Consider the following 115,343-nt stretch of genomic DNA (forward strand, 5'->3'; position numbering starts at 1 on the left):
TGACTTGTTCCTAGGGGTGAAAGGCCAATCAAACTCGGAAATAGCTGGTTCTCCGCGAAAGATATTTAGGTATCGCCTCGAGCGAATACTCTGGGGGGTAGAGCACTGGATGGGCTAGGGGGTCTCACCGACTTACCAAACCTAACCAAACTCCGAATACCCAGAAGTACTACTCGGGAGACAGACGGCGGGTGCTAAGGTCCGTCGTCAAAAGGGAAACAGCCCTAACCTACAGCTAAGGTCCCCAAGTGATAGTTAAGTGGGAAAGCATGTGGGATTGCTTAGACAACCAGGAGGTTGGCTTAGAAGCAGCCATCCTTTAAAGATAGCGTAACAGCTCACTGGTCAAGCGATCCTGCGGCGAAGATGTAACGGGTCTAAAACTATCCACCGAAGCTTAGGGTTTACAACTTTGTTGTAAGCGGTAGCGGAGCGTTCCGTAAGCCTGCGAAGCGGTACCTGTGAGGGGCCGTGGAGGTATCGGAAGTGCGAATGATGACATGAGTAGCGACAAAAAGTGTGAGAGACACTTTCGCCGAAAGTCCAAGGGTTCCTGCGCAATGCTAATCAGCGCAGGGTTAGTCGGCCCCTAAGGTGAGGCAGAAATGCGTAGCCGATGGGAATCACGTTAATATTCGTGAACCAGATGGTAGTGACGGATCGCGCAGGTTCGTATCCCCTTAACGGATTGGGGGTGCGATGAGCCGGTTCCAGGAAATAGCTCCATCGACATTGACCGTACCCTAAACCGACACAGGTGGACTGGTAGAGTATACCAAGGCGCTTGAGAGAACTATACTGAAGGAACTCGGCAAATTGCATGCGTAACTTCGGGATAAGCATGACTCATGCGAGGGCAACCTTGTATGAGTGGCACAAAATTGGGGGTGGCGACTGTTTACTAAAAACACAGGGCTCTGCGAAGTTGCAAAACGACGTATAGGGTCTGACGCCTGCCCGGTGCCGGAAGGTTAAAAGGAGAGGTGCAAGCCTTGAATTGAAGCCCCGGTAAACGGCGGCCGTAACTATAACGGTCCTAAGGTAGCGAAATTCCTTGTCGGGTAAGTTCCGACCTGCACGAATGGCGTAACGACTTCCCCACTGTCTCCAGTATAGACTCAGCGAAATTGAATTCCCCGTGAAGATGCGGGGTTCCTGCGGTCAGACGGAAAGACCCCATGCACCTTTACTATAGCTTTACGCTGGCATTTGTGTCGGCATGTGCAGGATAGGTGGTAGGCTTTGAAGCAGGAACGCCAGTTTCTGTGGAGCCAAAAGATGAGATACCACCCTTATCGTCATAGATGTCTAACCGCGGCATAACAGTGTCCGGGACAGCGTATGGTGGGTAGTTTGACTGGGGCGGTCGCCTCCCAAAGAGTAACGGAGGCGCGCGATGGTGGGCTCAGACCGGTCGGAAATCGGTCGACGAGTGCAATGGCATAAGCCTGCCTGACTGCGAGACTGACAAGTCGAGCAGAGACGAAAGTCGGTCATAGTGATCCGGTGGTCCCGCGTGGAAGGGCCATCGCTCAACGAATAAAAGGTACGCTGGGGATAACAGGCTGATAATGCCCAAGAGTCCATATCGACGGCATTGTTTGGCACCTCGATGTCGGCTCATCACATCCTGGGGCTGGAGCAGGTCCCAAGGGTATGGCTGTTCGCCATTTAAAGTGGTACGTGAGCTGGGTTTAGAACGTCGTGAGACAGTTCGGTCCCTATCTGCCGTGGGTGTAGGAATATTGAGAAGAGCTGACCCTAGTACGAGAGGACCGGGTTGGACGAACCTCTGGTGGACCTGTTGTGGCGCCAGCCGCATTGCAGGGTAGCTAAGTTCGGACGGGATAACCGCTGAAAGCATCTAAGCGGGAAGCCTCCTTCAAAACTAGTATTCCCTTGAGAGCCGTGGAAGACCACCACGTCGATAGGCCGGGTGTGGAAGCGTAGCAATATGTGAAGCTTACCGGTACTAATAGCTCGATTGGCTTGATCGTTCTCATTAATCAATGCTCGTAACGGCCTTGCCGTTACGATCTCTCTGCCTCACGGGTCAAAGACCCGCCGGCGGGGCGGCCAAAAAGTTGGCCGGGGTCGTTCGCTGCGCTCCTCCGGGAGCGCTGATGAAAAACCTGATACGCATTGTCGAAAACATCGGTCACAAAAAACACCAGACCAACGCTTCTTGCATGGGAAAGCGTGGTCCAAATATTTAACCAGAATTTACGCCAGCTGTTTTTCGCCGATCTGGTGGTTTTTGCGCGGTGCTCAAAACCCGATCCCATCCCGAACTCGACCGTTAAACACTGCTGCGCCGATGGTACTAAGTCTTAAGGCTTGGGAGAGTAGGTCGCCGCCAGGTCTGCCAAAAACAGCTCAGTCTCTTTACAATCTCGAAACAACAAAACCCCCGCACTAATCGTGCGGGGTTTTTTTGTACCCAAAATATCCACAAATCGAGCGCCAAACCCACCGCAAGCCCACCCCGCCAAGCCATAAATGCGTCAAGCGGCACCCGCTCCAACACCGCCGACAGCCTGCTGGCGGTATATCGACCCGTCAAAAGCAATCCAACCTGTTCGAAAGCTGCTGATGGCCGCCTAGCTGCGGCGGGCGCTGCTTCCTGGGCCAGGCACGGAAACTATTCGCCAAAGTACTTTCTGTTCAAATCACCCAGCAGGCCGTCTTCGTGAGCGCCAACTACTTCCACTGTTAGTGCCTTGCGCAGGGCAATGTCGGGCGACAAGCCGAAGGCATATTTGTCGGGATGGAAGACATTGCCCACAACCGACAGCGGCAGTTCGGGATGGATATGGGCATAATATTCGAGCACGGGCTTGTCGCCAATCAAGGCATCAATTTTGCCATCAGTCAGCGCGTTTGCCAACTCGGTCATGCCGGTAAAGGGCACCGAGTTTAGGTTTGCCGCCTGAATAAAGCTCTGGGCTGTGCTGCCCTGGGCGACGCCGATGGTCTTTCCAGCCAAATCATCAAGGCTGTGAATGTGATTGTTGAGGGAAAGCGTGGTCATAACGCTGGTGATGCTAGAAGTCACATAGGCGAAAACGGCGATACCGCAAACCAGCCATATGCCTTGCCAGAAACGGCCGAGCCATCCGAAGAGATTTTTGCGGGAGGGAGGCCGACCAGAGGTCGCGATCGACATAACCGTATAAAAGCTTTCCGCCAGTCCGGCAGGCCAATGTCTGGGAAAGTTCTTGTCAAACCGGCGGTCAAAGAAGGTGAAGCCGACAGTTGCCAATACGATCACCAACGCAAGCCAGCCATAGGCCTGCAAATAACCTGAATCGCGCAGTCCCGCCCATAGGCCCGCAAGGCCCGGCCCCTGATCCTCATTGACCATAATGCGCAGGCCGGCATCGAACCAGGGTTGGGTGAAATCAATGCGGGCGGCACGGTCTTCGGTGACGGTCAAATTGGTCACGGCGACGTTGACCTGATTTGCCGCTGTCGCGTCGACCAGATCACTCAGCCTTTCAAAAGGCTTGTATTCATATTCGAGATTGAGGTTTTGGGCGAATGACTGCCATAGATCAATCGCCATGCCGGTGACCTGATCGCCATCAATCATGACGAAGGGCGGACTTTCGTAAACCCCAACTGTTAGTCGTGGACCGGATTGGGGCGCTCCATCTGTTGGGGTTGTTGTTTGGGCCAGCGTGGCGTTGATACTGATCAGGCTTATGATGAGTGAAACGCAAATGAGTGCGAAAGCACGGATTGGTATCGGAACATAAATCATGGTTCACCGACTATAGGGGTGGCAGGATATTGGCGCTGCTATTGCCAGAAAATGCAGTCCTGTCATGCAAGGGCGGCTGCCACCAATGCGTGAGCGTGAAGTTCGGTTGTGTCATAGGTTGGCAATGGGCTGATGTCGTCATTGATCAGCATGCCGATCTCGGTGCACCCCAGAATGACAGCCTGGGCACCGCGTTGCTGCAGGCGAGCGATAGCGCTGACATAGGTTTGGCGCGATTGGGGCGTAACCACGCCACGGCACAGTTCGTTGTAAATGATGGCATTGAGATTGGTGCGATCAACATCCGGTATCATTACCTCCAGCCCTTGGGCGATCAACCGATTGCGATAAAAATCCATCTCCATGGTGAAGCTAGTGCCTAAAAGACCAATTGTATCAAAGCCATCGGCAAGCAAGGCTGCGGCCGTTGGCTCTGCAATATGGATAAAGGGTGTGTTCAGGTCGGCCTGAATGGCGTCTGCCACAATATGCATGGTGTTGGTGGCGAGACCCAGTATTTGAGCGCCTGCGTCAACCAGACCGCCTGCCACGCCATGCAGAATCTGACCCGCCCTGTCCCATTCGCCAGCGTCCTGTAGCGCGGCGATTTCGGCGAAATCGAGCGAATGGATAATCAGTGGTGCGGAATGCAGCCCGCCCCGTCGCCGGGCAGTTTCCTGATTGAGCACCCGGTAATAATGGGCGGTTGATTCCCAGCTCATGCCCCCGATCAAACCGATGGTTTTCATGGCCTACACATGCGTAAAGCGCTGTGGAATGTCGGCGAAGGCGACGGCGACCTTTTCGTAGGCGTCCTTCTTGAATGGCACGATCAATTGCGGGGTACGGCTCAGTTTTTCCCAACGCCAGGCGTCAAACTCAGCCGGATGTTTGCCGCCGCCTGGGGTGATGACGTCGATCTCGGCTTCGTTGCCGGTGAAAGCGAAGGCAAACCAACGTTGCCGCTGGCCGCGGTATTTGCCCTTAAGGCCAATCCCGAGGGCGTCGTCGGGCAGATCGTAATGGATCCACTCAGGGGCTTCGGCCAGAAGGCTGACACTGGTGATATTGGTTTCTTCGTGCAACTCGCGCAGGGCCGCCTTTAGCGCGTCCTCACCTTTGTCGATACCACCCTGAGGCATTTGCCAGGGCGCCCCGGCTTCGGCGCTATCCTCGGGGTCCGTTTCTGGCATGCGGCGGCCGATGAAGACATTTCCCTGGGCGTTGAACACGGCAATGCCGACACAATCGCGATAGGGCATGGTTTCGCGGTCGAGTTTGGTGGGCATGGGAAAACTTTCTATTGCATCAGGGCGGAGGCTGGCACCAGCACGAAGCCCTTATTGGCAAGGTCACGTGACCATTCTGAGACGGTGCGGATCGAGATGGGCAGGGCGCTGATGATGCCAATGGCACTGCCGCTTTGTTTGGCCTTGGTTTCAAGTGCGGTGAGCGCGGCTTCGATCGGCTCGCGGGCCGGGTTGTCATCGATCAACATGTCGGCGCGGGCAAACGGTACCTTGTTGCTGGCTGCCAGTTGTGGTGCGATTGAACGATTGGAGGAGCCATCGTCAAGATAACCAAGGCCGCGGGTGCCCAACTCTTCCATTACCGGCGAAAAATCTCCACCGGAGGCGGTAAAGCGGGCGCCCATATTGTTGATGACGCCGACATAACCACCGAACCGGGCCATGAGCCAAAAGAGCTTATCGAGATTGGCGCGAGGGGATTCGCCGGTCAAAAGTGTCTGGGGACCGGGATCATTGGTGGGATAGTCGAAAGGCTCGAGCGGAATTTCGAGAAAAATCTCGTGCCCACTGTTCTGGGCCGCCGACACGGTTGATTTGAGAGCCTTGCCATAGGGGGCAAAGGCAAGAGTGGTGCCGGGCGGCAGCGCCTCGATGGCGTCCATGGTGCCGCTCTCGTTGATCCCCAAACCCGAAACAATAATGGCAATTTTGGGTTTGCCGGTGGCAGCAGCCGTGTCATATGGGGCGGCATAGGCGGCAAACGGGGTGACGCCAGTGGCCGACTTTCGCGGTATTGGGCCGTCTTTTGTTTCTTCGCTAAGATCAGGCAGTACACCGGTTCTGGCTTGCTCGGCGGCGGCCTGGACCTGCTGAGCCGGAAACTGCTGGGGATCGGCGGTAATAGTTATTGGCCCGTCAATGGGGCGTTCGGCCAGTGTGCTGGCAACGGCGCTGCCCTCGCGCGTGGCGCTGACCGATGCTTCAGCAACCGGCCGCCCGCCATCAGGATCATCAACCAGCACCAGACGCATCGCAAAGGCAAGGCCGAGCAGCAACACCATGCCGATAAGGATACGGCCAAGCGGAAAATGGCGTTTAGCCATCTGGCGGCGTTTTCTGCGCCCGGGCAGGGGTGTGCTTAAATTGTCCGCCATCGTTTCAGACCGCTCTGGCTGTGACGCAAAAAATGGGGGCGAAGTGGCGAATCAACCGCTTCGCCCCGCTGATTTTTTATATCACACTCATCGACCCGTGTCGGCGGGGTCTATTTGGCTGCCTGCTCGGTTGGGTGAGGTGGGAAGGCTGGGTCAGTCTCCTCGCCATCAATCAGGCGAATGGCATATTGGAGCTGGGTATCGTCGGCTTTTTCGGGCGGCACATAGACCGAGGAGCCAACCGACGTTTCCTTTTGCCCATCAATCTTGATGTGTCCGGCCAGACCGGCCTCACCGATAATCTCATCCTTGCCTTTGAGTTCGTCGGGAACATTTTGCAGCACGGTAATATCGGGCTGAATACCCAGTGCCTGAATGGAGCGGTTATCGGGGGTGTAATAACGCGCCGTGGTCAGACGCATGGCCCCATCGGCACCCAGTGAAATGATCGACTGCACCGAGCCTTTGCCGAACGAGCGGGTGCCAACAAGGGTCGCGCGCTTATGGTCCTGCAGGGCGCCGGCGACGATTTCGGAAGCCGAGGCCGAGCCGCCATTGATCAATACGACCAGCGGCACATTGGTCAGTTCCTTGTCGAGCGCATCGGGGGCCGCATCATAGCGGGCGCTATCCTGTGGGCCGCGTCCGCGCGTCAGCACGATGGCACCCTGCTTGAGGAAGGCGTCGGCCACATAGACCGCCTGATCAACCAGACCACCGGGATTGTTGCGCAGGTCCAGAATAATGCCTTTGGGGGGGACGTCCTTGCGTTCCTTGTAGATGCCGTCAACGGCTTTTTGAATGCCGATGAACGCCTGCTCGGAGAAGCGTGACAAACGAACTACCGCCACATCGCCTTCCATCGACCAGCGCACAGCGCGCATGGCAATGGTGTCGCGGGTCAGCGTGAATTCGAGCGGATCGGAAACGCCTTCACGCACCACGGTCAGGGTAATCTTGGTGCCAATGGCGCCGCGCATCTTGCCCACGGCATCGTCCAGCGACATGCCCTGGACTTCCTCGCCGTCGAGCTTAACGATCAGATCGTTTGACAACATGCCAGCGCGTGAGGCCGGTGAATCATCGATGGGAGATACGACCTTGATGACCCCGTCTTCCTGCGTCACTTCAATGCCAAGGCCGCCAAATTCGCCTGAGGTATCTTCGCGCATGTCCTGATAGTCGGCAGGCGGCAGATAGTTGGAATGAGGATCAAGCGAGGTGAGCATGCCCTGAATGGCGGCGCGCACCAGTTCCTTTTCGTCCGGTGGGTCGACATATTCAGCGCGAATGCGGTCAAAGATTTCGCCAAAGAGAGCAAGGTCGGAATAGACCTCCTTAGGGTCGCGCGGCTGGGCCGGGGCCGTGCTGGTATCGGGCGTTTCTACCGGGGCCGGCTTTTCCTGAGCGATCAGGACGGTTGCCGGCACGAGTAGCGCCAATCCTAGTATGGCGGCGCGGATCTTGGTCAAACGCATCTGGGTTTATCCACTTTGTGTCGTGTTCGAAGGGGGCGCCCACCAGCCGGTGGGGTCAATAGGCGCATTGTCTTTTCGCAGCTCAATATAAAGGGTCGGCTGGGAGTTGCCAGCACTGGTCGTGATGGTTCGGCCAATTGTGCGTGATCCCATGGTACCGATCGGTTCGCCCATCAGGACAAATTGGCCGATGGTTGCGGTCACCTTTTCCAGTCCTGCCAAAAGCACAGTATAATTCTGGCCGGTATTGATAATGACGATTTGGCCATAATTGAGGTAAGGGCCGGTATAAAGCACCCAGCCATCGGCGGGTGCAACCACCTGGGCATCGGCGCGGGTCACGACCGAGGTGCCATGAGCAATACCGCCAAAGCCGTCGCTGGCGCCATATTCGCGCACATCCACGCCGTTGGCGGGCATGTTCAGATAGCCGCGAGCGGCGGAAAAAGGGATGGCCGGTTCGGTGCGGGCGGTGTTGGCCAGCGCCATCTTGATGGCTGCGGTCGACAGAGTGACGGTTTCGCCCGCAGGGCTTGTTGTGGCGGCAGCGTTGACCGCCTCATTGACGCTGGTCATGCGTTCGCCCAGTTTGTCGATCAGTTCCTTGAGGGTCTTGGCGCGTGTTGCCAGTTCGATGGCGGCCTGTTCCTCGGCGCGCAATTCGTCAGTCATCACCGAAACGCCCTGCTTACGCGCCAGGATCAGGGTGGCGATGCGCAATTGCTCTTCTTCGAGCACGGCATGATTGGCCTTGAGCAGTTGCTCTTCTTTCTGGGCTTCCTGCTTGATTTCTGTCAGGTGCTTGAGATCGGCAGAAACCGCTTCTGCCTTGGCGCGCAGTTGGGGGGCAATCGAGGCGATCAGCATGGCGCTGCGGGCCGAGCCCAGAGCATCGGCGGGATCAACGATCAATGCCGGGGGCGGATTGAGTGAAATGCGTTGCAGGGCCGCCAACACATTGGCGATCTCGGTATCGGCGCCATCAAGGCGCCCCCGTACTTCAAATTCCTGCACAATCAGGTCGTTGAGACGGGTTTCAACGTCAGCAACTTCAATTTCCGCAAGTTTGACCCGCTGCCCGGCGGCGATCAGCGCGGCATTTTGCCTGGTGCGATCCCCTTCCATATCGGCAATTTCGCGCTTGAGCGCGTCCACACGATCCTGGCTAAGGGATATGGATTTTTCCACCTGCTCGAGCGCGTCTTCGCGTTCGGCTTCGGTCTGGCTGCTGGTTTGGTTGGGTTGTGCTTCGGCGTTTTCGCTTGCGGCGTCCGAGGGGGCGGCATTTTCTTCGGTGGGAAGGGCCGGTTCGTTGGCCGAAGGGGTTGTTTCGGTTTCGGAGGATGTCACGTCCTGCGCGTAAAGGGGACCGGACAGGCAAAGGCCTAGCACCACGCCTGCCGCCAAGAGTCCCAATCGCGTGTTGGCGCGCCCCGACATTCCTGCTCCCATTGTCCTGCTGGTCCCGACCGGGGCCGATAAGCGAATCATTTGCCCGCAGTCTAGCAAGGGGCGGACAAATCCGAGGTTAATAAGTCTTAACCATGACTCGTTGTCCCTATTTTCAATCGCCGCGATGATAGGGGTGCCCGGAAAGAATGGTGGTGGTGCGGTATAATTGTTCGGCCAGCATAATGCGCACCAGTTGATGGGGCCAGGTTAGCGGGGAAAATGACAGGGTCAGATCGGCGGCTTTGACAAAGTCAGGGGCAAGCCCGTCGGCGCCACCGATGACAAAACTTGCATGGGCACGCCCATCGTCCCGCCAACGGGCGACAAGGTTGGAAAAGTCTGGTGATCCGAGGGACTTACCGCGTTCATCGAGCGCCACCACAATGCCATCGGGCAAGGCGGTCCTGAGGTTTTTCGCCTCTTCGTTTTTGCGTGACGCAGCGCTTGAGGCGCGGGATTCCGTCAGTTCGATCACATCAAACCCGGTCAGCCCCAGAGGCCGTCCGCTGGCCATGGCGCGCGAAAGGTAGCGATCCACCAGTTCACGCTCCGGGCCGGCCTTCATGCGGCCGACTGCCGCAACAGAAATTTTCATGCGCCAATGCCGATCATCGTATTGGATGATTGATCGGCGGCGCATGGATCATGGGCGATATTGAACAAAATGCCGGTATTCACGAAGGTTCTAAATGGCTCAGTGCGCGTCTTCGGCAAATTCGGCCTGCCACATCTTTTCGATGTTGTAGAACTCACGCACTTCGGGCCGGAAGATATGAACGATGACGTCGCCTGCATCGACCAGCACCCAATCGCAATGGGGCAGTCCTTCAATACGCGGCTTGGTGTAACCGGCTTCGCGCAATGCCTTGACCAACTGATCAGCGACAGCCCCGACATGGCGCTGCGAACGCCCGGAGGTCACAACCATATGGTCGCTCAACGAGGACTTGCCGGTGATATCAACAGCAATGGTCTGCTCGGCCTTGGCATCGTCAAGGCTTGCTAGCACGACATCGATCATTGGACGTTCCGGGGTTGCTTGCGCGGTTTCCGAAGCTTGTTCGGTGGGAGTTTTTGTGGGCATCTGGGCCATCAATATTGGCCCCGTGCCCACGCCTGTACAGCATGGGTCATGCGTTTGTGCAGCATCCTTGGTTGTTTATCCGAATGGGCGCGCGTCGTTTCAAATGACAAGCGGTCAATCCCGGTCCTGGTGACTATGATCACACCTCGTCAATATGCGCTTTTTTGCCAAATCGCGCAAGGTGGGGCTACGCTATTTCGTCGCCGTTGCGTGACGGCGGGCGCGGATGGCAGAGGAGGAGAGGTTTGACTGGCGCCCGTGCAGATAGACCCAGGCAGGGGATTTCTGCAAGGCGAGCGCGGTTGCGTCAGTCTCATCGATCCGATAGCGCTCGAGCGCTTCGGCGGCGCGGGAGGCGGGGGCAAGTCGGGCCGATCCGGGGCGCACATAAATGGCAACCGGCACCATATTGGCAATATCGCGCCAGCGCTGCCAATGATGAAATCCCACCATATTGTCCGCGCCCATGATCCAGACAAAGTGCCGGTCGGGCAGGGTCTGGGTCAGGAAACGAATGGTTTGATAGGAATAGGTAAAGCCTTTTGCCGCCTCAAAGCCGGTGACCTTGATTTTTGGATGGGTCATCACCTTGCGTGCGCCATCGACCCGCTGGGCCAGTGGGGCCAGATCAGCGTGGTTCTTAAGCGGATTGCCCGGCGTTACCAAAACCCAAAGCGCATCGAGCCCCAGCCGGATCAACGCCTGTTCGGCTACCAGCAGATGGCCGCTATGGGCCGGATTAAAACTGCCGCCAAACAGGCCGATGCGCATGCCTGCCCCGGAGGGCGGCAGTTGGGTTATGCCGTTGAGGTGTACGGGCGCCAATCGCTGGTTCAAGGGCGGGTTTGCCCCGAGCCGGTGACGCGATAGTTGAAGCTGGTCAATTGCTCGACCCCTACTGGACCGCGTGCATGCATCTTGCCGGTGGCAATACCGATTTCGCCGCCAAAACCAAATTCGCCGCCGTCGGCAAACTGGGTCGAGGCATTGTGCATCAAAATGGCGCTGTCGATGCGATTGAAGAATTGTTCGACCGCCGCTGGATCCTCGGTGATGATTGCCTCGGTATGGTGGCTGGAATAATGCTCGATATGGGCGATCGCCGCCTCAATGTCGGGCACGATCCTGACAGCGATGATCGCGTCTTCATATTCAGTTTGCCAATCGGTATCGTTGGCTGGCTTGGCGGTTTTGACATGTTGGCGCACGGTTTCATCGCCGCGAATTTCGCAGCCTTTGGCGACAAGCGCTGCGATGATCGGGGCGAGATGGGTATCGACCACATCCTGATGAACCAAAAGGGTTTCGGCTGCGCCGCAAATGCCGGTGCGGCGCATCTTGGCGTTGAGCGTCACATTGACCGCCATATCGAGATCGGCGCTCTTGTCGATATAGACGTGCACCAGCCCCTCGAGATGGGCAAAGACCGGCACTCGCGCTTCGGCCTGCACCCGCCCAACCAGCGACTTGCCGCCCCGCGGCACGATCACATCAATATTGCCGCCAAGCCCAGCCAACATTTCGCCAACAGCGGCGCGGTCGGTGGTGGGCACCAGCTGAATGGCCTCGACCGGCAAACCGGCCAGATGCAGGCCATCCCACAGGCATTCGACAATGGCGCGCGAGGAAAATGTGCTGTCCGAGCCACCGCGCAGGATCACCGCATTGCCCGACTTGAGACACAGCGCCCCAGCGTCGGCGGTGACATTGGGGCGCGATTCAAAGATCACCCCAATAACCCCAAGTGGTGTCCGGACGCGCTTGATATGCAAGCCGTTGGGGCGATCCCATTCGGCCATGGTCTGGCCAATCGGATCGGGCAGTTCGCCTATGGTGCGCAGGCCCTCGACAATGGCGTCGATGCGCGCGTCGGTCAGCATTAGCCGGTCGAGAAATGCAGCGGTGATGCCCTTGGTTTTCGCCGCTTCCATGTCTTTGGCGTTGGCGGCCAGAATTTCGGCGCGTCGGGCATTGATGACAGCAGCTCCCCCCATCAGGGCGCGGGTTTTCTGCTCGGAGGAAGCACTGGCCAGCTGGCGCGCGGCCTGACGGGCGGCAATGCCCAACTCGGCCATCATTGCCTTGAGTTCACCTTTTGCCACTACGTTCACTCTGCCTCTCCATTTTTGCCCGATACCATAACCATATTATCGCGATGGACTAGTTCTGAACGGCTACCAGCGCCCAATATTGCCAAAACAGCGGCGCTGCGCTTGCCTTTGACCTCCAGGGCATCGGTGCTATTGAGTCCTGACAGGCCACGGGCAATTTCATGGCCGTTGCCATCAACAATGGCAATAGTATCGCCACGCTCGAAGATACCGTTGACGCCGGTAACCCCAATAGGCAGCAGCGAACGCCCGGCATGCAGGGCCCGCTCGGCACCCGCATCAATGCTGATGCTGCCCGCAACCCCCAGCGCGCCCATGATCCAGCGCTTGCGGGCCTGGGCCCGACCGGGAACAGCGTGAAACAGGGTATGGCGGGCCCCTTCGATCAAGGCTTTGAGGGGATGCTGTTCGGTGCCTTTGGCAATGATCATGGCGGTTCCGGCCAGCGTTGCAATCTTGCCCGCTTCGATCTTGGTGGTCATGCCGCCGCGCGACAAATGGCTGGCGGCGCCTCCCGCCATGGCTTCAATGACGGGGGTAATGCTGGCCACTTCCGGCAAATGGGCGGCGTCAGGATTCTGGGCAGGCGGGGCGGTATATAGCCCATCAATGTCCGAGAGCAGGATCAGGCAGTCGGCCTCGATCATGGTGGCAACGCGGGCCGAGAGTCGATCATTGTCGCCATAGCGAATTTCGGCCGTCGCAACGCTGTCATTCTCATTGATAATTGGCACCGCCCCCAGTGACAAGAGCGTCGCGATCGTGGTGCGGGCGTTGAGAAAATAGCGCCGCTCTTCGGTTATGTTGGGTGTCAATAGGATCTGGCCAGTCACGATCTGATGCTGGCCCAATGCATCGGCCCAGGCTTGGCCGAGGGCAATCTGCCCGGCGCTGGCGGCGGCCTGACTTTGCTCGAGCGACAGGCTCATGGCGTTCAATCCCAAAAGCCTGCGTCCCAGCGCAATGGCGCCCGAGGAAACGATGACGATCTCGGCGCCATTTGCCTTGAGCGCGGCAATGTCGCTGGCAAGGCTTTTGAGCCATACCGCGCGCTGCTTGCCGGTCGCTGAATCGACCAACAGGGCAGAGCCAATCTTGATGGTAATGCGGCTGAAGGGCGAAAGGGCGTTGGTCATTTCGAGATCTTTTGTTGGCGCTACGCGCCGGTCATGGGGCCCAACCGGGTGTGGTCTGGCGCCGAAGCGCCTCGGCTTTTGCGGCCTTGGTTGCATCAAGCGTTTCAATAACGCCATAAAGTACCTGATCGACACCCTTTCCGGTCACGCCGGAAACCTGCAACACATTCTGTCTGCTCAGTTTCTTGAGCAGTTTGACCTTGGCTGCAAGCTCTTCAGGGGCAATCGCATCGACCTTGTTGAGCACGACAAGCTCAGGCTTTTCGCCCAATTGGACGTTGTAAGTGCTCAATTCGGTGCGAATGGTTTTATAGGCGTGTTCGATATCGTCCTGGGTACCATCAATGAGATGGATCAAAACGCCACAGCGCTCGATATGGCCCAAAAAGCGGTCGCCAATACCTGCCCCTTCGCTGGCCCCTTCGATCAGACCCGGAATGTCAGCCAGTACGAAATCGCGCTCGCCAATGCTGACCACACCCAGATTGGGGTGCAGCGTTGTAAAGGGATAGTCGGCAATCTTGGGCTTGGCGGCGGATACTGCCGCCAGAAACGTTGATTTTCCCGCATTGGGCAGCCCAACCAGGCCTGCGTCAGCGATCAGTTTGAGGCGCAGCCACACCCATTTTTCAACACCCGGCAGGCCGGGATTGGCGTGGCGCGGAGCCTGGTTCGAGCTGGTCTTGAAATGAGCATTGCCAAAGCCGCCATTGCCGCCGCTCAGCATGACAAGACGCTGACCCACCTCGGTCATGTCGGCGATCAGGGTTTCATTGTCATCTTCAAAAATCTGGGTACCAACGGGCACGCGCAGAACGGCGTCCTCACCGTGGGCGCCAGCGCGATCCTTGCCCATGCCATGGGTGCCGGTCTTGGCCTTGAAATGTTGCTGATAGCGATAGTCGATCAGGGTGTTGAGCCCATCGACGCACTCGATCACCACATCGCCGCCGCGGCCACCATTGCCGCCATTGGGGCCGCCGAATTCGACGAATTTTTCGCGCAGGAACGAGACGGCGCCGCCGCCGCCATCGCCGGATCGGACATAGACCTTGGCCTGATCAAGGAATTTCATGAGTGTTTGTCCATCCATTGGGCGCGGGTCAACTGTGTGTCGATATGCTCCACCTCTCTGCCGCGCGCAAGAGACAGAACAGAAGAGCGGCCGGTTTCGGTAAATCCGAACTTGGCCTGAATGGCGAGCGACGCCAGATTGAAGACAAAGACACCAGAAAGCACCTTGTCGGCATCGCTGGTATTGAAAAACCAGCCAAGGGCGGCCGTCACCGCCTCGGTCATGATGCCGCGTCCCCAAAACGGCGTGCCTAGCCAATAGCCGATTATGATGCCGTTGTCGCCCCGATGAAAGCCGACCTGCCCGGCGTAGCCTTCATCTGCCAGCTCAATGGCAAAATTGGTTTCTTCAGGCGGCAGGTCGGGACGGCGACTGCGCAACCAGGCCCTTGCATCGCCCATCCGGTAGGGAAAGGGTACGCGTGCCAGATTGCTGGCAACCGCATAGTCACTCAGAAACAAGGTGATCCGCTCAGCGTCGTCATTGGCGGGCAGGCGCAGCGTGAGCCGGGGCGTCGTCAAGATCGGGCTCATGGTGCGGCACGCGGTATCGATTCGTGATATTGCGCATCGTCAAAAAATGTCTGATGCAGCAATATCATGGTCTGGCCCTTTAAGGGGCCGTCGGGCTCGGGCGCCTCACCGACGATGGAAAAGCCGACCTTTTCAAGCACATGGATCGAGCCAATATTGCTATGCAACGCGCGCGAACGGAGCGCCGGTATCTGCCCGGTGTCGCGTGCGGCCGTGACCAGAGCGCGCGCTGCCTCGGTGCCATAGCCAAAACCCCAATAGGGCTGACCTAGCCAATAACCGAGTTCGGGTACATCGGCGTCGCTGAAACGAAGGCTGGTGACGCCAATGACCTGGCCCTTGAGGCAAATGCAATAGGCCCATTCGCCATCGGCGCGGGCCAGATGATCAATAAAAAAATGCGCGTCGCTGAGTAGATAGGGAAAGGGCAGGCGGGTCAGCACCCGATTGACCTGATAATTGTTCGCCAATTCCGCAATATCGGGGGCATGTGCCGACGCAGGCGCTGCCAGGGTCAGTCGCTCGGTATTTATGGTTTTGGGCAGCAATGTTTCGGGTTCGGACTGGGTCATTTCATTTTCTGGAAGCGGTCGGATATTTGGTGAGCCGTTGTTCGTTCGTCGGGACTGGTTTGCGGATTTGAACTGGTTCCCCATGCGGTGGTCGAACTGTTCTGAAAACAGCCCTGAACGCGAAAGGGGAACCGGCGGACCGGTTCCCCTGAAATTTGATCTGGCTCTTGCGCCTTGCCGGGGAACTGGTCACCGGCCGCGCTGGAGCACGCCGGTTTATTCGGCTGCCTGTGCCGGCTCGACCGAAATATAAACCTTGGAGTTGGCGCGGGTGCGGAAGGAAACCTTGCCGTCAACCAGTGCAAAAATCGTGTGATCCTTGCCCAGACCAACGCCGGTTCCGGGATGCCATTTGGTGCCGCGCTGACGGATCAGGATGTTGCCGGCAATAACGCTTTCGCCACCAAACTTCTTGACGCCAAGACGTCGACCGGCGGTATCGCGACCGTTGCGGGATGAACCGCCTGCTTTTTTATGTGCCATGGTGCTTCTTCCTTATTTCTTATCGGCCTTGGCGCGGGGCGCCTTGCCAGCCAACAGTTCCTTGGCCTGATCAATCCATTCTTCGCGCTCGATCCGGCCCTTGAAGCTCAGGACGTCGTCATATTTTGCGACATCTTCAGCGGTCCAGGCTGCGATCTGGGCGAGGCTGGTGATACCGGCTTCGTTCAGCTTCTTTTCAAGCGCCGGGCCAACGCCACCGATCAGCTTGATGTCGTCAACAACATCAGCCTTGGCAGCCTTTTTGGCCGCTGGAGCCTTGGCTTGGCTGGCAGCTTCAGCCTTTGGCGCTTCGGCCTTTGGAGCAGCTGCCTTGGGCGCTGCGGCCTTTTTGGCCGGCTTGGCTTCGGCGGCTGGCTTTGCTTCAGCAGCGGGCTTGGCCGCAGCCTTGAGATTTGGCTTGGCGCCACCGGTCAGGATTTCGGTGATGCGCACGGTCGACAGCAGTTGGCGGTGGCCATTGCGACGACGATAATTGTGGCGACGGTTCTTCTTGAAGATGATGACGGTTTTCTGCTTGCGGGTCTCCACCAGCTCAGCGGCAACCAGTGCGCCCTCAACCAGAGGGGCACCAACTTCGTCGCCAACCATCAAAACCTGATCGAACGTTACGATCGAGCCGATTTCAGCGTCGAGTTTTTCAATCTTGAGAACATCGTCGGCGGCAACTTTATACTGTTTGCCACCAGTCTTGATCACTGCAAAAGTCATTCATTGTACCGCACGCGTCAAACGTGTCGGTCCCATTTTGTCGCGCTTTGTGGCGCCGCAGCAATGCCCCGGGACAATGTCCCAATCTGCGGACTTCAAGATGCAGCCAGTATAACCGGCGGGCAGCCTCAAGCAGCGGTTTTCAAACCAAAGAAGCGCGCCGGAATAGCTCCGGTGCGCGTACTGGTGCGGCTTATCAGGGCAAATGCGCCAAGAGTCAAGGCTCGCCGGGGAATTTACGCCTTGTTTGGATACCAATCGCGTAGCCGAACTTCGCTGGCATCCCCCACCATTCCCTCAAGGATCGACAGATCGCTATCGCCGTAATGATAGGGATAGATGATCTTGGGCTTGAAGGTATTAATCGCCTCGCCGGCCTGTTCCACCGTCATGGTATAGGGCAGGTTCATGGGCAGGAAGGCGACATCAATATTTTCCAGCGCCAGCATGTCTGGTGTGGGTTCGGTGTCCCCCGCCACGTAAATGATCTTGTCGCCAAATTTGAGCAGATAGCCATTGCCGACGCCGGGCGGGTGATATTTGGTTCGATCAGGCGTGGTATTGAAAGCGGATATGGCGGCAATCGAAAGCCCGTTGAGCATGCCTTCGTCGCCGTTGGTCATGGCGGTCGCATTGGCCTTGAGCGCCTCGGGCATCTTGTCAAAAACGTCCTGATTGGCAATTAGCGGAACGCCACCCGCAGCGATGACTTCAAGCGTGGGCACGTCAAAATGATCGCCGTGGCCATGGGTGATGACAATGGCGGTTGGGGCGGGTAGGTCGGCATAGCGTTCGGCACCACCCACCGGGTCGGCATATATCACCTGATCTCTCCATCCCAGCAGCAGCGAAGCATGATCAACCGGATGGATCGTTAGGTCGCCGTCGCTGGTTTCAATGATATCGCCTTCAAGCATGGTCTCACCTGACTGGGCAAATGTATGGGAAACAAACGGGGCGAAACTGGCAAATGGTAGTGCGGATAGTCCCGCAATGACGTGGCGTCGTTGGGTCATGAAAAGTTCCTTTCATGGGGCAAGAGCGCAGCAATCATCATGACAGCCTCTCCCAAATGAGGCGACTAACGAACGCGTTACCGTCACGGTTAGCGCGACGCTAACGTTTGTGCCGTTGATTTGTGCAGATGCTGGCACAAATTGGCGCTTAAAAAACGCCTTCCGCCATATTGCAGCCGCCGCCCCGCTATGCCATAAGCCCGCTGTTCGACCGGGCCCGCACTGTTTTGTAGGCCATCGACCTCGCGGAGAGGTGGCAGAGTGGCCGAATGCACCGCACTCGAAATGCGGCATGGGGGTGACTCCATCGGGGGTTCGAATCCCTCCCTCTCCGCCAGCTTACCTTTTTTGATGATTTGAATGGGTCGCCTTGGGCGGCCTTTTTTTGTTTGTTTTGCTGGGTTTTTGCGCGTTCATTGATTGTGCTGGATTTCGATTGTGCCCGTATTCTTTTCTTGCGTGGTATGAAATGTGGTATGAATCATGGTTCTCGTTGGAAAGCTGACCAAGAAGCTAGTGGAAAATCTTGGCGCTGGTCGGCATGGCGATGGCGGTGGTCTTTATCTGGTTGTTGATCCATCGGGTGCGCGGCGGTGGATCGTGCGGGCGGTGGTCAAAGGTCAGAGGAATTTGAAGGGCGCGCCACTTCGGACAGACTTCGGTTTGGGTGGGGTCGATGTGGTAACCCTGAACCAGGCGCGCGAACGGGCGCTAGAATATAGGCGGATGGCCAAACAGGGGTTGAACCCCCGTTTTAATGCCAGCCGCGAGATACCCAGCTTTGAAGAAGTTGCTGGGCAAGTTCATATTGAACGAATGCCCACTTGGAAGAATGCCAAGCACGGTGCGCAATGGATCAACACTTTGCGCGATTATGCCTTTCCCAAGATCGGGCGGATGCCTGTCGATAGCATTGGCCAGCCCGAAGTGCTGATGTGCCTTTCGCCTATCTGGACCGACAAACACGAAACCGCGCGGCGGCTGGCGCAACGGATCAAAATTATTTTGGACGTGGCTAAATCCAAAGGCTTTCGGTCGGGCGAAAATGCGGTGACCGCGATTTTTGATGCGCAAGTGTTGCCAAGGGTCAAAACCAAGGCCAAGCACCACCGCGCGATGAAATGGCAGGACGTGCCCGCCTTTTATGCTGACTTAAAGACCCGCGATGCCATGGCCGCTAAAGCTCTCATGTTCACTTGCCTAACGGGATCACGCACCGGCGAGGTTTTAGGGATGCACTGGGGCGAGTTGGATTTGGCGGCAAAACTTTGGACCTGCCCAGCCGAACGGATGAAAATGGGCGAGGCGCACCGGGTGCCGTTGACCGCTGAAATGTTGGCAATCATCGAACCATTGCGCGAGATGCAGTCGGATTATGTGTTTGAGGGACAAAAGCGGCATAAGCCGTTGTCGAATATGGCCATGCTAATGCTGTTGCGCCGAATGGAGGTTGATGGCGTTACAGTGCACGGGTTCAGGTCCACATTCAGGGATTGGGCGTCCGAAGTCGCGAACGCGCCGCGCGAGATTGCAGAAATGAGTCTAGCCCATAAGGTCGGTTCAGATGTTGAGCGGGCCTATGCGCGGTCGGATTTGCTCGAAAAGCGGCGCGTATTGATGGTCCAATGGACAGGTTTTGTGGCGGGTATCGAAAAAAGTAAATGCCGAAAGCATGGCATACGTCAGCCTTTCGGAACCGCTCCTTGATAATAACGCCTGATTTTCGATAATTGAAATGCTGAAAGGTTGTTGTAATGTGACCTTTATGCTGAACCAAAACCAAATAAAACAATTGAAAGACATTGTTGACAAGCTATTAGGGCGTGAGGACGCGCCTTTGAATGCCCTTGCGCGCTTTACACCTCCGTTTGATATTTCTCGCCCAAACATTCACGATAGTAAAAAAGTTTTCCTGCAGGAGTTCACGCTGGTGAAAACAGTCGTCGACAATCTGCGCAGCGTAATTGATCAGATTTTAGTGCTACATAGTGATGAAATCCCCGAATACGGAGAGCTTTGTCGGCGCCTCGCATACGCTATCGAGGTAGGTGCATCCCAAAAATACCGTGATAAACCGCTGAATGAGCCGAGTGATCTCGCACTTAAAAACATTGCAGACACCGGATTTTTTACGAACTCTTTGCGAATAGTAATTGATATGAATTTGGTTTATAATCAAAGGCTTATAGATTTGCAAGACCAAGAGAAAGAGTTTTGGAACGTCGCAAATCGCGCGCCTAACTATTACGCGCGTACTATAGCGCTTCGGCTGGCACGGTTATATGCGAACGAAAAGAATCAACGTCCTACTTTTGGCATTTCGCGAGAAGGCAACTATCCCTCAACTGATTTTGGTCGCGCGTTGGAAGATGTCTTTGCCTTACTTGGAATAAAGGCGTCGGTGCGCAATGCGGCGCAATGGGCAATTGAGCAATTAACCGATGAGGACATTTCCTCGCCGCGTTTCGCTATGGGGGGCTTTTTGGGCTTGCTCCCCCGAACCAGAGCTGACCCGATGTAAGGCATTGGGCCGAACTAGAACAGGTCCGGCCAAAAGGGTAACTGAACTAGGTATTGCCACAGCGTAGGCCTCCCGAGATCAACATCTTTATGTGAGCGCTCTCAAATGGGTGCGCGACTTGTCTGCCGATCGTCAGCTGACAATGATTTACAGAGGTCAGGCGAAGTCCAAAACAGCTTGAGACCGAGAAATCGCGCGTCGCCAACTTTGCCGAAGCTCCCCCGGCCCAGCAGCGATGGCCTGCTGATTGGACGCTCGCAGCGCGCAAGAAAAGGCACCAGACAATAAGTTGCGCATACAAAAGTAAAATTTTGTGAGCGAAATTATGTATTGCTGTGGTGTCAAATCTATGTTGAACTCGGACCATCAGAAAATAGGAAGGGTCACATAGCTATGCGTAAGGTGGCCGCGCAACTTATTGAACTGGAGTCGCAATGATGGGCGCTGTCAGCATCCAGTCTGTACAGAAAACGTACAACAAAATGGTCGTGATCGAAAATTTGTCGCTGACCATCGAAGATGGTGAGTTTCTGGTTCTTGTTGGCCCGTCCGGTTGTGGAAAGTCTACGTTGCTACGCATGATCGCCGGGCTTGAGGACATCAGTGACGGTCAAATCAGCATTGCGGGGCGGCTGATAAACGACCTGGCACCCAAGGATCGCGACATCGCAATGGTGTTTCAGTCCTATGCCCTCTATCCTCACATGACGGTCGAGGACAATATGAGCTTCTCGCTGAGGCTCAAGAGGGTTCCAAAGGAAGAGCGTGACGCAGGAGTGGCGTCGGCCGCAGGAATTCTCGGGCTCGCGCCGTATCTCAAACGTCTGCCGCGACAGCTTTCCGGCGGTCAAAGACAGCGCGTGGCTATGGGCCGCGCCATCGTGCGCAATCCTCAAGTCTATCTCTTCGACGAACCGCTCTCCAATCTCGACGCCAAGCTGCGCGTTCAGATGCGCAGTGAGATCAAGCTGAATCACGCCAGGCTCGGGACGACCACTGTCTATGTAACTCACGATCAGATCGAAGCCATGACCATGGCTGATCGGATCGTGGTGATGAACGCGGGCAAGATCGAACAGGTCGGCTCTCCCCTCGAACTCTACGACCGCCCGGCCAATCTGTTTGTTGCAGGCTTTATCGGCTCCCCCGCCATGAATCTTCTTTATGGTCGCGGCATGCCAGAAGGGCTAAAACTGGAAGACGGAACGGTGGTGCCCATGACCTTGAGCCCAGATGCTCTGGGCCGAGATCTGGTTGCTGGCATACGACCCGAACATCTGGTCATAGCTGACAGCGGCTTGAAAGCCGAGATACTGACTGTTGAACCGACGGGGGCGGAAACCCAGATTGTAACCCGCATGGCGGGCCGCGACGTGTTTGTTTCCTTCCGCGAAAGGCTGAACCTTGCTCCAGGAGATCGGCTGCATTTGAAGCCGATGGGGGGCACCATCCAACTCTTTGATGCCGAGAGCGGCAATCGCCTGGGCCAGTGACAAAAGGAACCATAGCAGCATGACCATTACCCGTATCGAACCCGGGCAGCACTTTTCCGCAGCCGTGTCAGGCGGTGGCCATCTCTACATTTCCGGCACCATCGCTGATGACCACAACGGCTCGATTGAGGTGCAAACCCAGCAAGTCCTCGCCCGCATTGACGCACTGTTAGCCAAGGCAGGGCTTGACAAATCGCGGCTGCTCTCGGCCACGGTCTACCTTCCTCACATCCGTGACTTCGAGGCGATGAACCGCATTTGGGATAAGTGGGTCGATCCCGAGAACAAGCCTGCCCGAGCCACTGTCGAGGCGCGCCTGGCGATCGAAAGCCTGCGGGTCGAAATCTCGGCAGTTGCTCTGATGCCGTAATCCTGGCCGGCCTGAATTGGCCGGTCGTAAAATTTGATTATCAACCTGCTGAACACGACGTGCCCGTGTCTACGGGCAGGAGCGCGAAGACGCGGCGTGTTGACCGGTCAAAGTAAACGTCTATCAATTATAAAATTCAACATTGATATATGATAGAATATCGTTTTAAGCTATCTTGGTACGTGGCCTTGCTAATGCGCCGCTTACGGCGTTCGGGCGAGGGGAGTCGTCCAGTCACAAACGTCAGCAAGGCTTTGGCAAGCATGATGTCTGCAAACCGCAACGGAGGGTTCTCATGACTTTTGAAATGAAAAATCAGCACACGACCAAGCGCGGGGTGGATCGGCGATCCTTCTTGCGCGGTTCGGCGGCGACGGCCATTGGCCTTGCTGCGTTTCCCGCAATTATGTCCGGCACTGCACATGCAGCCTATACTGGAACGCTGGACATGTTGGCCTGGGATTTTCAGCCCGACATGATCAACAACCTGGTCAGCGCCTGGACTGCGGAAGGCAATCCAGCGGTCGATGTCGCGGTTATCCCAAATTTGGGCTACTCACCGGCCATCCAGACCCGCCTGCGTGGCGGCGCTGAGATCGACCTCTATTATAATTTCGCTTACAATTCGCAGAAATTCATCGACGAGGGATGGGCGCTCAAACTGAACGACCTGCCTGGTGTCGACGAACTCATAGGCGACATGTTTGAAAGCGCACGTGCCCGCCATGTGAACGCGGCAGGGGACGTGATTTCGGTGCCGTATTTCTCGGCCGTGCACACGCTTCACTACAACGCGCAATTTCTCACCGATGCCGGTATCGACAAAGTCCCATCCACGCTGGCAGACATCTACGACGCTTCGCTAAAGCTGCGTGAAGCTGGAATCGTTGAGGCGCCTTATGTCGCCTTCTGGGTCAAGGAATTCTGCGAAGAGTACTTACACACCTATCTGCTCAACGAAGGCATCGAAGCCTTCGATGAGGCGGGGAAGCCTATCTTTGGTGATGACCCTCGTACCGTCGGCGTCTTCGAGTGGTGGCAGAATATGTATCGCGAAGGCCTGGCGCCGGCTTCGGTGCTTACCGATGATCCCGGAAAGCTCTCCAACGAAATGGCGCAGGGTAACGCGGCCCTCTATGTATTGCATCATTACTTCCTCACCTCCATCAGATCCTTGGAGGGGCCGCAGTCTGCCAATGTGCAACTCGCTCCGATCGGTGGCGAAAACGCTACGCTACAGATCGGTGAAGTGATCCAGTTGGGCCAGATCGAGGACGAAGAGCGTCGTCTCGCCGCTTGGGAACTGGCAAAATACTACGGATGGAAGGATCAGGCTGGCAAGTTCACAGTCTTCGAAAAGTGGGCCGACGCTGCAGGTCTTGCAGCGCCTTATCCCGGCTTTTTCACGGATCCCGATGTGGTTGCGGCATTCCCTGACTATTACGATCTTCCAGGTCTTTCGCAGATCTTCGAAACCGGCTCCAAGGTGGTCCCTGCGCGCACTATGCCTTGGTATCCCGACTTCCAGGCTCGTGTTGGCGATATTGTCCACGCCCTGCTTTTGGGTCAGGCCACGCCGCAGCAAACCGTCGACGCGCTGACCGCTGCCGCCAACACTGCCCAGGGCGGTCCAAGCCTGTAACGGCCAGACCCGAACCCGAGCCAGCGACCCGCAAGGATTAGCTTATATGAGTTCATCATTCTCAAACGGGTCGCTGGCTCGGGCAGATGCTTGGTTCGGCATGAAAATGAGTGCAGTGGCCGCCATCATGATGGCAGTCCTGCTCATCATTCCATCTGCCCTGACCATTATCTACAGCCTGCACAACGTGCCTGCTAACGGCTCTAGCTTTGGAGAGTTTGTTGGGTTCCGGAACTACGAGATCATTTTCACCAGTAATGTTTTCTGGCGTTCGGTCTGGGTGACCGTGGTTTTCTCGGTCGGCTTTGTAGTCTTGTCCACCCTGTTCGGATTGGCCATGGCGCTGCTGCTCAACCAGGAATTCTTGGGACGGGGATTGGCTCGGGGGTTGCTCATTATTCCCTGGGCCACGCCCTGGCTGGTCATCGGTATTCTCTGGAAATGGTATGCCGACGGCAGTGTCGGTGGGCTAAACGCACTGCTGGTTGGGCTGGGTATTACCGGCGAGTACCAGAATTTTCTATCCGATCCCAACTCAGCCCTTCTGCTGGCCATCACCGCCGCAGTCTGGCGTCAGGCCAGCTTTGCCGGAATTCTGTTGTTGGCGGGTTTGCAGACATTGCCGGGGGAGTTGTATGAGGCCGCAGAGCTCGATGGCGCCAACTGGTGGCAGCGGCTCAACAACGTCACGATTCCTTGGTTGCGACCAGTGCTCGTGACGGTAACCGTGCTCAACATCATTTACGCATTCCTGCAGTTCGACGTGATTTTCGCCATGACGCAAGGTGGGCCCGGCGACGCCACACAGGTTCTGTCCATTCTTATCTACCGGCAATTGTTTGTGGTGACCCAGATCGGTCTTGGGTCGGCATTGGCCGTGGTTTTGGGTTTAGCGGCGCTGATCGGCGGTCTGGTGACGGTAAAAGTTCTTTATCGTGGAAAGGCGGCGAACTGATGCAACGGCAGTCAATTTTCAGAAAGCCCGCTGCTGGCGGCCGCAATAGTCGCAGCTTGGTCCAGAGCGTTGCGCTCTACGCTGGCGTGGCAGTGTTCGTTCTGTGGATATTGTTGCCAGTCTGGTATCTCGTGATATCCAGCCTGATAACACCGCAGCAGCTCGGATCGCGCTCATTCAGCTTTTTTCCGACATCAATCACCTTTGATAACTACTTGTCGGTGCTCACCGGCAGCACCGGCGGCGCTGGCATCGGTAGCACCGATATTGGATCACGGCTGTTGCCTGCGATTGGGCAAAGTTTTTTGGTCTCGAGCATTCTTGTGGTGTTGAACTTGATAGTTGCCGGGGCGGCCGCCTATGCACTGTCGCGCTATCCATTTCCGGGGTCGCGCCGCTTCGAATTGGCGGTGATCGCCACCCGCGTGGTGCCAGCTATCGCCATTATCGGCCCGTTCTTCGTAGCTTTTCGGGTGATCGGCGTGCTCAATTCACCTTGGGCACTGGTGATCAGCTACAACGTGTTCACGTTGCCGCTCGCAATCATGATCATGAAGAACTACTTCGATCAACTGCCCCGCGAAGTCGAGGAAGCGGCCAAGATTGACGGTGCAGGGCGACTGCAGACACTGTTGATCATCATCCTGCCCATCGCCCGGCCCGGTTTGGTCGCCGCAGGTGTCCTGATCTTTCTCGAAGCCTGGAGCGAATTTTTCTATTCGCTGGTGCTGACAAATCAGCTGACTGTGCCGTCTTTGCTGGCCGGTTTCCAATCGGTGCAGCAGTTTAACTGGAACGCGCTGGCTGCAGCGACGGTAATGTCGATGATCCCGCCGGTTCTGCTCGTCATGGTTTTCCAGCGAAATGTGGTGGGCTCGCTGACTGCTGGGGTGGGCAAATGAGCCGCATCAAAGCCGCGGTGCTCAGCGCGGGCGCATGGTCGCGATCTAGCCACTTGCCCGCGCTGGTTGGCGAAGATGACGTCGATGTTGTGGCGGTGTCGAGCCCAGATGCGGAAACTGCGGAAAAGTTGGCTGGCCTGTTCCACGTACCACGCTGGACCACCGACTGGCGTGATGCCCTGGCGGAAGGTGCGGACCTCGTCGTCGTCTCCTCGCCGCCGGTGGCCCACGAGGAAATGGTCATCGGCGCGCTGGAGGCCGGGGCCCACGTTCTTGTTGAAAAGCCTTTCGCGCTCGCGACCGCTTCGGCGGTTCGTATGCGTGACGCCGCCATAGCAGCCGGAAAGCACTTGTTGGTCGGCTTCGGTTGGCCCGCCGCCCCCATTTTTGCCCGTGCTCACGCTCAGGTTGAAGCTGGCGAGATCGGCTCGATCGAGCACATGACATTTCATTTGGCCGTTAATACGCGGGCGCTGCTCTGTGGTGGTACCGATGGCGGCTGGGGTGGCGGAGCGGCCTCGAAAAGCGCCACCTATACCGACCCAAGAATCTCCGCAGGCGGGTCGGTCGCCGTGTCGATGTCCCACCAGTTGGGTCTCACCGAGTGGTTGACGGGTGACGAAATCGTGGCGGTGCAGGCCAGCACATTCCCGGCCGGTGCACGAATTGATCTTCACGCGACCGTCAACGCTGAATTTGCAGGAGGTGGCTCGGCCGCCATTTCCTGCGCCTCAACGCATCCCTATCTCGCTCGACCCCAGTGGCACATGGCGCTTTATGGCGGCAAGGGTCAGATCTGGCTCGATTCTATGGCCGACCACCTGCGCCTGGTTCGTGCCAATGGCGAAATGGTCACCTTCAAGGAGCGCGATGCGTCGGGCGAATATGACGCCGGTGCCCCCACAAAAGCACTAATCGCCTGCGCCCGCGGAGTGGCAGCGCCTGCCTCGTTGGACGCGAGGCTTGCCACCAGAGTTGTAACTATCACCGACGCAATCTACCAAAGCGCCCGCAGTGGCGCAAAACTCCGGATAGAAACCCCATGACCTCCACCGTCCTGTTTTCCAGTGGCACCATCGTTGACGGACAGGGAACTGCTCCTCGTCCAGGCGACGTTTTGATCCAAGGTGATAGGATCGTCCGCGTTACCGACGGGACGGAAACCCTCGACGCTGATCGCGTGGTCGACATCACCGGGCTGACCATCGCGCCGGGCTTTATCGACATGCATACCCATTCGGACCTGCAAATTCTTTGCAATCCCGATCATACCTCCAAACTTTCGCAGGGCGTAACGACCGAGGTTCTCGGGCAGGATGGGCTCTCCTATGCGCCAGTCGATGAGGCAACGTTGTTTGAATTGCGCAGTCAGCTCAAGGGCTGGAACGACGATCCTGCTGGTTTTGACTGGAACTGGCGCACAGTGGGCGAGTATCTGGCCAGGCTCGATGGCAATACCGCCACCAATTGCGCGTATTTGGTGCCGCATGGCAATCTGCGGATGCTCGTCATGGGCAACGCAGACCGTCTCGCCACGTCAAAGGAACTGGACGAAATGAAGGCGCTGCTGCGTCAGGCGATGGAAGAAGGAGGCGTCGGCCTTTCAACGGGACTGACCTACGTGCCAGCCATGTATTCGGACACCGACGAGCTGGTCGCGCTTTGCGAGGTCGTGGCCGAATACAGCGGCTTTTACTGTCCGCACCATCGCAACTACGGGATCGATGCGCTGGGTGGCTACCGGGAATGTTTCGATATAGCCAGACGGTCCAGCGTCGCCCTACACCTGGCCCATTGCCACCTGAGCTTCGACTGCAATCAGGGCAAGCTGCCGGCGCTGATCTCGATGATCGATACAGCGATCGAGGATGGCGTTGATGTCAGCTTCGACAGCTATCCTTATCTCGCCGGCATGACAACGCTGTTGTCCCAGCTGCCGGGATGGGCACTGGCGGGGAGCGGCCATGAGCAGATGGCGCGGCTTCGCGATCCCGAAACGCGCGAGAAGATTATCCATGCCCTTGATGTGAGCGGGTCGGACGGCCACCAGGGCCTGACGGTCAACTGGTCTGGTGTCCACATGTCCGGCTTGCCCGGTGCGCCCGAGCTGGATTGGACGATGGACGACAATATGGCCGCATGCGCCGCCAAGATCGGCAAACGTCCGTCTGAACTTGCACTGGACATTTTGATTGCTACCGAGCGGGCAGCGCCCTGCGTGTTCTTTATTGGCATCGAGGCCCATGTCCGTGCGTTGATGCAGCACTCCGTACACACAGTGGGTAGCGACGGGATATTGGTCGGTGATCGCCCTCATCCGCGCAGCTGGGGTACCTTTCCGCGCTTGCTGGAAACTTATGTGCGTGAGGAAAAGGTGCTGACGCTGACAGAATGCGTCCGCCACATGACCAGTTCCGCCGCGCGCCGGCTGCGATTGGATGACCGGGGTGTCATTGCCGAAGGGATGCGCGCCGACCTCGTCGTGTTCGATCCCGAAACAGTTTCCGAAACGGGGACCTATGTGCATCCACGGCAGGCCGCAACTGGGATATCGCATGTGGTTGTCAACGGCGCGTTTGCGCTTCAGAACGGAATTGTGACTGGCGAACGCGCCGGACGCGTTATTCGACTCGGACAAGGCATGGAGGCCTGAGATGGTTGAGGAACTCCCCGCCGTATCTGGTGGTCGCGACTGGGTCGCGCTACCCGTGGCAACTCCAGGACTAGTTCTCGATCGCGACGTGTTCGATGCCAATATGGACGAGATGGTTGCCATTGCCCGATCGGCCGGCGTGGAACTGGTTCCCCACGCCAAGACGCATCGCATGGCCGCTGTCGGCCAACGTCAGATTGAGCGAGGTGCAGTTGGTTTGTGCGTGGCCAAGATTGGGGAAGCCGAGGCCTTTGCGGATGCGGGGATCGCCCGCTTGTTCGTCGCCAACCCGGTTATCGGTGCGGACAAGCTGGCGCGCGCGCTGGATCTGGCCGGGCGTGTAGACCTGACGCTCGCGATTGATGGCGTCGATGCTGCCAAAGCCATCGGAGCGTGCTTCGCTTCCGCCGACAAGACGATCAAGCTAATGCTCGCCATTGACTCGGGGCTCGGTCGTGAAGGCGTCAATCCCGACAAGGCGGCCGATGTAGCTGCATCTGCCGCAGATCTTCCTGGCGTTGATTTAGTCGGCATCTATACCCATGAAGGTTCCACCTACGGCGCTGTCGACCGCGCTGATCTCGAGGCCCGCGCCGTGGCAGCAGGTACGCTGATGGCGAACACGGCCGAAGCGATCCGGGCGCGAGGCCTGCCGCTGCCGGTGGTTTCGATGGGAGCCTCCGCCTCGGCCAGGGCCGTTGCACATGTGCCGGGAGTGACCCAGATTCGTCCCGGGATATTTGCTTTCAATGATGTCGGGCAAATCGCACTTGGCAATGCCGGGTTGGACACAACGGCGATCCGGGTTATTGCCACTGTCACCAGTCATCCTGATCCAAACCGCGCCTGCATCGATGCGGGTTCGAAATCGCTGTCCACAGACCTCGTCCCCGCTGGTGCCCACCGGGCGGAATATCCCGGCCACGGCATGTTGGTGAACGCGCCCGGCTGGATCATCGAAAAAATGTCCGAGGAACATGGCTGGTTACGTTGGCATGGACAGGGCAAACCGTCCTTACTGCCCGTGGGAACCCGTTTGGAGATCGTGCCCAACCATGTCTGCATGGCATTTGCCCTGTTGCGAAAAGCGACCGTTTTGTCGCACCAGAAGGTTGTGGACACGTGGGAGGGATTTGGAGCCGGCGCTTCGGAGTAAGGAAAGGTGTCAATATGAGAATGGATCAGAACGAGGTGCTTCTGGTAGCTTCGCGAGGGTTGGAGGCACATCACGGCCTCTGGCAATGGAAGTGCACGGATAGCGACTGGAATGGGCGCCAGATTGATACCGTCCGGCAACTTTCGTCGCTATCGGGACATCCGCGTCTTCCGGTGGTCTATGGCACTGCCGGGGTTGCCCAGGAGGGGACGTTGCATGCCTGGCGGATTGACGAGGCCGGCGAGGTGGCGTTGTCGGCAGCCTCCAGCCAGGGCGCAGAGCCTTGCCACCTCGTGGTCGATCCATCGGGGCGACTGCTGATTGCAACCAACTACACAAGCAGTACCCTGGCCCTGCAACCTCTGGCCAGCGACGGCTCCTTCCTGGGGCCGTTGGCATTGGTCAAACTGTCTGGGGGCGGCCCGGAGATTGATCGACAGGACGATGCCCATCCCCATCAAGTGTTTTTTCTCGACGAAACACTTATTGTTATAGATCTCGGCGCCGATCTTATCCGCGAATTTCATGTGGATTTCGAGCAACTCGGCTCCGTGGCCATAAGGGAAGTCCGCACCACGCCAGTGCCGGCGGGAAGCGGGCCGCGCCATGGCGTGGTGTTGCCTGATGGTCGGCTGGCGATCAGCGGAGAATTGGGTGAAAATCTGCTGACCGGCCATCTTGGATGCGCGGCAGCCGATTGGGCCAATGTCCGCAGTACCCGGATCAACGGGCCCGCCCGCTCGCGCTGGGAGCGCAACTATCCCGGCGACATCCGCCGGTCTGAGGATGGTCGCCATGTCTATTTTGCCAATCGCAGCCATAATACGTTGGCAACCTTCGATGTAAGCAGTGATCTCCCGTCGTTCGTCGCCGAGATCGACACCACAGTCAACTGGCCGCAGCACATACTGGTTAGACCGGAGTGCGTTATGATAGCGGGCTGGGATTCGTCGCTCGTCGTGGCCCTTGAATTGCGTGACGGCGTGCCGCAACAAGTGAAGTCGCTTTTCGAATGCGAAGGTGCTGGGTGGTTGCATGCCCATCGGATGACATAGATCCTCTCGCGCCGACTGACGATCTGCGCTAAGCAACAGGCAAAATCAGGCAGACAGCAGACCTTATCAGCATGTACAAAAAAGCAATTGCCAAGAAATCCAAGTCAATCAGCGCAAAGAAGACCGGGGCGACAACCGGCGCGCGGGAAGGCGCATCGGGTGTATCTTATTCGGTGCCTGCACTGGACAAAGCGCTCGACATCCTCGAACTGATGTCAGAATTGTCCAGGCCGGTGACGCCGAGCCAGATCGCCCAGCAACTGGGCCGCTCGCTCCAGGAAGTTTACCGCGTCGTGTTGGTTCTCGAAGGGCGCGGCTACATTATCCGGCCGCCCGGGACCGAGGCGCTGGTGTTGTCTACCCAGCTATACGGACTTGCGACGCGCTTTCCCCCGTTTCGCCGCGTGGTGGACGTAGCCCAACCCATCATAAACAATCTGGCGATCGAAAGTGGTGAAGCGGCCCATATTGCTGTGCTCGATGGTTTGCGCATGTGCATCATCGCCCAGGTGGATAGCCCCCAGCCGATAGGCGTGCGGTTGCGCGTGGGCGCTCACAGCCCCGCGGTCATGGGGTCGTCCGGGCGGACGCTGGTCGCCTTTCAGCCAAATCTGGTGCGCGAGTGGTACCTGCAACAGGCAGCCACGCATCTGGAAAGACAGGAATTGGATTATGCCCGGAATCGCGTGGACAAAATTATCGCCAATGGGTGCGAGATCGTCGAAGGCCGTCTGATCCCGGGTGTCATCGACATCTGCTTTCCCATCCTCGATAGCACGGGCAATGCACTTGCAGCGGTAACGGTGCCTTATTTGGGGACTTTTGGCGTGGCCAAGCCGCTACCTGTTGTTGTCTCAATGCTTCACGCGGCTGCCGACAGCATTTCGATGACTATGGGCGGCAAGCTTGCACCGCTGGTTTCGCCGTTGCCTCAACCGGAAGCGGCGCCACGTGTCAAAAAATAGGGCAGGCAAAGAGGTCCCTGAGTACTGGTCTGAATATGGCGACAACAGTAGAGCTTTTTCAAGAAATGTTCGCGCGGGACCGCCGTCTTCTGGCTGCGCATGGTGCGATTTCAATCTTCAGTTTTCGATATCCCTCCGGCGTTGCCGCGCTTGAGGTGCACACCGGTTCTGCATGCTTTGTGCTCCTGCCGTTTCAGGGCCAGCAAATCTGGGATGCCTGGACTGGCGAAAGACGATTGACCATGAAATCGGTCTTCCAAGAGCCTCTCGCTACGCGCGAATTTCGACGGACATATGGTGCCTTCTTTGTGCATTGCGGTGCAACGGCGATGGGAAGTCCGCAATCCGGTGAAACTCACATGCCGCACGGCGAACTTCCCAATATCACATTTGATAGTGCCCGGCTGATGTTTGGGGATGGTGACCAGGGGCGATATATCGAATTGACTGGCCTGGCCCATGACCGAGAAGCTTTCTCTCATGCCTATGCCTTTCGGCCCCGGCTGCGTTTTCGCGAGGGGCAGGCCGACGTCCATCTCACGGTCGAGGTTGAGAATATCGGCGGCGCGGCCATGCCTTTCATGTATCTTGGACATGTCAATTTCCGCCCAGTCGATGGCGGGCGATTGCTGGACGGGTTGGCGACCGAGACCGCGATCCAGTGGTACAAACCCGAGTTGCCGGCAGATGCCCCGCCTGAGGTGCATCGTTGGCACGACGAGGTGAGTGCTTCCCCCGGGCGCCATCGCCAGATTCACGCACACGATCGCGTCGAGCCGGAGTTCGTGACCACGGTGAGATTACCCGCAGATGCCGATGGCTGGGCACACGCGCTACAAGTTCTACCCGATGGATCCGCCGACTTCGTCAGCTATCGCCCCGCTGACCTGCCTTTCGGCGTACGCTGGATAACTCGCGCACCTGAGCGCCAGGCGCTGGGGATCATACTACCCGCCACGGCAGGACCTGAGGGGCGCGCGGCCGCCAAGGCCGCCGGGCATTTGCTCTACCTTCAGCCAGGCCAGACGTTTTCGACTGAAATCCGCTTCGGGGCGCTTTCCCAGGCTGAAACCAGTCTTCTGGTCGAGCAGTTTTGATACTCCAAGTCCCTGAAATCTGACGGAACCCTTTTCTGACAATCGGGCGTCGCAAACATCGTCGTTTGCGGAGGCCCTGTTCACTAAGGTCGAGCGTCGGCTGTGTGATCCAGATCTGTCAGCGCATACTTTTTAAAACTGTTTCTGCCACATCGATCGTGCGGTCGATATCGGCCTCGGTGTGGGCCGCGCTGATATGATTGCGCTTCATCGCGACAGGAAGCATGTAGATACCACGATCACACATTGCCTGACGGAACCTGACATCATTGGTCGTGTCATTGCGCAGCAGGTCCTCGTAGTCGCTGATGTCGCCCGTCATGAAGTAGGGAGTAAACACGGACCCAAAACCGGCGACCTCCAGAGGAATGCCCAACCGCTCCCCAATCTCGCTTAAGCCCGCGCGCATTTTCTCGCCCAAGCGGAAAGTCCGTTCATGGACGCTGCCATCCTCAAGTGCCGCTATGGTGGCCAGCGCCGCCGACGTTCCGACCGGATGACCGTTATAGGTGCCGCCGACAAACACCTTGCCGCCCGGTTCGGTGCTGAAATGGCGCATCACCTCGCGCTTTCCAGCAAGCACTGCGCAGGGATAACCATTAGCGATGGCCTTAGCCATCGTTGTAACGTCCGGCGTTACCCCGATATGGGCCTGAAAGCCGCCGAGCCCGTGGCGGAAACCAGTAATGACCTCGTCAAATACCAGGACAATTCCGTGTTCGTCGCACAGTCGGCGCAGCCCTTCCACGAAGTTTCGCCTCGGCAGTACACAACCAATGTTGTGCGGTATGGCCTCCAGGAAAATTGCCGCGACCTGGTCGGTGTTTTCCTTAATTAATGTCTCCACGCTCTCAAGATCATTGAGACGCGCAATCAGCGTATTGTCGATCGCATCCTGCAATTGTCCGGCCGACCCAGGGTCTTGCTTGCCGATCATGTTGGCGGGGCTGGCTATGTTCATTAACAAGTAATCGTGCCAGCCGTGGAAAGTGCCCTGGAATTTGATAAGCTTGGTCCGGCCCGTTACGCCCCGGGCTAGCCGCACTGCCATATAGGTCGCCTCTGAACCGGTATTGAAGCATAGCACTTGCTCGGCGGAGGGCACGTGCTGCACAACCTTTTCGGCGAGTAGTATTTCTCCCTCGTCGGAGCCGATGCCGGTGATGTCGGGACCAGCAAGCGCCTGCGCGACGGCCTTGTTGACGGCGGAGTCGTTGTGGCCAAGCACTATCGGGCCGAAGGCCGCGTGGTAGTCAAGAAAGGTGTTGCCATCCACGTCCCGCATATAGGCGCCTTCCGCCCAGTCCCAGCTGAATGGACCGGGGAGGCGGCGGCTGGCCGAATTCACTCCGCCGGGTATGACCTTTTTGCGCGATCCCGCTGGCGGGCAGAGAGGTGGAATTTCATTTGAACCCTTGTTGGTTCAGCCCAGCCCGAGAAGTGACAGGCTATTGCGGTTGATAATCTCTTCGATGCGCTCCTCGGGAACGCGCGGTAGTTCTGTGCCTTCGACAATCGCGTTGACCCGGCGGAGCCCGTCGATGGTTTCCTGGATGGTGGTTATGGGAAAATCGGAAGCCAGCAGAACCTTGTCGAGGATGTTCCACTCGGTGGCTCGAACCAGGGCCTCCCATTGCGTGAAAGGCCGGTAGAACAGGCCGGAAATGTCGGTGTAGACATTGGGATGCTTGCGCACGACGACAACTGTGTCGGCTGTCCATGGATGGCCCATATGGGCCATGATGATCTTGAGGTCAGGATATCGCTGGGCAATCTCATCCACCACCAGCGGATGCGCGTAACGGATCGGCGCCATGCGAACCGGGGATGTGCCGATGTGAAACAGGATCGGCAGACAGTGGCGTTCTGCTTCGGCGTAAATTGCCAGCGCACGGGCATCGAGTGGGTCAAATATTTGGTAGTTCGCACCCATCTTGATGCCTTTCAGGCCAAAATCCGTACGGCAACGTTCCAACTCTTCGAGCGCATGGATGTCGTATGGATGGAGCGACATGAAGCCGATCAGTTTCTCGGGAAATGCTCTGACGAATTCGGCAGTGGCGATGTTTGCATCCGACCAGTCACCCGGCTTATCGGGGCCGTTGACGCTGCCGGTTCGTTCCGTTGGGTGCCATTTTATCGGGAATACCAGCGTTCGGTCTGCAGGTTCCGCTGCCTCCATGAAGTTGGTCCAGGTGTACACTGACTCAACCGCACGGTCTGGGCGCCAGGCAGGATTGGTCTGCCTCATTCCGTCGGGAATATGTTCGCGGAATTGCGGTGTGTGAGAGTGAACATCAACAATCATCAGCAGTCTCATCTCGCGCTCTTAGGAAATGGATCTCGCCCATTCGCACACTCAACACATTTCACGTGAAGAATGTCAATTTTATATCTGGAATAATGTCGCTTAACGCGCAAGCGGTCAACTCCCTTGCGGCGTTACATTGCGCGTGCGCATGAGAGCATCGTGAAGTCGTGCAAAATCTTCGAAGTGTCGTTACATCGCGCCGTGACCAGAGCCGCCATCGTCAAACACTTTTTGGGGTGGCTGCACCGGTTGAAAGCCGGGGCGCGGGGCCATCGCGTTGAATGTGCGGCATTACAGCGAACAGCTCAGTGAGACAGTTAAGGAAAAGCTGCTGAAAAATGCTAGTCAAATATTTTTAGGACGGAAGCTCGGGAGGAAATGTTTTTCAGAGGGGAAGGGTGCCAGTAACCGCCAATCGGTAGGCGGACAGTACCTTGCCAATCGATGCCAGGACCAGCGAGCGCGGGTCCGATGACGTTCGGCTTGCCCGGACGTCATCATAGATGTGGCCGCAATACTGGCTGATCATGGTTTCATCGATGGCGTAATCGGCTGAGAGCAGATCAGTAACCGCACGTTGAGCGTCGACTTCATCCCAATAGTAGCGAATGCGATCACTATAGCTGTAGTGTCGGGCAAGCCGCAATTGGGCCTCGGAGCCGGCATAGTGACGCTGCCAATAGGCAGGCCGAGCTAACATAAGTCGCTCCATCGTTGTCGATAGCATTGGTGAGTTGGGCGTGGCGGCCTGGCGGATAGCATCCAGCCCATACAGTGCTTCACGCATTGCAAAGGTCAGCCATGGCCCGACCTTGAGTATACCAAAGCCATCAGAGACCAGATCGGCCAACCCTCCTGGACGCTGGTAGTCGGTCGAATGGGCCTCAAACAGCAACCCGGGAAACTCATCGAGAACCGGGGGCAGGGCGACGGCAGCGGCGCGGTCATAAAAATGTACGCTGGTGCTGCCGAACTCGACGCCAGGCTGGACCACAACGCCAATGATGCGCGCGGTGGCCGTTGCGACACCATGGCGGCTAAAAGCATCTTGATGCAGCCCGATAGTGTCGCGCACGGCCTCAGGCGTGGTAATGGCCAGGCTGGTTTCCACCTCGATCGCGCCACCGGGCGGTGGCACCTCGGTGCCGACAACATAATAGGGGGTGGTGCCTAGACGGGCGGCGGCCTGTTCGGCTATCGCGCAGAGCTGGCCCGCGCGCTCCGCAATCAATGCGTCAGTCAACTGTGCTGGATCATCTGCGCAGCGCATGCTGCAATCGAGGTGGATTTTCTCAAATCCCGCCGCCACATACGCGGCCACCATCACGCCGGCGCGCGCCATCGCTGTCGCCGCTGGCAGACGGGTCCACGGATTGGGGCCGAGATGATCGCCACCCAGAACGATTCTATCGCGCGGCAGGCCGATAAGATCCGCCAGTGCCCGCACACGGGCGCTGAAATCATCTGGCCGCATGCCGGTATATCCACCATCCTGATTGACCTGGTTGCAAGTTGCCTCGATCAGCGCAACGCTGCCACTGTCGCGAGCCTCGGTCAATGCGGCCTCAAGCACCAGCGGATGGGCCGAGCACACCGAGACCAGTCCAACGGGCCGTCCAGCGTCACGGGACTTGCGCAGTGCCAACAGCGGATGGGGAGACAGCCTGCTCATCCCTAGGCAACCTTGACCACTTTGGTCAGGTGACGCGGGGCGGCGCTATCGAGTTGGCGGAGCACCGCCAGCCGTTCGCCCAGCATCTGCAACGCGGGTAGGCTAACAAGCCCCCGTACCGCCGCAGGAGCGACATTGGGGATCTCAACGTCGCCTGGCCCGCCGATGGCCATAACCAGCGCGCCTAGCGCTCGAACGTCGTCAGTCAACTTGGCCTCAGCGGCGACATCGTCGGCGCCGTACAGCATGACAATAGCCATGGTGTCGTCGGCCAGGCTGATCGGGCCATGCCGATATTCGAGCGGGTGGAATACCTGAGTCACCGTGCAACTCATTTCCTGGGACTTGAGGGCGCCTTCTGCGGCAATACCATAAAGCGCGCCGCCGCCAAGAAACACCAGATGTCGCCGCTGGCCGATATCGTCAAGGTTCACCGCAAGCATGGCATCCAACGTGGCCGTCGCCATGTCGGCAAGCGCTGGCAAGTCCAGTTCGACCCCCGCAAATTGCAGCCCAAGCAATAGCATCAAGCTGGCGGAGGCGGTCATTACGATACCTTCGTCCGGGTGCGTCTCGGCCATCAGCACGGCGTCGGCCAGACCCGCCAGCGCACTGGCGGGCTCACAGGTAAGCCCGATGACCTTGGAACCGCGCGCTTGGCTAGCCCGAGCCGCCTCCACAGTTTCGGTGGATTCTCCGCTGCGAGACACTGCAATCACGGTCACGGGGCCGACAGCATAATTGTGCGGACGGATCGTCCACTCATGGCCCGGTGCCGCGATTGCGTCGATGTGCTGGGCGTTTAGCTGGGCGGCAATCGTCTGGGCGAGATAAAACGAAGTGCCACAGCCTACTACCACATAGCGAGTGCCCGGCTCAGCGCGGACGCCTTGATCGGCAAGGCCCCGCCACTGGGCGAACTGCTCAACGATGCTGCGTTTTGTGGCGTTCATGTTCATGATCCCGTATTTGAAAATTGCGTTGTTGGCACTGAGTGCTGCCGCGTTTGTGCACCCAGTTGCTGACCCAATTGTGCAAGCCAATGCGTGTCGATGGACCAATCGGCCAGTTTTGAGGCCCGCCAGAGCGCACCGCCGCAGGGCGGCAGGGCTGGCGTGACCATCGGCCCCAGTTGCCGCTCCAGACCGGAACGGATCAAGGGACTGGCGCTGAGCCCGCCCAGCATGCTCCAGGCACCTTCTGTTCCAAAACCACCGCTCCGGCGTCCGGCGTGCACATGGGCACTCAGATGTACAACCGCGGCCTCGATCAGGGACCTGGCGACCGGATCGTTGTCCTCGGCAATAGCAATAGTAGTGGCGGCGAGCGCCGCGATTTGTGAACGGGGATGGTGCAGCGCGCCGATCCACTCAAAAATGGCCGCAAGACGATCTTCCGGTGCACCCGCGAAGCGCCACGGAAGATCGTCGACAAGGCGGGTCGCCTGTCCACGTCCGTCAAGGGCGCGCGTTGCAAGGCCGAGCGCCTCGCGTCCAATCCAGTAGGCGCTGCCCTCGTCGCCGAACAACTCGCCCCAGCCGCCAGTGCGTGTGAGCGTTCCTGCACCTGAGCGCGAAACCGCCATTGATCCGGTCCCCGCGATCAGCAATACGCCGCCAGCGCCGAGAAAGGCCGCGTCGTGGGCGACATATACGTCATTGTCGATCACGGTGGGGATGTCGACCAGTAAGGTTTTCAAGGCATCCTCGACGCGGCGGTCAAGCACCGGGTTTTCCCGATAGCCGCCGATCGCTACGACTGCCTGCACAATGTCGGATCGGAACGGCTCAGTTGAGGCCAATAGCGTTTCGAGCGCCTCAAGCCAGTGGGGATTGTCGGCCAAATTGGTGCCCCCGACACGGCCATAATGCACCACCAAACCGGTGCGGTCGACCAGATTGAGTTGAGTCTTGCTGCCACCGCCATCAATGCCCAGAATGAGGGGTGTCATGGATCCGCGCCGCCCGAACCGCCGGTAACGATCAACTCGACGCCAGTGTTCCTGATTTCCTGACACCAGCGAGTTGGTAGCGTATCGTCGGTGATCGCATGGGTCAGATTTGAAAATTTGCCCACTACATAAGTGGCGCTGCGGCCGAACTTGCTGCCGTCGGCCAGAACTATGCGCTGACGCGAGCGCGCCAGCATGCGGGCATTCAAGCTGGCCTCGGCAAGATCCTTGGTGAAAATGGTCAGATCCTCGCTGATGGCACCGGCACCAATGAACAACTGGTCGAACTGCATGCGGTCCAATTGTGCTTCGGCGTGCGGACCGACCAGCGACGCATTTTCTGGGCGCAGTTCGCCACCCACCAGCAAGACTTTCACTCCCGTCACGCCCATCAGATCCTGCGCCACCGGCAGGCCATTGGTCACAGCGGTCAGCGGCATCGGATTAAGGCGTAACCGGCGGGCCAATTGCAGGACCGTCGTGCCGGCGTCCAAAAATATTGCTGAATGTGGTTGGATCAACTCGAATGCGGCGTCAGCGATGGCGCGTTTGGCGGCGATGTTGGCGTTTTCCCGTTGGATGAAGCCAAGCTCTATGCCCGTTCCTTCCGCCAGGCGTGCACCTCCATGCACGCGCTCGATCAGTCCACCCTTTTCCAGAACCATCAAGTCGCGGCGCAGTGTGGCAACGGAGGCGCCGACGGCCTCGCACAACTCCGTAATAGTACTTGCGCCATTGATATAGAGGTGCTGTCGGACCGCTTCCAGTCGACCAATTTTCATCCCGTTTCCCCAGCAACATCAGCGATCCGACAATAACGGTAACCGCGAGGCATCGTCAATCAAGATTATGACCGTACATGATCGTATCGTGGCATATGTAACTGGTATCGACGAAATCAGCTGCGTTAAATCATAAAAGTTCAAAAAAATAGCGTTATGTGATTGACGTTGTGGTGTCGGGCGACATAACTTCAGGCAAGGCGGGCCCTGTCTCGCTGCAGGAGGGGCAATGCGGATCGACTTCTCACCAGTGCTGGCACGATTGGACTATCTGCTGTCCGGGCTTAGCCTGACAGTGATGGTGTCTCTCGCCGCAATTGTGCTGAGTTTTGCCATCGGCGTGCTGGTCGCGACCAGTCGAATTTCCCGCTATCGCACTGTTCGGATTTTGGCGGCGGGCTATATAGATCTCTTCCGCAATACGCCTTTTTTGGTTCAGCTGTTTTTCCTGTATTTCGGCCTGCCCGAAATCGGCATTCCTACCGAACCGGTGACAACGGGCATTCTGGCGCTTAGCCTCACCGCTGCCGCCGGTAATGCCGAGATCGTGCGTTCAGGTATTGAGACGGTGCCGCGCGGTGTCGTCGAGGCGGGCCGGTCATACGGACTTTCGGCGCTCCAGGTCTATCGCTACGTGATCTTGCCAATTGCGCTTCGTGTCGCTTGGCGCCCGCTCGGCAACGCGTTCGTAAATCTGGTACTCACCACCTCGATCCTGTCCACCATCACGGTCAACGACCTGACGGGGAACGCCAACAATATCTCCTCGGAAACCTTCAAGCCGTTCGAGGTTTATCTGGTGGTATTGGTGATCTATTGCGCCGTCACATTCACGGTTTCAGCGGTGGTAAACGCTGTCTACGCGCTGTTTTTCGCTCGCATGGCGGAGCGGCCGGTCATTCGGGGGCAGGCGGCATAATGTACGAGATGTATCAAAACGTCGATTTTACGCTGGCCGACCTCGATCTGCTCTGGCGCGGGTTACAATGGACGCTGCTGGTGTGGAGCGCCTCGATGGTGCTCGGCATCGGGCTCGGGTTCGTGCTCGGATTGGTCGCCCATGCGCGTGTGCCAGTGCTGTCGCAACTGGTGACGGTGTTTGTCGAAACATTTCGCAATTCGCCACTTCTGGTACAGTTGTTTCTGGTGTTTTACGGCCTGCCGCTTGTGACGCCCTTTTCGCCGGGTCCCGCAGAGGCGGCCATTTTTACCGTCGCTATTAACACCGCCGCCTTTACCGTCGTTAACCTGGTGGCTGCGCTTGACGCCCTGCCGCGGGGTCAGTGGCAGGCGGCAGGGGCATTTGGACTGAGCTACGGCCAGACCATGCGCTATATCGTGTTGCCGCAAGCCATTCGTACAGCGCTGCCGCCGACCATGAACCTTGCGGTTAGCCAGTTGCAGACAACGTCGCTGGTCTCGATCATAGGCGTGGCCGATTTAACCCGTGTTGGCACCATGCTCTATACGCGCACTCTCAAGCCATTCCTGATCTGGCCGGCTATCGGGCTGATCTATTTCATTCTCGCCAAAATCCTGTCGGTCCTTGCCGTCAGGGTCGAACGGCGCCTGCAGACCAAGAACAGCTGGTTTCAGGCCGCAGCGTAGGGACATTCGATGATAGAGCTCTCCAATGTCGATAAGCACTACGGTTCGCTGCAGGTGCTCAGCAACGTTTCCATGCACTTCGCCGATGGCGAGGTAACCGCTATTCTCGGGCCGAGCGGGGCCGGAAAATCGACCCTAATCCGCTGCATCAATTGCCTCGAAGCGATTTCGGGCGGCGATATTGTGGTCAATGGCAAATCGGTGCGCGACAAGCGGGCTGTGCTCGATATTCAAAAACAGACCTCAATGGTATTCCAACACTTCAATCTCTACCCTCACCTGACAGCGCTGCAGAATATCACGCTCGCACCGATCAAGGTGTTGCGGAAAAACAAGGCCGACGTCGAGGCGCAGGCTCGTGGTCTGCTCGACATGGTGGGACTGGCCAGCAAGGGCGATCGTCATCCTGCCGAACTGTCCGGCGGTGAACAGCAAAGGGTTGGAATCTGCCGGGCGTTGGCGATGAACCCGCAGCATCTGCTGCTCGATGAGGTCACATCCGCGATTGATCCAGAGATGACAGCCGAAGTGCTGCGCGTCATCGAGGAGTTGGCTGGCACCGGGACCACCCTGATCCTGGTAACCCACGAAATCGAGTTTGCCCGTCGCATCGCCGACAAAGTGGCATTTATGGAGGGCGGCAAACTGGTCGCCCATAGCGACGCTGAAACGTTTTTCAACCACCAGAGCGAAGAGCGCATCAGCCGCTTCGTCGACAAGATGAAACACTGAGATGATCGTGTTAACCAACCATGAAGGCGGTGTCGGTATTGACACCACAGCGCGCGACCTGGCGGCGGGAGTTGGCGCACTTGACGCAGTTGAGGCCGGGGTCCGGATGGTCGAAGACGACCCCTCCATTCGCAGCGTCGGCTATAATTCCTGGCCAAATATTCTAGGACAGGTCGAACTGGATGCCGCCGTCATGGATGGTGCGACGTTACGCTCTGGTGCTATCGGCGGACTTATCGGCTTCAAGAATCCGGTGTCGGTGGCACGCGCGGTCATGGAGCGTCTGCCGCACGAAATTCTGGTAGGTGCCGGGGCAGCAAGGTTCGCTAGCGAAATCGGCGCAGAAACGGCTGAAAACCTCTCCGAGGCTAGCCGTGACACGTGGCAACGTGGTCTCAAAGAGTGGCTGTCGCCCAGAGAGCGTCAAGCATTTCCCGACATTGCCTTGACCGCGCTGTGCCAACGGGCCACCGATCCGGAATATCAGAAGGACACAACCGTGTTCCTCGCCATCGATGGTGCTGGTGACATGGCGAGCGCTGTCAGCACCTCAGGCTGGGCCTGGAAGTATCCTGGACGCCTTGGCGACAGCCCGATCATCGGCGCGGGAAGCTATGCCGACGGCGCCTATGGCGCCTGCGCCTGCACTCATACCGGCGAAATGACCATCCGCGCCGCCACCTCTCGTTCGGTAGTGCTCTATCTCAAAATGGGGCTGACGCTGGAAGATGCATTGTATGAGGCCGGTCGCGACTTGAAACGCCTGCGTGGCGGCCTGCTGCGGGGGGTAGCCATTCACGCGATCGATGCCAAAGGCGCGCATCGGGTCGCCTCGTTCGGTGAGGCAAAAGGGGTCGAATACTGGGTTTGGGAGGATGGCATGACACACCCCGAGAGGCGTGTGGCCATACATCTGGATGTCTAGGAAATCGCCAGCCTGACGCTGCGATGGAACGCAACCGCACCGGTTTGGTGCACTTAGGAGGAGAGACGAATGAAAACCTGGATCAAAACAGCGCTGGCGGGTATTGGCCTGTTGGCGGCCACTGCGACTGCAGCACACGCCGACGACCTGCAGTCCATCATCGACGCCGGCAAGGTGCGCGCCGGCGTATGCCTGACGTCCGAACCGGCGGGCTTCCGCGATGCACAGAACCTGCCCGTCGGCTATGACGTGGATGTTGCCACCTTGTTGGCTGAAAAGCTTGGCGTCGAACTTGAAATCGTCGAAGTGACCGGCTCAACGCGCATTCCAATGTTGCTTGCCAACAAGATCGACGTCATTATTTGCAATATCACCGCCACGACGGAGCGGGCCAAGTCAGTGGACTTCTCCTTCCCCTATTTGCGCACCGGCATTCGCATTCTGGTTCAAAAAGATGGTGACATAACCGGCTTCGACAGCCTGGCAGGCAAAAAGGTTGTCGTTGGTCGCGGCACGACCGGTGAAGCCATGGTAAAGCTTCGTGCGCCTGACGCGGAGCTCGTCTATATCGAGAGCCCCGGCGACGCGATCCTGATCATGAGGCAAAAAAAGGCCGACGCCTATGTCGAGGATAGTCTTGGGATCGACTGGATTGCCAAGACCTACGCGGACCAGATGATGAGCCTGCCCGATACCTACTCGTCCGATCCGATCACCATCGGCGTGCGCAAGGACAACCCCAGCTTCCTGCGCTGGATGGACCTGTTTGCGTCGACATTTGTGTCCTCGGGTACCTATAATGAATACTACACTAGGTGGTGGGGCACCACGCCACCAACGCTCAACGCCGTCTGGTAGTCAACTGTCAAATCTCTGTGGCCCGCCGTGATGCGGCGGGCCCTTGACCTCATGAATGGATAGATTCCCATGACGCCGTTTTCTGGCCTTGGTATGGATATGGGTACGCTTTCGCGGCTGTCGCACGCCCGGACACGCTCGATAAGCCCTGAAAATTTCACCGGTGAAAAGGGCCGTGGTGGCATGGCTACCGAGGGCACCGGTGCCATTCATGCGCGCGAACTGGGGCAGGGGTGGAAGGTGTCTCCCTCCATTGACATTGCAGCGGGCGAGACCCGCATTCTGGCCGACATCGCCGGCCCGGGGGCGATCCAGCAGCTGTGGATGGTGACCAATTCTCAGAAATGGCGCAGCTTGATCTTGCGCATATACTGGGACGAGCAAGAACACCCCTCGGTGGAGGTGCCACTTGGCGATTTCTTTGCAAATGGTTGGGGTATTTATGCCCACGTCAATTCGCTGCCAGTATGCGTCAATCCGGGTCGGGCGTTTAACTGCTACTGGGAAATGCCGTTTCGCGAGCGGTGCTGCATCACTTTGGAAAACCGCGATGGCGAACCCGCCACGCTTTACTATCAGTTCAACTACACGCTGACAGACGTGCCACCTGACGCTGCCTATTTTCATGCACAGTTCCGGCGCACCAACCCTTTGCCGAATGGCGAGGTCTATACCATCCTCGATGGCATTAGCGGGCAGGGCCATTATGTCGGCACCTACATGGCTTGGGGGGTCAACAATAATGGTTGGTGGGGTGAAGGCGAAATCAAGTTCTTCATCGACGGCGATGATCCATTCCCGACCATCTGTGGTACCGGTACGGAAGATTATTTTTGTGGCGGCTACAATTTTGATCCCGGCAGCATCGACCCTCGCAAGGCTGGCGGTTACACCGAATACAGCACTGCCTATGCGGGTATGCCACAGGTAATCCGACCTGATGGGCTTTACAACGCCCAGCAGCGGTTCGGTCTTTATCGCTGGCATATCACGGATCCCGTGCGCTTCGAGATCGATCTCGCCGTGACGATCCAGGCACTGGGCTGGCGGATCGAAAAAAATCGCCGCTATCTGCCACTCCAGGACGATATTGCCTCGGTGGCCTATTGGTACCAAACACTGCCAACTGCGCCCTTCCCACCGCTGGGTGACCGCGACGCACTAGATGTTATTTAGCGACGGTGTTGGGTAACTTCCGCGCGTCACTGGCGGATGGCTATTCATCAGACGATTGCCGGCCGACGAGCCATCTGCATGAACGCGACTGCCGACGTTTTTTGCGGGAGATATCCATTACTCTCCAGTTTTGGGAAAGATGGAACTGTTCACAGCAAAAGGATCAACGTCCACTGAGGTGCCTTTGATCAAGTTGACCTACGAAGACCAATGGGAGCGGAATCATGACCAAAGCAATTGTTATAGGTGCCACCGGGCACATCGGCACCTATCTGGTACCGCGCCTGGTTGAGGCAGGTTACGAGGTTGTGGCCGTTAGCCGAGGCAAGCGCCCTCCTTATCGCGACAACGCGGCATGGTCTAGCGTTGAACGGATCACCCTGGATCGTGAAAAACTTGAGTCGGAGGGAACGTTTGGTACTACAATTGCCGAGCTTAACAGCGACATCGTTATCGACTTGTTCTGCTTCACCCTGCCCAGCGCCAAACAGTTGGTGGCGGCTTTAAGAGGGCGCGTAAGTCACTTTATTCACGTGGGAACGATTTGGACGCACGGCCGCTCAACCGTTGTGCCCACCCGCGAAGAGGCACCCAAGCATCCCTTTGGCGAATATGGTATCCAAAAGCGAGCGATAGAGACTTTTCTGCACGACGCCGTCCAAAGGGAGCGTATTCCAGCGACAGTTCTCCATCCGGGTCATATTGTGGGTCCTGGATGGTTGCCGGTAAATCCGGCGGGCAACTTCAACCCCAAAGTGTTCTCGATGTTGGCTCGAGGAGAACCTGTCACCCTGCCAAATTTCGGAATGGAGACGGTGCATCACGTCCACGCCGACGACATTGCTCGATTGTGCCTGGCAGCGCTAGCCCATCGAAGCCAGTCGGTTGGCGAGAGTTTTCATGCCGTATCCGAGGGCGCAGTCACATTAAGCGGCTTTGCCGAAGCAGCAGCAAATTGGTTTGGTAACTCCGCAAATCTCAACTTTTTGCCCTACGATGAATGGTCGCAAAACCAGCAAACAGAAGACGCCAAAGCTACATGGGAGCATATCGTGCGCAGCCCAAACTGTTCCATGGACAAAGCGAGACGGTTGCTCGACTTTCGCCCACGGTATAGCTCACTCGCGGCCGTGCAAGAAGCTGTTCAATGGCTTGTCGCAGACGGGCAAGTCCAGACCACTTAGTCAAAACCTGCCGGATTCGTGATGCGGTACTGGGGAAACCAGCGCCGGCAATATTGACTGTCCGCGAACCTGATGTGGCACAGAGCACCAAAGACATCGAGGAGCGTGGGCATCAGGCCGGGATCTGGGTCAGGTAGCGCGATGCTGTCCCTGACATTGCGCGTGGTCAGGATGAATGAATAGGGGCGGTTTCGTGGTCGACGAGGGTAGTCAAGATTAAAGTGGTATAGCATCGTGACCGGTACCGGATGGGCTCCGATATTGTCCACTCTGTTGTTGAGGCCTTGAGATATTGCGGCGCCGTCAGCTACAAACTCAATCCCAAATTGCTAACATGGCAGATTCCACATAGCGCAAGTGCGCGCTCATGGCGGATCGCGCCGTTGCAGAATCTGCATTTATGATCGCGGTTGCGATCTGCGAGTGGTCATTGAGAATGTGTTTGCGTACTGAACTGATATCCGCGAGATGTTGGTGAAAGCGCGTATCCAGCTCCTCGCTGCGAGAGTCCCAAAGACTGGTTAAGATTTCACGCAGCACCAAATTATTGCAGGCTTCGGCGATGACCGTATGGAGTGCACGGTCACTCTCTGACGACCACCGGTTGGTTGCTATTTCTGCGTGCATGGTATCAACGATCCGTAGCAATTTGCCCTTGCTCTCTGGTCCAATGTTCTGCGCGGCGAGTGCTGCCACCTCAGGTTCAATCAGTCGGCGAGCGCCAATGATTTCAATTGGGGAATGATTGTGCTCAGGCAGGCCAATAGTTCCGCCGCCTTGGCTCTTCACAAAGGCGCCGACGCCAACGCGAACTTCAACCAAACCTGCGACTTCCAGCGCAATCAGAGCTTCGCGGACGGTGGGACGCGATACGCCTAGACTGATCGCCAAGTCACGTTCGGAGGGGAGTTGTTGTCCAACGTTGGCTGTGCCCGAAACGATCTGATCTCGGATTTGATCTGCAATTTGGACGTAGAGCTTCCTGTTTGAAACGGCCTGAAGCTTCATGACTTACCTAGTGCTGGTTGTGCTTTCTTGCACGTTCTCGTGGCGGTGTACCCCTCATAGCTTCATGAATTCAGGCTGTCCACTGGTATTACCACTTGACAGCCTTGCCGTCATACATTTAATTCGCGTCCTAACAGAACTCTGGACGGCTGCGAAATAGTACGAGGCTACCAGTGTCCCGGCGATATTTTGCGGCAATTTGGCCAGCTATGAAGCAGGTCGAGCCGCGCGGAGCAAAGCGCAACTCGAGGATGAGACATGAACGATCAGATTTCGGTTAAGGACTTGGTCCTGGCCCAGGATAAGAAGGATTGGTTTGTTGCCGACCGCTTTGGAATGTTCATTCACTGGGGGCTTTATTCGCTGGGAGCCCGCCACGAATGGCTGAAAAATCGCGAAGAGATCACCACCGCGGACTATCAGAAGTACTTCGATAACTTCGATCCCGACCTCTATGATCCAAAGGAGTGGGCGCGCCGGGCCCGCGAGGCGGGAATGAAATACGTCGTCATCACCACCAAGCATCACGAAGGATTTTGCCTCTTTGACACCAAGGCAACTGACTACAAGGCAACCAGCACACCCTACGGCAAGGATCTCATCAAGCCATTCGTGGATGCGTTCCGATCTGAAGGTCTCAGGGTTGGCTTCTATTATTCGCTGATCGACTGGCACCATGACGACTTCGGCATTGATGTGCACCACCCCCAGCGCAATCGCCTCGACGCGGCCGAGATGAACAAAGGCCGCCAGATAATCGACTACGCCGGCTACATGCGGGAGCAGGTCACCGAACTGCTGACCAATTACGGCAAGATCGACGTCATGTGGTTCGATTTCTCGTACCCCAAGCGCGTCTATCGCGATCTCCCGGGCAAGGGGCGCGCCGATTGGGAAAGTGACAAGCTGCTTAAGTTGGTGCGGGACCTGCAGCCCGATATCATCGTCAACAATCGCCTCGATCTGCTCGACGAGGAAGGTTTCCTTCCCGATATCACAACGCCCGAGCAATACACACCGCGCCAGGCGCCAAAGGTCAAGGGACAGGACGTTACCTGGGAAGCCTGCCACACTTTTTCCGGTTCCTGGGGATACTATCGCGATGAGCAGACTTGGAAGAGCCCGGAGCAGCTGATCAAGATGCTGGTTGACACCGTCTCGCTCGGCGGCAATTTGCTGATGAATGTCGGCCCCACCGGTCGCGGCACCTTTGATGGCCGCGCCAATGATGCACTGGCAGTTTATGGCGAATGGCTGCGCGTGAACGGACGGTCTATTTACGGGGCCGGACCTAGCCAGGTTCAGGCACCGGCGGATTGCCGCCTTACCCAGAATGGTAACCGTCTATATCTGCATATTTACTCTTGGCCGTTCCGTCATATTCACATCGATGGCTTCGGCGACAAGCTTAAATACGCGCAGTTTCTGAGTGATGCCAGCGAAGTGCGGTGGCTTACGCCTGAGCCAGAAGTCGACAGCAATATCGGTGTCGCCATCCCCCGGGGCTCGATAACGCTGGAACTACCTGTCCTGAAACCTGACGTCGTTGTCCCCGTCATCGAATTGATCCTGAAGGACTGACGCCTGGCTCACAGGTGGTCCGGTTGAGGAGCCGGGCTGCCCTTTGGTAACTGAGGAGGAGACCTCTATGAAGACGATCAAGAGTTTAGCCGCTGCCGCATTGTTGACGACGGCACTGGTGACATCGGCGCTGGCCCAGGACGAGGTTAACTTGACTTGGCAGATGTGGGGCAGCAACGAGATCCGACATCGCGGCTTGGCAACATCTGGCCGATATGGTTACAGAGCAACATCCTGACATCAAGGTGACGCTAAAAACTGCCCCATGGGGTGATTATTGGACCAAGCTGCCGGTGCTGGCGGCTTCCGGTCAGCTTGCCGACATCGTCGCCATGCAGTCACTGCGCATGCCCAATTTCTATTCGATCCTTGAGCCGCTTGGCGACCGGGCAAAGGCTGACAGCTTTGATGTCGATGCCTTTGACAGCTCCATCATTGGCGGCATGTCGGCCAACGGAGAACTGTATGGTCTGCCCTATGACGTGGGCCCGTGGATGATATTCTATAACAAGGACATGTTCGCCGCTGACGGTGTGGCTGAACCGACGCCCGGCTGGACCTTTGACGAATTCGTGACGACGGCTAAAGCACTGACCAAGGATGGCAATTACGGCGCCGGCATCACCCCTCAGAATTTTTCTATCATCGCCTCGGCGCTGGGTGACCACTACGTTACAGATGGCACGCTCGATCTGACCAATGCCGGCGCAATTGCAGCTGCCCAGTCAATGGTAGACTTGGTTGCAACCGACAAGGTCGCACCTGTGGTTGCATCCGGTTCTGATCCCGGCGCTTTCATTTCCGGCCGTTTCGATGCTGGCAATGTGGGCATGTATATTGATGGCCCCTGGGCGATGATCAACAAAATCGACACGGTTGACTTCCAGATCGGGCTAGCGCCGCTCCCGCGCGGCGAAGGCGACCTCGAGGCAGCGACCGCCGGTTCCGGTTTTGGCATCTCCGCCTCCAGCACGCATAAAGATGCGGCCTGGCAGGCCATTCAAGTCATCACCAGCCCGGAAGCCCTCGTATATCTGGCATCCCAGGGCCGTGCCCTGCCGGCCCGCACCGCCCAGCAAGTAACCTGGTATGACGTGGCGGCCAAGGACGTGGCCGGTGCCCGCGAGGCGCTGGAATATTCCCTCGCCCATTCGGCCACATACGAAATTACCGACAACTGGAATGCGGTGGAGAACCTGTTCAATCAGTACTTCCCGCAGGCCTTTGCCGGCAGTGCGACGGCCGAAGCGACCATGAATGCCGTCCAGAGCCTGGCCGTAAACCAATAGCGTTCCTCCGGGGGCGACCAACCTTCGGGCTCGTCGCCCTCCTCTTTTCTGCATGTGAGGGCCTATGACCGACCTAGTTTCAACGCCTGCGCCGCTTCAGCGGCGGCGTCGGAGAAAAGACAAGATATCAGCGGCCGAAACGCGCGCCGCGTTCCTGTTCCTGTTGCCCAGTCTGCTCGGCTTTCTGGCATTCATGCTGATCCCGATCATCGCCTCGCTTGGTCTCAGCTTCACCAACTGGCAATTGCTCAAGCCGCCCGAATTCATCAGCTTCTCTAACTATATCCGCCTGCTCACCACCGACCCGTCCTTCTTCAAGGTTCTCGGCAACACGCTGTTCTTCACCATCGAATATCTAGTCCTTAACATCGTCATCTCGCTGACGCTGGCAGTTTGGATCTCCAGTCTCAAGCGTGCCCAGCAGTGGTTTCGAGTTATCTTCTTCATCCCTACCTTCACCCCCACCATCGCCGTCTCAATCGTATGGTTGCTGATTTTCACCCCCGGCGGCGTCATGGATTACGTGTTCCAGACCCTGTCGCTGAACGTCCCCAACTTGCTGCTTGACGGCAATTTGGCCATGCAGGCTGTCATCATCGTCACGCTGTGGGCCAGTGTCGGCTACAACATGGTGCTGTTCAACGCCGCCCTGGACATGGTGCCGCAAAGCTATCTGGAAGCAGCGCGTATCGACGGCGCTAGTGCTTGGGACCAGTTCTGGAAAATCCGCCTACCCCTTATCTCGCCGACCATCTTTTTCGGTACGGTCATGACCGCCATCACCTCGCTGCAGGTCTTCGACCAAATCTATGTCATCACCCGCGGTGGTCCAGGTTCGTCCACTGCGACGCTCGGTTTCGCCATCTACACCAATGGTTTCCAGAACTACCAGATGGGATATGCCTCATCGCTGGCCTGGGTGATGTTCGTGATGATTATGGCGCTCACCGGTCTCCAATTCTGGCTCCAGCGTAAATGGGTGCATTATGACGCCTGAGCATCGAATACCGCACCAGCCGCCGCGCCAGTTCCACACCATCGCCATCGAGGTCCTCAGCCTTCTGGGGCTTTCACTTGTCGCGCTGTTGTTTCTGTTCCCGTTTTTCTGGATGGTTTCCAACGCCGTCCGGGGCAACAACGAAGTACTCGCGGTGCCGCCACGCCTGTTGCCCAACGAGTATCAATGGGGCAACTTCGTCGAAGCTTGGCTGCACCTGCCATTCGGCCGCTTCTTTCTCAATAGCTTTATCGTTGCCGGTAGTGTCACTGCCATCACTGTCGTGGTTTCGGCGCTGGCAGCGTACGCCTTCGCGCGGCTCAAATTTCCCGGGCGTGAGGGCATTCTAGTCGCCTATCTGGGCACGCTGATGATTCCGCAGGTAATGCTGGTTATTCCCCTGTTCCTGATCATCAGCAAGCTTGGCATGGTCAATACCTATCAGGGCATGATCCTTCCCATGGCATTCAGCTCCTTCGGTGCCTTCCTGTTGCGCCAATTCTTTCTCTCCATCCCCCGTGAACTGGAAGAGGCGGCGCTGATCGACGGGGCGTCGCGCCTGCGCATTCTGGTGTCGATCATTATTCCGTTGTCCATGCCAGCCATAGGTCTGCTCTCGCTGTTTACCTTCATTGGCCAGTGGAACAACTTCTTGTGGCCGCTGATCGTCGTCAACGGCATGGAATATGCCACGCTGCCACTGGGGCTGACCATGTTCCAGACCCAGCAGGGCACCGCCTGGAACTTCATCATGGCCGGCGCCACGCTCTCCATGATTCCGGGTGTGATCCTCGCCATCCTGCTGCAGCGCATCATCTACAAGGGCATTACGGTCGGCGCCGGGTTCGGCGGCCGCTGATGACCGAACGTACACAAAGGAAATCTGAGCCATGGCCAGCCTCGACCTGATTGATGTGGTGAAATTTTACGGCGAACTCGAAGTACTTCATGGCGTCGATCTGCATGTTGATGACGGCGAGTTCGTCGTGCTGGTTGGCCCCTCGGGCTGCGGCAAATCCACACTGTTGCGCATGATTGCCGGGTTGGAGACCATCTCCTTCGGCGACGTGCGTATCGGCGATACCATCGTCAACGACCTGCAGCCAAAAGCCCGTGACATCGCCATGGTGTTCCAGAATTACGCGCTCTACCCCCATATGAAGGTGCGCGACAACATGGCCTTCTCGCTCAAGCTGTCCCGGCGCAGTCGAACCGAAATCGACGCCATGGTCGATCATGCCGCAGGCATTCTCGACTTAGGTCATTTGCTGGATCGCTATCCGCGCGAGCTTTCTGGCGGCCAGCGCCAGCGCGTCGCCATGGGCCGCGCCATTGTCCGCGATCCCGCCGTTTTTCTCTTCGATGAACCCCTATCTAATCTCGATGCCAAACTGCGTGTGCAGATGCGCGCCGAGATCAAGGCGCTGCACCAGCGCCTCAAGGCAACGACGGTCTATGTCACGCACGACCAGATAGAAGCCATGACCATGGCCGACCGGATCGTGGTCATGCGCGACGGCTATGTCGAACAGGTTGGCACGCCTCTCGATCTCTATGACCAGCCTGCCAATGTCTTCGTTGCAGGCTTCATCGGGTCGCCTTCGATGAACCTGATCGGCGGTGTTGTTACCGACAAGGGAGTGCGAACCGAGGGCGGCACCATTTGGCCCATGCCGGCGCAAACGTCAGGCGTCACAGAGGGCCAGCAGGTCGTCATCGGTCTGCGCCCGGAGCATTTTATGTTGGCCGACGATGGTTTTGTCGCTACCATCAATCTGGTCGAACCCACCGGCTCGGAAACCCATGTCGCGCTCGATATTTTCGGTGAAACGCTAACCGCCGCATTGCGTGAGCGCATTGTGCTGACTCCCGGGGCCACCGTGAATTTGGCTCCGCGCCTAGATTGTCTGCACCTATTCGACAAGGCCAGCGGGAAGAGGCTTTCTCTGTGACATCATGATACTGCGCTTGTCGATTAAGTTGGTGCGGCGGTAGGCAGTGCGTCGCTTTCACCCTCGACCAGTTCCATCGGCCAGATCATGTGGACCTCGCCCAGCGGATATTGGGCTTGATATTCGGGCATAGTGGCCAAGAGAGATTCTGCCACAGCGATGCCAAGGTCGCGAAGTGACAGGCGAAAGCAGGTCAGCGTTGGCGACAGGAAACGGGACTGTGGCGACTCACGGAAGCCGACTACGGCGATATCGGTGCCGGCTTGCAAACTGGCTTCGCTGAGGCGGCGATAGAAACCAATGGCCATCAATTCATAAATCAGCATTACGGCGGTTGGGCGCTCGGGCATATTCAGCATCTGGTCAGCCGCGAGATAGCCGCCCTGTTCGCTCGTTTTTGCCCGGATCACGAGCTCTGGATCAAACGGCAGGCCATGACGTTCGAGTGCCGCCTTATAGGCATCAAGGAACACGTAACCAAGGTTGATGTCTGTGGGTGGTATGGTGATTGCAATGCGATGGTGTGATTGAGTGACTAACCGATCCACCGCACGGTTAGCCACCCCTTCGAAGTCCAGATCAATCCAGGGATGGGTGTCGCCGGCATCCGAGCGGCCCAAGCTGATGAATGGAATTTTGGAGCGGGCCAGGAAATCGACACGCGTGTCGCGGTGTTGGGTCGATGTCAGGATCATGCCATCAACCAGACGGCGGCCGACGATGCGCTGGAGGTAATTACCGGGGTCTTCATCGGAGGAGCAGGGGAGTACGATCAGATCCAGTTCATGGCGGGCCAGCACGCTCTGCAATCCGTCCATCAGGCCGACAACGAAATTATCGCTGTTGGCAGCGGTTTCTGGGCTGGTTTCGATCATCAGGCCAATAACACTGGTCGAGCCCCTGCGCAGCGCTCGTCCAGCCTGGTTGGGCATGTACCCGAGCTCGACGGCGGCAGCGAGGACGCGCCTGCGGGTATCTTCGTTGACATCGGGCTTGCCGTTGAGCGCCCGGGAAACGGTGCCGATCGAGATGTTTAGGTGCTGCGCCAAGCGCCGAATGCCCTTCATCGATCCTGCGGTCTCCACCGTTGTGAAATAATTTCTCGTGTCCCGTTTGGCACGAAACGTCGTGCAAATATAGAGCTTGGATTGCAAGCGAGCGAAAGTAGCGCGTCTGCGGTTAGTTCAGCATCCGTGACCTGAAATGTTCCTGCGACCCATTGACACCATCGGCGCGTCAAATATATCCTCGTAAACGTTTACGGGGGCAGCTCTGCAAATTTCCGCAAAGACGGTTGCGGTAGAAAGGAAGCTGATCCACTGGGGAGGTTATTTTGTCATTTCGTGCGGTTCTCGCTGGTTGCGGCAATATGTCAAAAGGTTGGCTTACGGCCATTGCCGAAAGCGCGCTTGTTGTCGGCCGCGTAGAAATTGTTGGTCTGGTCGATCTTGATCTGGCGACGGCGCAGACACGTGCAGCGGAATTCGGGCTGACCAACGTCGCGGTCGGCACAGACATTGATGCCTTATTGTCCCAAACCAAGCCTGACCTGCTGTTTGACGTCGTAGTGCCGGTGGCGCGTCGCGCCGTGGTCGAGGCGGGGTTGTGCCATGGTTGCCACGTCTTGAGCGAAAAGCCGATGGCCAATTCCTTGTCCGACGGCAAGTCGTTGGTCGAACTGGCGGCCAAGGTCGGTCGCATCCATGCCATCATACAGAACCGTCGGTTTGTCGCTGGAGTACGCCGGATAAGACAATTGATCAAAAGTGGCGCATTGGGCAAACTGAGTTCACTTAACTGCGATTTCTTTGTTGGTGCGCACTTTGGCGGTTTCCGCGACGAAATGGAGAATCCGCTGCTGCTGGATATGTCTATCCACACCATGGACGCTGCGCGCTTCATGGCGGACAAGCTGCCGCAAGCGGTGTACTGCCTCGAAACCAACCCCAATGGTTCCTGGTATACACATGGCGGCGCGGCCAATGCGATTTTCGAGCTTTCCGACAATGTGGTGTTCAACTATCGCGGCTCGTGGTGCGCCGAAGGAGCGACGACGAGCTGGGAATCGGCGTGGCGGATCATCGGCTCCAAGGGCACGCTGATCTGGGATGGGGCCGACCATTTTGAAGCCAAAGTGGTAGCGAACGACACTGGATTCCTGCGCGAACTGCGCTTTATAGACGTGCCCGCGCCTGCCAATGATGCCCAGACCCACGGTCATGCTAGCGTTTTGGCCGAATTCCTTGATGCCGTCGAAACTGGCCGCAAGCCCGAAACCGATAGCTCCGACAATATCAACAGCCTAGCCATGGTGTTTGGTGCGATCGAAAGCGCCAAGAGCCACCGCCGGGTCGAGATCTCAATCTAGGGAAATATTGCAGTGACGATTCCAACAAAATCCATTCGCGTCGGGACCATGGTCAGCGCTTCGTCAGGCAAGGCTGCAGAACGCATCGGGCAGATTGCCGATATGAGCTTTGAGAGCTTTGAGCCATTCTTCTGGCAGACTACCAATGGGCAGGATCTGGCGGAACTGGGCAAGCGTTCGCTTGATGCTATCGGCAACCGCGACATCACCATCTCGACCATCGGCATGTTCGGCAATCCACTGGAGGATCAGGATATGGATCGCCAAACGATGCAGGGCTGGAAGGACTGTATCGACAATGCTCACCATTTCGGTGCCACCTGCGTAGCGGGATTTACCGGGCGTATCCGCAACAAACCGCTGACTGATAGCCTGCCGCGCTACAAGCAAGTGTGGTCCGAACTGGCCAAGCGTGCTGCCGACAAAGGCATCAAAATCGCCTTTGAAAATTGCGCCATGGATGGCAATTGGGCGACTGGCGATTGGAATATCGCGCACAATCCTGATGCGTGGGAACTGATGTTCAACGAAACGCCGGAGGACAATATCGGGCTCGAATGGGAGCCTTGTCACCAATTGGTCTATCTCATTGATCCTATGCCTCAAATTCGCAAGTGGGCGCACAAATTCTTCCACGTTCATGGCAAGGATGCCACCATTCGTTGGGAAGTAATCAGGGAGCATGGGATATTCGGCAAGGAAAAATTTGTGTTCATGCGCACCCCCGGGTTCGGCGATACCAATTGGACCGATGTGATCTCGGAACTGCGACTGGCTGGTTATACCGGCTCCATCGATATCGAGGGCTGGCATGATCCGGTTTATCGCGATGCACTGGAGATGACAGGGCAGGTCCGGGCGCTCAATTACCTCAAGGAATGTAGGGGCGGCGAATTCGTCGTTGATCCTACCTGAATGCCAACAGTAGGTCCCGCAGAGGACCAAGGCGATTTCATACGTAACGCGGCGCCCGCCGCACAATGGGAGGACTAAGATGAGAAAATCGATACTGGCTATGGCGATGGGCGCCATGGTGCTGACGACTGGCATGGTTCACGCGCAGGAGAAGACTTTCAACATCTGGTGGTTTGAAGATGCCGATTCTGCCGAGGGAATCGCCTGGAGCCATGCTCTTGACGAACTCAGAGCCAACCACCCCGATGTGACTGTCAACTTCGAGCAAAAGACCTTTGCCCAGTTGCAGGCCTCAGGCAGCATGATTCTGAATTCCAGCCAGGCGCCCGACCTACTCGAGTACAACAAGGGCAATGCCACAGCCGGTCTGGTTTCGAGCCAAGGTCTTCTGTTGCCGCTCGATGATGCTTTCACCGCCCAAGGGTGGGACAAGATCCTGAATGAAGGCGATGTCGTGCTGAGCAAGTACGACGAAATGGGCATCTACGGTTCGGGTCATATCTGGGGCATTTCAGTCTACGGCGAGTATGTCTCGGCATTCTACAATGTGGACATGTTCGACAAGGCCGGTCTGACGGTTCCGACCACGATGGACGAACTGGTTGCCGATTTTGAAGCGTTCAAGGTGCAGGGTATTATCCCACTCGCCCTGGGCGGTGCCGATACCAGCGGCCAGCACGTTCTGGCTTCACTGGCCTACACCAAGGCTGACGACGCCTGGATACAGAATTATCAGGGGCTTAGGGCTCCACTCGATACAGCGCCCTTTCTATATGCTGCCCAGACCATGGTTGACTGGGTCGCCAATGGTTATGTCAGCAAAGACTCGACCGGTATGAATGACGACGACGCGGCCCTGCAGTTTATGTCGGGCAAGGCGCCGATATACATTTCAGGTACGTGGAACCTGGGCAAATTCAACTCCAATATCAAAGACTTCAAGTGGGGTCAGTTCCTGGTTCCGACCCCGAAGTATTCGGTTGGTTCCACCGGCAATCTTTGGGTGGTCCCGAAGGGCTCCAAAAATGTTGAGCTCGCTGAAGAGTTCATCAGCCTAACCTTGTCACCGAAGTACCAAACTGAAATGGCAAATGCCGGTGGCGTGGCAATTGCGGCTGATCCCGCCACGATCACCAATCCGGTCGGCAAGAATGCCGCCTCCGTGTTCAAGGAAATCTCTGACAAGAACGGTCTGGGCTTCTACCCCGACTGGCCGGTTCCGGGCTTCTATGACGTTTTGATCCAGAAGGTCGCCGGATTGCTGCAGGGCACTTCAACTCCAGACGAGTTCGTCGCCCAATTGAAGCAGGTTTATGATGACGCGCAGGAAAACCAGTAGGGTCTGAGCTTGTTGGGCCGCATCTTCCTTTCGATGGTGCGGCCCAACAGAATTGGAGGGGAAAATGGCCGACATCGGCGGTGCGTCAACTGACGATAAGCGAAGTTACTATTTTTATATGTTACCAGGCGCCATCGGCTTTGTGGTGATTGTTCTCATTCCGCAAATCGCCAATTTCGCGCTGAGTTTTACCAGCTGGAAGGGTGTCGGCGTGCCCCGCCTTGTGGGCTGGCATAACTACCTGAGGCTTTTGACCGACGGACAGTTCTGGGGCTCGATGAGCCACACGCTGCTGTTCATTATTTCCATGACCATCATTCCAGTGGTGCTGGGACTAGTTCTCGCGGCGCTGCTGTTTGATTACATTCGCGACGAATTTGGTGAGGCGGTTTCCAGCCTGTTTCGTGCCGGCTTTTACCTTCCACAAATTCTTCCGGTCACAGCTGCAGGCGTGCTCTGGGGCTGGATTTTGAGCCCGGTTGGCGTGGTCAATACCATTCTCGATGCCGTTGGCTTGGGTGGCATGGCCCAGAACTGGTTAGGCGACGCGACCTTTGCGCTACCGGCCGTTTCTTTTGTAATTGTATGGATTCAGGTGGGTTATTGCCTTGTGGTGTTTATGGCTGGCCTGTCGCGCGTTGATCCTGCGCTATATGAGGCCGCCGAATTGGATGGCGCGGGGTGGTGGCATCGTTTGGTGACGATCACCATTCCGATGCTGGCACCCGAAATTTTCGTCGTTGCGCTGACAACCCTGATTGCGGCGCTCAAGGTGTTCGCACCGATTTTTGTATTGACCTCGGGTGGGCCGGATAACGCGACGCTGGTGCCGTCATATCTGACCTACTACCACTTCTTTACCACCCAGCGCGTTGGCTACGCGGCCGCGATCGCTGTGGTGCAGACCATCCTCACTGTTGTGCTGGCGGTGATCTTCCTGCGCTTCCAGGCGCGACAAGAGTCGAAGGAGTAGGTCATGGCCAACGTAACCCTGAGCCAAGGCTCGAATTCTTTCGCTGATGATGCGTATCAGCCGCCGCGGCGCAGCCCGCTGCGCTGGGTGGTTCTGTTCATACTGACGCTGCTTCTGTTACTTACGCTGTTTCCGTTCTTTCTGGCGGTGATCAATGCGATAAAGACCGCTGCCGACTATGCAGTGGGTGGCCCATTGTCGCTGCCGAGTTCCATCGATTTTGGGTCGCTCCAGAAGTTCTGGAATGTCTCCGATTTCAGTCGGAAGCTGGTCAACAGCGCGATCATCAGCATAACGGTGGCAGTTTTCGGCGTGCTGATCAGCCTGTTCAACGCCTATGCCATTGGCATTGGCCGGATCAAAGGTTCGCGTATATTTCTGGTCATCTTTCTACTCGGCATCATGGTGCCGCAGGAATCGATTGTTTATCCGCTGTATTACATGGCCAAAGCCACCGGGCTTTACGATACCCAACTTGCCGTGATCATCATCTTTGCCGTGATCCAGAGCGCCTTTGGAACATACTTGCTGTCGTCAGTGCTCAGAAGTTTCCCCAAGGAAATCATCGAGGCGGCGGAGATGGACGGTGCCAACCGGTGGCAAGTGCTATGGCAGGTGGTTGTCCCCGTATTGCGGCCATCGCTGATGGTGGTTGGTACTTTCTTTTTTATCTGGACCTGGAACGAATTCCTGATCCCGCTGGTGATGCTGGTATCCAACAACAATCAGACTGTCGCCGTCGCCATGGGCCTGACGCGTGGGCAGAACATGTCCGACCCAACGTTCAGCGCTGCGGCGTCGATGTTAGGTATTGCACCGACCCTGCTGTTCTTCCTGGTCTTCCAACGTACCCTGACGCGCGGCGTCGTGGTGGGGGCCGTCAAATGATCCAAAGAATCACGTTTATTCTGCCAGTCCTTGGAGCCGTAAAATGAGCGATACCCAAATCGAACTGAGCAATATCAATAAGCACTACGGTACATTCCACGCGCTCAAGAACGTCAATCTGCGGATCGAGAAGGGTAGTTTCGTGGCCTTGGTCGGGCCGTCTGGCTGCGGTAAGTCCACGCTCCTGCGATCGCTCGCCGGGCTGGAAAGCATTTCCGGCGGAACTATGCGGATCGCTGGCAACGTCGCCAACAACGTGCCGCCACGCAAGCGTGACGTCGCCATGGTGTTTCAATCCTATGCGCTTTATCCGCATATGACCGTGGCCGAAAATCTCACCTATTCGCTGCGAATCAAAGGCATAAAGAAAGCCGAGGCCCGCAAGGCCGCAGAGGAAATTGCAACGACCACTGGGTTAACCGGGTTGCTGGATCGCTACCCGCGCGAACTATCGGGCGGACAGCGCCAGCGGGTCGCCATGGGCCGCGCCATCATCCGCCATCCCAAGGCGTTCCTGTTTGATGAGCCACTGTCGAACCTCGATGCGGCACTGCGCGTACAAATGCGCAAGGAAATCCGCAGCTTGCACGATCGGCTGGGCGCCACCTCGGTTTATGTCACCCATGACCAGATCGAGGCGATGACCATGGCCGACTTTGTGGTGGTAATGCGTGACGGCGTCATTGAACAGCAGGGTCGCCCGCTGGAGCTTTACGATACGCCGAGCAACAAGTTTGTCGCCGGCTTTATCGGCTCGCCGGCAATGAATTTCGTGCCGGGCACAATATCGGCCAATGGCACCGAAGTCGTTCTGGATTTTCCTGATGCCCCTAGCATCGTTTTGGGTCGCCAGGTCGAACCCAATCGCAAGGTCACAGTCGGGTTGCGGCCGGAACACTTAAGCGTGGTATCGCTCGATGAGGCCAGCATCACAGTGTCGGTGCAGGCGGTGGAATCGACTGGCTCGATGACATATGTCACCAGCGCCACCACACCTGAATTGACCGTGGTTGAAACCGGTCGCAGCGGTGCCAAATCGGGCGAAACCGTCGGCGTACGCATTGAGCCAAGTAACATCCATTTGTTCGACAGCGCGACCGACCAATCGATCTGAATTGATTCTGAATGTCGGACGGCATTGCTGGAAGTGCCTGTCGGCGGCCAGACATTGCCGCTTTGACGAGTTTAGTGCACGACCGCCTGCTGGTGCAACTTGAGAGCTAGTTCGCCGCCAAGCCGGTCTCGGTGCTGTTCACGCAAGGCGTTAGCAGTGCCAGTGTCTACAAGTGGATGTCCAAGTAGCTGTGCCCGGCTGCCCGGCGCATCTGAATGCCTGGGCCTCCAATTTTGAAATTCAGGAATATTTGGTAATAGGCACGCTCGAATGCGACGCCCGTTGCCCTCGCAGCACAGGCTTGAGTGCTGAATGCACGTCAGTAATGCCCCGGTCTCGGCGGCGACTTCGACGAAAAAGAGGTTGAGCGCCACAGCGATAGCAACGGCGGACGCAAGCTTGCTGGCGGTAACTGGGTATTAAGTGTTTTTTATTTCACCACAGTACAAGTGTAATTGCGGTCGGCGGTTTCACTTTTCATTGACAAACTGTCTGAATAATAGGGCCACAAAAATCTGGGATCGCGCAATCAAGGAATAGATCCATGAAATTGACAACACTTGTTATTGCCTCATCAATAGTTATTGCATTGTCCAGCGCTGGCGCCGTTTTGGCGGACGATTGGACCGCGGATCGCCTACGTGGCATCGTAATGCAGCTTGATGGCACAGATTGGCGCCCGGTCGTACGTGGGGAAGTCATTTCTGATGATCGCCATATTCGCACACTTGCCAGCGGGCGGGTCGAGTTCGTGCGTGGTGCTGAGCGCATTTCGGTGGGGGGCGACACCGACATTCAGATATCTGATGCCGCTGGCAGTCGGCGCATGACAACAGTTTTACAACTGATCGGCACCGTATCGATTGAGGCCGAGCGCAGGAATGTGCAGCATTTCTCTGTTCTGACGCCCTATCTGGCGGCCGTCGTCAAAGGAACGCGGTTTACCGTTCGCATCCGTAATGGGGCAAGCAACGTTGTGGTCGACCGTGGTGTGGTGCAGGTCCGTGACACTGTGCACGATGTTATAGCAAATGTGATACGCGGCCAGGCTGCCTCTGTATCCGACGATGAAGTGCTCCAGGTCTCGGGGCCTGGCGCCGTGTCCACAGTTCAAACGCTTAAGGGGGAAATCGTCGAACGCAACGATATTGTAGAAAAACTTAATTCTGACAACAGCCGCAACAACAGCGGCGGCAACGGCCGCGACAAAAATGTCGGCAACCACTACGGCATTAGTGGAGGAAGCGGCCACGGCAATACTGGTGGAAATGGCAATAGAAGCGGTGGTAGCGGCGGCGGGAATAACGGCGGAGGCGGGGGTAGTAACGGCGGTGGCAATAACGGTGGAGGCGGGGGCAGTAACGGCGGCGGTAATAGCGGTGGAGGTCATGGCGGAGGTAACCGGCATTGATGGGCAGTATGCCTCTCCGATTGTGCAATAGCCTGGAGCGGGCGACCGGATGCCTCTGATCGAGGTTCTGTCCCGCAGCAGGCGACGCGCTCAGTGACACCGGGTCCGAAACGCCAACGCCAACGCCAACGGAGCGTGGTGCCTGGGCAGGCCAGTGGTGGCCATTAAGAGATTAATAGTTTGGTTGGCCTAGACTTGCTGGGGGCAAGTGCCTGCGGCGTCCTTACAAGGGCGCAGTTCCAATTTCCTGTGAGCCGATGCAAAAAATTCCGAGAAATATCAGACATTGGTCGGAACAGGCATATCGTGGTGCTCTAACCCTTTGTCTGTTGCTCGTCTTAGGATTTGCAAGTCAACAAGACCTATTTTCTACATTAGACGGATCAGTCGAAAATTTGCACTTCCAAGCCTCGTCGCGTCCAGCGAGTGGCGAAATAGTCTTTGTCCAGATCGACGGAAAGAGTCTCTCCCAGCTTGGGGTTTGGCCGTGGCCGCGCCGACTTCATGCACAGTTGCTCGATAAGATCATCGCCATGGGTGCGAACGAAGTCGCTTTCGATATTGACTTCAGTGCCGCGTCATTTGCGCAAGAGGATAGTATATTTGCAGACTCTCTAAAGCGCGCAGGCGGTTACGCCTATCTCGCCGCGTTCCAGCAGGTGGCTGATCCCCAGGGCGAGATTCAGTTGAATCGGCCGATTGATCTCTTCGCCCAATATGCCGATCCTGTTTTGGTCAACGTCGAAGCTGGCCCGGCAACCCTGCTGCGTCGCGTCGCGGGTGGATTGACGCAAAGCGACGGGCGCGTCGTCCCCTCGATGGCGCAGGTTCTGGCGGACTCCAGCGCGGCCGTGAATGTGCCCGTGGCAATAGATTTTAGTATCGATTTGCTGAGCGTTGACCGGATTTCTGCTTCCGAAATTATCCGCGGCGACGTGGATCCTGCTCGCATCGCAGGCAAACAGGTTGTGATCGGCGCCAGCGCCATTGAATTGCGTGACTTATTCGCGGTGCCGCGGTTCGGCATTGTGCCGGGCGCACTGGTCCAGATTGCTGCCGCCGAAACTCTCAAGGCTCATCGCGCCTTGACCATGCTTGGCTATTGGCCGGGGCTTGTACTGGCAATAATGTTGTCGGTATTGGCTCTAAGGTTTGCACCGAAACTGCGGCGTTGGCAGGAAGCCGGAATCTATATAGTTGTCGGCATTGTTGTCGAATCTGTGACGTTCCTTTCGCTCAAACTGTGGGCGATAAGCTGCGATACGGGCGTTGTTCATGCGGCCCTGATGGGGCTCTTGGCTGTGAGTTTGACCGTTGAACTTGCCTCACGGCGCCGAGAACAAGGCCGCCTACAGCGCCAGCGCGAGGTTATGCAACGCATTCTGGACCGTGTTGTCACTGACAGTTTTGGTGGCATCCTCGTGGTTGACGACACTGGAATGATCGTGGCGGCGAGTGCGGCGGCGGGTCAAATCCTGGGCCGCAAGCAGGATCTTCAGGAATGCCAGTCGAACAAGGTGCTTCCGGCCGAACTTCTTGCTCATCTTGCACAACCGAATGTTGGTGTGCCTCAACAATGTGGCTGCGAAATTGCGGGGCAACAGCGCACTCTCGAACTGGTTGTAACAAGATCATGGATTCCGGATGCGGAAGAGGACAGAGGTCAGCGCGAGATTACCTGTCTTACTTTCCAGGACATCACCGAACGTCATCGCCAGGAGGCACGACTGGCGTACCTGGCGCAACATGACTCCGTCACCGGCGCATTGTCGCGCCAGACCCTGGTCGATCAGATCGAGACAACGCTGTCGTGCGGCCGGGATTGTGCGGTCATCGTCATCCAGCTTACCCGCTTGCAAATTGCCAATGAGGCCTTGGGCCACGAGATTGGCGACCGCGTCTTGGAACTGGTTGTTGAACGGCTGCGCGCCATAACACCGCACCCGGCGCGACTTTCTGGTGATACTTTTGCCGTTGCACTCGCCGGTGTTTCGAACGCCAATGAATTGAGCAAGCTATGTGACAAAATTCTTGACGCAATGCAGTCCCCCTTCCATGTCGATAGCCATACAGCGATTCTGGACGCCCACTTGGGCGTCACTACATCGCGGATATCGGGATCGGACGCGGCGGGGTTGTTGCGCCATGCGGATATTGCGCTCACCCAGGCTTCCGTCGAGCCTAACCGGCGGTTTGCAATGTTCGCTGCTGAGCTTGAGGCCGGCATCAGGGCACGGCAGAGCCAAGACATCTCTCTGCGCCGAGCGTTGCGGAAAAATGAGTTCCATCTGCTGTTTCAGCCGCAGGTCGATCTGGTCACACAGGAGGTCATCGGGGTCGAAGCGCTTGTTCGGTGGCAAAACGGGGCCATGGGAACGGTGTCGCCTGCCGATTTCATTCCGCTGGCCGAAGAGACTGGTTTGATTGTTGCAATCGGTGAATGGGTCTTGCAGGACGCCTGCCAAAGGATTGCCGCCTGCGATTGGCAGGGCCGCCTGTCGGTAAACGTATCGGCGGTTCAGTTCGAACTGAGTGATATGGTGGGCACGGTGAAGAAGGCACTGGCGATGTCTGGTCTGGATCCCAGCCGTTTGGATCTCGAAATCACCGAAAGCCTGTTTGTCGATAACAACAGCAGCATCATGTTCGCACTTGATGCGCTGCGCGATATGGGCATCGGTATCGCGATGGATGACTTCGGGACGGGATATTCGTCCCTTAGCTATCTGGCTCGGCTGCCCATTGATAAGATGAAAATTGACCAGAGCTTTGTGCGTGGGCTGCCAGAACCCGATAGTCTGGCAATCGTGGAAACAATAGTAACGCTTGCCCATCGACTTAAAAAAACAATCGTCGCTGAAGGAATCGAGACTGAAGAACAACGATCAATTCTGAAGGACCTGGATTGCGAGGTCGGCCAGGGTTATCTTTTCGGCAGGCCGGTTACCCTCGCCGAACTGGGGATAGACCGCGCAGAACCGAAGCGTGTGAACGCAGCGGGGTAATTGATAGCCCGCATGTTGGCATGATCTGTTGGCGACTGCCTTAGTCAGCCTCCAACAACCCGCTCAGTAATACGCTAGTCACACTGGTCCCAGGCCAAGCTGCGGGGTTGGACATCTATGCGATGCGCCGAAATAGAGTTATTAACACACTGGAATTTTTGAACTTTACGCTTTGAACGGCATAGGTTGGTCATGACACGCATTGTATTTCTCGACACCGCAACTCTGCCGCCATCGGTAAACTGGCGCCAGCTTGGGTTTCCGCACGACATGATCCGGTACGACAGGACAGCCCCGGGCGAGGTCGCCGAACGCATTGCCGACGCCGATATCGTTATTACCAACAAGGCACCAATAGACCGGTCCGCATTGGCCGGTGCGACGCGACTGAAACTCATCGCAATCGCGGCAACCGGGATGGACAATGTCGATGTGGCGGCGGCTATTGCGGCGGGCGTGGCGGTGGTCAATGTAAAAGGATATGCAATCCGCACCGTGCCTGAGCACACAATGGCCCTGATGCTCGCCCTCAAACGATCACTGGTGCCCTACCGCAAAGCGGTATTGGCGGGTCGTTGGCAGCAAGTACAGCAGTTTTCGTTTTTTGATTTTCCTATTGGAGACCTGGCCGGATCGTGCGTTGCGATCATTGGGTCTGGCACACTCGGTAGCGCGGTTGCCCGACTGTGCGAGGCTTTCGGCATGCGCGTGGTCTTCGCCGGTCGCAGAGACGGGGCAACCAAACCAGGACAGACGCCCTTTTATGACGCGCTGGCCATGGCCGACGTGATCAGCCTGCACTGCCCTTTGACCGACGCCAACAGGGGTTTGCTTGGTTCAAGCGAATTTGACCGGATGGACCGGCAACCGTTGATAATCAACACCGCGCGGGGGGGCCTGATCGATGAAATCGCACTGGAGGTGGCGCTGGATGCCGCCAAAGTCAGCGGCGCCGGGCTAGATGTCACCGCGCCCGAACCACCGCCGGCCAACAGCACGATCATGCGATTGGCTCAGCGCGACAATGTTATCCTGACCCCTCATACTGCTTGGGCCAGCCAACAAGCTGTTCAAGGCCTCACCGACATTTTGCTCGACAATATCGAACGAGCATGGGGCGAGCACCGCCAAGGTTCTTAAAATCCGTGGCAGGGGTTAGCGTTCGCCTGAGGCGGGGCCAATCTGGCGCAGAACCGCCCGTGTCGCGTCCATGATGGGCACCTCGACGGCTTTTAGCAGGGCGATGCGGTCGAAGAGGTCTGGCTCCGCTGCTAGGGATTTGCGCAAAGCGGCCCCAAACATCATGCGCAATTCCGTGCCAATATTGAACTTGCTGACATTGGTGTTGCGCGCGAGGAACTGGCGCATATCGCCGGGAACGCCCGATCCACCATGAATGACGAGGGGCACCGCTGTGGCGGCCTCAATTGCGCGGACGGCGCCAACGTTGATTGTCGCCATCTGCACTTTCTGCAAATGTACGTTTCCAACCGATATTGCCAATGCATCGACACCCGTTTGCGCAGCGAACCGGGCGGCGTCGACAGTGCTGGTCGACGCCGAAGCATCGCCATCCGCATAGCCGACAAAGCCGATTTCACCCTCGCAGGAAACCCTGGCCGCATGTGCCATATCGGCAACGGCACGGGTTTCGGCAATGTTCTGCTGTAGTGGCAGCCGCGAGCCATCAAACATGACCGAGGAAAAGCCGCACTCAATAGCGGCGCGGCATTCCTCAAGCGATGCGCCGTGATCGAGATGGGCGACGACAGGCACACTGGCGTTTTGTGCCAGTGCCTTGAACATGGCCGCCAGCACAGGCAGAGGTGTGTGCGCGCGGCAGCCTGGTCCTGCTTGCAGGATGACGGGCAGGCCTTCGGCCTCGGCGGCATTGACATAGGCGCGGGCGTCTTCCCAGCCAAGCACAACCACACCGGCCACGGCGTAGCCCCTGTCGCGGGCTGGCATCAGGACATCGCCCAGAGTGACCAGGCTCATTTGAATTTGGCAATCATGTCTTTGATGCCCGGGATAGTCTCGATCTGTCCGGCGTGTGTGGGTTGAAAATACTGGACCAAAGGGCGCTGGCTCAGGCCGCCGAGGATGGTGAAATAGTACATCTCATAGCCAGGCAGAACAGCGCATGGATGGTAGCCCCTGTCGAGGCAGATCGTTGAGCCGTCCACGATGTGATAGGCGTCGCCCGGCTTGTTGTCCTCACGTTGCAACATTTGGACACCAGAGCCGGTATTGGGCCGAAAGCGGAAATTGTAGGTTTCGTCGTGCCGTGTTTCGAGCGGTAGACGGTCGGTGTCGTGCTTGTGCGATGGAAAGCCGGACCAGCCACCCTGACCGACAGTGTAGAGCTCGCTTACCAGAAGCCGGCCAACCCGATCATGATACCGCTGGCCCAGGATATGTTTGATCTTGCGGTGGGTCTTGGTTTCGTCGGAGCCATATTGAACAACATCGATTTCGTCCGACCGCACGGCAAAGGGTGTGAGCACCCGGTCAAATCGAGCGCCAGCGATAAATATCTCGGCCCGATCAGAAGTGCACATGAGGGTGGCGCGGGTGTGGGAGGGTACATAAACGCCCTCGGGTTCGCCATCCCACACGTCCGTTCCCCGGCCGCCGATGCCGGTGAACTGCATACCGGCGACGTTTACATCCACGGAACCGGTCGCGGGCACGATGCACGTTTCATATCCGGGCACCAAATATTCAAAGACCTGGCCGCGTGTTAGCTTCACGATGTTGAAATAGGTCAGCGGGACGCGTGCGTCGTCGACATCAACGATAGGCCGGTTCTGATTGTCAAAGGGGGCAATGTGCATGGCACTCTACTCCGTTATTGTTGGGCCAGGGTGGCTCGACAGGAAGGCATCCAGCTCGGCGCTCGTTGGCATGGCTGGGGCGCAACCGACTCTTGAAACGACGATGGCTGCGGCCGCGGATCCGTACAGAACTGCCCGGTCGAGCGGCCATTTGCGCACCAGACCGGCAATGAACCCACCCATGAAAGCGTCGCCGGCCCCGGTCGGCTTGAGCGCGGTGACAGTGAATATGCCAGTGCGGGTTTCGTTGGTGGGTGTGATGGTGATGGCGCCATTTTCGCCCATCTTGTAAACCACGATTCGCCCCGGCCGCTGCCCAAGTTGACGGGCCATCGTCAGCCCCTGGTCCCTGGTGCCCGCCATGAAACCGAATTCATCTTCATTGCCAACAATGATGTCGCAATAGCTACTGGCACGGGAATATACATCCGCCGCGACTGCGGCAGACGGCCATGAATAGGGGCGGTAGTCGATGTCGAATATGACCGGTAATCCCGCATCACGGGCACGCTGTAATCCTTCAAAGGTCGCTGTGCGCGACGGCCCGTGAGCAAGCGCTGTACCGGAAGAAATCAGAGCGTCAAAACTGGAAAAATCGATGTGTTCGATATCCTCGTTGGTGAGCTCGAAATCAGCTGCGCCATTGCGATAAATCACCGACTGGTGGTCCTGAATCCGACTTTCGACCACGGCAAGGGAATTGCGGGCTTCGCCCCCAACCGGGGTGACGTGGCGCGTATCAACGCCGTAGTAGGCCAACTGGTTGATGCAATAGCGACCGATGGCGTCGTCCGAAACACGCGTCAGCAATGCGGCCTGCAAGTCATGGCGGGTGAGTGCTACTGCGATGTTGGCCGCTGAGCCACCCAGACTGACAACCATATTGGTTGCCTCCTCGGTGCGTGTACCCGGCGGATCCGGATAGAGGTCCATACCGGCGCGTCCCAGTACGAGGAACCGTTGGTGAGCGCTTAGTGCGCCGGTCACGATTGGCACTCGCGGCTCGTATGAAGAACGACAAGCAAATCAAATACCTCTTCGTTGCAATTTTCGCCCAGCTTCCTGTTCAAGGTGAGCAAAACGCACGCGTTCATTGTCGGTAACGTGCGGAGTGCCCACTTCCCACCAGGCGTGCCCCTGATTGGTCCAACCTTCGTGGGCATCAACGCGCATGCAGATGACATAAGTTTTCTTGCTCGCCTTGGCCCGGCCAAATGCGTCGGCCAGATCAGCGGGACGGGAGATTGTTTCGGCGGTGGCACCCATGGCTCGGGCATGGGCTTCAAAATCGACAGAGAATGGACTGGTGATGGTTGGATTATCGGCAATCAAATTGTTGAACGAGGTGTTCCCAGTATTGTTTTGAAGCTTGTTAATGACAGCAAACCCGCCGTTGTCGAGTACCAGAATGATCAGTTTCTTCTCGCTCAATACTGATGAATAGATGTCGGAGTTCATCAGCAGATAGGCACCATCGCCGACCATAACGATTGTATCAGCTTCTGGCTCCCGTTCCGTCTGGGCAATACGCGCACCCCAACCGCCCGCTATTTCGTATCCCATACAGGAAAAGCCAAACTCCACGTCAACGGTGCCAATATCTAGGGTGCGCCAATTGGCAGTTACCTCGGCGGGCAGGCCGCCAGCAGCCACCACGATGCGATCACGCGCGCCGCAGTGCGCGTTCACCACGCCAATGGCCTGGGCATAGGACGGTGGTTTGTTGCCGATCCGTACGTTGTCGGCAACGTAGGTGTCCCATTTCTCACGCTCACCTTTGGCAAATGCCAGCCAGTCGGCGGGGGCAATGTAATCGTCCAGGGCGGTAGTAAGCGCGGTCATTGCCAGCTTTGCATCGCTGACAACCGGCATGGATTGATGCTTGCCGGCATCATGACGGGCGGCGTTGAGGGCGAGAATGCGCGCGTCTCCGGCAAACGCAGTCCACGAACCAGTTGTGAAGTCCTGCAGCCGTGTGCCGATTGCAACAATGACATCGGCCCGACGCGCTATGGCGTTGGCGCTGTCGGAGCCGGTGACCCCGATCGGCCCAATATTGAGAGGGTGGTTCTCCAACATGTTTGCTCGTCCGGCGATGGTTTGAACCACGGGGATGGAATGGCGTTCCGCGAGTACCGTCAATTCAGCAACTGCGCGCGAATACTGGACGCCACCACCGGCAATGATCACTGGACGCGCGGCGGATTTGAGCAGGGCGACCGCGTCGGCCATCTCATCGGCATCTGGGCCCTGTCGGCGAATGCGATGGACCTTCTTTTTGAACATATCCACGGGATAGTCAAAGGCCCAGCCCTGCACGTCCTGTGGCAGTCCGATAAAGGCCGGACCACAATCGGAAGGATCGAGCATGGTGGCGATTGCCGCAGGTAACGACTGAATGATCTGGGCAGGGTGGGTTATCCGATCCCAATATCGCGACACAGCCTTGAAGGCATCGTTAACGCCCATGGTGGGGTCGTTGAAGTGCTCCATTTGCTGCAGGACCGGGTCCGGCAAACGCGTAACAAACGTGTCGCCGCACAGCAAAAGTAACGGCAACCGGTTGGCGTGGGCCAGTGCCGTGGCGGTCAATAGATTGGTAGTGCCGGGCCCGGCCGACGCAGTGCAAAACATGAAGCGTTGGCGCAAATGGTGCTTGGCATAGGCCGCGGCGGCGAAGCCCATGCTTTGTTCGTTCTGGCCGCGATAGACCGGCAATTCGGCCCTGTGTTCGTATAACGCCTCGCCAAGGCAAGTCACATTGCCATGCCCGAATATGGCAAAGCCGCCGCCACAAACGCGCTGCTCCTGACCGTCGATGATGATGTATTGACTTGCCAGGTAACGAATTATGGCCTGTGCGGTGGTCAGTCGAATTGTTTCGGTGGCGGAACTCATCGCATTCCTCTTAGGTCAGGTCCGTAGCGTCACCGATTGCCAGTTGACGCGATATCGAAGGATAGAATACAAGTTTTGCAACCGGTTGCAAGGGAATTGCAAGCGAACGCAACGCTGGACGAGGACGTCTGGATGGCCCAAATTGGAATTGGCATTGTTGGCGGCGGGTATATGGGCAAGGCCCATGCTGTAGCGATGGCTGCAGTCGGTGCCGTGTTTGACACTGCCTTGCGGCCACGCCTCGAGATGGTATGCGCCGCGAGCCCGGCCAGCGCGGAGCGATACCGGCACGCGTACGGCTTTGCGCGCGCGACCGATGATTGGCGCGCCTTAGTCAATGACTCCAAAGTTGAGGCCGTCGTCATCGCTTCGCCTCAGGAAACCCACATGGCAATCGCGGAGGCGGCTTTTGCCTGCGGCAAGCCGGTGTTCTGTGAAAAACCCATGGGGGGCAGTCTGGAGCAAAGCGCTTCGATGACTGCTGCGGCGCATGCCAGCGGTGCGGTCAACATGGTGGGGTTCAACTATATCAGAACCCCGGCGTCCCAGTTTGCCCGTCGCCTGATCGCCAGTGGGCGCATCGGCAAAATTACCTGGTTCCGCGGTGAGCACACTGAAGACTTCTATGCCGATCCGCGGGAACCGGCATCGTGGCGCACAGTTGGTGCGGCCAACGGCACGATGGGCGATTTGGCGCCGCACATGATCAATGCGGCCTTGGCTCTTGTGGGGCCCATTGCCGGTCTGATTGCCGAGGTGGAGACGGTGCACCGGAGCCGACCTGGGTCGGATGGCCCGGTTCGGGTTGACAATGACGATCAGGCACAGATGATGTGCCGCTTCGCCAACGGTGCCATGGGTCATCTATTTTTCAGCCGAATTTCGACTGGCCGAAAGATGGGCTACGCCTATGAGGTGGTCGGCACTGCCGGGGCTATCCGGTTTGATCAAGAAGATCAGAACGCTCTCTGGCTCTATGACAGCGCCGATCCAAAACCCGAACGAGGCTTCCGTAAAATCCTGATCGGGCCAAGCCATCCGGACTATCTGGCGTTCTGCCAGGGACCGGGACATGGCACTGGCTATCAGGATCAGATCATCATTGAGGCACACGATTTCCTCAAAGCCATTGAAACGGGAAAGCCGGTCTGGCCGACATTTGACGACGGCTTGCAAGTCAACCGCATCGTGGCCGCAGCGCACGCGTCGAGCGCCGCCAAAAATTGGGTTTCTGTACCGGTGGCATGACGTCCGGAAGGGGTTTTAAATGACTATCAAGATCGCCAACGCGCCCTGTTCGTGGGGAATTGAATTCGCCGATGCTCCCGGCAATCCCCCCTGGCGGAAAGTGCTCCAGGATTGCGCTGAGGCCGGGTACAAAGGCATTGAACTGGGGCCGGTCGGCTATATGCCCGAGGAACCCGAAATATTGGGATCGGCGCTCGACGATTTCGGGTTAGAGCTGGTCGCCGGTGTGGTCTTCAGGCCCTTTCACGATCCGAACGCATGGGACGAAGTGCGCGACGCTGCGGTACGGACCTGCGAGGCGCTGTCGGCTCATGGCGCACAACATCTCGTCCTTATTGACTCGATCTCGCCACGTCGAGCTCCAACAGCAGGGCGTGCCTCCCAAGCCGAACAAATGGGTCAAGCCGAATGGACTGCATATCGTGACAGGTTCGCCAGCATTGCGCGGCTGGGCACTGAGGAATACGGACTCAAAGTCAGTGTTCACGCGCATGCTGCAGGCTTTATGGATTTTGAACCCGAGCTAGAACGTCTGCTCGATGAGGTGGATGAGGGAATACTCAAGATCTGCCTTGACACGGGTCATCAGTCCTACGCTGGATTTGACCCGGTGGCCTTTCTCGATCAACATATTTCGCGCGTTTCCTATATGCATTTCAAGGATATCGACCCAAATGTGAAGCTAGACGTCATTGCCAATCGTACGGGCTTTTATGATGCCTGCGGACAGGGGATATTCTGCAATCTGGGCAAGGGGGACGTCGACTTTCCTGCCGTGCGCGACATTCTGCTGAAGAACAATTTTGAGGGCTGGTGCACGGTAGAACAAGACTGTGATCCGCTCGGTGGCACACTTCCGGTCAAGGACGCAGAAGCCAATCGTCAATATCTGGAATCCATCGGATTTAACTAGGGACTGATCAAATGAAGAAGCTGAGCTGGGGCATGATTGGTGGCGGGCAGGGCAGCCAGATCGGTCCAGCGCATCGCCTGGGTTCCGGGCTGGATGGCGCGTTTGCCTTTGTCGCGGGGGCGTTGGACCATAATGCTGAGGCCGGTCGGGCCTATGCTCAAAGCCTGGGAATAGCGTCCGATCGCGCCTATGGCGATTGGCGAGAAATGTTGGCTGGGGAGAGTGCGCGCCGGGACAGGGTCGATCTGGTCACTGTGGCGACGCCCAACGCTACGCACTTCGAAATCACTAAGGCATTTCTTGAAGCTGGTTTTCACGTGCTGTGTGAAAAGCCGATGACCATGACGGTTGAGGAAGGGGAGCAAATCGTTCGCGCGGCCACCAACTCTGGCACAATCTGTGCTGTCAATTACGGTTATACCGGCTACTCGCTGGTCCGCCATATGCGCGCCATGGTGGCCCGGGGCGATCTGGGCAATGTACGGCTGGTGGTCGCCGAATTTGCGCACGGGCATCATGCCAACGCCGCAGATGCCGACAATCCGCGGGTGCGCTGGCGTTATGACCCAGCCCAGGCGGGTGTTTCAGCGCAGTTTGCAGATTGTGGCATTCACGCGTTGCACATGGCCAGTTTTGTCACAGGTCAAGAAGTTGAAAAGCTCTCGGCCGACTTTGCGTCGTGCATTGGTTCACGGGAGCTGGAGGACGATGCAATGGTCAATTTCCGCATGAGCGGCGGGGTGGTTGGCCGGTTATGGACCTCATCGGTGGCCATCGGGCGCCAACACGGCCTGACGATTCAGGTGTTTGGTGAAACGGGCGGATTGCGGTGGGCTCAGGAGCAACCGAACCAGCTGTACTGGACCCCTGTAGGCGGCAGGGTGCAAATCATTGAGCGCGGTGAAGCAAATCTGTCGCCTGAAGCTGATCGTTCCAGTCGCGTGACGGTGGGGCACGCCGAGGGCATGCCCCTCGCGTTTGCCAATATATACTCGGATCTTGCCGAATTGATCGGTGCCGCCAAACAAGGTCGACCGGCCGATCCGGCCGCTATGCTTTGCCCCATGGCCGTGGACGGATTGCGATCGATGGCTGCGGTTCATGGTGCAGTTTACTCGGCCAGATCCAATGGTGAATGGGTGGATGCGCGGCCACCTATGTTGCGCGGTTAAGCCGTTGGGCGCGTGCGGGGCCGCAAGGTTCCGCGCTCCACCACATGGCAGGCAAAGGTGCGCGATTCGGGGCGCCGCGTGGGCGTCTCCAACAGCGACGCTATCAACTCGATCGAAGAATTTACAATGTCTTCGACGGGTTGATGAATGGTTGTCAGTTGAACCGACTCCCAGCCGGCGATTTCCATGTCGTTGAGGCCGAGGATGCCAACATCCTCGGGTACTCTGAGACCTGCATCGCGAATTGCACTCAAAGCACCGATCGAAAGGACGTCGTCGCCGCAGAAATAGGCTTGTGCGGGTGTTTTGCGCAGAAGCGTCGACATCGTCTTGCGACCGGCGGGGAATGTATAGGCCCCGGCAAAGGAGCATGACACGGTGACATTCCTGTGCTTGGCCAGTTCGCTTGAAAAGCCAAGCCAGCGATCTCTTGTTGAGGATGCGTATTCGGGGCCACCCAAAAAACCCACGTTAGTATAGCCGCGTGCCAGAAACTCCTCGGCTGCCATTTGGCCGCAATATTGATTGTCGATGCCCACGACGTGCACTTCGGGTGAACCTGATTTTCGCCCGAAGGTGTGTACGACTGGTATGGCGGCAGCGCGGAAAGCCTTGGCAAAATCCTGCGGCAAAGTGGAGGAGGCGACAATGACGCCGTCGACGGAATATTGCCGCAGCATCTGAACGGAGTTTGCCGGGTCAGTCTCATTGGACAAATTGACCAGCAGCGGCCGCAAACCACGATCCTGCAATCCACGGGTGAATAAATCAAAGACCTGCAGAAAGTAGGGGTTCTTGAAGTTGCTCGACACCAACCCAATGAGTTTGGTACGCCGCGTTGTCAGGCTTCGCGCCAGGATATTGGGGCTGTAACCGAGCTCGGTCGCGGCCTTTGCCACCTTGGTGCGCATTTTTTTGAAACCGACGCCCCTTCAGTGAAGCAGCGCGAAACGGCGGAGCGGGAAACGCCAGCGCGTTCGGCTACATCCTTGAGCGTCGGTATCATCGCGTTTTCTCCATGAGCTACGGCGCGATACTTACAACATTAATTCAACCGCGTTCAGTGTGATTAGTATGGGATATTTTGCAACCGATTGCAAAATACGTTTTGGTGTGCATAACTGGCGATCTGAAGGCGGAGGGAACCGCCTTTTTCGGTCGAAACGCCGACATTATTCTGGGAGGAATTCATGAAATCGATGTTTAAGGCCCTAGCTCTGACGGCCATCATTGCCGTCGCGCCGCTTGCCTTCACGACTACGGCGAACGCTGAGGGTGAAAAATATATCCTGGTAAGTCATGCACCGGACTCTGACAGCTGGTGGAACACTATCAAGAACGGGATTGCCCTTGCTGGCGAGCAGATGGGGGTTGAGGTTGAATACCGCAATCCACCCACCGGCGACCTTGGCGACATGGCACGCCTGATCGATCAGGCAGCCGCCTCTGGTCCTAATGGTATCATCACTACGCTTGCCGACTTTGATGTACTTAGCGGTCCCATTCGTGCGGCTGTTGATCAGGGCATCAACGTTATCATCATCAATTCAGGTTCGGCCGAACAGGCGCGTGAAGTTGGCGCGCTCATGTTTGTCGGTCAGCCAGAGTATGATGCTGGATTCGCCGCCGGTCTGCGGGCCAAAGGCGATGGGGTCGAAAGTTTCGTTTGCGTCAATCACGTCATTTCCAACGCTGCGGTGGCCGAGCGGTGCCGTGGCTTCGCCGATGGTCTCGGAATTGATCTTGGCGACTCGATGATCGATGTGGGACAGGATCCCGCAGAAATCAAAAACCGTGTCTTGGCCTATCTTTCGGCCAATCCCGATGTCGACGCCATCATCACACTGGGCCCGGTTTCGGCTGATCCGACAATTCTGGCGCTCGAGGAAAATGGCATGGCTGGCCAGATCTATTTTGGCACCTTCGATCTAGGTACCGAAATCGTCAAGGCCATCAAATCGGGCGTTATCCAGTGGGGTATCGACCAACAGCCGTTCCTGCAGGCCTATCTGCCTGTGATCATTCTGACTAACTATGATCGCTACGGCGTGCTGCCGGGGAACAACATCAATTCGGGCCCGGGTTTTGTAACCAAGGACGGCCTGGAAATGGTGGAAAAATTCGCAGGCGAGTACCGCTAGACTTCGCGACGGGGCGGCTATCAATTAGCTGCCCCTCAAATTATCTGGGAGGAAAAACATGTCGGATCCGGCGACAGTCGTTTCAGGCGACGAACGCGTCAAGACCACCTCACCCCTTCGGAAGGCGCTGCTGCGCCCCGAACTGGGCGCGATTTTCGGCACGGTGGTGGTGTTTGCCATGTTCGCCCTGCTTGCCTCAAATTCGGGCATGTTTTCGGCGGCAGGCATTCTGAACTGGTCAACGGTTTCTGCGCAGTTCGCGATCATTGCGGTGGGCGCGTGCCTGCTGATGATCGCAGGCGAGTTCGATCTGTCGATAGGCTCCATGATTGGGTTTGCAGGCATGTCCATCGCTCTGCTCGCGGTGACATTTGGTTGGCCGATGTGGGCGGCCATTCTTGTAACTTTTGCCATCTGTCTTGCGATCGGCGCCCTCAATGGCTTCATCGTCGTCAAGACCGGATTACCTAGCTTTATCGTGACGCTGGCGCTGCTATTCATCCTGCGCGGCTTCACCATCTTCGTGCCGCAGACGCTGGAGCGCAAAACCATCATTGGCGGCATTCGCGAAGCGGCGGATGGCGATTGGCTGGCGTCATTGTTTGGCGGCAAGGTTCTCACACCGCTTTTTTCCTGGATGGGAGACAATGGCTGGATTGAGGTCTACGACCGTGGTGTCAATGCGGGTAAGCCGATTGTGGACGGTGTTCCGGCGCTGATTGTCTGGGCACTAGTGCTGGTGGTCTTTGCCCATGTGCTGTTGACCCGGACACGGTTTGGCAACTGGATATTTGCGTCGGGCGGTGATGCCCGGGCGGCAAGTTACGTCGGTGTGCCGGTCAATCGCGTCAAAATCCTGATGTTCGTTTTCACAGCGTTTTGCGCGACCGTCCTTGCGACGTGTCAGGTTATGGAATTTGGCTCTGCCGGCGCCGACCGCGGCGTGCTCAAGGAGTTCGAGGCGATCATATCGGTTGTAATCGGTGGCGCGTTGCTGACCGGTGGATATGGATCGATCATTGGGGCCGGACTTGGTGCGCTGATCTTTGGTGTCGTGCAACAGGGCCTGTTCTTTGCGGGTGTCGAAAGTTCGCTGTTCCGAGTCTTCCTGGGGCTTATCCTGCTGCTTGCGGTGGTGCTGAACACCTATATCCGTCGCTTGATCACCGGGGAGCGGTAAAATGGCCAAACCCGTGATCGAAATGAAAGATATCGAAAAGCACTTTGGTCAAATTATCGCCCTGGCCGGTGTGTCGCTTGAGGTGGTGCCAGGTGAATGCCATTGCCTCCTCGGCGACAACGGTGCGGGGAAGTCCACGTTCATCAAGACAATGTCGGGCGTGCACAAGCCGACCAAGGGTGAGATATTGCTCGATGGGGCCCCCCTTAGCTTCGACACGCCGCGCGATGCCATCGATGCCGGGATTGCTACGGTATATCAGGATCTGGCGATGATCCCACTGATGTCGATCAGCCGTAATTTTTTCATGGGGAATGAGCCGTTGGTCGGGCGTGGGCCGATCAAGTTCTTCAACCATGAACTGGCCAATGAGGTCACTATGGCTGAAATGCGAAAGATGGGAATCAGTTTGCGCGGCCCGGATCAGGCGGTTGGCACGCTTTCGGGGGGTGAACGGCAGACGGTTGCGATCGCGCGGGCTGTATATTTTGGTGCCAGGGTATTGATTTTGGACGAGCCGACCTCGGCACTGGGCGTTCGTCAGACGTCCAATGTCTTGGCGACGATCGACAAGGTGCGCAAGAAGGGCGTAGCCGTCGTTTTCATCACCCACAATGTCCGGCATGCGATGGCTGTTGGCGACAGGTTTACCGTGCTTAACCGCGGCAAGACGTTGGGCACTGCGCCCAAAGGTGAAATTACCTCAGAGGAACTCCAAGACATGATGGCAGGCGGGCAGGAGTTGGCAACGCTGGAAGGCTCGTTGAGTGGCACTGTCTAATAATGTAGTGAGGTCTTATCTGAGCAGATAATGTCGGCGAGCTCTTTTGTGCAAATCGCGACCTGCCGACTCAGTGCGATTTTGCCGTTCTGCAACGTCCGTCCTGGATCGGCCTGACTGGCCAGATAGCGATATAGGGTTCGCTGATGGTAGCGCTGCCGATGAATTATAAACTCCAGCCAACGCAAATTACTGCCCGCCGGGTCGTTTTGGGTCGCCACGCATGGGCAAATCCTCGCTGCTTAACTGGTGCGATGTTTGACGCGGAAATTGATAACGAAGTTATTATTCCGATAGGTGTCTACGTCTCCCGCACAGTACAGGGCAGACCTGCGTGCAGCGCGCCAAAATGGTGTCATTTCGAGTACGAACGAGCCTGTTCTCGGCTCTGATTTGGGCATCGATTAACCGGATTGTGAATCTGGATTGACTCTTGACGGCGATGGCGCTGTAATAGAACAAATGAAGAACAAGCTAAACGCACAAACCAGAATTGCAGCCTTGCGCCAAGAGCTGAATGCCTTGGAGCGGAGCGGTTGTGTGGGCGATTCTACCCAACAGTTCGGCTTGGGTTTTTCGCCCATCGACACAGTACTCGGCGCTGGGCTGGAGCGGGGAGCAATTCATGAAATTTTGACCAGCCATCCCGCCGATGTCGGTGCTGCTGCCGGTTTTGCGATAGCCTTGGCGTTGCGCGCTGTGGAAAAAGCCCAACCTGTTGTCTGGGTGCGTCAAACCAGTTCCGGCTATGCCACAGGCAACCTTTATGCCCCCGGGCTTAAGGCGCTGGGCTTGAATCCCGACCAGATGATCCTGGTTGAATTGCGCGACACTCTTGAGTTGTTGCGAGCCGGGCTCGAAGCCATGAAATGCACCGCATTGGGCGCTGTTATTCTTGAGCCATGGGGAAAGCCCCAAGCGCTCGATTTTACCGCAACGCGTCGTATGGCGCTGGCGGCGACCCAATCTGGCGTACCGGTATTTCTGCTCCGTCCTGGCATAGAGCCACAACATAGCGCGGCCCAAACCCGCTGGCAGATTGGGACTGCAGCATCAAGGCCGGGGCTAGCCAATGGGCCGGGTCTGCCAGTTTTCAATATCACCCTATTGCGCCAACGCTCTGGCCCAGCAGGCCAAAGCTGGCAATTGGAGTGGGACCATGAACACCGTATTTTCCGCCAACCGACCGTCCTCACGCCGCTATCTGGCCCTTTGGTTTCCCCTCCTGTGCGCGGACCGCTACCAGCGCCAGCAGCGTCGCGAACTCAGCACGCCCCCCAGCGGGCGCGCGCCTCATGAACTGCCCCGGGTCTTTGTTAGCAAAGTCAAAGGCGCCTTGCGCATTGCAGCGGTGGACAGGCGGGCGCAAAAACTTGGCTTGGCCATCGGATTGGCTTTGGCTGATGCGCGCGCCCGTATCCCCTTGCTCGATGTACAGGACATGGATGAGGCAGCAGACGCGACATTTCTTGTGGCGCTGGCCGATTTTTGTGACCGTTACACACCATTAACGACCCTTGATGGAACCGATGGGCTGGTACTGGATATTACAGGGTGCGCGCATTTGTTCGATGGCGAGCACAATCTGCGTGCCGATCTGTTGGAACGGCTAAAAAAGGCGAAAATTGAGACCCACGCCAGCATTGCCAGTACGCCCGATGCCGCCCGTGCTCTGGCCCGTTTCGGGGGGCAAGCAATTGCTGCGCCCGGCACTGAGGCAGTGGCTGTGCAGGCTCTGCCAGTTGTAGCGCTCGGCACCAGTCCCGATACGATATCGGGTCTGTTCCGGGCTGGACTTAAAACCATAGGCGATTTGGCGGAGCGCCCTCGCCAACCCCTTGCCGCCCGGTTTGGTGAAAGCCTCATTCTGCAACTGGCCCGCACATTGGGTGAAAAGGATGCGCGCATTACCCCTCGTCGTCCTGTGCCGCCTTATCGGGTCGAGCAGCGCTTTGCCGACCCTATAGGGCTTCAGGACGATATTGCCCTGACCCTTGATACGCTGGCCCAGCACCTTGCCAATTTGCTTGAAAGGCAGGGGCAAAGCGGCCGCTATTATGAAGCCGTGTTTTTTCGTGCCGATGGGCATGTCTTTCGCATCGCTATTGAAACGGGCAATGCGCAACGTGATCCACAAATCATCATGCGCCTGTTCAATGAGCGCCTGGCATCCCTGTCCGATCCGTTCGACCCCGGTTTCGGGTTTGATATGATCCAGTTAAGTGCCAGCAATATTGAAAGCTTTTCCTCGCTTCAGACCAGCTTTGACAATATTGCGCGTCAACAAGAAGAGATTGAGAGGCTCACTGATCGCCTCAGCGTCCGTTTTGGCAGTCAGGCGGTCAAAAAATTCATAGCCGTTGATACCCATATTCCTGAAAGTGCCATGCAGATGATCCCGGCTCAGGGGGCACCGATCAAACCAGGTGTCGGTTGGGATATGTTTTCCGCCAGCGGTGCTCCCATTCGTCCCATTCATCTGTTTAACCCGCCTCAACCAATTGAAGCGCTGGCCGAAGTGCCTGATGGTCCGCCATTGCGGTTTCGCTGGCGTCAGGTTTTGCATGAAATCGGCCGTGCCGAGGGCCCTGAGCGTATTGCTGCTGAATGGTGGCACAATAACGGGTTCAGCCACACCAGCATGACACGCGATTATTATCGTATCGAGGATCGGCAGGGGCGGCGGTACTGGGTGTTTCGCGAAGGGCTTTATGGCACCGAATCGCTCATTCCCAGCTGGTTTTTGCATGGAGTTTTTGCATGAGCGACTATGCCGAACTGGCGGTCACCAGCAATTTTTCCTTTTTGCGTGGCGCCTCGCATCCACAGGATTTTCTCAAGACTGCGATTGAGCTTGGACATAAAGGCGTGGGCATTGCTGATCGCAACACGGTTGCTGGTGTTGTGCGCGCCTATAGTGCGTTCAACAAAGCGCGGGCACAATATGCCCAGGCATATGGCGCCGATACGCCGATGCCGTTCAAATTTGTGGTGGGCAGCCGGCTGGTATTTAATGATGGCACCCCCGACATTCTTGCCTATCCTCAAGACCGCGCTGGTTGGGCTCATTTGTGTCGTCTGCTTAGCCTTGGCAAGCTGAAGGCGGAAAAAGCTGGCTGTATTTTGCGGTTGGTAGATCTTTTGAACCATTGTGACGGGCTATCGCTTATTGTCATGCCGAGCCAGGTGAACCCGCAATTAAGCGCGCTCCTGCAATGCCTCAATCATGCGCGCCCGGGGGGCGTCTGGCTGGCGGCTGGGTTTTATTTCCAAGGTGATGATCGAGCCCGTTTAGCCCGTTTGAATGCTCTTGCCCAAGCCACCGGCACCCCGCTCATCGCGGTCAATGATGTGCTTTATCACAATGCAGACCAGCGCAGTCTTCAGGATGTTGTAAGCTGCATTCGTGAAGGGGTTGCCTTGGCCTCGGCTGGTCGGCTGCTGCATGCCAACGCCGAACGGCATCTCAAGTCTCCCGACGAAATGGCACGGTTGTTTCGCGATATGCCTGAAGCGCTCGGGGCGATTGACGATTTTCTAGGGTGCATCGAATTTTCGCTGGATCAAATTACCTATCAATATCCCGAGGAGCCGGTGCCGCCGGGAAGAACGCCACAGGCCTGGCTTGAAGAGCTGACGTGGCGCCGTGCGGCATGGCGCTATCCCCAGGGCATTCCAGCCAAGGTCGTTAAAATTCTCAATGAGGAATTGGCGCTGATCGCGCAACTGGACTATGCGCGCTATTTTCTGACCATCCATGACATTGTGCGGTACGCCGAGGATCAAGGCATTTTATGTCAGGGCCGCGGTTCGGCGGCCAATTCTGCGGTCTGTTATGCCCTGGGCATTACTGCGGTCGATCCATCCGAACATGATTTGCTGTTTGCCCGGTTCATATCAGTGGAGCGCAAGGAACCGCCCGATATCGACGTCGATTTTGAGCATGAACGACGCGAAGAGGTTATCCAGCATATCTATCAGCGCTACGGTCGGGATCGGGCCGGCATTGCCGCCACGGTGATTACCTATCGTTCCCGCAGCGCCATTCGCGAAGTAGGCAAGGTATTTGGTCTGACCGAAGATATTACCAGCCGACTGGCAAGTACGGTTTGGGGCAGCTGGAGCAAGTCGCAAAGCGATCTGCGGGTGCGAGAGGCGGGGCTGGATCCCGGCAACAAGCTCATTGAGCAGGTCGTGGCAATGACCGGGCGACTTATTGGGTTTCCGCGCCATTTGTCCCAGCATGTGGGTGGCTTTGTTCTAACCCGCTCCCGGCTTGATGAAATCGTGCCGATTGGCAATGCCGCCATGGATGATCGCACTTTTATTGAATGGGACAAGGACGATATCGATGAATTGGGACTGATGAAGGTGGATGTGCTGGCTTTGGGGATGCTCACCTGCATCCGCAAATGTTTTGATCTGATCCGGACCCATGCCGGACGAAACTATGATCTGGCAACGCTGCCACAGGAAGATCCTGCCGTTTACAAGATGCTGCAAAAGGGAGATTCGATCGGGGTGTTTCAGGTCGAAAGTCGGGCCCAGATCAATATGCTGCCGCGTCTGCGTCCCAAGGAATTTTACGATCTGGTCATTCAGGTTGCCATTGTACGGCCTGGGCCAATTCAGGGTGACATGGTGCATCCTTATTTACGCCGTCGCAATCACGAGGAAGCCGAGATCTATCCGTCGCCTGCGCCGCCTCATGATCCCAATGAGCTCCACCAGGTCCTGCATCGCACTCTTGGCGTGCCGCTTTTTCAGGAGCAGGCGATGAAGATTGCCATGGTTGCTGCTGAATTTAGCGCCGACGAAGCCAATGGTCTGCGTCGGGCCATGGCAACCTTTCGTCATTTAGGCACGATGAGCGAATTTGAAGGCAAGATGGTCGATGGCATGGTGCGACGCGGCTATGACCCGGAATTTGCCCAAAGGTGTTTCAATCAGATCAAGGGTTTTGGCGAGTATGGTTTCCCCGAAAGCCATGCCGCCTCGTTTGCCAAACTGGTTTATGTATCGGCTTGGCTAAAGCACCATTACCCGGCCGTGTTTGCCTGCGGTTTGCTTAATGCCCAGCCCATGGGGTTTTACGCGCCTGCACAGATTGTTCGCGATGCTCGCGAGCATGGCGTTGAGGTTCGTCCCATCGATATCAATGCCAGCCAATGGGACAATATTATTGAAATTGGGGCTGATGGAGCGATGATATTGCGGCTGGGGATGCGCCAGATTGATGGGTTCAAGAAAAGCTGGGCTGCCGACATCATGCGACTGCGCACCGCAAAGTTCGACAGTGTCGAGAGCTTATGGCGCAAGACGGGTTTGCCCAAGCATGGCCTGAAACTGCTTGCTGACGCGGACGGTCTTGGGTCAATCAATCTGGATCGCCGCGCCGGGCTCTGGGCAATCAGACGTTTGCCTGACGACAATCCCCTGCCGCTTTTTGCGGCTGCCGATGCGCGTGAGCTTGGCGATGAACCATTCACAGATTTGCCTCAAATGCCGCTTTCCGAGCATGTGGTTGCCGACTATCAGACCACACGCCTGTCATTGAAAGCGCACCCGATGGCATTCTTGCGCGGCAAGTTTGGCAAGGAAAATATCCTCTCCTGCGGCGATCTTGCCAATCAGGCAGATGGCGCGCATGTCAGGGTGGCCGGAGTTGTGCTCATCCGACAGCGCCCCGGCAAAGGGAACGCCATTTTCATGACCCTGGAAGACGAGACGGGCATTGCCAATGCACTTATCTGGGCGCGTCGTTTTGAACGATATCGCCGCGCCATCATGGGCGCGAAGCTGATGCTGATTGAGGGCAAGGTACAAAAAAGTGCTGAAGGGGTCATCCATCTCATGGCTCAGGCAGTTTATGACCGCACGTATGAATTGGATGCGTTGACGAACACGCAGTCTACAGCGCGCACCCTTTACCGCCCAACCCATCCTCGCAATGTCCGTGTCATACCAAATTCGCGGGATTTCCATTAGGATTCTGGGCCGGACAATTTGTGCGTTCTATCTCGAATTACCTTCGGTGAACGCCAGAAAACAGGTCCCGCACATCGCGGTTCTCGCCATAAGAACGCAAATTCCTACCAACAAGGCGTCCCTTCAACAAATCTCAAGACGCTATAACTCTACCAAAACATTGAATCGTGACCTCGAGTAAGGCCAAAATAGCAAAATTGGTACCAACTATGGCGAAATTGCAAAATTTTATCCCCAACACATAATATTTTGGCTAGACCAAAGTAGGCAAATTGTCTACCAATACCATCAAGCTGCTGGTGACAGAGGAGTCAGGGCAGTACGGGTGTGACCCTCGATTCAATTTGGGGGCGCTCAATGTTTGGCATTAACGGAGGATGCGATGACCAGCATATTCAGCCGGTGGGGAGCCCGAGCGGGCTTTGTTGCCGCCACATTTTTACTGTCCGCAGGCGGACAGGTTTACGCGCAGGCGGTATCCACGGACGGGCTTGCCAAGCAATTCACCAACATTGAGGCGTTTGAGGCCGCTGGCGGTTCTGCCATAGCGGCCTATCACGAGTCTCCTAAATTGACTGCCGAGGTCGAAGCGGGAAAGTTGCCGCCCGTTGCAGAGCGGCTGCCTATGCACCCGGCAATTGTCCGGCCTGCTGTTTCAATTGGTGAATATGGCGGCATGCTTTCAAGTCCTGCCACTGTGCCCAACCAAAGCTCCTGGGATACGCTCGAAATGCGTATTCAGCCGATGCTGACATATGACACTGACTACAAGACAATCATTCCCAATATCGCTGAATCGTTTGACCTCTCCGAAGATGGCAAAACCATAACGCTAAAATTGCGTGAAGGCATGAAGTGGTCTGATGGTGAGCCGGTTACAACTGACGACGTCCAGTTTTTTTACGACCGCGTCCTGACGGACACCGATGTTACCCCAGCGCAGAGCGCCGATTGGAGCGCGGGCGGCGAACTCGTCAAATTCGAACGCGTTGACGACTATACGTTCAAGTGGGTTTTTGCTGCGTCCAATCCCGCATTTCTGGCAAAGCTCGCCACCGAGCGGGCCTACACCGGCATTGTTCCCAAGCATTATCTGGAAAGATTCCATCTCACTACCAATCCAGATGCAGAAAAGCTGGCAAAGGAACAGGGCTACGATAATTGGAAGGCCATGATGTTGGCCAAACTGGAACCTTACACCTATACTTGGTACGGGGATTCCGATCTGGACCCGGGTCAGCCAACGATTGAAACCTATGTCTATAGTTCAATTGATTCCTCGGGCAACAAGACGTTTACCCGCAATCCATACTATTTCAAAGTTGATACTGCCGGCAATCAATTGCCCTATGTTGATGGAATGCATCGACTTTTGGTGGCCAATATCGACGTGCAGGAATTGCGCGCGATGGCCGGGGACTATACGCACTTCGGGTGGGGCGCTTTGGCCAATTACACCACCTACAAGAAAGGTGAGGCAGCCGGGGGCTATCGCACCAATCTACTCGAATATCTGCGTGGCAATGAAATAACATTTGCCTTCAACGTTACCCACCCGGACCCGATCAAGCGCGAGGTGTTCGGGAATCTCAAATTCCGTGAGGCAATGTCCGTTGCCATAAATCGCGACGAGATCAACAAATTGGTCTATTTCGGCAAGGCGAAGCCGCGCCAGGCCGTCCCTGTGCCTAACGATAGCTTCTATGAAGACTGGATGGAGGATTATTACGCTCAATATGACACCGACCTTGCCAACAAGTTGTTGGACGAGGCGGGGTTGGACAAGCGCGATGGTGACGGCTTCCGCCTGGGACCCGACGGCAAGCCGTTCACGCTCGAAATGATTGAAGGCGCTCCCGAGCCTGCATGGGTTAAATCCATGGAGTTGGTCGCCAAATACTGGAACGAAGTGGGTGTGCGCACCCAGTTCAAAATGATCCAGACCCAACTCTTCCGGGAGCAGCGTAAAGCAGGTCAACTGGACGTGCCAGCATGGGCCTATGACGTCTCTGAGATTAGCATCTGGGCCGGTAGCGATCTGGTGCGGTGGGTTGCACCTTACGCTGATGGTGCAGTCGAATGGCGGACTTGGATCGACAGTAATGGCGAAAAGGGGACTGAGCCGCCAGAAGACGTGAAACAAGCTGCTGCCGATTACGACGAGATGCTCAAACTTACCCTTGATGATCCAAAGTTTGCTGAACTGGGCAAGAAGGTTTTCACAACCCAGATCAAGAATCTTTACGTGATCGGTACCGTTGGTCTGCCTCCGCAGCCGGTCCTTACGAGCACCAAACTGCAAAATTCGCCCGATGACAGCGGGCTGTGGTCCTGGACTTATCGCCAGTGGGTGCAGTTCCGTCCAGAGCAATTCTGGTTGAAGCAGTAAATACGAACAATAGCGTCGCCCCCTCTTCGCGATGGGGCGGCGCGGTCTTCAAATTCGGGAGGCTGTGATGGCGCGCTACATCGGTTATCGCATATTCTATGCCCTGGTCTTATTGGTACTGGTCTCGATGGTGTCATTCCTCGTGATCGAGTTGCCACCGGGCGACTACCTGTCCACAGTGATAGCCAAGCTTGAGCAGACTGGTACGGCGCTATCTGACGAGCAAATTGCGGCCATGACCCAACAATACGGGTTGGATCTGCCCATCCACATGAAATATCTGAAGTGGATTTCGGGCTTTTTCGTCGGTAATTTCGGATATTCGTTCGAGTGGGGACGCCCGGTTGCTTCCCTGATCGCTGAACCGATGGTCTTGACGCTGTTCATAGCCATTATCATCGTGTTTTTTACCTATCTGATCTCCATTCCAATCGGCATTTACTCTGCGACCCATCAATATTCGATTGGGGACAATGTCGTTACCGTCTTTGGTTTCTTGGGGCTGGCGACACCCAATTTCCTGGTTGCCGTTGTCATCCTGTTTTTCGGGCTGCGCTGGTTCAATGTCGATCTAAGCGGTCTGTTTTCTTCCGAATATCTCGCAGCGCCGTGGAGCTTTGGGCGGTTCATCGACATGATGATGCATCTGCCGGTGCAGGTCCTCGTGGTCAGTACCGCCCTGTCGGCCAGTCTGATCCGCGTGATGCGCGCTTCTCTACTGGATGAACTGCAAAAGCAGTATGTGGTTACCGCGCGCGCCAAGGGTGTCGACGAGACGGCGTTGCTATTCAAATATCCTGTGCGGCTGGCGCTCAATCCGATCATCAGCGAATTCGCGATGATCCTGCCGGCGACAATATCTGCCGCAACGATTACCGCAGTCGTGCTGGGTTTTCCGACAGCCGGTCCCATGCTTTTGCGATCGCTGATCAGTCAGGACATTTATCTGTCCGCCTCGATACTCATGATGATGACCTTCCTGGTTGTGATCGGCAGTTCGCTCGCTGACTTCCTGTTGGTGACTGTCGACCCACGAATTCGACTGGATAAGAGTGCTGACCGTGGCTAGTGACACAGAAACATTGGCGATAGAGCCAGAGGCAGACATTGCGAACGACGACTACTTTGCGTCGCAATGGACGTTGATGTGGCATAAATTTCGTAAGCACAAGCTGGCGATGGTCGCCTCGGCGATCCTGATTATGCTTTATATTCTCGGGATATTTTCGTCGTTTTTTGCGACGAACGAACCCGATCAATATCATCAGGACTATGTGCTGGCCCCGCCGCAAGGCATCCATTTTGTGGATACGGAGGGGAATTTCAGTCTTCGTCCCTTTGTCTATGGCATTGCTTCAGATATTGACCCTGATACCTGGGAAACGATCTATAAGGACGACACAACCCAAAAATATTCGCTATCGCTGTTTCCCAAGGGACATTCGTACAAACTATTTGGCCTGTTCAACCTGGATCGCCACTTCATCGGAGTTGAGGGTGAAGGCAAATGGTTCCTGTTTGGGACAGATGAATTCGGGCGTGACATGTTCTCGCGCACTTTGGTGGCGAGCCAGATATCGCTTTTCATCGGCATTATCGGGGTGTTCCTGAGTTTCCTGATCGGCAGCACCCTGGGTGGCCTATCGGGGTATCTTGGCGGTAAGGTTGACATCTTCATCCAACGCCTGGCTGAGTTCGTGCTGGCCATTCCTACAATTCCACTCTGGATGGCGTTGGCGGCCGCGCTGCCATCGACGTGGAGCAGCACGCAGGTGTTTTTCGGCATCACCCTCATCCTATCAATGGTGGGGTGGGCAAATCTGTCGCGCGTCGTGCGCGGCAAGACGCTGGAGCTACGCGAATCCGATTTTGTGCTGGCAGCGCGGTTGATGGGCGTGCCGACGATGAAAATCATCGTTCGACACATCCTGCCGTCCTTTGCGAGCTATCTGATCGTCAGCATCAGTCTTGGTATTCCGGGCATGATCCTGGCCGAAACCGCACTTAGCTTCCTGCAGATTGGCATCAAGCCACCTTCCGTGAGTTGGGGCGTACTGCTGCAAACAGCGCAAAGTCCGCGAGCGCTCTCGGAAAGTCCATGGTTGCTGATCCCTGGAATTTTCGTCGTCGTGACGGTTCTTTGCTACAATTTCATTGGCGATGGTTTGAGGGATGCGGCAGATCCGTACAAATAAATGCTGCTAATATTATCACTTACTCTGTTTGTTATTGTTTCGCTCAGTCTGTTGTTCTTTTTCCTACGGTGGTATTCGGAATTTGTTTTCAGAAATCTGGTTTGGCGTAAGCACAATGAGGCCGAATATATGCTTTCGACCGGCGCGGCACCTCTCGCTTGGCGGCGGAAGCTGATTGTCAGGGCTGGCGGCGGGCGTGCGGGGAAATGGTTTGCGATGGCACGGTCGAAACGCCTGATCAATTATTTCGAGCGAACGCCGTTGGTGGACGGACCTGAGACGCGGGGCGCTTTGGTGGGACAACTCAAAGACGTCAGGCGGCAGTGGGCAGGCATGAGCTGGTCAGACATATCAGACCCCCAATGAGCCGGGATTTGATAAAATTCAGGCCGCTTGCGGGCGGTGCGGAACGACAATAGCCGACGCGGCGAGATGCCGGGTCTTAACGTGTCGGGAGGACGTAACGAATGGACGATTTGCTCAAAGTTGAGGACCTGAAGGTCAGTTTCCCGTTGTTCAAGGGAACACTCAAGGCGGTCGATGGCGTCAGCTATTCAGTTGGTGCCGGCAAATCGTTGGGGATCATTGGGGAAAGTGGATCTGGCAAGAGCATTACGGCGCGCGCCGCAATGCGTATCATTCCGCGACCGGGCGTCATAACCGACGGCAAAATCCTGCTTGATCCGAGCCAACTCAAGCCCGAGGCGCGGGTGGAAACCTGGCACGGTAGTGATTTTTCCAAGCCGATTGATCTGGCAAAAATGCATCCGGGCGGCGCAGCTCTGCGCAAGGTCCGCGGCGGCGTCATCAGTATGATTTTCCAGGAGCCGATGACCTCGCTTTCGCCCGTGCACACAATTGGAGATCAGATTACCGAAGCGATCCTGCTGCACCGCACAACGGATAAGAAGGAAGCCAAGGAAATTGCGCTTGAAATGCTGGATCGGGTGCGAATGAGCAACCCGGCACAGCGCTTCAGGGAATATCCGCATCACCTGTCGGGCGGCATGCGCCAACGCGCCATGATTGCCATGGCACTGTCGTGCAACCCTTCGATCCTGATTGCTGACGAGCCAACGACGGCGCTTGATGTCACCGTTCAGTCGCAAATTCTGCAGCTGATGAAGGACCTCCAGAGCGAGTTCAATATGGCGATACAATATATCACGCACGATCTGGGCGTGGTCGCCGAGGTCGCCGATACGGTCGCTGTCATGTATCTGGGACGGGTGGTTGAGAGTGGTTCGGTTCGCCAGGTACTCAAGAATCCACAGCATCCCTATACCAAGGGTCTGATCGGCAGCGTGCCGCAGATGGCCCATAAATCAAGCCATCGATTGCAGACAATTCGCGGCAGCGTTCCGGTTCCGATCGATCCGCCACGCCGGTGCGGTTTTGTTGACCGCTGCGACTTCGCGATCAAGGGAAAGTGCGATGTCCATATTCCAGCGCTGACGCCGCTATCGTCGGGACACGATGTTCGATGCTTCCTGCACAGCGACAAGACCGAAGCGGAAAATTCGTCAAAACCACATGACATTGCTGGAGCCGCATAAGATGGAAGCTTCATCTCAAGAGACTGGCAATGAGCCGCTTTTGGTCGTTAACGATCTGAAGAAATATTATCCGGTCAATGGGGGTTGGTTCAAGCCGCCCTCAGAATTGAAAGCGCTCGACGGGATCAGTTTTACTCTGGAACGTGGCGAGACGCTGGGACTGGTTGGCGAAAGTGGGTGTGGGAAGACGACGTTGGGCCGCTGCATTCTGCGCGCCATCGAGCCGAGCGGGGGCAAAATCGAGTTCCTCAACGGTCGCACATATATGGACATACTGAAGCTGGATACCAAATCGTTGCGCGACCTGCGGGCGCAAATGCAAATGGTGTTTCAGGATCCCTATGGATCGCTTGACCCCAGAATGACGGTTTTCGACATCATTGCGGAACCATTGACGACGAAAAGTCGCATTTCGGGGAAGAAGCTTACTGAGCGCGTCGCCGAACTGATGGAAATGGTTGGGTTGGAGGTTAAATTCCTCAACCGATATCCCCACGCGTTCAGCGGCGGGCAACGGCAGAGAATCGGGATTGCGCGCGCGCTGGCGACAAATCCCGAGCTTGTGGTGTGTGATGAGGCGGTATCGGCGCTTGATGTGTCGGTTCAGGCGCAGATATTGAACCTGCTCAAGGACTTGCAGCAGGAATTGGGTATTACCTACCTGTTCATTTCACACAATCTGTCGGTGGTGCGCCATATCTCGGACCGCATTGCGGTGATGTATCTGGGTCGGCTGGTCGAGCTGGCCGAGTCCGACCAAATGTTTGAGAAGCCGATGCATCCCTACACCGAAATGCTGCTTTCGGCCATTCCAAGCCCAGACCCCGACGTCAAGCGACAGGCGGCAGTGGATGGCGAAGTGCCAAATCCGGCAAATGTGCCGCCGGGCTGTGCGTTTTGTGATCGCTGCAAATACGCAATTCCCAAGTGCCGAACCGAGAGACCCGAATTGCGGGCGCTGCAGAACAATCATTTGGCTGCGTGCCATCGGGCTGAAGAACTCAGCCTTGTGGGTGCGGTCTGATCATTCTTGTTGGAGGAAATAGTGCAAGAAAAGAGCTTGAGTGCTGCGTCCAGGCGCGCCGGGACCTATCGGAGCGAAGGGGCGGATTGGTACTGCAATTTTACCTATACCCAACTTGTTGGCCTTGGTCCTGAAGTCGGCATTCATCGACGCGATCCCAGCAGCATCCTGCTGGTCGATGGGGTGCACTATGTCTACTACACGCGCTCAAGTGGCCCTCATTTCGGCCGGGGCCAGCTTGGTTCAGCAACCAACAAGTTGTTCCCCTGGGATTACGCCGACGTCTATTATGCCACCAGCAAGGACGGTATCGTGTGGCAGGAGCAGGGACCGGCGATCACGCGGGGCTCAGCAGGTTCGTTTGATGCACGCACGGTGTGCACCCCAGATGTGCTCCAGCATGAGGGAAAGTTCTATCTGGTCTATCAGACGCAGTCCGATCGATCCTCTTACGATTCTGCCCGCTCTGAAAATATCGGCATGGCCATCGCTGATAGCCCAACCGGCCCATGGCGCAAGGTGGACAAACAGATTCTCGCACCTATGGACGATGGTGTGTGGTTTGGCGGCGAGGGTACATACAACAGCGGTAATTTTGCAGGTGTAACGCACGATCCAAGTCTCTATTTCTACAAGGGTGAGTTCTGGCTTTATTACAAATGCGGCTCAGGGGCGTCGTTTGATGAGGGCCCCAAGCGCCACAAACACTCCGGACCAGATACCCGTTGGGGTGTGGCGACGTCTGCCAACCCTGATGGTCCCTATCAACACTCGCCTCTGAACCCGATTACCAATAGCGGACATGAGACGATGCTGTGGCATTACAACGATGGCATTGCTGCGCTTTTGAACCGGGACGGTCCGGAGCAGGATACGATCCAGTGGGCACCTGACGGGATCAACTTCGAGGTTATGGCCCATGTCAGCGCGACGCCGCAGGCCGGCGGTGCTTTCCGATCCGGAAAAGAGGAAGCGCACCCACTCGCTGGCATGCAATGGGGTCTATGTCATCTTGATGAACGCGGCGCGCACTGGAATTATCTGATGCGTTTTGATGCCGACCAACGACAGGGCTACAGGGTCGGTTTTTCCTATCCACCTTCAAGTGCGGGCGGCATTTTTTAGGCCCGCAACCGCACCAAAAAAACTTGCGCCAAATACCGTGAGGGGGAGTGGAACGATCAGCGCACCGCTGCATCGCGCGGCGACGTCTGCTCTCAATTTGTAACAAGACGATTGTAAAGTCCATCGGAGGAAGAGATGACCACACTGAGCCTAGCCACAAAACGCGCCGAAAACTATCCGGAAAAACAGGGCGAATGGTATTGCGGTTTCAGCTACACCCCGTTGATCGGGCTGGGGTATGAACCGGGTGTACATCGCCGGGATGCCAGCTCGATTATTCGCGTCGATGGGCTTTATTATGTATATTACACCCGATCTGTCGGCCCTCATTTTGGTCGAGGTGTCGGTGATGGAACCGAGCATAAAATATTCCCCTGGGATTACGCTGACATCTACTTCGCTACGAGTGCCGACGGCATGGTCTGGGAAGAGCAAGGGCCGGCGGTAGCACGCGGTGAACCCGGCAGCTTCGATGCCCGGACCGTCTGCACGCCCGATGTGCTGGAGCATGCGGGAAAATATTACCTCGTCTACCAAACGCAATCCGATAAGGAACCTTATGCGTCGGGGCGCTCGGAGCGGGTAGGCCTGGCAATATCGGACAGCCCGCGTGGACCTTGGCGTAAAATTGAAACGCCAATCCTCACACGCATGGACGACGGGGAATGGTTCGGAAAATCCGACAACTATAATAGCGGCCTGTTCGGCGGCATAACGCACGACCCCAGCCTGTTTTTCTATCAAGGCCAGTGGTGGCTTTACTACAAGTGCGGGTCAACCAAGGAGATGCAGGGCGGCAAACACAAGTTTGCCGGCCCCGACACTCGCTGGGGTGTGGCGATGTCCGATAAACCCGAGGGCCCCTATACTCATTCTGAGTTCAACCCGATCACCAACAGTGGCCATGAAACGATGTTGTGGCACTACAAGGGTGGTATCGCGGCTCTGTTGAACCGCGATGGCCCGGAGTCCGATACAATCCAATGGGCGCCCGATGGGATCAATTTCTCGATCATGGCTCATGTGCACAGCACGCCGCAGGCCGCAGGCGCGTACCGCCCCGCCAGTTCCGACGGGCACCCGCTTGATGGCATTCGTTGGGGAATGTGCCATTTGAACCAGCAGGGATCACAATGGAATTATATGGTTCGGTTTGATGTGGATCCGCGCCATAGCCATTCGATCGCAATGGGATACGCCAAATCCACCATTGGTGAGATCTAGCCACATTGGGGTGCCGCAGAACATTACCTGCTGGCGCTCCAAGACTGCTGCTGAGGGTGAAATCGCGTGAAAATGTCCCCCGACCTTACCGTCAACCTTAATGAGGATACTCGAGTATGACTCGTAGTCTTGCGTCGCAGCGTGCGGCAAACTATCGAAAAAATGGGGCTGAGTGGTACGGCAATTTTACCTATACGCCGATCGCAGGACTGGGCCCTGAGGTTGGCATTCACCGCCGGGATCCAAGTAGCGTGCTGCTGGTCGATGATTTGTATTACGTCTACTACACACGATCAGCTGGGCCCCATTTCGGTCGTCAAAGCGCCGGCGCGGGTCGAGCAAAATTGTATCCTTGGGATTTTGCCGACATTTACTACGCGACCAGCCTCGACGGCATCGTATGGCAGGAGCAGGGACCTTCGGTTCAGCGCGGTCCCAAGGGGTCGTTCGACGCAAGAACGGTATGCACGCCAGACGTCCTCGAGTACGAGGGCAAATTTTACATGGTGTATCAGACACAGTCGGACAAGGCGTCCTACTTCACTGGCCGATCAGAGAGCGTCGGAATGGCGATTGCGGACAAGCCAGCCGGGCCATGGCGCAAGTTCCGCGAAGAAATTCTAACTCCTATGGAGAACGGGGACTGGTTCGGCAACGACGATAGCTACAATAGTGGCACGTTCGTTGGGGTAACGCACGATCCGAGCCTATATTTCTACAAGGGCGCGTTCTGGCTTTACTACAAGTGTGGTTCAGCTGCCGATGCTGTAAGCGGGGTGAACCCTCATAAGCATTCGGGCCCCGATACCCGGTGGGGCGTTGCAACATCGGTTCGTCCGGAAGGCCCCTACACGCACTCGCCTCTGAACCCGATCACCAATAGCGGCCACGAAACCATGCTTTGGCATTACAACGGAGGCATCGCCGCCCTGTTGAACAGAGATGGGCCGGAGCAGGACACCATCCAGTGGGCGGCGGATGGAGTCAGTTTCGAGTTGATGGCGCACGTCAATAACACGCCGCAGGGCGGTGGCGCTTTCCGCTCCGGTGAGGAGGAGGCACACCCACTTGCAGGCATTCAATGGGGTTTGTGTCATTTGGATCAGAGAGCGGAAAAGTGGAACTGCCTGATGCGTTTCGATCTTGATCCTCGCCAAAGTAATCGCGTTGGTTCTGGATATCCAGCATCCAACGTTGCCAGTCTGTTTTAGGCTTCCCCTCGTTGAAACGTCAGGACAAAACATAATGCGCCTACTTGTTGCCGAAGCAATGCTGTCAAAAATTTTGAGTGATCGCGCACGGGAGGAAGAGTGGTGGGATAAACTGAGGCGTTCGCGGCCTGAACTCGAGATCGAGTTTGTTGATAGTCAGGAGGCGCTTTGCGAACGCATTCATGATGCTGATGCCGTTGCGGGATTTGTGTCGGAGGCGGCGTTAGCCCGGGCCAGCAAGCGTCTAGTCTGGGTCCATTCCTGGGCGGCGGGGCCGCAGGATCAGCTATACCCCAGCTTTAACCAGACCAATATCACGCTGACCTGTAGCAAGGGTAACGGGGCAATTCCTTTGGCCGAACATGCGATACTGATGATGCTGATGTTGGCCAGGGATATGCCTAGCTACTGGCAGGCGCAGGCGGCACGACAGTGGTCAGGCCATGTGAACATCGAACTTGCTGGCAAAACCTGCGCCATTTTGGGGGCAGGCCACTCGGCAAAGGAACTGGCAAAGCGAGCGCGTGCCTTTGGCATGAAAGTTTTGGCCTATCGGCGAACCCCCACAAGTTCGCCCGAGTTTGATCGGGTCTGCGGCGGGGATGAATTGCAAGGCTTGCTGGCAGAGGCAGATTTTGTCGTCAACACCTTGCCGCGGACGCCGCATACCATCGGTTTGATTGGCGCTGCTGAGCTCGATTGTATGAAGCGAACCGCCTATTACGTCTGTGTGTCGCGGGGGGCATCGTTCAGGATGACGCGTTGATTGCTGCGCTGCGTGAAAAGCGCATAGCAGGCGCGGGGCTGGACGCGCATCTGGTGGAGCCGCTCGACGCTGATAGCCCGTACTGGGACTTGCCAAACACCATCGTGACGCCACACGACGCTGCCCACTGCGTTGAGACCCACGAGCGAGGTGTCGCCATTCTGATTGAAAATGCAAAGCGCTTCGGCTCGGATCGACCACTTGTCAATGTGGTTGATGTTGAGGTGGGGTACTAGCCGGCCGCCATATTTCAAGGAAAGCGGATATTCCCAAATCAGTGACACCAGGGGCAGCCAAGGCATTGGTCTGGTCATTGGGGCAGCGATTGCAAGGCAAGGCGCAAATGTAGCCTTGATCGCGCGCGACCAGGATCGACTGGATCGCGCGGTGGCCGAGCTGAGCGAATCTAATGGGAAGGTGATCGGGATTGCTGCCGATGTGACCAGTCTGGATGATGTTGAGCGGGCGTGTGCCGAATGTAACCAAGTCAACGGGCCCGTTGGCTTATTGGTCAACAATGCGGGCCTGCATAAGGGCTGTGGTCCATTCCGGGAAATCACTGCCGAGGCTACCTGTGTGACCGGTTATGCTGTCGGCAAGACAGCGATGATGCGCTTTACGGAGAGCGTCGCCCTGGAGCATCACTGTGTTTTTGCTTTTGCCCTGCTGCCTGGATTGGTCAACATGCCGGGCAATCAAGACAAGTTTAAGCGCGAAGCCGAAATGCTCGAAGCGAAATCACGGCCGCCTGAAGATGCTTCCGAGATAGCCTTGGCGTTCGCTAGCGGTCGGTTCGATGAATTGACGGGCCGCGTTTTCCGGGCGGGGGAAAATATGGATACCATTTTGGGCGATACCAAAAAATCATCGAGAGTGATCTCAGGCGGCTGGCCGTGCCTTGAGGCGCACGAGCGATCGGAAATGGCACGGCAACTGGTGCCGCGCCAATCTATAATTTACGCCAGCGTGAGAATTCCCCACATGGACAAATGTGGGACCCGGATCACGGTTTCCTCACCTTGTGAATTGATCTGAAGTGCCACTGGCTCTACGCCCGGCGCATAAAATCTGGCTGAAGTAAACGCGCGCCCGGTCAATGACCGGCCAAGGGCAATATCAACGTCATTTTGAACCGTGAACGCGTCGTCATCATGGTCGAGATTGAAATTGACGAGGTGCAGAATTAGAGGTGCGCTAGCGTCATCCTTGTTCTCGCGCGCCTGAACCACAATATTGTCGGCCCCATGCACCGAAATAGAGGGGGTGATGGTGCTGAGTAACTGCTCGGCATTGGTCCAAGTGATTAGCTTGGTGCCGATTTCATCCAGTTTTCTGGTTTGTGCATCGTTAAGGTATTCCTTGTCAAAGCACACGACGGCGTCAAGGTTGGTCAGATCCTCAGACAATAGACTGTCCTTGATCCAATCATCCCCAGCCACGATATATCGATGCGGAATATTGGCGTGGGTCAGTGCGGCGGTTGCATCAACTATCGCGGTCGCCGGTGCGCTGCGTTGAAACTGTTCCTTGGAGTATTTTCGAGAGACCCCGTTGCTGAAGATCAACGCGACTTTTGCGACCGCCTCATACCCATCAAAAAGCTGCGAATAGTCACGAACGAAGTGATAGAGGTCCTCATAGTCGCCGACTTTGCTGTGATACCAGTGATCGGCCTCATTGGTAATTCTGATCGACCACATTTTGGTTGGAACCATGAACACATGGCCAAACGCGTAGGCTTGTGCAATCCATAGGCGTATTTTGGCGATGCGATCGTCCAGCCTGGCTGGCTCGAAGTCTTGCGGAACAGCTGTAATCGCCAGTAACCGTTCAATGGCGTCGGCCAATTTGTAGGTATGGATGACGTCGCGCGGAAATACTTCGTCCTTGTTGCCAAGATATTTCATCTCATTAGTGTAGAAGTCGTGTTGATCGACTGCGTACATATAAGAAGCACTATAAAATGGCGAGTTCGAACTCATGGGGATATTGCGGCCGGCTAGGTTGCAGGCGGATGATTTGAAGAGTTGAAACAGGCCGTTTATTTCGTCCCACTGATAGTCGAAAAATTCCTTGAGAAGGGGCAGGGAGGGGGTGGACGGTGGTTTCTTCGCGATATTGATCGGAGGTTACGCCTTTGTCGCGTAGGTAGGTTCGATAGTCGAAGCCATAGAGGGTCGAAATGCCGTGTTCTGCCAATTGTTTTTTGGACAGTTTATGGCCGAGATAGGATTTGAACCCCGACATGCAATGATCACAAAAACACCCGCCGTAGCGGCGACTCAGGGCGCCGATGGTGGGAATTGCCGAGTCGATCATCAGCCAATCCACACCAGATGCAACGACCCGCTCGAGCTGGTAGATCAAATAAGCCCGGTATCCGGGCGCGTTGGTGCAATAATGGTAGGCGGGATGGCCCTTGTAGCGGTGCTCCCACCAGGTCGTGACAGGCATATAGTCGAGGTCGCGGACCACCGATTCCATGAAGTTGCTGTCGTAGTCGATCATGCCCATCCAGTCGGCATCCAGCTCTACGCGGCCCTGAAACTTGACCCCGCAGCGATGTGCCTCGTCAACGAAGCGCTTCATCACCTCGTCCGGCTCAAGTCCGCGTCGGTCGGGTTCGGGCAAGAATCCCCACCCAAGGGCGGTCGCCCGGAACCGTTTGAATTCCTCCATCGTACCCGGTCGCGTGATGACGACGTCTGATCGTTTTAGTGTCACGTTCTCTTCCCTTAGGTCTTTTCCAGTTTTGTGAGATAGACGAAATACGGGCCGCGTTCGGCTTGGTCCTTTTCACCAGAAAGCCAAGCTTGAAGCGTGGTTTTCCCCGTATCCAGCCAAGTATTGAATAGGGCGCAATCCTCATCACCCTTGAGCAGTTCTGACTGGTCGGTCTCGCCGATTTTCAGCCGAGCCGTCTGCGCGCCGAGCCCACCTGCGACGCCGCGCGGATAGCGTCGCAGTTCGATCTCATAGTGCGCCGGTACGACAATATCGAGCGCCCAAAAACCATTGGCATTTCGGTCTGGATCGCTAACCCATTCCTGCATCCATGGAATTTTCCCGGCGGTGGGATGCCAGTCTCGCGCGGTCAATAGACATGGATCTGCAGGCGGTGAGCCGACAAGGGCATAGACATAATCGGCAAGTGCCGGTTGGAGGCTTTCCCACCAGCCCTCGTAGTCCTGCCGCAGTTCGGCAACGATGTTGGGCTCGTTGCTGGCAATATCGGTAGACTGGCCGGGATCAGTGTTCACGTCGTAGAGTTCGATGCCGTTGATCAAGCGCCAATTGCCGCGCATCACAACGCAATGGTGCCATTTCCTGGGAACGTCTGGCTGCAGGTGCACAAAAAGGCTGCGCTCTGGTGCGGGTTCATCGGAAAGTATTTGAGGAACGAGGCTAACGCCATCAAAGCTGTCGTTTGGTTGTACCGGCAATTTGCACAGGTCAATCAGCGTCGGCAGCACATCAATGTGGCCTGTCAGGCCGCTGATCTTGTGCTCGAACGGGAGATATCCGGGCGCACGCAGGAAGAAGTTGACGCGGTGTCCACCTTCATAGACGGCCCCCTTTTTTCCGCGCATGCCGGCGTTAAAACCTGAACCGGTTTCGGGATCAAATCCAGCGGCCGTGCCGTGGTCGGCGGTGAAAACAACAATGGTGTTCTCATCAAGCCCGAGCTCCGCGAGCTTTGCAAACAGGCGCCCCATATTGTCATCGAAATTGGTGATCATCCCATAAAACCGGGCCCGCTCTTCGGGGATGCCCTGATCGCGGAACGGTTGGGCATAGGACTCGGGAACGTGGAAGGGCGAGTGCATGGCGTTGGTCGCCAGATAGACGAAAAAGCGCTCGTCCTTCTTGCCTTCGATGTAGTCCATTGCTTCATCGAAAAAGATGTCGGTGCAGTATCCCTCGTGCTGCCTGGGCTCGCCATTGTGGAAATAGACATCATCGAAAAAGTCGTTACCCCAATAGTCGGGTAGTTCGCCGATGCCGCCGCCGCCATGATATATGGTAGTCTCAAATCCGCGATGCTGGGGCGCGAAGGGATAGTTGTCCCCCAAATGCCATTTGCCGAACATTGCGGTGCGATAATCGCTTTGGGCGAAGTAATCGGCCATCGTGGTTGCGCTTGTATCAAGCTGATGGCGGCCCTCAACCACGTGCCAGACGCCGCTTCGCGTTGAATAGCGCCCGGTCATCAGCGCCGCGCGTGAGGGCGAGCAAACGGGGTCATGATGGTGGTTGTCCAGCTGAACGCTTTGTCTGGCCATGCGGTCCAAGTGTGGGGTCTTTAGTGTCGGATTACCGTGATAAGATATATCGCCGTAACCCTGATCATCAGTGATGACGAAAATGACATTGGGTTTTGAGATTGTGGCCTCCATGTCGGCTTGGGGGCGCCAACCTAATTTGAGCTGATAGAAAACCTTGCTGTGTGCGGTACTGTCACGCCACGCATCGTATTTTTGGTAGAACCATATAATTGTGAGGTAATATCAGAATTGATGTTATGTCAATCATTGAGGCAAAAAATTCACGTCGGTGGCGAATTTGCGTTCGTACGGATAAAGTTTGGCGGGCCAAATATAGCGCGGTCTTGTCATGTGGAAATTTCAGCTGACAGGAAAGGGGCCAACAGGCGATAACACCGATAAAAGGTGGGTAGAGCCGATTTTGTCGGCAGGGCAGTTGCTGAAATGACTGGGATTGATCAATCCAATCCTAGTGGCAAATGCTATTCCCGCGATTAAACTGTTGGTATTCAATCGTAATGTGAATGCGGCTACAATTGGGTAGCAGAAGGAGCGGGCAGAATTGTCAGAAATCGCGAAAAGCCAGATCCCGCAGGATTTTGAGGCCTTGCGGCAGGCGATCATGGAACGACGGCATGATTTGCCCAAACGGCTGACGCAGGTGGCAGCCTATAGTCTTGATAACCCTGACGAAATTGCCTTCGGAACCGTTGCAAGCATTGCGGCGTCGGCGGCGGTGCAGCCTTCGACACTGGTGCGATTTGCCCAGCAATTTGGATTTGACGGCTTTTCTGGGTTACAGCAAATTTTTCGGGCTCGGTTACGCGAGCGCAATTCAACCTATGAAGACCGGCTGCGGGCACTTGAAGCCGACAATGCGGAAGTGTCGGAAAACATTGGAATTTTGAACGGGTTTTTATCGGCTGCCGGTCGGTCGGTGGAGACTTTATCGCACTCGATTGATCCGGCGACATTTGAGCGGTCGGTGGAATTATTGGCCAGGGCGGACACGATTTATCTGCTGGCCAAGCGGCGGGCCGCGCCGATCGGCATCTATATGGCTTATGCCTTTGGAAAGATGCGCGTCCGCAACCAGTTGATCGCAACATCGGTGGGGATCGACGACGATCTGGTGGCGATGGCGGGTCCGAACGATGCGGCGATTGCGATTTCTTTTTCTCCCTATTCGCCCGAAACTGTGGGGCAGTCACGGATGATGACGGACCGGGGCATCCCATTGATTGCCATAACAGATTCGGCGTTCTCGCCCTTGGCTGGCGAGGCTGCAGCCTGGTTTGAGGTCGTTGAGGCGGACCATGCCGGATTTCGCTCGTTGTCAGCGGGTATGGCGTTGGCCATGGCTTTGACAGTGGCCGTGGCCGAATGGCGGCGGCGGCACAAGAGCGCGCCATAAATCGATCGCCTCGACATTTTCAATATAGAATAAACGTTCCATGTTGGCTATGACATAGAACCTGTGCTGCATTTTTTGCGCGGATTTGCGTTAGCATCTGCTAACGTTGAGTGTGACATCGCGCGGTTTTCGGAGGATTAGATGGTCAATTCAGGTGATGACGAGGCGGCTCCTGTACTCGAACTGATTTCCATCGGGCGTTCGTCAGTTGATCTCTATGGCCAACAGATTGGCACCAAGCTGGAGGATGTCGCCAGTTTCTCCAAAGCTGTTGGCGGGTGCCCGTCCAATATTGCTATTGGGACGTCGCGATTGGGGCTTAGAACAGGGCTGATCACGCGGGTGGGCGACGAGCAGATGGGGCGGTTTATCCGCGAGCAGATGGTTCGCGAAGGGGTCAACGTAACCGGCATCGTGACCGACGCCGAACGGCTGACGGCGCTTGTATTGCTCGGCATTGAGAATGACGCGGCATTTCCGATGATATTTTATCGTGAAAACTGCGCCGACATGGCGCTGGAAGAAACCGACATAGATGAAGCATTTGTTGCCGGCGCCGGAGCAGTTCTGGTCAGTGGGACGCATTTTTCGAAAGCCAATACCGAGGCGGCACAGAAAAAGGCGATTCGTATTGCCAAGGCGCACGGGCGCAAGGTTATTTTCGATATTGATTACAGACCCAATCTTTGGGGGTTGGCAGGGCATTCGGCGGGCGATAGCCGTTATGTCGCGTCTGACTATGTGACGAGCAAACTCAAGCCGGTACTGGCCGATTGCGACCTGATCGTGGGCACTGAAGAAGAAGTGCTGATCGCGGCGGGACAAAGCGATTTGGTGGCGGCGCTCAGGGCCATTCGGGCGGTCTCAGATGGCCTAATTGTCCTGAAGCGCGGACCGATGGGCTGCATCGTTTATGAGGGCGAGATTCCCGACGACCTCGAAGAGGGAATTGTGGGGACTGGTTTTCCCATCGAAGTTTTCAATGTGCTGGGGGCGGGGGACAGTTTCATGTCCGGTTTCCTGCGCGGCTGGTTGCGGGGGGAAACGCACAATGTTTCGGCGACCTGGGCCAATGCCTGTGGCGCGTTTGCGGTGTCGCGGCTCTTGTGCTCCCCCGAAATTCCAACCTTTGCCGAACTTCAATACTTCCTGACCAATGGTAGCCCGGAAAAAGCGCTGCGCAAGGATGAGGCAATCAACCATTTGCATCGGGCGACAACTCGGCGCATTGAGCAGCCACGATTAATGGCGCTGGCGATAGATCATCGCAGTCAGCTTGAGGAAATGGCGGCAGCGGCGGGGCGCGATGGTGCAGCAATCAGCGCGTTCAAACTTTTAGCAGTTCAGGCGGCGACAAAAATTGCCCGGGGACGCGCGGGATTTGGTATGCTGCTGGACGATAAATATGGCCGCGAGGCCCTGTTTTCTGCGCAAAAGCAGGGGTTTTGGATCGGCAAGCCGTTTGAAGAACCCGGCTCACGCCCCTTACGGTTCGAATTTTCCCAGGATGCGGGCAGTCGCCTGATTGATTGGCATATCGACCACTGCATCAAGGTGCTGTGCTTTTATCATCCGGATGATGAGCCAGACCTAAAGACTGCCCAAATCGAAAAGCTGGGCAGCCTGCAGGAAGCGGCGCGGACCGTCGGACGAGAATTGCTGATTGAGATCATCGCGGGCAAGCACGGCGTATTGGAGCAGGACACGTTGCCCCGGGCGCTGGATGAGCTTTATCAGGCCGGATTGAAGCCAGATTGGTGGAAGCTGGAGCCGCAGGCGTCGCCCGCCGCGTGGCAGGAAATTGATGCCACAATTGAGCAGCATGATCCCTGGTGTCGTGGCGTTGTGCTGTTGGGGCTGGACGCGCCGATGGCTGAACTGGAGGCCGGATTTGCTGCAGCGCAAGTGGCGCGCTCAGTGAAGGGATTTGCCGTGGGGCGCACAATATTTGGCGAAGCGGCGCGCAGCTGGCTAGCGGGGACGATGAGCGATGCCCAAGCAATTGACGATATGGCCAAGCGGTTTGAAGCACTGACGCTGGTCTGGGAACGGGTAGCGGGCCAAGTCGCAGCATAGGCACCCTCGGTCTCCCCGTCGCGGGGCGGTAAGAGTTGGCAAAAAGCAGGAAGAGATTAGCATGAGCCAGAAAGCAGTTCGATTGACGATGGCGCAAGCGCTGGTGCGGTTCATGGCGGCGCAGAAGGTTGAGATCGAGGGCGAGGTGTGCCCGATATTTGGCGGCGTGTTTGCGATTTTCGGGCATGGCAATGTCGCGGGACTGGGCGAAGCCCTTTACGGTGTGCGTGATCAGTTGCCGACCTATCGTGGCCAGAACGAGCAGGGTATGGGCAATGCGGCCGCAGCCTTTGCCAAGGCCAGTTTTCGACGCCGGTTCATGGCGTGCACCTCCTCAATCGGACCGGGGGCGCTCAATATGGTCACCTCGGCGGCTGTGGCGCATGTCAACCGATTGCCGATGTTGCTGTTGCCGGGCGATGTGTTTGCCAATCGTCGGCCTGATCCGGTCTTGCAGCAGGCCGAAGATTTTGGCGATGGCACGGTGACGGTCAATGATTGCTTCAGGCCGGTCAGTCGCTATTTCGACCGGATTACCCGTCCCGAGCAAATCATGCCGGCGCTGGCGCGTGCCATGCAGGTGCTGACCGATCCGGCCGAATGCGGGCCAGTGACCTTGTCGCTGTGTCAGGATGTGCAGGCGGAAGCCTATGATTATCCCACAGGGTTCTTTGATGAAAAAGTCTGGCGGCAGCGCCGGGTGATGCCAGATGCAGATGAATTTGCCGAAGCGGCGGGCGCCTTGATGCAGGCCAAGCGGCCAGTGATCATTTCCGGTGGTGGGGTGCTTTATTCTGGCGCCAGCGCGGCGTTGGGGCGTTTTGCGCAAAGCCATGGCATTCCCGTGCTGGAAACCCAGGCGGGCAAATCGGCGCTGGCCCATGATCATGCGATGAACATGGGGTCGGTTGGGGTGACGGGCACATCGGCGGCCAACCAACTGGCGGAGGACGCAGATGTGGTTCTGGCGGTGGGGACGCGGTTGCAGGATTTTACCACCGGTTCATGGGCGCTGTTCAAGAATGAAGCGCTCAAGATCATTGGACTCAATACCCAGATTTTCGATGCCGCCAAGCATCGCGCCCTGCCGCTGATTGCCGATGCGCAGGTGGGGCTGGATGCGCTCAACACCGCGATGATGGGTTGGGAAGCGGAAACCGACTGGACCAACAGGGCACGCGACGGCAAGGCGGATTGGCTGCATGAAGCCGACAAGGCCATGGCACCGGGCAACGCCGAATTGCCGTCCGATGCACAGGTCATCGGGGCGGTATTGCGGACGCGCGAAGATTCGGTGCTGGTGTGTGCGGCAGGCGGATTGCCGGGAGAACTGCATAAGCTCTGGCAGGCCAAAAAACCGGGCAATTATCACATGGAGTATGGTTTTTCGACCATGGGCTACGAGATTGCCGGGGGGCTTGGCGTCAAGCTGGCAAGACCTGATGATGATGTTGTCGTGATGGTCGGGGATGGCAGCTATTTGATGCTGAATTCCGAAATTGTTTCCTCAATAATGCTGGGGGCCCGACTGACCATTGTTGTGCTCGATAATGCCGGGTACGGCTGCATCAATCGGCTGCAGATGGAAACGGGTGGGGCCAACTTCAACAATCTGCTCAAGGATACCCGACATGTTGAGCTGCCCAGGATAGATTTTGCGGCGCACGCCAAAAGCCTGGGCGCGGTGGCGCGCAAGGTCAATTCCATTGGTGATCTGGAAGCGGCGCTCAAGGAAGCGGAAGGCGATGCGGTGACCAGTGTTATCGTGATTGATACCGATCCGCTGGTGACGACCGATGAGGGCGGGCACTGGTGGGATGTGGCGGTGCCTGAAGTTTCAGCGCGCAGCGAAGTCAATGTGGCGCGCGAAAATTACGAACAGGCGCGCAAGAAGCAGCGGCCCTAATATTTCAGGAGAGCCCCGTGAAGGCAAAACTTGGTATGTCGCCCATCGCCTGGTGGAACGATGATCTGGTTGAACTGAGTGACGATGTAACGCTTGAAGAATGCCTGAGCCAATCGCGCTCGGCAGGCTTTACCGGCATGGAAAAAGGGCGGCGGTTTCCCGACGATCCTGCCGTGATGCTGCCAATCCTCAAGGCGGCGGACGTGACGCTTTGCGGGGGTTGGTTTTCGGGCACGCTGGTAGATGAAGAGCTGGCTGTCAACATGGCGCGGATCGAGCCAATGATCGAGCTGTTCAAGGCCGTGGATGCGCCGTGCATTGTTTATGGCGAAGTGGGGCGTTCAATTCAGGGACAGCGCTCGGTACCGCTGGCGCAAAAGCCCCGGCTAGATGAAAGCGAAATGAAGGCCTATGCGAATAAGGTCACCCAATTTGGTGAGTGGTGCGCCGAAAAAGGCATGCCGCTGGCTTATCACCACCATATGGGCGCGGTGGTTGAAACCGAAGCGGAACTTGACGCCTTCATGAACGGGTCGGGAGCAGGGATTCCGCTGTTGTATGACGCGGGACATCTGGCCTTTGCGGGCGGGGATGTTCTGGGTGTCATCGACAAACATCACAAGCGGATCAGACATGTTCATGTAAAGGACGTGCGCATGGGTGTGATTGAGGCGTTGGACAGGACCCGGCAATCGTTTCTCGATGCGGTGGCGCTCGGGGCGTTTACGGTGCCGGGCGACGGATCGCTGGATTTTGAAGCGATTGTGCAAAAATTTGCCGATCATGGCTATGAGGGCTGGCTTGTCGTGGAGGCGGAGCAGGACCCCAAGGCCAATCCACCGGAAAAAATGGCAGAGGTTGGTCACAAAGAGCTTTTGCGGGTGATGGGAGCGGCCGGATACACCGTGGAAACGCAAGGCTTTCCCAAGCAATAACGGCGGCCCGATGCTGCAAACCGGAGAATACTATGTCGAAACTATTGATCAAGCCGCAGGCGAGCAAAGGGCGGGTGCATCATGTGACCCCCGAAACGGCAGGCTGGACCTATGTCGGGTTCGATCTGCATCAGCTTGCGGTGGGCGAGACTGTTTCGGGTGGTGAAGCTGGGCGCGAAATGTGCCTTGTTTTTGTCAGCGGCAAAGGCACGGCGCAGGCGGGGGACAAGGATTTTGGCGAACTGGGCCAAAGGATGAGCCCGTTTGACGGCAAGCCCTATTCGCTATATGCGCCGGCGGGGACGCAATGGGCGGTTACCGCGACGACCGAGTTGACGCTGGCAGTTTGTTCCGCGCCGGGAACGGTGGGCAATTTCGTGGCTCGGGTGATTGCGCCAAGGGATGCTGAGGCGCTGACGCGTGGCAAGGGCAGTAATGTGCGCCATGTGGTCAATATCTTACCCGAGACCGAGCCCGCAGAGTCATTGCTGGTGGTTGAGGTGATCACGCCGGGCGGTAATACCTCGTCCTATCCACCGCACAAGCACGACAAGGATAATCTGCCACACGAAAGCCAGCTCGAAGAGACCTATTATCATCGGATGAACCCGCCGCAGGGCTTTGGCTTTCAGCGGGTTTATACCGATGATCGTTCGCTTGATGAGGCGATGGCGGTCGAAGATGGCGATGTGACGCTGGTGCCCAGGGGCTATCATCCGGTCGCGGCGACCCATGGCTATGACCTCTATTATCTCAACGTGATGGCCGGACCGACGCGGATCTGGAAGTTTCACAATGCGGCTGAACATGAGTGGCTACTCAAGCCCTGACCTAAATGGAGTTTTCTGAATGAGTGTTCGTTTTGCGCTGTTGGGTGCGGGCCGGATTGGCAAGGTGCACGCCAAGGCAATTGCCGCCAATCCTGATGCCGAACTGGTTGTGGTGGCTGATGCCTTTGCAGTGGCGGCTGATGATCTGGCCAAGGCATATGGGTGTGTGGTCTTAGATATTGATAGCATTGCTGCTGACCCGAATATTGATGCAGTGGTTATCTGCACCCCGACCGACACCCATGCTGATTTGATCGAGCAGTTCACGGTCGCTGGCAAAGCGGTTTTTTGTGAGAAGCCGATTGATCTAAGTGTTGAGCGAGTGCGGACTTGTCTTGGGGTTGTGGCCAGGCACAAAGGCACGCTGATGGTGGGGTTCAATCGCCGGTTTGATCCTCATTTCATGGCGGTCAAGCAAGCGATTGTCGACGGGCAGATCGGCGCGGTTGAAATGGTCAATATCATTTCGCGCGATCCGGGACCGCCACCGATTGACTATATCGGACGGTCAGGCGGAATTTTTCGCGACATGACCATCCATGATTTTGATATGGCGCGGTTCCTACTCGGCGACGAGCCGATTCTGGTGACGGCGCATGCCTCGGTGCTGGTGGACAAGGCGATTGAGGCCGCCGGGGACTTTGACAGTGCCAATATCATTCTGGAAACGGCGAGCGGCGCGCAGGCCTCAATCTCCAATTCGCGGCGGGCCAGCTATGGCTATGATCAGCGCATTGAAGTGCTTGGAGCACAAGGACTGGTAAGCGCGGAAAACCAGCGGCCAGTTTCGATCGAGATTGCCAATGGCAAGGGTTTTACCCGGCCACCGCTGCATGACTTTTTCATGACGCGCTATACCGAGGCCTATGCCAACGAGATTACCAGCTTTATTGCGGCGATTGGTAGCGGCAAGGCGGCGACGCCATCGGGCGAGGATGGGCTCAAGGCCTTGATCCTTGCCGAAGCGGCTTTGAGATCGGTGGCTGAAGGGCGTCGCGTCGCGGTCAGCGAAATCGCGCCATAAGGTTTGGCTTGCCGATAGCGGCCAAGCGCTTTATCCAAAGGCCGAATTTGGTTGCGCGGTTCCTCGCGCAGCCACGCTTGCAAGCCGATGGAGAGCATTTTGGAGCCGCAGAGTTTTGTGCTGACGCTGTCTTGTGAGGACAGACCGGGGATTGTGGCTTCAGTCACGACTGAACTGGCGGCGCGAGATGCCAATATTGCTGAAAGCAACCAGTTTTGGGATCGCCAGACCGGGCAGTTTTTCATGCGGCTGGCGTTCAATGCGGCAATGGGCACCAGCCGGGAAGTGCTTGAGTTGGCCCTAAAGCCGTCGGTCGCGCGGTTCGGCATGAAGACGCAACTGGTTAATCAGGCCAGCCGCCCCCGCATCGTGGTGATGGTTTCCAAGTTCGACCATGTGTTGTTGCACTTGCTCTACCAGATCAAGGTGGGGTGGCTGGACGCCGAGGTGGTGGGAATTGTTTCCAACCATGAAGATGCGCGCTCGATTGCGGAAGCTGAGAACATTCCGTTTCACTATTGGCCCGTGAGCAGGGACACCAAGGCTGAGCAGGAAGCGTTGGTGATGGATCTTGTGCAGCGCGAGAACATCGATCTGGTGGTTCTGGCGCGCTATATGCAGGTGCTATCGGACAAATTATCAACGCGGCTATTTGGGCAGATCATCAATATCCACCATTCGTTCCTGCCGAGTTTTAAAGGGGCCAAGCCCTATCATCAGGCCCATGATCGCGGGGTCAAACTGATCGGTGCGACGGCGCATTATGTGACGCCAGCGCTGGACGAGGGCCCGATTATTGAACAGGAAACGGCGCGAGTCAGTCATTCAATGAGCGCCGAGGATCTGGTGGCGGCGGGCCGCGATATCGAAGCGCGGGTTTTGGCGCGCGCGGTCAAGCTGCATTGCGAGAACCGGGTCATGCTCAATGGGCACAAGACGGTGGTGTTTGGCTAAGCACTGCGATCTGCACGGGAGCGGTTGACAGTGTGGACCGGAGCCGGGCAGGTTGCGATATCTGATATCGTATAGGATTTTCCATGCCGCTGGTTGATGCAGTCGAATTGCGAGACGTGGCGACGGCGGCGCTCAAGGGCGCAGGCGTGCCCGAGGGCGGTGCGCGATTGCAGGCGGACCTGTTGTTGGACGCCGAATTGCGGGCGGTTCCGTCGCACGGATTTTTGCGGTTGGAGCGACTGGTGGCGCGCATCGGCAATGGGGTGGCGAGCGCTACGGCCAGTGGCAGCCATGATTGGCGCGGGCCGGGATTTGTCAGCGTTGACGGGCAGAACGGGCTGGGACCGGTGGTGGCTGAAGCAGCGCTGGCGGCCATTTCACCGGCTGCGAAAAGCCAGGGGATTGCCGTGGCGGCGGTCGCAAACGCCAACCATATCGGCATGCTGGCCTATTATGCAGAAGCGATTGCGCGCGCCGGGCAGGTGGGAATTGTGCTCTCGACCAGTGAAGCGCTGGTGCACCCCTATGGTGGGCGGCAGGCATTGATCGGCACCAATCCAATTGCGATTGGTGTTCCCAGCGCGGACGGACCGTTTGTTGTTGATCTGGCCACAAGCCTTGTGTCGATGGGCGAAATTCACGATCGGGCGCATCGCGGGCAAGCGCTGCCCGAGGGTTGGGCGCTGGACGCACAGGGCAACACAACCACCGACGCCGAGGCGGCAAAAGCGGGGGCAATTGCACCATTTGGCGCGGCCAAGGGTTATGCATTGGGCCTGGCGTTTGAACTGATGGTGACGGCGCTGACCGGGACGGCGTTGGGGCGCGATGTCGTTGGCACGCTGGATGCCGACCAGCTCTGCAACAAGGGCGATGTGTTTATCGTCATTGATCCGGTGTCGGGGCAGGGTGAGGCGATTGCACGGTATCTCGAAATTTTGCGTCAGGCCGAACCCGCCGACGGCTTTGATCAGGTATTGATACCCGGCGAGCGGGGTCGTGCGCTTAAAGCTGAACGGCTCAGGGGCGGGGTGCCGGTAGCCGATAGTGTTTGGTCGAGCATGCAGCGGCTGCGTGATACGGCGCTTGCCAGAGGAGAAATTTGAAATGGGGATGTTTGCTACAGGGCGGTCGCCGCGCAATATCGTTTTCGGACGTGGCCAACGCCAATCCCTGCCCGGCTATGCCGGCCAATTGGGACAGCGAGCGCTGGTGGTGACGGACGAACGCATGGGGGCGGAAGCAGATTTCGTCGCCATGATGGACGGGTTGCGCACTGCCGGGTTGAGCATTGAGATATTTGACGCGACGCCGCCCGAGGTGCCACTGGCTGCCATTGAGCAATGCGTTGCGGCGGGGCGCGCCTTCGGGCCCGATATAGTTATTGGGATCGGCGGTGGGTCCTGTCTTGATATGGCAAAAGCTACCGCTCTGTTGCTGGCGCATGACGGTTCGCCGCGCGATTATTTTGGTGAGTTCAAAGTGCCAGGCCCTGTGGTGCCCTTGATTGCCGTGCCGACCACGGCAGGAACAGGCAGCGAGGCAACGCCGGTAGCCGTGGTGGCCGATAGCGACCGCGTGCTCAAGGTTGGTATCGCCAGTCCGTTTCTAATTCCCCATACCGCCATTTGCGACCCTGAACTGACGCTGACTTGTCCGGCTGGGTTGACTGCAATCGCAGGGGCCGATGCACTGACCCACGCCATTGAGGCGTTGACGGCGCTGGCTCGGCCGATTGATGGGCAAACGACGCATGAGCATGTTTTTGTGGGCAAGAACGGGCTCAGTGATACCTATGCAAGGCAAGCAATCAGCCATCTCAGTGATGGACTGGCGCGCGCGGTTGCATCAGGCGAAGATATGGCCGCCCGCGAAAGCGTGATGCTGGGAGCGCTGTTGGCTGGGATGGCCTTTGGGGTAGCAGGAACGGCGGCGGCCCATGCGATTCAATATCCGGTTGGCGCCCTAACCCACACGGCGCACGGGTCCGGGGTCGCGTGTCTGTTGCCCTATGTTATGCACTTCAACCGCTCACACGCCACAGCTTCGATGGCCCAGGTTGCCGAGGCGATGGGCGTTGTCGTTGCGCGCGACGATGATGATGCCAATGCCGAACGGGCAATCGTGGCGGTGGAAACATTATTTGGCGAGATCGGCATCCCGCGCGACCTTGAAGCGTTGGGCCTCAAGCACGATCAGCAGGAATGGTGCGCCGAGCAATCGATGGGTGCGGCGCGTCTGGTCAAGAACAACCCACGACCACTGGACGTTGCAGCGATGCGCACGATTATCAAGGCGGCCCATGCCGGGCGCCGCGACCTGCTCGACGCAGAAATTTGAAAGGCAGGACAAATGCTCAATATACCAAAATCGCTCGAAGGCTTTGGACTGATGGACGGGGTCAAGACCGATTTGTTGATCGGCGGTGCATGGCGGCAGGGTGCCGAGAACAAGCGGATCGATGTGCTTGATCCATCGACCGGACAGGTCATCGCCGATATTGCCGATGCCACTGTTGATGACGGGTTGGCAGCGGTTGATGCGGCCTCGGATGCTGCGGCCTCGTGGGCGGCGACACCGCCTCGGCAGCGCGGCGAAATCTTGCGCAAATGTTTTGAGCTGATGGTGGCGCGGGCTGAAATGCTGGCGCGGCTGATCAGTCTTGAAAACGGCAAGGCGCTGCCTGACGCGCGGGGCGAAGTTGCCTATGCGGCGGAATTTTTCCGCTGGTTTTCCGAGGAAGCGGTGCGGATCAACGGCGATCTGTCGCTGGCGCCGAACGGCAATAATCGCATCATGGTGCAATATCAGCCTATTGGAGTCAGTGTCCTGATAACGCCGTGGAATTTTCCGGCAGCAATGGCGACGCGCAAGATGGCGCCTGCATTGGCGGCCGGGTGTACCGTTGTGTTGAAACCGGCAACTGAAACGCCGCTGACCGCCTATGCGATGGCAGCACTGATGGACGAGGCGGGTGTGCCAAAGGGCGTGGTCAATGTCGTTACATCCTCCAAGACCGCCAAGCTGATCAGCGCGATGTTGCATCATCCCAAGGTGCGCAAACTGTCGTTCACCGGTTCGACCCATGTAGGGCGGATTCTTTTGCGTGAAGCGGCAGATCAGGTGATCAGTTGCTCGATGGAATTGGGCGGCAACGCGCCTTTTGTCGTGTTTGATGATGCTGATCTGGAAAAGGCGCTTGATGGGGCCATGATTGCCAAGATGCGCAATGGCGGGGAGGCGTGCACCGCAGCCAACCGCTTTTATGTGCAGGCCGGCATTGCCGACAAGTTTGCACGAGGGCTGGCTGAACGCATGGGCGCGATGCGGTTGGGTGCCGGTTATGAAGAGGGTGTGACCTGTGGTCCGATGATCAATCTGGCCGCCATCGAGCGGATTGATGAATGGGTGCGCGAGGCGGTGGAAGATGGTGCTCATGTGCTGGTCGGCGGGGAAATGGGCAAGGGGGATGGGTATTTCTATCCGCCAACGGTCGTGACCAAGGTGCCGGGCGATGCCAATCTGGTGCGCGATGAAATATTCGGGCCGGTAGCGCCGATCACAGTGTTTGAAACGATGGACGAAGCCATCGCGCTGGCCAATGACAGCGAATATGGGTTGATTGCCTATGTCTATACCGAGGACATGAAAAAGGGTTTGCAGGTTGCGGACCGGTTTGAAGCGGGCATGGTGGGGCTCAATCGCGGCCTCGTATCGGACCCTGCGGCGCCGTTTGGCGGGGTCAAGCAAAGCGGGCTGGGGCGTGAGGGCGCGCACCATGGGATCCTCGAATTCTGCGAGGCAAAATATACAGCGGTAAGTTGGTAGGATGGCGGTTCCCAACGCTGTAGCGGGGCTATTGCAGCGACCGGCGCGCTTGGGTGACGAGGTCTATGGGCGGATATTTTCCCAGATCATGTCGCTCGACATCGCGCCGGGCACCCGCATATCGGTTGATGCATTGGCGCGCGAACTCGGGGTGTCGCAGACGCCAATCCGCGAGGCGCTGGGGCGGCTTGAGGGCGAGGGCCTTGTTACCAAAACCCATCTGGTTGGCTATCGCGCTGCGCCTCGGCTCAGTGCGCAACAGTTTGACGATTTGTACGATCTTCGCCTCTTGCTGGAGCCTTATGCGGCGGCGATGGCGGCGCAAAAAATCAGTGATGCTGACATTGGGCACCTGGTCGATCTCAGTGGGCAAATGGATGGTGCGGGTGAACAGGGCAGTCTTGATGAATATGCCCATTTTGCCCGGTTCGACATGGAATTTCATGATCAGGTGGCGGTCAGTTCCGGCAACGGTCTGGCCAGCGAGGCGCTAGGGCGATTGCATACGCATGTGCATCTGTTCCGGTTGGCCTACCATGAGCAGGCAATCGCGGCGGCGCTGCGTGAGCATGCGGTGGTAGTGAGCGCAATTGCGGCGCGCGATGCGGCGGGCGCGCACGAAGCGATGCAGCTTCACATCGAAAAATCGCGGGCGCGGTTCGTCAGCAGGATTGAGCGCTAGCAGGCAGGGAAATTGACCGCCAGGCCCGCAAGGCTGGTTTCCTTATAACGTTCGGACATGTCCATGCCGGTCTGGCGCATGGTTTCAACGCAGGCGTCAAGCGGGACGGCGTGAATGCCATCGCCTTTCATGGCCAGCGAGGCGGCGGTAACGGCTTTTACCGCACCAAAGGCGTTGCGCTCGATACACGGAATTTGCACCAGTCCGCCGACCGGGTCGCAAGTCATGCCCAGATGATGTTCAAGCGCAATTTCGGCGGCGTTTTCGACCTGGGTCGGGGTGCCGCCCATGATGGCGCAGAGACCGGCGGCGGCCATGGCGGACGCGGAGCCGACTTCGCCCTGACAGCCAACTTCGGCCCCCGAAATCGAGGCGTTGTGCTTGATAATGCCGCCAATGGCCGCAGCGGTCAGCATATAGTCGGCAATATTGCCAGGGGATGCGCCCGCGTTGAATTTGAGAAAATACCGCAGGACTGCTGGAATAACCCCAGCGGCCCCATTGGTGGGAGCAGTCACAACGCGGCCACCGGCGGCGTTTTCCTCATTGACGGCCATGGCGTAAACGCTCAGCCAGTCGTTGGCCATGAGCGGGGTAATTTCATTGCGCTGCCATTGAGCATCGAGTTGGCCGTGGATGGCCTTGGCGCGCCGTTTTACCTTGAGCCCGCCGGGCATGATGCCGTCTTGGGCAAGGCCGCGATCAATGCAGTTGGACATGGCGGACCAGATCGCATCGATGCCTTTATCAAGCTGGGTGCGCGATAGGGTCGCCTGTTCGTTGGCGCGTTTTAGTTGGGCAATGGAAAGGCCCGTCGCGGCGGCCATCGCAAGCATGTCGCTGGCATTGGCAAATGGGTAAGGCACATCAGCATCGGCGGGCGAGGCGGCCTTGACGGTTTCAAGCTCGGCCTCACTGACCACGAAGCCGCCACCGATGGAATAATAGACGCGGCGCAGCAGCAAACCGCCGTCGGCATCGAATGCGGCAAATTGCAAGCCGTTTGGATGGCCGGGCAGCTTGGTGTGCTTATCAAAGACGAGATCGCGTTGGGGGCGGAAACGATAGGCGGGATGGCCGGGTGGATGAAGCTGTCCTGAGGCTTCGACCGAAGCGATGAGCGCGTCCATTTCGTCGGGATCGACAGTATCGGGGGTTTTGCCGCAAAGGCCGAGAATGACGGCGCGTCCGCTGCCGTGGCCGACACCGGTAAAGGCCAGTGAGCCATGCAGGCTTGCTGTCAATGCCGCGGGTTGAGCATTGCGGGCGCGGGGCCAGTCGCCATGGGCGAGTTCATCGAGAAAGCGGTTGGCGGCGCTCATGGGCCCCATGGTGTGGGAGCTTGAGGGGCCAATGCCAATTTTGAAAACGTCAAATACCGAAAGAAACATCGAGATCACTGTGCGCTAAATCGGAATGGTGGGCAATCGGGACTGTTGTGCAATCGGGAACAGTGTATGGCAGGTTTGCTTGCTTGTTTTAGCGCACGCGACGCCAATATTGGGCGCAGGACAAGCAAGGAGATGAACATGAGCCATTATCATTTTCGCGAAGGAAAAGGGCGCGATATCAAGGCGCCAGTGTTGTTTTTATTTCATGGCACCGGGGGCGATGAGAACCAGTTTTTTGATCTCGGGGTGCAGTTGATGGCTGGCGCGCGCGTGATTGCGGTGCGGGGCGATGTTTCCGAGCAGGGCGCGCTGCGCTATTTCAAGCGGACGGGGGAAGGTGTCTATGACATGGCCGATCTGGCCACGCGTACGCAGGCTTTGTCTGCATTCGTTAGGGAGCGTCTGACCGAGGGCGAGGCATCAGCCGTGGTTGGGCTTGGATACTCGAATGGGGCCAATATTCTGGCGGCGATGCAATTTGAAAATCCGGATCTGTTTGGTGCCAGCGTTCTGATGCATCCGCTGATCCCGTTTGCGCCCAAACCACAGCCCGGACTTGCCGGACGCGAGGTGTTGATAACGGCGGGGCGGCAAGACCAGATTTGTCCGGCAGAAGCGACGGAGCGGCTGGGCGATTATTTCAGGGTACAGGGCAGTCAGACCGAGATCTATTATCATGCCGGTGGGCATGAGATCGTGGCGACGG

The 115,343-nt window shown here is 57.0% G+C and carries 98 protein-coding genes, 1 tRNA gene, 2 rRNA genes and 2 pseudogenes (2 of these 103 only partly in view); 68 read left to right on the forward strand and 35 right to left on the reverse strand.

Features of this window, described 5'->3' with window-relative positions; translation table 11 throughout:
• Positions 1-1,997: ribosomal RNA gene (locus PSQ90_RS10360) — 23S ribosomal RNA — on the forward strand (it extends 725 nt beyond the left edge of the window).
• Positions 1,998-2,246: 249 nt separating this feature from the next.
• Positions 2,247-2,362 (forward strand): 5S ribosomal RNA (rrf, locus tag PSQ90_RS10365).
• 279 nt (positions 2,363-2,641) lie between these two features.
• Here rrf and PSQ90_RS10370 read toward each other — a convergent pair.
• The 17 genes from PSQ90_RS10370 to PSQ90_RS10450 form a co-directional block, all read right to left on the reverse strand.
• Complete coding sequence (locus tag PSQ90_RS10370; RefSeq protein WP_282210242.1) at positions 2,642-3,763, reverse strand: transporter substrate-binding domain-containing protein; 1,122 nt, start codon at positions 3,761-3,763, stop codon at positions 2,642-2,644.
• Between the two features lie 62 nt (positions 3,764-3,825).
• Positions 3,826-4,512 (reverse strand): aspartate/glutamate racemase family protein, encoded by a 687-nt coding sequence (locus PSQ90_RS10375; RefSeq protein ID WP_282210243.1) that lies wholly within the window; start codon positions 4,510-4,512, stop codon positions 3,826-3,828.
• 3 nt (positions 4,513-4,515) lie between these two features.
• The gene (locus tag PSQ90_RS10380; protein ID WP_282210244.1) at positions 4,516-5,052 is read right to left on the reverse strand and encodes an RNA pyrophosphohydrolase; all 537 of its coding nucleotides are present in this window, start codon (positions 5,050-5,052) and stop codon (positions 4,516-4,518) included.
• Between the two features lie 11 nt (positions 5,053-5,063).
• Positions 5,064-6,116: a divergent polysaccharide deacetylase family protein gene (locus PSQ90_RS10385; protein WP_282210245.1), complete on the reverse strand. Its 1,053-nt coding sequence runs from the start codon at positions 6,114-6,116 to the stop codon at positions 5,064-5,066.
• Between the two features lie 161 nt (positions 6,117-6,277).
• A complete protein-coding gene (locus tag PSQ90_RS10390; RefSeq protein WP_282210246.1) occupies positions 6,278-7,645 on the reverse strand; it encodes a S41 family peptidase in 1,368 nt (455 codons plus the stop codon).
• Between the two features lie 6 nt (positions 7,646-7,651).
• The gene (locus PSQ90_RS10395) at positions 7,652-9,085 is read right to left on the reverse strand and encodes a murein hydrolase activator EnvC family protein (RefSeq protein ID WP_282210247.1); all 1,434 of its coding nucleotides are present in this window, start codon (positions 9,083-9,085) and stop codon (positions 7,652-7,654) included.
• Between the two features lie 124 nt (positions 9,086-9,209).
• Positions 9,210-9,692: a 23S rRNA (pseudouridine(1915)-N(3))-methyltransferase RlmH gene (gene rlmH / locus PSQ90_RS10400; protein WP_282210248.1), complete on the reverse strand. Its 483-nt coding sequence runs from the start codon at positions 9,690-9,692 to the stop codon at positions 9,210-9,212.
• Between the two features lie 99 nt (positions 9,693-9,791).
• A complete protein-coding gene (gene rsfS, locus PSQ90_RS10405; protein WP_282210249.1) occupies positions 9,792-10,118 on the reverse strand; it encodes a ribosome silencing factor in 327 nt (108 codons plus the stop codon).
• Positions 10,119-10,373: 255 nt separating this feature from the next.
• Positions 10,374-11,018 (reverse strand): nicotinate-nucleotide adenylyltransferase, encoded by a 645-nt coding sequence (locus PSQ90_RS10410; protein WP_282210250.1) that lies wholly within the window; start codon positions 11,016-11,018, stop codon positions 10,374-10,376.
• Positions 11,015-12,256, reverse strand: a complete 1,242-nt coding sequence (locus PSQ90_RS10415) for a glutamate-5-semialdehyde dehydrogenase (RefSeq protein ID WP_282213031.1) — start codon at positions 12,254-12,256, stop codon at positions 11,015-11,017. Before PSQ90_RS10415 ends, PSQ90_RS10410 begins: the two co-directional genes overlap by 4 nt.
• A 32-nt stretch (positions 12,257-12,288) precedes the next feature.
• A complete protein-coding gene (gene proB / locus PSQ90_RS10420) occupies positions 12,289-13,428 on the reverse strand; it encodes a glutamate 5-kinase (RefSeq protein ID WP_282210251.1) in 1,140 nt (379 codons plus the stop codon).
• A 31-nt stretch (positions 13,429-13,459) separates the two neighbouring features.
• The gene (gene obgE, locus PSQ90_RS10425; protein WP_282210252.1) at positions 13,460-14,503 is read right to left on the reverse strand and encodes a GTPase ObgE; all 1,044 of its coding nucleotides are present in this window, start codon (positions 14,501-14,503) and stop codon (positions 13,460-13,462) included.
• The gene (locus PSQ90_RS10430; protein ID WP_282210253.1) at positions 14,500-15,036 is read right to left on the reverse strand and encodes a GNAT family N-acetyltransferase; all 537 of its coding nucleotides are present in this window, start codon (positions 15,034-15,036) and stop codon (positions 14,500-14,502) included. Before PSQ90_RS10430 ends, obgE begins: the two co-directional genes overlap by 4 nt.
• Entirely contained in the window at positions 15,033-15,608 is a 576-nt protein-coding gene (locus tag PSQ90_RS10435; protein WP_282210254.1) for a GNAT family N-acetyltransferase, read from the reverse strand. Before PSQ90_RS10435 ends, PSQ90_RS10430 begins: the two co-directional genes overlap by 4 nt.
• 216 nt (positions 15,609-15,824) lie before the next feature.
• Positions 15,825-16,091, reverse strand: coding sequence for a 50S ribosomal protein L27 (gene rpmA / locus PSQ90_RS10440; protein WP_282210255.1), 267 nt, complete (start codon positions 16,089-16,091; stop codon positions 15,825-15,827).
• A 12-nt stretch (positions 16,092-16,103) separates the two neighbouring features.
• Positions 16,104-16,820, reverse strand: coding sequence for a 50S ribosomal protein L21 (locus tag PSQ90_RS10445; protein ID WP_282210256.1), 717 nt, complete (start codon positions 16,818-16,820; stop codon positions 16,104-16,106).
• A gap of 236 nt (positions 16,821-17,056) precedes the next feature.
• Complete coding sequence (locus PSQ90_RS10450) at positions 17,057-17,836, reverse strand: MBL fold metallo-hydrolase (protein ID WP_282210257.1); 780 nt, start codon at positions 17,834-17,836, stop codon at positions 17,057-17,059.
• 247 nt (positions 17,837-18,083) lie between these two features.
• Between PSQ90_RS10450 and PSQ90_RS10455 the strand changes: the two genes are divergently transcribed.
• From PSQ90_RS10455 to PSQ90_RS10520, 14 genes are all read left to right on the forward strand, one after another.
• Positions 18,084-18,173 (forward strand) — tRNA-Ser (locus PSQ90_RS10455).
• A 146-nt stretch (positions 18,174-18,319) separates the two neighbouring features.
• A complete protein-coding gene (locus tag PSQ90_RS10460) occupies positions 18,320-19,543 on the forward strand; it encodes a tyrosine-type recombinase/integrase (protein WP_282210258.1) in 1,224 nt (407 codons plus the stop codon).
• Between the two features lie 49 nt (positions 19,544-19,592).
• Positions 19,593-20,357 (forward strand): hypothetical protein, encoded by a 765-nt coding sequence (locus PSQ90_RS10465; protein WP_282210259.1) that lies wholly within the window; start codon positions 19,593-19,595, stop codon positions 20,355-20,357.
• A gap of 437 nt (positions 20,358-20,794) precedes the next feature.
• On the forward strand, positions 20,795-21,850 hold the full coding sequence (locus PSQ90_RS10470; RefSeq protein WP_282213032.1) for an ABC transporter ATP-binding protein: 1,056 nt from the start codon (positions 20,795-20,797) through the stop codon (positions 21,848-21,850).
• 19 nt (positions 21,851-21,869) lie between these two features.
• On the forward strand, positions 21,870-22,220 hold the full coding sequence (locus PSQ90_RS10475) for a RidA family protein (protein WP_282210260.1): 351 nt from the start codon (positions 21,870-21,872) through the stop codon (positions 22,218-22,220).
• A gap of 295 nt (positions 22,221-22,515) precedes the next feature.
• The gene (locus tag PSQ90_RS10480) at positions 22,516-23,862 is read left to right on the forward strand and encodes an ABC transporter substrate-binding protein (protein ID WP_282210261.1); all 1,347 of its coding nucleotides are present in this window, start codon (positions 22,516-22,518) and stop codon (positions 23,860-23,862) included.
• A 46-nt stretch (positions 23,863-23,908) separates the two neighbouring features.
• Positions 23,909-24,817, forward strand: coding sequence for a carbohydrate ABC transporter permease (locus PSQ90_RS10485; RefSeq protein WP_282210262.1), 909 nt, complete (start codon positions 23,909-23,911; stop codon positions 24,815-24,817).
• The gene (locus PSQ90_RS10490) at positions 24,817-25,719 is read left to right on the forward strand and encodes a carbohydrate ABC transporter permease (protein ID WP_282210263.1); all 903 of its coding nucleotides are present in this window, start codon (positions 24,817-24,819) and stop codon (positions 25,717-25,719) included. The genes PSQ90_RS10485 and PSQ90_RS10490 overlap by 1 nt, the downstream gene beginning before the upstream one ends.
• Positions 25,716-26,765: a Gfo/Idh/MocA family protein gene (locus PSQ90_RS10495; protein ID WP_282210264.1), complete on the forward strand. Its 1,050-nt coding sequence runs from the start codon at positions 25,716-25,718 to the stop codon at positions 26,763-26,765. The genes PSQ90_RS10490 and PSQ90_RS10495 overlap by 4 nt, the downstream gene beginning before the upstream one ends.
• Positions 26,762-28,372: an N-acyl-D-amino-acid deacylase family protein gene (locus tag PSQ90_RS10500; RefSeq protein ID WP_282210265.1), complete on the forward strand. Its 1,611-nt coding sequence runs from the start codon at positions 26,762-26,764 to the stop codon at positions 28,370-28,372. Before PSQ90_RS10495 ends, PSQ90_RS10500 begins: the two co-directional genes overlap by 4 nt.
• Position 28,373: 1 nt before the next feature.
• Complete coding sequence (locus PSQ90_RS10505; protein ID WP_282210266.1) at positions 28,374-29,528, forward strand: alanine racemase; 1,155 nt, start codon at positions 28,374-28,376, stop codon at positions 29,526-29,528.
• Positions 29,529-29,548: 20 nt separating this feature from the next.
• The gene (locus PSQ90_RS10510) at positions 29,549-30,583 is read left to right on the forward strand and encodes a lactonase family protein (RefSeq protein ID WP_282210267.1); all 1,035 of its coding nucleotides are present in this window, start codon (positions 29,549-29,551) and stop codon (positions 30,581-30,583) included.
• Positions 30,584-30,654: 71 nt separating this feature from the next.
• Positions 30,655-31,548 (forward strand): IclR family transcriptional regulator, encoded by an 894-nt coding sequence (locus PSQ90_RS10515; protein WP_282210268.1) that lies wholly within the window; start codon positions 30,655-30,657, stop codon positions 31,546-31,548.
• A 65-nt stretch (positions 31,549-31,613) separates the two neighbouring features.
• Positions 31,614-32,645 (forward strand): DUF4432 family protein, encoded by a 1,032-nt coding sequence (locus PSQ90_RS10520; RefSeq protein ID WP_282210269.1) that lies wholly within the window; start codon positions 31,614-31,616, stop codon positions 32,643-32,645.
• 118 nt (positions 32,646-32,763) lie between these two features.
• Here the strand turns inward: PSQ90_RS10520 and PSQ90_RS10525 are convergent, their stop codons facing one another.
• The 6 genes from PSQ90_RS10525 to PSQ90_RS10550 all read right to left on the reverse strand — a co-directional run bounded on the left by PSQ90_RS10525 (position 32,764) and on the right by PSQ90_RS10550 (position 39,361).
• The gene (locus PSQ90_RS10525) at positions 32,764-33,930 is read right to left on the reverse strand and encodes an aspartate aminotransferase family protein (RefSeq protein WP_282210270.1); all 1,167 of its coding nucleotides are present in this window, start codon (positions 33,928-33,930) and stop codon (positions 32,764-32,766) included.
• 138 nt (positions 33,931-34,068) lie between these two features.
• The gene (locus PSQ90_RS10530; RefSeq protein ID WP_282210271.1) at positions 34,069-34,965 is read right to left on the reverse strand and encodes an amidohydrolase family protein; all 897 of its coding nucleotides are present in this window, start codon (positions 34,963-34,965) and stop codon (positions 34,069-34,071) included.
• Positions 34,966-35,341: 376 nt separating this feature from the next.
• A complete protein-coding gene (locus PSQ90_RS10535; RefSeq protein ID WP_282210272.1) occupies positions 35,342-36,628 on the reverse strand; it encodes a class II D-tagatose-bisphosphate aldolase, non-catalytic subunit in 1,287 nt (428 codons plus the stop codon).
• Between the two features lie 2 nt (positions 36,629-36,630).
• Positions 36,631-37,581, reverse strand: a complete 951-nt coding sequence (locus tag PSQ90_RS10540) for an SIS domain-containing protein (protein ID WP_282210273.1) — start codon at positions 37,579-37,581, stop codon at positions 36,631-36,633.
• Positions 37,582-37,583: 2 nt separating this feature from the next.
• On the reverse strand, positions 37,584-38,579 hold the full coding sequence (locus PSQ90_RS10545; RefSeq protein ID WP_282210274.1) for an N-acetylglucosamine kinase: 996 nt from the start codon (positions 38,577-38,579) through the stop codon (positions 37,584-37,586).
• Positions 38,576-39,361 carry a DeoR/GlpR family DNA-binding transcription regulator gene (locus PSQ90_RS10550; protein WP_282210275.1) on the reverse strand — a complete coding sequence of 262 codons (786 nt, stop codon included), beginning with the start codon at positions 39,359-39,361 and terminating at the stop codon, positions 38,576-38,578. Before PSQ90_RS10550 ends, PSQ90_RS10545 begins: the two co-directional genes overlap by 4 nt.
• Positions 39,362-39,590: 229 nt before the next feature.
• On the opposite strand from PSQ90_RS10550, the gene PSQ90_RS10555 reads away from it, so the two are divergent.
• From PSQ90_RS10555 to PSQ90_RS10585, 7 genes are all read left to right on the forward strand, one after another.
• A complete protein-coding gene (locus PSQ90_RS10555) occupies positions 39,591-40,280 on the forward strand; it encodes an amino acid ABC transporter permease (protein ID WP_282210276.1) in 690 nt (229 codons plus the stop codon).
• The gene (locus tag PSQ90_RS10560) at positions 40,280-40,969 is read left to right on the forward strand and encodes an amino acid ABC transporter permease (RefSeq protein WP_282210277.1); all 690 of its coding nucleotides are present in this window, start codon (positions 40,280-40,282) and stop codon (positions 40,967-40,969) included. Before PSQ90_RS10555 ends, PSQ90_RS10560 begins: the two co-directional genes overlap by 1 nt.
• A gap of 9 nt (positions 40,970-40,978) precedes the next feature.
• Complete coding sequence (locus PSQ90_RS10565; RefSeq protein ID WP_282210278.1) at positions 40,979-41,701, forward strand: amino acid ABC transporter ATP-binding protein; 723 nt, start codon at positions 40,979-40,981, stop codon at positions 41,699-41,701.
• Position 41,702: 1 nt separating this feature from the next.
• Positions 41,703-42,626 (forward strand): N(4)-(beta-N-acetylglucosaminyl)-L-asparaginase, encoded by a 924-nt coding sequence (locus PSQ90_RS10570; protein WP_282210279.1) that lies wholly within the window; start codon positions 41,703-41,705, stop codon positions 42,624-42,626.
• Between the two features lie 69 nt (positions 42,627-42,695).
• The gene (locus PSQ90_RS10575) at positions 42,696-43,484 is read left to right on the forward strand and encodes a transporter substrate-binding domain-containing protein (RefSeq protein WP_282210280.1); all 789 of its coding nucleotides are present in this window, start codon (positions 42,696-42,698) and stop codon (positions 43,482-43,484) included.
• Positions 43,485-43,553: 69 nt separating this feature from the next.
• On the forward strand, positions 43,554-44,660 hold the full coding sequence (locus PSQ90_RS10580) for a glycoside hydrolase family 172 protein (RefSeq protein WP_282210281.1): 1,107 nt from the start codon (positions 43,554-43,556) through the stop codon (positions 44,658-44,660).
• Positions 44,661-44,884: 224 nt separating this feature from the next.
• The gene (locus tag PSQ90_RS10585; protein ID WP_282210282.1) at positions 44,885-45,844 is read left to right on the forward strand and encodes an NAD-dependent epimerase/dehydratase family protein; all 960 of its coding nucleotides are present in this window, start codon (positions 44,885-44,887) and stop codon (positions 45,842-45,844) included.
• Between the two features lie 315 nt (positions 45,845-46,159).
• Here PSQ90_RS10585 and PSQ90_RS10590 read toward each other — a convergent pair whose 3' ends face one another.
• Positions 46,160-46,852, reverse strand: a complete 693-nt coding sequence (locus tag PSQ90_RS10590) for a FadR/GntR family transcriptional regulator (RefSeq protein WP_282210283.1) — start codon at positions 46,850-46,852, stop codon at positions 46,160-46,162.
• A 258-nt stretch (positions 46,853-47,110) separates the two neighbouring features.
• On the opposite strand from PSQ90_RS10590, the gene PSQ90_RS10595 reads away from it, so the two are divergent.
• The 5 genes and pseudogenes from PSQ90_RS10595 to PSQ90_RS10620 all read left to right on the forward strand — a co-directional run bounded on the left by PSQ90_RS10595 (position 47,111) and on the right by PSQ90_RS10620 (position 52,671).
• The gene (locus tag PSQ90_RS10595) at positions 47,111-48,433 is read left to right on the forward strand and encodes an alpha-L-fucosidase (protein ID WP_282210284.1); all 1,323 of its coding nucleotides are present in this window, start codon (positions 47,111-47,113) and stop codon (positions 48,431-48,433) included.
• Between the two features lie 67 nt (positions 48,434-48,500).
• Positions 48,501-49,722: pseudogene (locus tag PSQ90_RS10605) on the forward strand (ABC transporter substrate-binding protein).
• A 64-nt stretch (positions 49,723-49,786) separates the two neighbouring features.
• On the forward strand, positions 49,787-50,719 hold the full coding sequence (locus PSQ90_RS10610; protein ID WP_282210287.1) for a carbohydrate ABC transporter permease: 933 nt from the start codon (positions 49,787-49,789) through the stop codon (positions 50,717-50,719).
• Positions 50,709-51,578: a carbohydrate ABC transporter permease gene (locus PSQ90_RS10615; protein WP_282210288.1), complete on the forward strand. Its 870-nt coding sequence runs from the start codon at positions 50,709-50,711 to the stop codon at positions 51,576-51,578. The genes PSQ90_RS10610 and PSQ90_RS10615 overlap by 11 nt, the downstream gene beginning before the upstream one ends.
• Positions 51,579-51,609: 31 nt before the next feature.
• A complete protein-coding gene (locus tag PSQ90_RS10620) occupies positions 51,610-52,671 on the forward strand; it encodes an ABC transporter ATP-binding protein (protein WP_282210289.1) in 1,062 nt (353 codons plus the stop codon).
• 23 nt (positions 52,672-52,694) lie between these two features.
• Here PSQ90_RS10620 and PSQ90_RS10625 read toward each other — a convergent pair whose 3' ends face one another.
• Positions 52,695-53,738 carry a LacI family DNA-binding transcriptional regulator gene (locus PSQ90_RS10625; protein WP_282210290.1) on the reverse strand — a complete coding sequence of 348 codons (1,044 nt, stop codon included), beginning with the start codon at positions 53,736-53,738 and terminating at the stop codon, positions 52,695-52,697.
• A gap of 266 nt (positions 53,739-54,004) precedes the next feature.
• On the opposite strand from PSQ90_RS10625, the gene PSQ90_RS10630 reads away from it, so the two are divergent.
• From PSQ90_RS10630 to PSQ90_RS10670, 9 genes are all read left to right on the forward strand, one after another.
• Positions 54,005-55,039, forward strand: a complete 1,035-nt coding sequence (locus tag PSQ90_RS10630) for a Gfo/Idh/MocA family protein (protein WP_282210291.1) — start codon at positions 54,005-54,007, stop codon at positions 55,037-55,039.
• A 12-nt stretch (positions 55,040-55,051) separates the two neighbouring features.
• Positions 55,052-55,954: a sugar phosphate isomerase/epimerase family protein gene (locus PSQ90_RS10635; protein ID WP_282210292.1), complete on the forward strand. Its 903-nt coding sequence runs from the start codon at positions 55,052-55,054 to the stop codon at positions 55,952-55,954.
• A 79-nt stretch (positions 55,955-56,033) separates the two neighbouring features.
• Positions 56,034-57,293: an ABC transporter substrate-binding protein gene (locus tag PSQ90_RS10640; protein ID WP_282210293.1), complete on the forward strand. Its 1,260-nt coding sequence runs from the start codon at positions 56,034-56,036 to the stop codon at positions 57,291-57,293.
• 64 nt (positions 57,294-57,357) lie between these two features.
• Entirely contained in the window at positions 57,358-58,266 is a 909-nt protein-coding gene (locus tag PSQ90_RS10645; protein WP_282210294.1) for a carbohydrate ABC transporter permease, read from the forward strand.
• A 3-nt stretch (positions 58,267-58,269) separates the two neighbouring features.
• Entirely contained in the window at positions 58,270-59,154 is an 885-nt protein-coding gene (locus tag PSQ90_RS10650; protein WP_282210295.1) for a carbohydrate ABC transporter permease, read from the forward strand.
• A 43-nt stretch (positions 59,155-59,197) separates the two neighbouring features.
• Positions 59,198-60,268, forward strand: coding sequence for an ABC transporter ATP-binding protein (locus tag PSQ90_RS10655; protein ID WP_282210296.1), 1,071 nt, complete (start codon positions 59,198-59,200; stop codon positions 60,266-60,268).
• 544 nt (positions 60,269-60,812) lie between these two features.
• A complete protein-coding gene (locus PSQ90_RS10660; RefSeq protein WP_282210297.1) occupies positions 60,813-61,679 on the forward strand; it encodes a FecR domain-containing protein in 867 nt (288 codons plus the stop codon).
• 257 nt (positions 61,680-61,936) lie between these two features.
• Positions 61,937-64,684, forward strand: a complete 2,748-nt coding sequence (locus PSQ90_RS10665) for an EAL domain-containing protein (RefSeq protein WP_282210298.1) — start codon at positions 61,937-61,939, stop codon at positions 64,682-64,684.
• Positions 64,685-64,876: 192 nt separating this feature from the next.
• Positions 64,877-65,824, forward strand: a complete 948-nt coding sequence (locus PSQ90_RS10670; RefSeq protein WP_282210299.1) for an NAD(P)-dependent oxidoreductase — start codon at positions 64,877-64,879, stop codon at positions 65,822-65,824.
• A 15-nt stretch (positions 65,825-65,839) separates the two neighbouring features.
• Here the strand turns inward: PSQ90_RS10670 and PSQ90_RS10675 are convergent, their stop codons facing one another.
• From PSQ90_RS10675 to iolD (PSQ90_RS10690), 4 genes are read right to left on the reverse strand one after another with little or no spacing between them, the layout of a single operon-like run.
• Positions 65,840-66,682 carry a class II fructose-bisphosphate aldolase gene (locus tag PSQ90_RS10675; RefSeq protein WP_282210300.1) on the reverse strand — a complete coding sequence of 281 codons (843 nt, stop codon included), beginning with the start codon at positions 66,680-66,682 and terminating at the stop codon, positions 65,840-65,842.
• The gene (locus PSQ90_RS10680; RefSeq protein ID WP_282210301.1) at positions 66,679-67,521 is read right to left on the reverse strand and encodes a 5-deoxy-glucuronate isomerase; all 843 of its coding nucleotides are present in this window, start codon (positions 67,519-67,521) and stop codon (positions 66,679-66,681) included. Before PSQ90_RS10680 ends, PSQ90_RS10675 begins: the two co-directional genes overlap by 4 nt.
• Before the next feature lie 6 nt (positions 67,522-67,527).
• The gene (gene iolC, locus PSQ90_RS10685) at positions 67,528-68,517 is read right to left on the reverse strand and encodes a 5-dehydro-2-deoxygluconokinase (RefSeq protein ID WP_282210302.1); all 990 of its coding nucleotides are present in this window, start codon (positions 68,515-68,517) and stop codon (positions 67,528-67,530) included.
• A 30-nt stretch (positions 68,518-68,547) separates the two neighbouring features.
• The gene (gene iolD / locus PSQ90_RS10690; protein ID WP_282210303.1) at positions 68,548-70,419 is read right to left on the reverse strand and encodes a 3D-(3,5/4)-trihydroxycyclohexane-1,2-dione acylhydrolase (decyclizing); all 1,872 of its coding nucleotides are present in this window, start codon (positions 70,417-70,419) and stop codon (positions 68,548-68,550) included.
• A 132-nt stretch (positions 70,420-70,551) separates the two neighbouring features.
• Between iolD (PSQ90_RS10690) and PSQ90_RS10695 the strand changes: the two genes are divergently transcribed.
• The 3 genes from PSQ90_RS10695 to PSQ90_RS10705 are packed head-to-tail and all read left to right on the forward strand — an operon-like array spanning position 70,552 to position 73,752.
• Entirely contained in the window at positions 70,552-71,667 is a 1,116-nt protein-coding gene (locus PSQ90_RS10695; protein WP_282210304.1) for a Gfo/Idh/MocA family protein, read from the forward strand.
• 19 nt (positions 71,668-71,686) lie between these two features.
• Positions 71,687-72,580 carry a TIM barrel protein gene (locus tag PSQ90_RS10700; protein ID WP_282210305.1) on the forward strand — a complete coding sequence of 298 codons (894 nt, stop codon included), beginning with the start codon at positions 71,687-71,689 and terminating at the stop codon, positions 72,578-72,580.
• Positions 72,581-72,591: 11 nt separating this feature from the next.
• Positions 72,592-73,752, forward strand: coding sequence for a Gfo/Idh/MocA family protein (locus PSQ90_RS10705; protein ID WP_282210306.1), 1,161 nt, complete (start codon positions 72,592-72,594; stop codon positions 73,750-73,752).
• On the opposite strand, the gene PSQ90_RS10710 is transcribed toward PSQ90_RS10705, so the two are convergent.
• Together PSQ90_RS10710 and PSQ90_RS10715 are read right to left on the reverse strand one after the other, a co-directional pair.
• The gene (locus PSQ90_RS10710; protein ID WP_282210307.1) at positions 73,749-74,663 is read right to left on the reverse strand and encodes a LacI family DNA-binding transcriptional regulator; all 915 of its coding nucleotides are present in this window, start codon (positions 74,661-74,663) and stop codon (positions 73,749-73,751) included. The genes PSQ90_RS10705 and PSQ90_RS10710 overlap by 4 nt on opposite strands.
• Positions 74,594-74,758 (reverse strand): LacI family DNA-binding transcriptional regulator, encoded by a 165-nt coding sequence (locus PSQ90_RS10715; protein ID WP_282210308.1) that lies wholly within the window; start codon positions 74,756-74,758, stop codon positions 74,594-74,596. Before PSQ90_RS10715 ends, PSQ90_RS10710 begins: the two co-directional genes overlap by 70 nt.
• Before the next feature lie 184 nt (positions 74,759-74,942).
• Here PSQ90_RS10715 and PSQ90_RS10720 point away from each other — a divergent pair, with 184 nt between their 5' ends.
• The 16 genes and pseudogenes from PSQ90_RS10720 to PSQ90_RS10795 all read left to right on the forward strand — a co-directional run bounded on the left by PSQ90_RS10720 (position 74,943) and on the right by PSQ90_RS10795 (position 96,367).
• Positions 74,943-75,893, forward strand: a complete 951-nt coding sequence (locus PSQ90_RS10720; RefSeq protein ID WP_282210309.1) for a sugar ABC transporter substrate-binding protein — start codon at positions 74,943-74,945, stop codon at positions 75,891-75,893.
• Positions 75,894-75,951: 58 nt separating this feature from the next.
• On the forward strand, positions 75,952-77,073 hold the full coding sequence (locus PSQ90_RS10725) for an ABC transporter permease (protein ID WP_282210310.1): 1,122 nt from the start codon (positions 75,952-75,954) through the stop codon (positions 77,071-77,073).
• 1 nt (position 77,074) lies between these two features.
• The gene (locus tag PSQ90_RS10730; protein ID WP_282210311.1) at positions 77,075-77,854 is read left to right on the forward strand and encodes an ATP-binding cassette domain-containing protein; all 780 of its coding nucleotides are present in this window, start codon (positions 77,075-77,077) and stop codon (positions 77,852-77,854) included.
• A 540-nt stretch (positions 77,855-78,394) separates the two neighbouring features.
• Positions 78,395-79,153, forward strand: coding sequence for an ImuA family protein (locus PSQ90_RS10735; protein WP_282210312.1), 759 nt, complete (start codon positions 78,395-78,397; stop codon positions 79,151-79,153).
• A gap of 52 nt (positions 79,154-79,205) precedes the next feature.
• Positions 79,206-80,618 carry a Y-family DNA polymerase gene (locus tag PSQ90_RS10740; RefSeq protein ID WP_282213033.1) on the forward strand — a complete coding sequence of 471 codons (1,413 nt, stop codon included), beginning with the start codon at positions 79,206-79,208 and terminating at the stop codon, positions 80,616-80,618.
• Entirely contained in the window at positions 80,615-83,842 is a 3,228-nt protein-coding gene (locus PSQ90_RS10745) for an error-prone DNA polymerase (RefSeq protein WP_282210313.1), read from the forward strand. Before PSQ90_RS10740 ends, PSQ90_RS10745 begins: the two co-directional genes overlap by 4 nt.
• Positions 83,843-84,224: 382 nt before the next feature.
• On the forward strand, positions 84,225-86,231 hold the full coding sequence (locus PSQ90_RS10750) for an ABC transporter substrate-binding protein (protein ID WP_282210314.1): 2,007 nt from the start codon (positions 84,225-84,227) through the stop codon (positions 86,229-86,231).
• A 67-nt stretch (positions 86,232-86,298) separates the two neighbouring features.
• Entirely contained in the window at positions 86,299-87,300 is a 1,002-nt protein-coding gene (locus tag PSQ90_RS10755; protein WP_282210315.1) for an ABC transporter permease, read from the forward strand.
• A gap of 13 nt (positions 87,301-87,313) precedes the next feature.
• Complete coding sequence (locus PSQ90_RS10760) at positions 87,314-88,426, forward strand: ABC transporter permease (RefSeq protein WP_328517546.1); 1,113 nt, start codon at positions 87,314-87,316, stop codon at positions 88,424-88,426.
• Between the two features lie 467 nt (positions 88,427-88,893).
• Positions 88,894-89,982, forward strand: a complete 1,089-nt coding sequence (locus PSQ90_RS10765) for an ABC transporter ATP-binding protein (RefSeq protein ID WP_282210317.1) — start codon at positions 88,894-88,896, stop codon at positions 89,980-89,982.
• Between the two features lies 1 nt (position 89,983).
• Positions 89,984-91,006 (forward strand): ABC transporter ATP-binding protein, encoded by a 1,023-nt coding sequence (locus tag PSQ90_RS10770; protein ID WP_282210318.1) that lies wholly within the window; start codon positions 89,984-89,986, stop codon positions 91,004-91,006.
• A 21-nt stretch (positions 91,007-91,027) separates the two neighbouring features.
• A complete protein-coding gene (locus PSQ90_RS10775; RefSeq protein ID WP_282210319.1) occupies positions 91,028-92,131 on the forward strand; it encodes a glycoside hydrolase family 117 protein in 1,104 nt (367 codons plus the stop codon).
• 135 nt (positions 92,132-92,266) lie between these two features.
• Positions 92,267-93,355, forward strand: a complete 1,089-nt coding sequence (locus tag PSQ90_RS10780) for a glycoside hydrolase family 117 protein (RefSeq protein ID WP_282210320.1) — start codon at positions 92,267-92,269, stop codon at positions 93,353-93,355.
• A 116-nt stretch (positions 93,356-93,471) separates the two neighbouring features.
• On the forward strand, positions 93,472-94,566 hold the full coding sequence (locus tag PSQ90_RS10785; RefSeq protein ID WP_282210321.1) for a glycoside hydrolase family 117 protein: 1,095 nt from the start codon (positions 93,472-93,474) through the stop codon (positions 94,564-94,566).
• 397 nt (positions 94,567-94,963) lie between these two features.
• Positions 94,964-95,568, forward strand: a pseudogene (locus tag PSQ90_RS10790) (NAD(P)-dependent oxidoreductase).
• Positions 95,549-96,367 carry an SDR family NAD(P)-dependent oxidoreductase gene (locus PSQ90_RS10795; protein WP_282213034.1) on the forward strand — a complete coding sequence of 273 codons (819 nt, stop codon included), beginning with the start codon at positions 95,549-95,551 and terminating at the stop codon, positions 96,365-96,367. The pseudogene PSQ90_RS10790 and the gene PSQ90_RS10795 overlap by 20 nt, the downstream one beginning before the upstream one ends.
• On the opposite strand, the gene PSQ90_RS10800 is transcribed toward PSQ90_RS10795, so the two are convergent.
• The 3 genes from PSQ90_RS10800 to PSQ90_RS10810 all read right to left on the reverse strand — a co-directional run bounded on the left by PSQ90_RS10800 (position 96,289) and on the right by PSQ90_RS10810 (position 99,729).
• The gene (locus tag PSQ90_RS10800) at positions 96,289-97,278 is read right to left on the reverse strand and encodes a hypothetical protein (protein WP_282210322.1); all 990 of its coding nucleotides are present in this window, start codon (positions 97,276-97,278) and stop codon (positions 96,289-96,291) included. The genes PSQ90_RS10795 and PSQ90_RS10800 overlap by 79 nt on opposite strands.
• A 10-nt stretch (positions 97,279-97,288) precedes the next feature.
• Complete coding sequence (locus tag PSQ90_RS10805; RefSeq protein WP_282210323.1) at positions 97,289-97,963, reverse strand: hypothetical protein; 675 nt, start codon at positions 97,961-97,963, stop codon at positions 97,289-97,291.
• A 104-nt stretch (positions 97,964-98,067) separates the two neighbouring features.
• Positions 98,068-99,729, reverse strand: coding sequence for an arylsulfatase (locus PSQ90_RS10810; RefSeq protein WP_282210324.1), 1,662 nt, complete (start codon positions 99,727-99,729; stop codon positions 98,068-98,070).
• Positions 99,730-100,219: 490 nt separating this feature from the next.
• On the opposite strand from PSQ90_RS10810, the gene PSQ90_RS10815 reads away from it, so the two are divergent.
• The 11 genes from PSQ90_RS10815 to PSQ90_RS10865 all read left to right on the forward strand — a co-directional run bounded on the left by PSQ90_RS10815 (position 100,220) and on the right by PSQ90_RS10865 (position 113,246).
• Positions 100,220-101,011 carry a MurR/RpiR family transcriptional regulator gene (locus tag PSQ90_RS10815; protein ID WP_282213035.1) on the forward strand — a complete coding sequence of 264 codons (792 nt, stop codon included), beginning with the start codon at positions 100,220-100,222 and terminating at the stop codon, positions 101,009-101,011.
• A 141-nt stretch (positions 101,012-101,152) separates the two neighbouring features.
• Positions 101,153-103,087, forward strand: coding sequence for a bifunctional 5-dehydro-2-deoxygluconokinase/5-dehydro-2-deoxyphosphogluconate aldolase (locus tag PSQ90_RS10820; RefSeq protein ID WP_282210325.1), 1,935 nt, complete (start codon positions 101,153-101,155; stop codon positions 103,085-103,087).
• A 61-nt stretch (positions 103,088-103,148) separates the two neighbouring features.
• The gene (gene iolD, locus PSQ90_RS10825) at positions 103,149-104,993 is read left to right on the forward strand and encodes a 3D-(3,5/4)-trihydroxycyclohexane-1,2-dione acylhydrolase (decyclizing) (protein ID WP_282210326.1); all 1,845 of its coding nucleotides are present in this window, start codon (positions 103,149-103,151) and stop codon (positions 104,991-104,993) included.
• A 17-nt stretch (positions 104,994-105,010) separates the two neighbouring features.
• Positions 105,011-105,928: a myo-inosose-2 dehydratase gene (gene iolE, locus PSQ90_RS10830; RefSeq protein WP_282210327.1), complete on the forward strand. Its 918-nt coding sequence runs from the start codon at positions 105,011-105,013 to the stop codon at positions 105,926-105,928.
• Positions 105,929-105,960: 32 nt separating this feature from the next.
• Complete coding sequence (gene iolB, locus PSQ90_RS10835) at positions 105,961-106,758, forward strand: 5-deoxy-glucuronate isomerase (RefSeq protein WP_282210328.1); 798 nt, start codon at positions 105,961-105,963, stop codon at positions 106,756-106,758.
• Between the two features lie 19 nt (positions 106,759-106,777).
• Positions 106,778-107,782: an inositol 2-dehydrogenase gene (iolG, locus tag PSQ90_RS10840; protein ID WP_282210329.1), complete on the forward strand. Its 1,005-nt coding sequence runs from the start codon at positions 106,778-106,780 to the stop codon at positions 107,780-107,782.
• A gap of 87 nt (positions 107,783-107,869) precedes the next feature.
• Positions 107,870-108,736 carry a formyltetrahydrofolate deformylase gene (gene purU, locus PSQ90_RS10845; protein ID WP_407648110.1) on the forward strand — a complete coding sequence of 289 codons (867 nt, stop codon included), beginning with the start codon at positions 107,870-107,872 and terminating at the stop codon, positions 108,734-108,736.
• Positions 108,737-108,819: 83 nt separating this feature from the next.
• Entirely contained in the window at positions 108,820-109,842 is a 1,023-nt protein-coding gene (locus tag PSQ90_RS10850; protein ID WP_282210331.1) for an Ldh family oxidoreductase, read from the forward strand.
• Between the two features lies 1 nt (position 109,843).
• Positions 109,844-111,076, forward strand: a complete 1,233-nt coding sequence (locus PSQ90_RS10855; RefSeq protein WP_282210332.1) for an iron-containing alcohol dehydrogenase — start codon at positions 109,844-109,846, stop codon at positions 111,074-111,076.
• Between the two features lie 12 nt (positions 111,077-111,088).
• Positions 111,089-112,564 (forward strand): NAD-dependent succinate-semialdehyde dehydrogenase, encoded by a 1,476-nt coding sequence (locus PSQ90_RS10860; RefSeq protein ID WP_282210333.1) that lies wholly within the window; start codon positions 111,089-111,091, stop codon positions 112,562-112,564.
• A gap of 1 nt (position 112,565) precedes the next feature.
• Positions 112,566-113,246, forward strand: coding sequence for a GntR family transcriptional regulator (locus PSQ90_RS10865; RefSeq protein WP_282210334.1), 681 nt, complete (start codon positions 112,566-112,568; stop codon positions 113,244-113,246).
• Here the strand turns inward: PSQ90_RS10865 and PSQ90_RS10870 are convergent.
• Positions 113,243-114,637 carry an L-serine ammonia-lyase gene (locus PSQ90_RS10870; protein ID WP_282210335.1) on the reverse strand — a complete coding sequence of 465 codons (1,395 nt, stop codon included), beginning with the start codon at positions 114,635-114,637 and terminating at the stop codon, positions 113,243-113,245. The genes PSQ90_RS10865 and PSQ90_RS10870 overlap by 4 nt on opposite strands.
• Positions 114,638-114,775: 138 nt before the next feature.
• On the opposite strand from PSQ90_RS10870, the gene PSQ90_RS10875 reads away from it, so the two are divergent.
• Positions 114,776-115,343 carry the 5' portion of an alpha/beta hydrolase gene (locus PSQ90_RS10875; protein WP_282210336.1) on the forward strand. The gene runs 53 nt beyond the window's last position, so only the first 568 of its 621 coding nucleotides appear in the window; its start codon is at positions 114,776-114,778; its stop codon lies off the right edge, out of view.

It is taken from the genome of Devosia rhodophyticola (genome assembly GCF_028816475.1).
GTDB lineage: Bacteria > Pseudomonadota > Alphaproteobacteria > Rhizobiales > Devosiaceae > Devosia > Devosia rhodophyticola.

Bases quoted from the DNA above. Each gene is read 5' to 3' on its own strand.
- PSQ90_RS10820 (WP_282210325.1), top strand. From the start codon at position 101,153: ATGGTCAATTCAGGTGATGACGAGGCGGCTCCTGTACTCGAACTGATT.
- PSQ90_RS10470 (WP_282213032.1), top strand. From the start codon at position 20,795: ATGGGCGCTGTCAGCATCCAGTCTGTACAGAAAACGTACAACAAAATG.
- PSQ90_RS10560 (WP_282210277.1), top strand. From the start codon at position 40,280: ATGTACGAGATGTATCAAAACGTCGATTTTACGCTGGCCGACCTCGAT.
- iolD (WP_282210303.1), bottom strand. From the start codon at position 70,419: ATGAGTTCCGCCACCGAAACAATTCGACTGACCACCGCACAGGCCATA.
- PSQ90_RS10415 (WP_282213031.1), bottom strand. From the start codon at position 12,256: ATGGCCGAGTTGGGCATTGCCGCCCGTCAGGCCGCGCGCCAGCTGGCC.
- PSQ90_RS10650 (WP_282210295.1), top strand. From the start codon at position 58,270: ATGGCCAACGTAACCCTGAGCCAAGGCTCGAATTCTTTCGCTGATGAT.
- PSQ90_RS10785 (WP_282210321.1), top strand. From the start codon at position 93,472: ATGACTCGTAGTCTTGCGTCGCAGCGTGCGGCAAACTATCGAAAAAAT.
- PSQ90_RS10390 (WP_282210246.1), bottom strand. From the start codon at position 7,645: ATGCGTTTGACCAAGATCCGCGCCGCCATACTAGGATTGGCGCTACTC.
- PSQ90_RS10645 (WP_282210294.1), top strand. From the start codon at position 57,358: ATGGCCGACATCGGCGGTGCGTCAACTGACGATAAGCGAAGTTACTAT.
- PSQ90_RS10380 (WP_282210244.1), bottom strand. From the start codon at position 5,052: ATGCCCACCAAACTCGACCGCGAAACCATGCCCTATCGCGATTGTGTC.
- PSQ90_RS10710 (WP_282210307.1), bottom strand. From the start codon at position 74,663: ATGCGCACCAAGGTGGCAAAGGCCGCGACCGAGCTCGGTTACAGCCCC.
- iolD (WP_282210326.1), top strand. From the start codon at position 103,149: ATGAGCCAGAAAGCAGTTCGATTGACGATGGCGCAAGCGCTGGTGCGG.
- PSQ90_RS10595 (WP_282210284.1), top strand. From the start codon at position 47,111: ATGAACGATCAGATTTCGGTTAAGGACTTGGTCCTGGCCCAGGATAAG.
- PSQ90_RS10585 (WP_282210282.1), top strand. From the start codon at position 44,885: ATGACCAAAGCAATTGTTATAGGTGCCACCGGGCACATCGGCACCTAT.
- PSQ90_RS10795 (WP_282213034.1), top strand. From the start codon at position 95,549: ATGTTGAGGTGGGGTACTAGCCGGCCGCCATATTTCAAGGAAAGCGGA.
- PSQ90_RS10680 (WP_282210301.1), bottom strand. From the start codon at position 67,521: ATGCACATTGCCCCCTTTGACAATCAGAACCGGCCTATCGTTGATGTC.
- PSQ90_RS10575 (WP_282210280.1), top strand. From the start codon at position 42,696: ATGAAAACCTGGATCAAAACAGCGCTGGCGGGTATTGGCCTGTTGGCG.
- PSQ90_RS10745 (WP_282210313.1), top strand. From the start codon at position 80,615: ATGAGCGACTATGCCGAACTGGCGGTCACCAGCAATTTTTCCTTTTTG.
- PSQ90_RS10780 (WP_282210320.1), top strand. From the start codon at position 92,267: ATGACCACACTGAGCCTAGCCACAAAACGCGCCGAAAACTATCCGGAA.
- PSQ90_RS10460 (WP_282210258.1), top strand. From the start codon at position 18,320: ATGGTTCTCGTTGGAAAGCTGACCAAGAAGCTAGTGGAAAATCTTGGC.
- PSQ90_RS10755 (WP_282210315.1), top strand. From the start codon at position 86,299: ATGGCGCGCTACATCGGTTATCGCATATTCTATGCCCTGGTCTTATTG.
- PSQ90_RS10385 (WP_282210245.1), bottom strand. From the start codon at position 6,116: ATGGCTAAACGCCATTTTCCGCTTGGCCGTATCCTTATCGGCATGGTG.
- PSQ90_RS10670 (WP_282210299.1), top strand. From the start codon at position 64,877: ATGACACGCATTGTATTTCTCGACACCGCAACTCTGCCGCCATCGGTA.
- PSQ90_RS10445 (WP_282210256.1), bottom strand. From the start codon at position 16,820: ATGACTTTTGCAGTGATCAAGACTGGTGGCAAACAGTATAAAGTTGCC.
- PSQ90_RS10505 (WP_282210266.1), top strand. From the start codon at position 28,374: ATGGTTGAGGAACTCCCCGCCGTATCTGGTGGTCGCGACTGGGTCGCG.
- PSQ90_RS10725 (WP_282210310.1), top strand. From the start codon at position 75,952: ATGTCGGATCCGGCGACAGTCGTTTCAGGCGACGAACGCGTCAAGACC.
- PSQ90_RS10730 (WP_282210311.1), top strand. From the start codon at position 77,075: ATGGCCAAACCCGTGATCGAAATGAAAGATATCGAAAAGCACTTTGGT.
- PSQ90_RS10490 (WP_282210263.1), top strand. From the start codon at position 24,817: ATGCAACGGCAGTCAATTTTCAGAAAGCCCGCTGCTGGCGGCCGCAAT.
- obgE (WP_282210252.1), bottom strand. From the start codon at position 14,503: ATGAAATTCCTTGATCAGGCCAAGGTCTATGTCCGATCCGGCGATGGC.
- PSQ90_RS10750 (WP_282210314.1), top strand. From the start codon at position 84,225: ATGACCAGCATATTCAGCCGGTGGGGAGCCCGAGCGGGCTTTGTTGCC.
- PSQ90_RS10625 (WP_282210290.1), bottom strand. From the start codon at position 53,738: ATGAAGGGCATTCGGCGCTTGGCGCAGCACCTAAACATCTCGATCGGC.
- PSQ90_RS10815 (WP_282213035.1), top strand. From the start codon at position 100,220: ATGGAACGACGGCATGATTTGCCCAAACGGCTGACGCAGGTGGCAGCC.
- PSQ90_RS10695 (WP_282210304.1), top strand. From the start codon at position 70,552: ATGGCCCAAATTGGAATTGGCATTGTTGGCGGCGGGTATATGGGCAAG.
- PSQ90_RS10705 (WP_282210306.1), top strand. From the start codon at position 72,592: ATGAAGAAGCTGAGCTGGGGCATGATTGGTGGCGGGCAGGGCAGCCAG.
- PSQ90_RS10375 (WP_282210243.1), bottom strand. From the start codon at position 4,512: ATGAAAACCATCGGTTTGATCGGGGGCATGAGCTGGGAATCAACCGCC.
- PSQ90_RS10370 (WP_282210242.1), bottom strand. From the start codon at position 3,763: ATGATTTATGTTCCGATACCAATCCGTGCTTTCGCACTCATTTGCGTT.
- PSQ90_RS10450 (WP_282210257.1), bottom strand. From the start codon at position 17,836: ATGACCCAACGACGCCACGTCATTGCGGGACTATCCGCACTACCATTT.
- PSQ90_RS10515 (WP_282210268.1), top strand. From the start codon at position 30,655: ATGTACAAAAAAGCAATTGCCAAGAAATCCAAGTCAATCAGCGCAAAG.
- PSQ90_RS10850 (WP_282210331.1), top strand. From the start codon at position 108,820: ATGCCGCTGGTTGATGCAGTCGAATTGCGAGACGTGGCGACGGCGGCG.
- iolG (WP_282210329.1), top strand. From the start codon at position 106,778: ATGAGTGTTCGTTTTGCGCTGTTGGGTGCGGGCCGGATTGGCAAGGTG.
- PSQ90_RS10620 (WP_282210289.1), top strand. From the start codon at position 51,610: ATGGCCAGCCTCGACCTGATTGATGTGGTGAAATTTTACGGCGAACTC.
- iolB (WP_282210328.1), top strand. From the start codon at position 105,961: ATGTCGAAACTATTGATCAAGCCGCAGGCGAGCAAAGGGCGGGTGCAT.
- PSQ90_RS10545 (WP_282210274.1), bottom strand. From the start codon at position 38,579: ATGACACCCCTCATTCTGGGCATTGATGGCGGTGGCAGCAAGACTCAA.
- PSQ90_RS10550 (WP_282210275.1), bottom strand. From the start codon at position 39,361: ATGAAAATTGGTCGACTGGAAGCGGTCCGACAGCACCTCTATATCAAT.
- PSQ90_RS10810 (WP_282210324.1), bottom strand. From the start codon at position 99,729: ATGGAGGCCACAATCTCAAAACCCAATGTCATTTTCGTCATCACTGAT.
- PSQ90_RS10870 (WP_282210335.1), bottom strand. From the start codon at position 114,637: ATGTTTCTTTCGGTATTTGACGTTTTCAAAATTGGCATTGGCCCCTCA.
- PSQ90_RS10615 (WP_282210288.1), top strand. From the start codon at position 50,709: ATGACGCCTGAGCATCGAATACCGCACCAGCCGCCGCGCCAGTTCCAC.
- PSQ90_RS10510 (WP_282210267.1), top strand. From the start codon at position 29,549: ATGGATCAGAACGAGGTGCTTCTGGTAGCTTCGCGAGGGTTGGAGGCA.
- PSQ90_RS10700 (WP_282210305.1), top strand. From the start codon at position 71,687: ATGACTATCAAGATCGCCAACGCGCCCTGTTCGTGGGGAATTGAATTC.
- purU (WP_407648110.1), top strand. From the start codon at position 107,870: ATGGAGAGCATTTTGGAGCCGCAGAGTTTTGTGCTGACGCTGTCTTGT.
- PSQ90_RS10530 (WP_282210271.1), bottom strand. From the start codon at position 34,965: ATGAGACTGCTGATGATTGTTGATGTTCACTCTCACACACCGCAATTC.
- PSQ90_RS10395 (WP_282210247.1), bottom strand. From the start codon at position 9,085: ATGTCGGGGCGCGCCAACACGCGATTGGGACTCTTGGCGGCAGGCGTG.
- PSQ90_RS10525 (WP_282210270.1), bottom strand. From the start codon at position 33,930: ATGCGGGACGTGGATGGCAACACCTTTCTTGACTACCACGCGGCCTTC.
- PSQ90_RS10540 (WP_282210273.1), bottom strand. From the start codon at position 37,581: ATGAACGCCACAAAACGCAGCATCGTTGAGCAGTTCGCCCAGTGGCGG.
- proB (WP_282210251.1), bottom strand. From the start codon at position 13,428: ATGACCAACGCCCTTTCGCCCTTCAGCCGCATTACCATCAAGATTGGC.
- PSQ90_RS10660 (WP_282210297.1), top strand. From the start codon at position 60,813: ATGAAATTGACAACACTTGTTATTGCCTCATCAATAGTTATTGCATTG.
- PSQ90_RS10435 (WP_282210254.1), bottom strand. From the start codon at position 15,608: ATGACCCAGTCCGAACCCGAAACATTGCTGCCCAAAACCATAAATACC.
- PSQ90_RS10590 (WP_282210283.1), bottom strand. From the start codon at position 46,852: ATGAAGCTTCAGGCCGTTTCAAACAGGAAGCTCTACGTCCAAATTGCA.
- PSQ90_RS10800 (WP_282210322.1), bottom strand. From the start codon at position 97,278: ATGTACGCAGTCGATCAACACGACTTCTACACTAATGAGATGAAATAT.
- PSQ90_RS10675 (WP_282210300.1), bottom strand. From the start codon at position 66,682: ATGAGCCTGGTCACTCTGGGCGATGTCCTGATGCCAGCCCGCGACAGG.
- rpmA (WP_282210255.1), bottom strand. From the start codon at position 16,091: ATGGCACATAAAAAAGCAGGCGGTTCATCCCGCAACGGTCGCGATACC.
- rlmH (WP_282210248.1), bottom strand. From the start codon at position 9,692: ATGAAAATTTCTGTTGCGGCAGTCGGCCGCATGAAGGCCGGCCCGGAG.
- PSQ90_RS10715 (WP_282210308.1), bottom strand. From the start codon at position 74,758: ATGATACCGACGCTCAAGGATGTAGCCGAACGCGCTGGCGTTTCCCGC.
- PSQ90_RS10520 (WP_282210269.1), top strand. From the start codon at position 31,614: ATGTTCGCGCGGGACCGCCGTCTTCTGGCTGCGCATGGTGCGATTTCA.
- PSQ90_RS10570 (WP_282210279.1), top strand. From the start codon at position 41,703: ATGATCGTGTTAACCAACCATGAAGGCGGTGTCGGTATTGACACCACA.
- PSQ90_RS10855 (WP_282210332.1), top strand. From the start codon at position 109,844: ATGGGGATGTTTGCTACAGGGCGGTCGCCGCGCAATATCGTTTTCGGA.
- PSQ90_RS10770 (WP_282210318.1), top strand. From the start codon at position 89,984: ATGGAAGCTTCATCTCAAGAGACTGGCAATGAGCCGCTTTTGGTCGTT.
- rsfS (WP_282210249.1), bottom strand. From the start codon at position 10,118: ATGATCGATGTCGTGCTAGCAAGCCTTGACGATGCCAAGGCCGAGCAG.
- PSQ90_RS10565 (WP_282210278.1), top strand. From the start codon at position 40,979: ATGATAGAGCTCTCCAATGTCGATAAGCACTACGGTTCGCTGCAGGTG.
- PSQ90_RS10655 (WP_282210296.1), top strand. From the start codon at position 59,198: ATGAGCGATACCCAAATCGAACTGAGCAATATCAATAAGCACTACGGT.
- PSQ90_RS10430 (WP_282210253.1), bottom strand. From the start codon at position 15,036: ATGAGCCCGATCTTGACGACGCCCCGGCTCACGCTGCGCCTGCCCGCC.
- PSQ90_RS10865 (WP_282210334.1), top strand. From the start codon at position 112,566: ATGGCGGTTCCCAACGCTGTAGCGGGGCTATTGCAGCGACCGGCGCGC.
- PSQ90_RS10485 (WP_282210262.1), top strand. From the start codon at position 23,909: ATGAGTTCATCATTCTCAAACGGGTCGCTGGCTCGGGCAGATGCTTGG.
- PSQ90_RS10610 (WP_282210287.1), top strand. From the start codon at position 49,787: ATGACCGACCTAGTTTCAACGCCTGCGCCGCTTCAGCGGCGGCGTCGG.
- PSQ90_RS10500 (WP_282210265.1), top strand. From the start codon at position 26,762: ATGACCTCCACCGTCCTGTTTTCCAGTGGCACCATCGTTGACGGACAG.
- PSQ90_RS10555 (WP_282210276.1), top strand. From the start codon at position 39,591: ATGCGGATCGACTTCTCACCAGTGCTGGCACGATTGGACTATCTGCTG.
- PSQ90_RS10720 (WP_282210309.1), top strand. From the start codon at position 74,943: ATGAAATCGATGTTTAAGGCCCTAGCTCTGACGGCCATCATTGCCGTC.
- PSQ90_RS10480 (WP_282210261.1), top strand. From the start codon at position 22,516: ATGACTTTTGAAATGAAAAATCAGCACACGACCAAGCGCGGGGTGGAT.
- PSQ90_RS10765 (WP_282210317.1), top strand. From the start codon at position 88,894: ATGGACGATTTGCTCAAAGTTGAGGACCTGAAGGTCAGTTTCCCGTTG.
- PSQ90_RS10495 (WP_282210264.1), top strand. From the start codon at position 25,716: ATGAGCCGCATCAAAGCCGCGGTGCTCAGCGCGGGCGCATGGTCGCGA.
- PSQ90_RS10475 (WP_282210260.1), top strand. From the start codon at position 21,870: ATGACCATTACCCGTATCGAACCCGGGCAGCACTTTTCCGCAGCCGTG.
- PSQ90_RS10535 (WP_282210272.1), bottom strand. From the start codon at position 36,628: ATGAGCAGGCTGTCTCCCCATCCGCTGTTGGCACTGCGCAAGTCCCGT.
- PSQ90_RS10640 (WP_282210293.1), top strand. From the start codon at position 56,034: ATGAGAAAATCGATACTGGCTATGGCGATGGGCGCCATGGTGCTGACG.
- PSQ90_RS10580 (WP_282210281.1), top strand. From the start codon at position 43,554: ATGACGCCGTTTTCTGGCCTTGGTATGGATATGGGTACGCTTTCGCGG.
- PSQ90_RS10860 (WP_282210333.1), top strand. From the start codon at position 111,089: ATGCTCAATATACCAAAATCGCTCGAAGGCTTTGGACTGATGGACGGG.
- PSQ90_RS10665 (WP_282210298.1), top strand. From the start codon at position 61,937: ATGCAAAAAATTCCGAGAAATATCAGACATTGGTCGGAACAGGCATAT.